The organism is Streptomyces griseorubiginosus, assembly GCF_001514195.1.
GTDB classification, from domain to species: Bacteria; Actinomycetota; Actinomycetes; order Streptomycetales; family Streptomycetaceae; genus Streptomyces; species Streptomyces griseorubiginosus.
Genome location: NZ_KQ948734.1, coordinates 607,147 through 720,251, shown reverse-complemented (window position 1 = coordinate 720,251; position 113,105 = coordinate 607,147). Strand labels below are relative to the sequence as shown.

Here is a 113,105-nt window from a genome sequence, read left to right as displayed (position 1 = left end):
GGAGGACGACACCGTCCACCATCGACAGACCGCGCTCGACCTCGCCGCCGAAGTCGGCGTGACCGGGGGTGTCGATGATGTTGATGGTGATGACGTCCCCCCCGTCCTTGGGGTGGTACTTCACCGCCGTGTTCTTGGCGAGGATCGTGATGCCCTTCTCACGCTCCAGGTCGTTCGAGTCCATCATGCGGTCGTCGACGCCTTCGAGCTGGTGGGCGGCGAAGGCACCGGCCTGCTTCAGCATTCCGTCGACGATGGTCGTCTTGCCGTGGTCGACGTGGGCGACGATGGCTACGTTGCGGATGTCGTGGCGCGTGGCCATGAAGGCGTACTCCTGGAGTGTGAGGAAGGCCGACGCGTACGTCTGTGTTACGCGGACCCTGCCGGGCTGAACACGCCACGGCCTCACCCCATCGTACGGTGCCCGCCGGGTCGGGGCTCGCCGGGCTCAGTTCCCGGACGGTCCGGACGCGGGCTTCGCGCCCTTCCTCAGGAAGCCCATGTCCTCGTAGACCGGCGTCTGGAACCCGAACGCACCCGCGTTCACCAGGTTCTTCCTCGCGGCGGTCAGCTGCGGCCGCTGATAGAGCGGGATGGACCCCGCGGCCGCCCAGATCCGGGAGTCGGCCTTGCGGATCAGGCTCCGGCTCTCCGAGGCGTCCAGGGTGGTGACGGCCTCGTCGAAGAGCTGGTCCACCTGGTCGGTGCCGACCCGGGTGTAGTTCTGCTCCACGTTCAGCGACCCGTCGGCGGCGGGCACCGGCTTGGCGAAGATGGGCCGGGCGTCGGTCGCGGGGAACGCGGAGGCGGGCCACGAGTACAGCGCCAGGTCGTACTGTCCGGACGCGATGTGGTCCTTGAAGTAGCTCTCGTCGGACACCTTGGAGATCTCGGTGCGGATGCCGACCTTCGCGAGCATCGAGGAGATCCGGCCGGCCACGGTCCGCAGGGTCTCGGACCCCGGGCCCGACGGCAGCACGAACCGCAGCGCCAGCGCCTTGCCGTTCTTGGCCAGCACCTTCGTCGCCGCGGCGGCCGGGGCGGGGGTGCCCTTGGGGGCGTAGGCCCCGGCCGGTGCGCCGCCCTGCGCGAGCTTGTTCGCGTACTGCTTGTCGTCGCCCTTGTCGCCCTTGTCGTCCTCGGAATCCGCCGAGTCGTCGTCGGCCGGGTCCTCGTTGTCGGACTTCTCGCGGGACTCCTTCTTCGACTTCTCCGACTTCTCCGACTCCTTGTCGGACTTCTTGCGGGACTTCTCCGACTTCTTCTCGGACTCCTTCTCCGACGTGCCGCCGGACTTCTCGCCCTCGGCCCCGGCGGCCTTCTCCCCCTTGTCCGCCTTCTCCCCCTCCTCCGCCTTCTCCCCGTTCTCCTTCTTCACCGGTCCGCCGTGCACCCAGCCGGCGTCGGCCAGCAGCGCCTCCGCCCCCTCGGTGTCCTGACCGCCGAGCGCGCCGCTGTTGTCGGCGTAGGCGTCCTGGCCGGAGAGCGCGAGGTGGCTGCCGACGGGTTCGGCGGGCAGTCCGAGCGGGGTGAGGACGGCCTTGGCGAGCGCCTTGCGGTCGAGGGCGCGGGCCACGGCCCGGCGGACCCGCTCGTCGGCGAGCGGACCCGAGGCGCCGTTGAGGGCGAGCTGGGTGTAGGCGGGTTCCAGGGACCTGCGGACCTCGAAGCCCTTGAGGGCGGTCTGCTGCCGCTCGTAGGCGAGAGCAGCCTCGCGCTTCTTCTTGCCGGCGCCGGCCTCGTCGTCGGCGGCCTCCTCGCCGTCCTCGTGGGCCACGGCCCAGGAGCGCAGGGCGGCCGCGGCCCCGAGGTTGCTGCCGGAGCCGTGGGCGGACAGACCGCCCGGACCGGCCAGGGGGGTGCTGCCGGTCTTCGCGCCCGCGCGGGCGGCGAGGGTGATGCGGCCGAGGGACTCGGGGTCGATCTCGGCGAGGTCCACGTCGCCGGCGGCCAGTGCCCCGGTCCGCTCGTCGCGCGGGACGGCCGTCAGCACGATCTCGTCCAGCTTGGCGGGGTGCCCCCACCAGCGCTCGCTGCGGGCGAGGGTGACCTCGCCGTCCTTGCGGTCGACCTTCTTGAGCCGGAACGGACCGGCGGTGACCTTGAGCTTCTTGCGGGCGGAGTCGTTGAAGGAGTCCGGGGTGCCCATGACGTCCTTCGGGTACAGCGGCGAGAACAGTGAGCGCCAGTCGGCGTACGGCCGTGCGAAGGTGACCCGGACCTCCAGGTCGTTGGCGCCGCGCTCGATCTTCTCGATGCGCTCGTAGCCGGCGTTGCGGGCGGTCCAGTACGCGGAGTCCTTGCCGGACAGGGCGCGCCACTGGGCGGCGAAGTCGGCGGCGCCGATCTCGCGGCCGTCGCTCCACACCGCCTGCTGGTTCAGCTTGTACAGCACGACCTGCTTGGGCTCGGTCTCCACGACCTTCGCCGACTCCAGGTAGTCGGGGTTGACCTGCGGCCGCCCGTTCGCGTCGAGCCGGTACATCGACGGCAGGACCGCCTGGGCGACGGTGGTGGTGGTCGCGTTCGCGTCCGCCTGGAAGGTGTTCAGGGTCTCCGGCAGGGCGTCCACGGCCCAGTGCAGGGTGCCGCCGTCGGCGACCTGGTCGCGGGCCGCGGGCGCGATGTCCTGTTCCGCGAGCGGCTTGCTCGCCGTGTCCTCGGAACTGCACCCGGCGAGGGCGGGCACCGCGAGGGCTCCCGCGGTGAGGAAGGCGACCGAGCGCATGACCGCGCGCAGTCCGACGCCGTCGTTGGACATCTCTGCTTACCTCCGGGAGCCGCGGGCGTTATGATCACTTTTGGCGGTATATGGAGCTGATCACATCTATGCGGCCACTGAAGAGGAAAGGGTTCGGCAACGGACGGCGACACGGCGACAGGAACCGGGAAGCCCACCCGTGCGGCGCAATCGACGGCGCGCGAGGGGCGCGCACTCAGGCGCACGATCCGCCAATCGGTGCACGTCCCTTCACACCGGCAGGTGTGACGCGCAACACTCGCAGGCGCATGACCGTTCCCGTGCAGGGCAACCCCGCCCACGGAAGTGAGGTCACGTCATGTCCGTGAACGACGAACTGGCATCGGCCCAGCGCGCTCTCGACGAAGTGCTCCGGTATGTCAAGCGGCTGGAGCAGCAGCTGGGCAGCGGCGGTCTGGAGATGCGCCGCGTCCGGATCGACGCCGACCGTCTGCGCGAGAGCCTCGCGCTGCTGAGGGAGACCGACCCGGCGCTCGCCAAGGCGCGCCGCCCGGATCTCGTCTCCATCTCCGACACCCCCTACGACAACGCCCTGTGGACGGACTCGGACGACGAGGGCCTCGGTGCCCGCGACCGCAGGGCCCCCTGAACCCGACCGGAGTCAAGCGTTGGCCACTGGTACGGAACCCCCCGACACCGAACCCCATCCCGTGCGCGGCGGCGTGCGCACCGGCACACGCGCCGCGATCGACGCCCCGCACCTGCGCACCGACCGCTGGTGGCTGGCGCCGGCGGCCACCGCGGCCGGGCTGCTCGCCTTCATCGTCTACTCGACCTGGCGGGCCTTCGCGGACACGGACTACTACGCGGCCCCGTACGTCTCGCCGTTCTACTCCCCCTGTCTCGCCGAGCGCTGCGAGCCCATGCGGCACGGCCCCAACTGGGAGCTGTTCGGCAGCTGGTGGGGCATCTCCCCCGCGATCATCATCCTGATCTTCCCGCTCGGCTTCCGCCTGACCTGCTACTACTACCGCAAGGCCTACTACCGGGGCTTCTGGGCGTCCCCGCCGGCCTGCGCGGTGGCCGAGCCGCACAAGAAGTACACCGGCGAGACCCGCTTCCCGCTGATCCTCCAGAACATCCACCGGTACTTCTTCTACGCCGCGATCGTGGTCGCCGGGATCCTGACCTACGACACCGTGCTCTCGTTCCGCGACGAGAACTACGAGTGGGGGCACATGGGCCTCGGGACCGTGGTCTTCCTGGTCAACATCGTGCTGATCTGGGCGTACACCGTCTCCTGCCACTCCTGCCGGCACATCGTGGGCGGCAAGCTCAGGCACTTCTCCAAGCATCCCGTGCGCTACAGGGCCTGGCAGTTCGTCGGCCGGCTGAACGCCCGCCACATGCAGCTGGCCTGGGCGTCGCTGGTCAGCGTGGCGCTCGCCGACTTCTACGTCTATCTGCTCGCGTCCGGTGCCTTCGACGATCCGCGGTTCTTCTAGAGAGGGAGGTGCCTTCTGATGTCCGTGGTCGACCGGCAGGAATGGGACGTCGTAGTGGTCGGCGCCGGAGGAGCCGGACTGCGGGCCGCCATCGAGGCCCGCGAGCGCGGTGCCCGTACGGCCGTGATCTGCAAGTCGCTGTTCGGCAAGGCGCACACGGTGATGGCCGAGGGCGGCATCGCGGCCAGCATGGGCAACGCCAACTCGCACGACAACTGGCAGGTCCACTTCCGCGACACCATGCGCGGCGGCAAGTTCCTCAACCAGTGGCGGATGGCCGAACTGCACGCCCAGGAGGCTCCGGACCGGGTCTGGGAGCTGGAGACCTGGGGCGCCCTGTTCGACCGCACCAAGGACGGCCGGATCTCCCAGCGCAACTTCGGCGGCCACGAGTACCCGCGCCTCGCCCACGTCGGCGACCGCACCGGCCTCGAACTGATCCGCACGCTCCAGCAGAAGATCGTGTCCCTCCAGCAGGAGGACAAGAAGGAGACCGGCGACTACGAGTCGCGTCTGAAGGTCTATCAGGAGTGCACGGTCACACGGGTGTTGAAGGACGGGTCGCGGGTGAGCGGGGTCTTCGCCTACGACCGTGAGACGGGCCGTTTCTTCGTCCTGGAAGCCCCGTCCGTGGTGATCGCCACCGGTGGCATCGGCAAGTCCTTCAAGGTGACGTCGAACTCGTGGGAGTACACGGGCGACGGCCACGCGCTGGCGCTGCTGGCCGGAGCACCCCTGCTGAACATGGAGTTCGTGCAGTTCCATCCGACCGGCATGGTCTGGCCGCCGTCGGTGAAGGGCATCCTCGTCACGGAGTCCGTCCGCGGCGACGGCGGGGTGCTGCGCAACTCCGAGGGCGAGCGGTTCATGTTCGACTACGTCCCGGACGTCTTCAAGGAGAAGTACGCCGAGTCGGAGGAGGAGGGCGACCGCTGGTACGAGGACCCGGACAACAACCGCCGTCCGCCTGAGCTGTTGCCGCGCGACGAGGTGGCGCGGGCCATCAACGCCGAGGTGAAGGCAGGCCGGGGCTCGCCGCACGGCGGGGTCTTCCTGGACGTGTCCACGCGGATGCCCGCGGAGGTCATCCGCCGCCGGCTCCCCTCGATGTACCACCAGTTCAAGGAGCTCGCGGACGTCGACATCACCGCCGAGGCAATGGAGGTCGGACCGACCTGTCACTACGTGATGGGCGGGATCGCGGTCGACTCGGACACGGCGGCGGCGCGCGGGGTGCAGGGGCTGTTCGCGGCCGGTGAGGTCGCGGGCGGGATGCACGGCTCCAACCGGCTGGGCGGCAACTCCCTGTCGGACCTGCTGGTGTTCGGGCGCCGGGCGGGCTGGCACGCGGCGGAGTACGCGACCGGCCTCGCGGCGGACCGGCCGCCGGTGGACGAGGTGCAGGTGGACGCGGCGGCCGCGGAGGCGCTGCGGCCGTTCTCGGCGGAGGGCGTCGAACCCGACACCGGCCCTCCGGAGAACCCGTACACCCTGCACCAAGAGCTCCAGCAGGCCATGAACGACCTGGTCGGCATCATCCGCCGGGAGGGCGAGATGGAGCAGGCCCTGGAGAAGCTCGCGGAGCTTCGGGTGCGGGCCCGGCGGGCCGGGGTCGAGGGGCACCGGCAGTTCAACCCGGGCTGGCACCTCGCGCTGGACCTGCGCAACATGCTGCTGGTCAGCGAGTGCGTGGCGCGGGCGGCGCTGGAGCGGACGGAGTCGCGGGGCGGGCACACCCGCGAGGACCATCCGACGATGGAGCGCGAGTGGCGCCGGGTGAATCTGATCTGCCGACTGACCGACCCGACGGGCGGGTTGGCGGCCACGGACCCGGTCCGCGGCCAGATCGACCTGACCCGTGAGACCACCGACCCCATCCGCGCCGACCTGCTCGCCCTCTTCGAGAAGGAGGAGCTGGTCAAGTACCTCGCCGAAGAGGAGCTGTACGAATGAGCGGCTACACGGCCCACTTCAAGGTGTGGCGGGGTGACGTCAAGGGCGGTGACCTGGAGGACTTCAAGGTCGACGTCAACGACGGCGAGGTGGTCCTCGACATCATCCACCGCCTCCAGGCCACCCAGGCGCCCGATCTCGCGGTCCGCTGGAACTGCAAGGCGGGCAAGTGCGGTTCGTGCTCGGCGGAGATCAACGGGCGGCCGCGGTTGATGTGCATGACGCGCATGTCGGTCTTCACCCCGGAGGAGACGATCACCGTCACTCCCCTGCGCGCCTTCCCGGTCGTGCGGGACCTGGTCACCGACGTCGGCTTCAACTACCAGAAGGCGCGCGAGGTCCCGGCGTTCGTCCCACCGCCGGAGCTCGGTCCCGGTGAGTACCGGATGATGCAGGAGGACGTGGACCGCTCGCAGGAGTTCCGCAAGTGCATCGAGTGCTTCCTGTGCCAGGACACCTGCCATGTCGTCCGTGACCACGAGGAGAACAAGCCGGCGTTCGCGGGACCCCGGTTCCTCATGCGGGTGGCGGAGCTGGACATGCACCCGCTGGACGCGGCCGAGGAGTCGGGCCTGGACCGCAAGAAGACGGCCCAGGACGAACACGGCCTCGGCTACTGCAACATCACCAAGTGCTGCACGGAAGTCTGCCCCGAGGGCATCAAGATCACGGACAACGCCCTGATCCCCTTGAAGGAACGCGCGGTCGATCGCAAGTACGACCCGCTGGTGTGGCTGGGGTCGAAGATCAGGAGGAGGTCTTCGTAGCGCGGGAGCCCCGCCACGAGGCCCAGGGAGACCGACAGCGCAGCCCCGACATCCCGCGCCCCGAAGGGGCGCGGGGAACTGCGCGACCAGCCACGGCGATGCCGCGGACGCACGGCGGCAGAGTGCGGCACCACCGGCGGCGACCTGCCGGACCCGATCCTCCTCGTACGCCCTCGAGTCCGGGCCCCGGGCGATCAGCCATCCCCGTCAGGCCCACCCCCCCCTCAGGCCCACCCCGCTCGCGCCCCCGCTTTCCCGCCCATACGCTCCGAAATGTGACGCCCTCCCTGATGCGCGGCCGTCCCCGGCGCAGCCGCTCGCACATATCCGTGCGGGTGGCGCACGCCTTGCTGGGTGTGGTGGCCGGAGTCGCGTGGCTGGTGTTGCCGTGGGTGACGGTTGACGACGAGCCTCCGGTTGCCGGCGCGCGGACGAGCGCCGCGGCGGCCGAGGAGGGTTCCTCCGCCGGCGACCTCGTCCTGCCGGTCGCCGCCCTCGTCGTGGTGGTGGCCTTCGCCGCCTACGCCTCGCTCCGCCGGATCCGCCGCACCCGTAGTCGTACGACACCGGCGGCCCCCGGTACGACCCACGTCGGCGCGTACCCCTCCCCCGCGGTCCCGCCCGCGCCGGCCGGCCTGGACGACCGCTCCCGCGCCGCGCTCGTCGAAGCCGACAACCACCTGTACGCCTTCCGCGAGGAACTCTCCTTCGCCGAAGCGGCGTTCGGGCACGAGGCGGTGGTCCAGTTCGTCCGGGTGGCCGAGGCCGCGGAGGCCGAACTCGGGGCCGCGTGCGCGATCCGGCGACGCTACGACGAGGGCGTACCCGAGGAGGCGGCCGCGCTCGCGGGAGTCGTGGGCCGGTGCGAGGAGGCCGAGCGGCGGTTGACGGAGGGCACGGAGAGCCTGCGCACGCTACGGGCGCTGGACCGGGACCCGCACACCGCCCTGTCGCTTGCCGAGACCCGCTTCCGCGAACTGACCGCCCGCGCGGCGGAGGCGGACACCGCGCCCGTGGACGGCTCCGTCACCGGATACGTCGAACTGGCCAAGGACAGCCTGGTCACCGCCACCGTCCACCTGGGCGAGACCCACCAGGCCATCGCCGCCGACCGGCTCGACGAGGCGGTCCACCCGCTCCGCGCGGCGGAGACCGCGATCTGCCGGGCGGACGTGCTGGTGTCGGCCGTGGCCCGGCTGCGCTCGACCCGCACCGAGGCCACCCGGCTGATCCCGCCCGCCCTCACGGCCGCGGAGGCGGAACTGGCCCCCGTCCGCGACCGTGCCCGGCGCCAGGGCGCGACGGACGCCCGGCTCGTGCACGCCGACGCGGTCCTGGCCGCCGTACGACAGGAGACGACGTCCGGACGGCCGTACGACCCGCTGGGCGTGCTGCGTCGGATCGTGCACGCGACCGCGCCCCTCACGGACGGCCGGTCCGGGGTGCTGGCGGTGGCCGCGCTGCTGGTCGCGCGGGAGTCCGTGGCCTCGGCTCAGGACCATGTGGCCGTGCACCGGGAGGCGGTCGGTGCCGCGCCTCGCGTCCTGCTGGCGGAGGCACGACGGACCGAGGACCTGCCGCGCGTCGACGACCTCGCCCGCGAGGCCCGTGACCTCGCGGAACAGGACGTACGACTGCGCGGACACGAGCCGGACGGCGACACCGCCTAGAACAGGCTCAGCAGGGCTTCCGCCGGATCCACCATGCCGTTCTCCCCGTCCGGCAGCGGGAGTTCGAACCACACCGTCTTGCCGCGCGGGGTCCGGCGGGAGCCCCAGGCCGCGCTGAGCAGGCCGACGAGTTGCAGACCGCGGCCGCCCTCGTCGGTGTCGCGGGCGCGCCGGCGGCGGGGCTGGACGAGCCCGGAGTCCCAGACCTCGCAGACCAGGGTCCGGTCGAGGAGGAGACGCAGCCGGATTTCTCCCTCGCCGTACCGCAGGGCGTTGGTGACGAGTTCGCTGACCAGGAGTTCCGTGGTGTCGACCAGGGGCTCCAGATCCCAGCTGAGCAGCCGGGCGCGGGCGTACTCCCGGGCCCGGCCCACGCTGCGCGGCTCGCGCGGCAGCGTCCAGTCGCCGACGGAGTCGGTGGGCAGGCCCTGGACACGTGCCATCAGGAGCGCGATGTCGTCCTCGCCGTGGTGGCTGTCGAGGGTGGCGAGGACGTGGTCGCAGACGTCCTCCAGGGGCGCGGAGGGGTCGGTCAGCGCACCGACGAACGCCTGGAGGCCCTCGTCGAGGGGGTGATCGCGGCTTTCGACCAGTCCATCCGTGTAGAGCGCGAGCAGGGCACCTTCGGGTAGTTCGACCTCGACCTCCTCGAAGGGCTCGCCGCCGACGCCGAGCGGCATCCCGGGCGGCACGTCGAGCATCAGCGCGTCCTCGCCGGGTTCGACCAGCACAGGGGGCAGATGGCCCGCGTTGGCGAAGGTGCAGCGCCTGGTCACCGAGTCGTAGACGGCGTAGACGCAGGTCGCGAGGTACACCTCGGACAGGTCCGCCTCACGGGGGCGGCGGGCCGCGCGGGTGGCCTGCTGGACACCGCCGGGCGCGCCGAGGCCGCGGGCGATCTCGTCCAACGCGGAGAGGACTTCGGCCGGTTCGAGGTCCAGCAGGGCCAGCGTCCGCACGGCGGACCGCAGTTCGCCCATCGCCACCGCCGCGCGCAGGCCGCGGCCCATCACGTCGCCGACCACCAACGCGGTGCGGTGACCCGGCAGTTCTATGACGTCGAACCAGTCGCCGCCGACCTCGCTGGGCCGGTCCGCGGAGGAGTTGCCGGGCAGGTAGCGGCAGGCGATGTCGAGGCCGGAGGCGACCGGGTCGCCGGGCGGCAGCAGGGACCGTTGCAGTATCAGCGCCCGTTCGTGCTCCCGCCGGTACAGGCGCGCGTTGTCGATACAGACCGCGGCCCGCGCCGCCAGCTCCACCGCCAGGTCCCGGTCCCGGTCCCCGAACGGCTCGCTGCCCTTCGTCCGCGCGAACTGCGCGAGGCCTACGACGGTGTCGTGGGCGACCATCGGCACGGCGAGCGTGGACTGCACCAGGCCGCCCTCCTCGGCCGGGACGTACAGCGGGCGGGCGGTGCGCAGGGCGTCGGCGCACGGCGAGTTGAACGGGTAGTGGTGGACCGCGCCGACCGGGACGGGGGCACCGGAGCCGAGGAAGGGGCCGTCGGAGACCGCGCTGGCGAAGGCGACGCGGCGCAGTTCGGCGCTGCCGTCGGCGAGGCCGGGCGGGGTCTCGTCGCCGGCCAGGAGACCCTGGTAGAGATCGACGGTGGCCAGGTCGCAGAAGCCGGGGACGACGACGTCGAGGAGTTCGCGGGCCGTGGTCTCCAGGTCGAGGGAGTTGCCTATGCGGGCGCCCGCCTCGTTCAGAAGGGCGAGATTGCGCCGCGCGGCGGCGGCCTCACGGGCGGCGGCGCGACGGGCCGTGATGTCGGTTCCCAGCCAGGCGATGCCGATGGGCCGGCCGGATCCGCTGCGCACCCGGTACAGGTTGATGGACCAGTGCCGACGCTCGTCGGAACCCGGCAGGAAGCCGGTGACGTGCATGTCCGTGATGGAGTCGCCGGTCTCCAGGACCCGGCGCAGGGTCGCCGAGACCCGCTCGGCCTCGGGGCGGGGCAGGTAGTCGTGGACGCCCTTGCCGCGGTGGTCGTCCGGCGTGCCGCCGAACAGGGAGGCGAACCGGTAGTTGACCCGGCGAACCCGCAGGTCGGGGTCGATCAGCACGAAGCCGAAGGGAGATTGACCGAAAATCGCCTGCGAGGCGGCCAGGTCGGTCTCGATGCTCCGGAGCGTGCGCACGTCGACGACGATGCAGACGGCGGCCCGCTCGCCCTCCTCGGTCCGCGTCGGCATCACGTAGACCTCGGCGAGGCCCTCGCGGGCGTGCTCGGTGTCGGCCGTGGGAGGCGTGCGGAAGGGGACCACCCCGGTCCACTCGCGTCCGTCCAGGATCTCGGCCATCTTGCGCTGGCCCTGCTCGTGCAGGTCAGGGTCGATGAACGCCTCGATGGGGTCCATGCCGACCGCACGCCCGGCGGGGATGCCGAAGAGCTGCTCGGCACGCAGGCTCCACTGGTCGACCAGCCCGTCGGGGCCTATGGAGAAGGACGCCACCTTGATGTAGTCGTAGATCGAACCGGGCGGGCTGCTCTGCCACATGGCGTCACCGGACGGCACCTCGCCGGGACGGACCTGTACGGCATCCTCCGCGGCCTCCGTCCTCGCGCCGTCCGACGGGTCCTTCGACTCCGTGGCCTTCGCTGGTATCTCGCTCACGCGAACCGTCCCCTCCAGCTCACCGCGTCCGGTACCGGTCACCGGGGGCGGCTGCCCGCAGTATCCAGCACTACGGCGCCGCACAACACGGTGTTCACGATCACAGCACGATCCCGACGGTTTTCGGTCCGGGCTGCGACAACACTTCCAGTCTTCTAACCAGCGGACACGGCATCGAATCACGTCCGCCGACAACTGCCACCGGCCTGAACCGATCGCTGGACAGGGGACGGGATGTCGTACATGTGTTCCTCATGGCGGCGCGTTCCTCATGGATGCGTGTTTCTCATGGCAGCGAGAGCTCGAACCAGACGGTCTTGCCGCTCGCGCCGGGGCGGGTACCCCAGCGGTGGGCGGCATGGGCGACCAGCTGGAGGCCACGGCCGCTCTCGTCGTCCAGTTCGGCGACGCGTTCGCGGGGCGGGTCGGGGAGGGGGTCGGAGACCTCCACCAGGAGGACGCCGTCGACCGCGTCGGGGCGGACCAGGCGGACGCCGATGGGGCCGGTGGCGTGCCGAAGGGAGTTCGTCACCAGCTCGCTGACGAGCAGGGCGGCGACGTCGGCCAGGACGTCGAGGCCCCAGTGCCGCAGCCTCTCGCGGACCGCGGCACGGGCGGCACGTACGGCGCCGGGGTCTGCTGGGAAGATCCACTCGGCGCAGTCGCCTTCGGTGTCGATCACGCCGATCACATCCCGGGCCAGCCCATGTCCGCTTTCGTGGGGTTAAGGGGCACATACCCGATTCTGTGGGGGCGGTACCGTGCGAATGGCTGAAGACCGGGCGCCTAAGAACTCGGGGGGTTCTGTTGCGGGGCGGGTGCGGGTGCGTTGGGGCTGGTCGCGCCCCGCGGCGGAGCCGCATATCGACACAGCCCCGCGCCCCTGAGGAGCTTCAGTGCACCGACCGCTTCTACGTCCTGGTCGAGCCAGTCGACGTCCCAGAGCTCGTCCGGTGTCAGCCAGCGGAGCTCGTCGTGGTCCTGGAGGGGCTTGGGGGCGGGGGAAGTCGGGCGCAGGCGGGCTCGCCACGCCTGGAGGACGTACGGGGGCTTCAGGGGCCACTCGCCGGGGACGCGGTCCTGCACCTCCGCCTCCACACCGAGCTCCTCCCGGAGTTCGCGGACGAGCGCCTGCTCCGGCGCCTCACCGCTCTCCACCTTGCCGCCCGGCAGCTCCCATCGGCCGGCCAGGGCCGGGGGCGCGCTGCGGCGGGCCGCGAGGAGGCGGTCGCCGTCGTAGAGGGCGGCCGCCACCACCACGATCCGTTCCGTCATGCGCCGGAGCCTACGGGAGGGAGGTCAGTCGGCCGAACTGACGCCGTTCTGACCGATGCGCTCGACCCAGTAGAGCTGCTTGTGGCCGCGGGCGTCGAGACTGTCGGCGATCTTCTGGGCCTCCGCCCTGGTCGCATACCTGCCCACGCGGTAGCGATTGCCGTTGTCGTCCTGTCGTATGACGAGCCAGGGAAGAGTGATCGTGCCGTCGTTCATTGCGCCCCACCGCTCCTTCCCGACCTGCGTCGAGCCCCACCCGATAAGGAAACCGCACTCCGCATATGCCCGAGCCTACGCCCAACCTTTACGCAGCGAACACGCGTTTTCACAAAGAGGTACGCAACCAGCCAGGACGGACTCCTCGGACCCGGGGCGCGCGACATCGAACGCGCCCCCGGTGGGCGGCGGTGCCTCCGGTCAGGGGTGCCGTCAGGACGGCGGTGTCGACCTGCGAGAACGGCCGAATTCGAACGGCGTTCGCCTACGGGCCCGTTGAGCGTCCGTCCGGGACAACCTGCCCGGGGCGCGCGCTACTTCACCGGAAAGGCGCCGCTTCACCGGCCCCGCGCCGCCCCACCTGAAAGGCGCTACTTCACCGGAAGGTGGTATGCGACCTGGTAGCGGTCGGCCGGGATGACCACGTCCGCCGTCTCCACAGGGCGCCCCGAGGCGTAGTAGGTGCGGTGGACCACGAGGACGACATGGCCGGGGACACCGCCCAGGGCGAGCAGTTCCTCGGCGAGGCCGGGGCGGGCGCCGACCTCCTCGGTGACGTTGTCCACGACGACGTCGATGGCGGCCATCCGTTCGACGACGCCCATGCCGCCGAGGGGGCCCTCCTCGGGCAGCATCACGGGGGTGCGCCCGGTGACCGCGAGGGGCTCCCAGGAGGTGGAGAGCATGATGGGCTCGCCGGCCTCCCGGAAGACGTACTTGGTGCACATCACGCGGTCGCCGGGCCGGATGGCGAGCCGCTCGGCGATGGCGGCGGAGGCCTCGGTCTGGCGGCTGCTGGACTCCCAGGTGCCACGCCCCTCCCCGTCCGCCTGCTCCTGCCGGAAGGGGGTGGCCCCCGAGGCCGGACGGTAGCCGGAGCGGGCGATACGGCGGGGCACGGGCTGCTCACGGACGTAGGTCCCGGACCCTGAGCGGCCCTCGACCAGCCCCTCGGCCATCAGCACCTTGCGCGCCTCGAGGGCGACGGTGTCCGAGACGCCGTACTCCTCGCGGATCCTCGCCTGGGACGGCAGGCGGGTGTGGGGTGGCAGCGAACCGTCGACGATCTTCTTGCGGAGATCACCCGCGACGCGCAGGTACGCCGGCTGCTCACCGAATGTCACTGGCCGCTCCCATCAGGTTGTACAGACAGCAACAGCCTGGCAACCGTGGGTTGGCCCATGCAAGCAAAGGCCAGAGAATCACTCGATGTGATGACATGTTCCGGTGGTGGGCTTTACGCAGGCACTTTCTCCCCGCTATGGCAGGGTTCACACATTGAGCTCGGAGCTTCCTGAGTCGCCGCTCTCGCCGCTGGAATCGTCGTCGTACGGCGGGTCGGAGGCGAGCCCCAGAGCCTTGCGGGCGGTGACGGTCGTGGAGCCGTCGACGAAGGCGTAGCCCGCGTCGTAGTGCGTGTAGAAGGTGTCCACGTCATCGGAGGCGGCGGCCTTCGCCCACTCGCTCCGGGACTTCTCCATGTCCTTGATCAGGGCTTCCACCGGCTTGGCCGGGGCGCCCGACCAGGTGTGCGCCCGCAGGTGGCGGACTTCGTCGTCGAGCGTGTCGTGGACGTCCCGCGCCCAGTCCCGGTAGCCCGGCAGGTCGTCCTCCGGCTGCTCCTCGGGCTCCTCCCAGAACGTCTTGTCGACGGCGTTGACCGCCATCAGGAAGGTCAGCTGGTCGTCGTCGAGGGTGGTCGCGTCGACGCGCAGCGAGCCGGTCAGGGTGCCCTTCTCGTCGGTGTTGCCGAAGATGCAGCTGATCTCGCGGTCGCCGAGGCGCCAGCTCTGCCGGGTCGGGCCGAAGTAGTACACGTCCACGTCGTCGGGGAGCGACCAGGTGTCCATGACGTAGGCGTCCTGGAGGGGGTAGCAGCGCTCGTCGGCCGCGTCGGAGACGGCGGCGTCGCCGGGGAAGACCGACCCGCTCATCTCGAACTCGCCGAACACCTCGCCGTCGTGCTCGCCCTCGCAGGGCACCTCGTCGACGTCGTAGGTGAGACCGTCGAGGGTCTCCCCCGGCGCATCGAAGCACTGTCCCTTCACCACCGAGAAGGCCGCGCCCTCCGTCGCGCCCTTCTTGAACCCCTCCCACGCCCCGGAGAGCCCGCCGGTGGCGAGCGCCGCGACCCACAGGGCGAGTCCGAGCCCCGACAGGATCGAACCGGCGATCGCCATCCCCTTGCCGGACTGCCCCTTCTTCTTGATCTGCACCAGCGCGATCACACCCAGCACGAGCCCGCCGGCCGGGACACAGCACAGCACCCCGAGCACCAGCGAGGCGATGGCGAGCCCGTTCACGGGGGAAGGACGGGCGTAGGGGCTGTAGCCCTGGCCCCAGGTCTGGTAGGGGGCGGGGGCGGAGACGGGGGTGCCGGGGGGTGGGCCGTAGGGCTGGTACGGCTGGGGCGGAGGGCCGTACGGGGGTTGGCCGTAGGGCTGCTGCCCCTGGGGCGGCGGGCCGTACGGCTGCTGTCCCTCCGGCGGCGGCCTGTACGGATCGGGGGTCGGGGACGGTCCCTGGGGTCCCTGGGGTCCCTGGGCGGGGTCGGGCTGGAGCGGCCCAGGGGGCGGGGGTATGGACACGGGTACCGTGCTCCTGTTTCAGACAGCGGCGGGGAACTGACGTACGACTGGGCGCATCGTATGCGTGGGGCGGGCGGGGGCGGAATGGCGATCACGGGGACGACGACCAGGGCGGTGAACGGTCTCGCGGTGCGGTGGGCCGAGACACGGGAGAATCGGACCGCTGGTGGGGCGGCGACGGGGTACGGGGAGCGGCGCGTGCCCAGTTGGCGGAGGCCATGGGTCCCCGGAGGGGAATGCGCCGCCGCGGCAGGGGAGTTGCCGCGCCCGGATCACCACCGAGGTGAAGCGAGACAGGCCGATCGGGCCTGAGGGAGCGGAGACACACACATGACCGACAGCGCGCTGGAACAGCTCCTGGGACGTGCCCGCGGTCCGATGGGCCCGGTGATCGACGTGGACTTCGGCTCCGAGGCGGGGCCGCTGGCCGAACTCGCCCGGATGATCTCCCGTATGAACGGGTTCTTCCTGTTCAACGCCGGAGTGCAGGTCTTCCGGGTGGGCGAGGAGGGGCTCGGCCACGACATGATCCACTGGAATTCCGAGGACGCCTGGAAGGACACCTACGGCGGTCTGGCCGACGACCCGTTCTGCTTCGGCCAGGACATCTTCGGCGTCCAGTTCGCGGTGGCCGGCGGCGAGCGGGTGGTCTGCTTCGACCCCGAGACCGCCGAGGTCACCGAACTCGGCGACAGCCTGGAGTCCTGGGCGACCTGGCTCCTCGCCGGCCCCGACGTCCATGGCGCCGCCTCCTTCGCCCACGCCTTCCAACGGGAGAAAGGCGCGTTGGCGCCGAGCGAACGACTGGTGCCGCTGCGGTTCTTCGTCGGCGGCGGGGGCTACGACTTCGACAACCTCGTGGTCAAGGACGCGGTCACCGCGATGCGGATCCGCGGGCCCGTCGCCCAGCGGATCCACGGCGTCCCGGACGGCACGACCATCCGCCTCCACGTGACCTGAGACTCAGTCGTCGAAGCCCGTGGCCCGTGTGCTCTTCTCCCAGGCGGTGATGTCGGCTCGTATGCCGTCGAGGTGGTCGAGTACGGCGGTCACCGCGTCGTCCCCGAGGGGCAGCCGCAGTGGGGTGTCCTCGGCGTCGAGCGCGGCGCGGATCAGGGCCGCCGCCTTCGCGGGGTCGCCGGCCTGGGTGCCGTCGCCGCCGGAGACCGCCTCGCGGGTCCGGCTGACCTTGGCGTAGACGCCGCTGTCGGCGCTGACTCCCGCCCGGCTCGCCTCGAACAGCGAGGTGCGGAAGGCCCCCGGCTCCACGACGAGCACCTTGACGCCGTACTCCCGGACCTCGTCCGCGAGCGCCTCGGACATGCCCTCGAGGGCGAACTTGGTCCCGCTGTACGCCGAGAAGCCCGCGAAGGACAACTGCCCGCCCATGCTGCTCATCTGCACGATCGCCCCCGACCGCCGTGCGCGCATGGACGGCAGCACAGCACGGGTGAGTGCCGCCGGGCCGAAGACGTGCAGGTCGAACAGCTCGCGCAGCTCGTGCTCGGTGGTCTCCTCGAACGCGCCGACATGCGTGCGGCCCGCGTTGTTGACCAGGACGTCGATCCGCCCGTGCCGGGCCACCACGCCCCGTACGGCGGCCTCCGCCGCGGCCGTGTCGGTCACGTCCAGACCCAGCGCCTCCATCTGGTCGGGATGGGCGACCACCAGGTCGTCCAGCGCCCCGGGCCTGCGGGCGGCGCCCACCACGACATCGCCGTCGGCCAGCGCCGCCTCGGCGAGCGCCCGCCCGAAGCCGCTGCTCGCGCCCGTGATCAGCCACACCTTGTTCATGTCGACTCCCTCGTGATCCGGCTCTTGCCGTGAACCACCCTGCCGCGAAGGCCGGTTGCCCGTCCAAGACCTTTGGTGATAACCGATGTTCATGACGACGGACGTACATCTGCGGGACCTGCGCTACTTCCTGGCGGTGGCCGAGGACCTGCACTTCACCCGCGCCGCGGACCGCCTGTACGTGTCGCAGCCCGCGCTGAGCAAGCAGATCCGTTCGCTGGAGCGGCAGTTGGGCGTGGAGCTGTTCCGACGGGACCGGCACGGCGTGCGCCTCACCGAGGCCGGCGAGACACTGCTGCCGCACGCCCGGCAGGTGCTTCAGGCGTGGGCCGCCGCGGACACCGCGATGGCGTCGGCGCGGGCGGCGGGCCGGGGCACGCTGGTGGTGGGCATGAGCACCAGCCCCGGCCGCGGCGGGCTGCTCCCGGCGATCCGCTCCCGCTTCACGGCCGCGCATCCGGAGGCGGTCGTACGGCTGCGGCAGATGGGGTGGCAGGACCCGACCGCCGGTCTGGCGGACGGTGAGACGGAGGTCGCCTTCGTGTGGCTGCCCCTGCCGGACCCGGAGCGTTATGCGTGGACGCCGGTCGCCGAGGAGTCCCGTCTGGTCGCCCTGCCCGCCGGCCACCCGCTGGCCTCCCGCGAGTCGATCGACTTCGCCGACCTGGCCGACGAACCGTTCCTAGCTCTGCCGGCGAGCGCGGGCCCGCTGCGCGACTTCTGGCTGGCCGTCGACGAGCGGTCCAGCCGGCCGCCCCGCGTCGGCGCCGAAATCGCGGGCACGGAGGAGACGTACGAGGCCCTCGTCGCGGGCCTGGGCGTCTGCCTCGTGGCCGCCGGGAACGCGCCCCTGATCACCCTGGGCGGGGTGGTCACCCGCCCGGTGCGCGGACTTGGCCCGAGCAGATACGTGTTGGCCTGGCGGAAGGAGGACGGGGGGCGGGAGTTGGTGCGGGGGTATGCGGAGGCCTGTCGGTCGGTGGTGGGCGGGCCGGCGTGACGGCAGTCCGGGAACCACCGCCCAGCCGCTTCTCTAGATGTCACCGCCCCGGCCGCTTCACTCGGCGGCCCTGGTGCCACCGCCCCGCCCGCCTCACTCGGCCCCCCTGGTGTCACCGCCCCGCCCGCCTCACTCGGCGGCCGTGAGCCTCTCGTCCGCAAGGCCCAGACGGGCCTGTTCCTCCTCGACGATCCGCCGGGCCAGTTCGGTGTCCGACACGTCGATCGCGTCCGGGGACGCCTCGGCCACGGCGCTGCGGCGGGCGTAGGCGTCGAAGAGGCGGGTCTTGGTCTCCAGCAGTCTCACCAGGCGTTCGTCGACGCCCCCGATGGCTAGGAGACGGTAGACGCGGACCGGTCTGACCTGCCCCATCCGGTGGGCCCGGGCGACCGCCTGGTGCTCGATGGTCGGCTTGATCTGGGGTTCGCAGATGACGACGACCGAGGCGGCCTGGAGGTTGAGGCCGATGCCCGCCGCCTGGATCTGCGCCAGGAGCACCGCGGGGCCCGGGACAGCGGCGAACTCGTCGACGATCCGCTGCCGTCGCCCGGACGGGACACTGCCGGTGAACGGGCCGAACAGCGGGACGCCGGCGGACTCCCCCGGCGCGAGGGCTTCCCGCACCACGCCCAGGACGTCCTTGAAGTAGGAGAAGACCACCGTCTTCTGCCCGTTCTCCCCGGCCTCCTGGACGATCTCCCGGAGCCGGTCCAGCTTGGCCGACTTCTCGGGGGCCATGTACGCGGCCCTGCGCATCGCCATGAAGTTGCCGGCGGCCACGGCCTCCCGATAGGCCTCCGCGTCCGACGCGCTCAACTCCTCCCACTGGTCGGTGTGCTGGAGACTCGGGAGTTCCGTCAGCACGTCCTCCTGGTTGCGTCGCAGGTAGACCGGGGCGACGGCCTTGCGGAAGCCGACCGACCCGGCCCGGGCGTCCCCTTCCCCGAGGGAGTCCGCGAGGTCGCCGTCGAGCATCCGGACCAGGTGGTGGAACTCCACGACCCTGTTCTCCATCGGGGTCCCGGTCATCAGGAGGGCGCGCTCGCACCGCTCCGCCCACCCGGCGACCGCCTGGGACCGCTTGGCCTTCGGGTTCTTCACGGAGTGCGCCTCGTCCACCACGAGCAGGGCGACCTCCCCGCGGTCCGGGGCGGGGAAGCCGCGCAGCGCGTCGAAGGTGGTCACCCCGACCCCGCCCCGCGCCTTCCAGTCGGCGAACGCGAGGTGCCGGTCGGGTCCGTGGAGCACGGTGACCCGCAGGGCGCTGCGGGCCTCGATCTCCCGCGTCCAGTTCACGAGGACGCTCGCCGGGCAGACGACCATGAAGTGGCTCTGTCCCCCCGCGGCCAGGTGCGCCAGCACGGCGATCGCCTGGATGGTCTTGCCGAGGCCCATCTCGTCGCCGAGTATCACCTTGCGCTGCGCGAGCGCGAACCGTGCGCCGAACGCCTGGTAGCCGCGCAGGGAGACCCGCCGGTGGGTGTCGTCGAGGTGCTGGGTCCGCACCCGCTCGGCGATCTCGTCCGGCAGGAATCCCTCGGCGGCGGCCACGTCCGGCTGCCGCCCGGAGATCTCGGCGAGCAGGCTGTAGTACTCGGCGGAGCGGAGTTCGAAGTCGACCCAGGCCGCGATGTCGGTCGCGGGCCCCCGGAGCAGGTCCACCGAGGCCTGGGCGAAGAGCCCGGGCAGCCCCGCGCGCTCCGCCTCGTCCGCCAGCGACCGGATCCCGGCGACGGCCGCCCATGCGCACGCCTTCTTCTCCTGGCCCGCCAGGAGCATCCGGATCCGCCCGAGGGCGAGCCTGGCGTCGGCGAGCAGCGGATCGAGCCGCTTCGACAGGACGACGGCCTTGTCGACCGCGCGCCGGGCGTCCGGGCCGGCTTCCACCAGTACGTGCAGAGCCATGACCAGTGCGGTGGTACGCGGTTCCGGCCGCTCGACGTCGATGTGGACGGCCACGGTCTCGTGCGCCGCCTCGGAGAGCCGCCGGGCGGCCGCGAGCATCTGGTCGACGGTGCGCTGTCCGACTCCGGGGATCTGCCGGAGCCGGTAGGGGCCCGCTTCGAGGACCTCGCCGACCGTGCGCAGGCCGCTCTTCTCGACGCTCCCGAGCCGCAGCCGCCCCTCGGTGACGTCCTGGAGCCGGGCCACGGGGATCGCGTCGAGCTCCCGCTTCACCTCCGCGTCGTGCAGCGGCTTCAGCGCAACCCGTACGGCCTCCGCCGCCCTGCCGTGGTCGACGACGACGGCCTGGGCCGCCTCGAACAGCCGCGCTCCCCTCGCGACCGTCTCCCGCTCGTCCCGCCCCACGGTCCCCCCTCCATGGACAGAAAACCTGTCCTCCATGGACAGAAAACCTGTGCCCGCCCGCCGGGCGGCGGGGAACACAGGTTTCTGATCGTGGTCAGACGTTGAAGCGGAACTCCACCACGTCCCCGTCCTGCATGACGTACTCCTTGCCCTCCATCCGCGCCTTCCCCTTCGCGCGGGCCTCGGCGACCGAGCCGGTCTCCACCAGGTCGTCGAAGGAGATGACCTCCGCCTTGATGAAGCCCTTCTGGAAGTCCGTGTGGATGACGCCGGCCGCCTCGGGGGCCGTGGCGCCCTTCTTGATGGTCCAGGCGCGGGATTCCTTGGGGCCGGCCGTGAGGTAGGTCTGGAGGCCGAGGGTGTTGAAGCCGACGCGGGCGAGGGTGGCCAGGCCGGGCTCCTCGGCGCCGACCGACTCCAGGAGCTCCAGGGCGTCCTCCTCGTCGAGCTCGGCGAGGTCCGCCTCCAGCTTGGCGTTCAGGAAGATCGCCTCGGCCGGGGCGACCAGGGCGCGCTGCTCGTTCTTGAAGTCGTCGTCGACCAGTTCGTCCTCGTCGACGTTGAAGACATAGAGGAACGGCTTGGTGGTGAGCAGGTGCAGGTCGTGCAGGAGTTCCTCGTTGCCGGAGCCCTGGACGATGCCCGCCGAGAACAGCGTGTCGCCCTTCTCCAGGATCTCCTTCGCCGCCTCGACGGCCGCGACCTTCGGCGCGATGTCCTTCTTGATCCGCGACTCCTTCTGGAGGCGGGGCAGGACCTTCTCGATGGTCTGGAGGTCGGCCAGGATCAGCTCGGTGTTGATCGTCTCGATGTCGTCCTTCGGCGAGACCTTGCCGTCGACGTGCACGACGTTCTCGTCCTTGAAGGCGCGGATGACCTGGCAGATCGCGTCCGACTCACGGATGTTCGCGAGGAACTTGTTGCCCAGGCCCTCACCCTCCGAGGCACCCCGCACGATGCCCGCGATGTCGACGAAGTCCACGGTCGCCGGGAGGATCTTCTGGGAGGAGAAGATCTCGGCCAGTTTCGCCAGTCGCGGGTCCGGGACGCCGACCACGCCGACATTGGGCTCGATCGTGGCGAACGGGTAGTTGGCCGCCAGCACGTCGTTCTTGGTCAGGGCGTTGAACAGGGTCGACTTGCCGACATTCGGCAGGCCGACGATTCCGATCGTGAGCGACACGTTGCGACTTCCCGTACGTGAGAGGAGACGTGAGGAGACTGGGCGGCCAGGGGGCCGATCCACCAGTCTACGGCGTGCCGCACCCCGCCCCGGCGGGCCTCTCGAACGCATGGCCAAGGTCTTTCCCTCGGCGTGTCTGAAGGGCGATCGGGCACATAAGCAGACCTAGGTTGGTCCAGTGGAGCACTACAGGACCCGCCCCCCGCACAACGGAACGCGACGCGCGGCTCCGGGAGCGCCGCTGCCCGCGCAGGCCCGCGGCGAGCGCCGCCCGCCGGTGGCCCGCCGCCCGCCGCCACCGGTGGTCCGGACGCTGCGCCGGCTGCCGAACCCCCGGCTCACCGGGCTGGGCGGCGGCCTGTTCTGCATGGCGGTGATGTTCCTGCTCGGCTGTCTCGACGCGCTGCTGTTCGGTTCGTCGCTGACGGCGTACGGCGTGCTGTTCCTGCCGGTGTGCGTGCTGACGGCGGTCTGGCTGCGCCGGGGCGATCTGCTGACCGCCCCGATCATCGTGCCGATCGCCTTCGCCACCGGGCTCGTGGCCGTCGCCGACGGCGGCGGCGGTGTCTCGGGCCGGCTGATGGGCCTGTTCACCGCGCTGGCGACGCAGGCCGGCTGGCTCTACGCCGGCACCCTGGCCGCTGGCCTGGTCGCCCTGATCCGCAGGATCCTGCTGGTACGACGCCGTTCACCCTGACGCCCGGGAGGCGAGGGCAGAAGCAGCGGCTTCTCAGGCCCCGGGCCTACTCGTGGGCCGCGTGCATCGCCGCTCCCACGATCCCCGCGTTGTTCTGCAACTGCGCCGGGACGATCTCCGCCTTGATGCCCTCGATGTGGGGCAGGAACTTCTCGGACTTGCGGCTCACGCCACCGCCGATGATGAACAGCTCGGGCGAGAAGAGCATCTCGACATGGGCGAGGTACTTCTGCACGCGGCGGGCCCAGTGCTCCCAGCTGAGCTCCTCGTCCTCCCGGGCCTTGCTGGACGCCTTCTTCTCCGCGTCGTGGCCGTGCAGCTCCAGGTGGCCCAGCTCGGTGTTGGGGACGAGGACGCCGTCGACGAAGACCGCGCTCCCGATGCCGGTGCCGAAGGTGAGCAGGATGACGGTGCCCTTGCGGTCCTTGCCCGCGCCGAAGTTCATCTCGGCGACGCCGGCCGCGTCCGCGTCGTTGACCACGGTCACCGGGAGCCCGCCGAGCCGCTCGCCGAACAACGCGCGCGCGTCGGTGTCGATCCAGCTCTTGTCGACATTGGCCGCCGTACGGATGTGGGAGCCGCCCGTGACCACGCCCGGGAAGGTCAGCCCGACCGGGCCGGTCCAGCCGAAGTGGTCCACGACCTGCTTCACCCCGTCGGCGACGCCGTCGGGCGTCGCCGGGTGCGGGGTGAGCACTTTGTGGCGCTCCTGGGCGAGGTCGCCCTTGTCGAGGTCCACCGGGGCGCCCTTGATCCCGGATCCACCGATGTCCAAGCCGAAGATCTGCATGGCCCTACGTTACGACGGACGACGGACAGTCACGCCCCGGAGGTCCCCGTAGCGCCGGTGCCGCCCGTGGTCCCGGCAGCGCCCTTGCGCTCGGCGACCAGCGCGGCCGCCTCCTCTCGCAGGTCGCGGCGGAGCTCCTTGGGCAGCGAGAAGGTGATGGACTCCTCGGCCGCCTTCACCAGCTCCACGTCGCCGTAGCCGCGCTCGGCCAGCCACTCCAGGACCTCCTCGACGAGGACCTCGGGGACGGAGGCGCCGGAGGTGACGCCCACCGTCGTCACGCCCTCCAGCCAGGCCTCGTCGATCTCGCTCGCGAAGTCCACGAGGTAGGCCTCGCGGGAGCCGGCCAGCTTGGCGACCTCGACGAGCCGCTTGGAGTTGGAGGAGTTGCGGGAGCCGACCACGATGACCAGTTCGGCCTCGGCACCCATCTGCTTCACCGCGAGCTGGCGGTTCTGCGTGGCGTAGCAGATGTCGTCGCTGGGCGGGGAGATGAGCTGCGGGAACTTCTCCTTGAGGGCGTCGACGGTCTCCATGGTCTCGTCGACGCTGAGGGTGGTCTGGGAGAGCCAGACGATCTTCGACGGGTCCCGGACCTCGACCTTGGCGACATCGGCCGGGCCGTCGACGAGCTGGATGTGGTCGGGGGCCTCGCCGGAGGTGCCGATGACCTCCTCGTGGCCCTCGTGCCCGATCAGGAGGATGTCGTAGTCCTCGTTGGCGAACCGGACGGCTTCCTTGTGGACCTTGGTGACCAGCGGGCAGGTCGCGTCGATGGTGGCGAGCCTGCCGCGGGCGGCCTCTTCGTGGACGACGGGGGCGACGCCGTGCGCCGAGAACATCACGATGTTGCCCGGCGGGACCTCTTCCGTCCGCTCGACGAAGATGGCGCCCTTCTTCTCGAGGGTCTGTACGACGTACTTGTTGTGGACGATCTCGTGCCGGACGTACACCGGAGCGCCGTACTGCTCCAGGGCTTTCTCGACGGCGATCACGGCGCGGTCCACCCCCGCGCAGTAGCCACGGGGGGCGGCGAGCAGGACACGGCGGCCAGGCGAAGCGGTCATGCGTCCCATCGTAAGGCCGCGTTCGGTCGGTCGAAGATCGCGTGCCCTTGACCTTCCTGGGAAAACTGACCGGGAGAGTGAGGGGCGGGGGGACGAGCACCAGGCGGAGGCACGATGTCCGGTACCGGTACGGCGGACCGCACGGCCGAGGAGGAACACGGCGACCTGCGGCGCAGCCTGGGCTTCCGGGACCTCGTGGTCTACGGGCTGCTGTTCATCGCGCCGATGGCGCCCGTCGGCGTCTACGGCACCCTGGACGCGAAGTCGCACGGGGCGGTCGCCCTCGTCTATGTGGTCGCCACGGTGGCGATGGCGTTCACCGCGTTCAGTTACGCGCAGATGGTGCGGGTCGTCCCTCAGGCGGGGTCGGTGTTCGCCTACGCGCGCGCGGGGCTCGGCAAGGAGGCCGGGTTCGTCGCGGGCTGGATGGCGATGCTGGACTATCTCCTGATCCCGGCGGTGGCGTACCTGTTCTCCGGTATCGCGATGAACGCCCTGGTCCCGGAGGTCTCCCGCTGGGTGTGGACGGCGCTCGCGGTGGTCGTGACGACCCTGCTGAACCTGTGGGGCGTGCGGACGGCGGCCCGGGTGGGCTTCCTTGTCCTGGCGATGGAGATCGTGGTCCTGCTGGTCTTCGCGGTCTCGGCGGTCGTCGTCCTCGCGCGGGACGGCGCCGAACGGGGCTGGCTGTCGCCGCTGTCCGGGGACGGCACCCAGGGGGCGTTCGCGCTGTCGGCGGTGATCGGCGCGGTCTCGGTCGCGGTCCTGTCGTACCTGGGCTTCGACGCGATCGCCTCCTTCGCGGAGGAGGTCACCGGCGGCTCGGCGAAGGTCGCGCGCGCGGTGCTGTTCTGCCTGGCCCTGGCGGGCGTGCTGTTCGTGGCGCAGACGTACCTGGTGGCGCTCCTGGACCCGACGACCTCGGCGCAGTATGCGGCGGATCCGGGCCGGCAGGGTTCGGCCTTCTACGACGCGGTCGACTCCGCGGCCGGTACCTGGCTGCACGATCTGGTGGCCGTGAGCAAGGCGATCGGCGCGGCCTTCGCGGCGCTGGCCGGGCAGGCGGCGGCGGGGCGGCTGCTGTTCGCGATGGGCCGCGACCGGCGGCTGCCGCGGGCGCTGGCCCGCACGGACTCGGGCGTCCCGCGCGTGGCCCTGCTGTGCGCGGCCGGCATCACCCTGGTCGCCGCGGTGTGGGCGGCCCGCCGGGACGACGGCATGGACCACCTGGTCTCCGTGGTCGACATCGGCGCCCTGACCGCGTTCACGCTGCTGCACGCGAGCGTGGTCGGCTGGTTCGCGGTGAGGCGGCGCGGCGGCCCGGTGAGCTGGTGGCGGCACGTGCTGGTACCGGTGGCCGGGGCGGCGATCACGGTGGCGGTGATCGTGGAGGCGTCGGAGGCGGCACAGGTGGTCGGCGCGCTCTGGCTCGTGGCGGGCCTCGCGGTGCTGACGGCCCAACGCGCCCGGCGTTCCCCCGCCGACGGGGCGACCCGCCGGTGACCTGACCGGGAGGGTGGACGGCGGTCACCTGCGTGGGGAGCCCGGCCGACAGGACCCCCTCGCTGACGGCTCGTTGTCGGAGTCGGCCGTTACGCTCGCGGCATGGCTGTGAACTCGACTCCCGAAACGCCCTTGCCCGTCGGTGAGGTGTCGCGGCTCATCGGCGGGTGGATCGACCGTCTCGGCGCCGTGTGGGTCGAGGGGCAGATCACCCAGCTGAACCGGCGCCCGGGCGCGGGCGTGGTGTTCCTCACGCTGCGCGATCCGTCGTACGACATCTCGGTGAGCGTGACCTGCTTCCGCCAGGTCTACGACGACGTCGCCGATGTCGTCAGCGAGGGCGCCCGGGTCGTCGTCCTGGCGAAGCCGGAGTGGTACGCGCCGCGGGGGCAGCTGTCGCTGCGGGCCACCGAGATAAGGCCGGTCGGGGTCGGTGAGCTGCTCGCGCGGCTGGAGCAGTTGAAGAAGTCCCTGGCCGCCGAGGGGCTGTTCGCGGCGGAGCGCAAGAAGCCGCTGCCGTTCCTGCCGCAGCTGATCGGGCTGGTGTGCGGGCGCGCGTCGGCGGCCGAGCGGGACGTCCTGGAGAATGCCCGGCACCGCTGGCCCGCCGTCCGCTTCGAGGTGCGCAACGTCCCGGTGCAGGGCGTGCACGCGGTCCCGCAGGTGGTGCAGGCGGTCAAGGAACTGGACGCGCTCGACGACGTGGACGTGATCGTCGTGGCGCGCGGCGGCGGCAGCGTGGAGGATCTGCTGCCGTTCTCCGACGAGCAGTTGGTGCGGGCGGTGGCGGCCTGCCGGACCCCCGTCGTCTCCGCGATCGGGCACGAGCCGGACACCCCGCTGCTGGACTACGTCGCCGACCTGCGGGCCTCGACGCCGACGGACGCGGCGAAGAAGGTCGTCCCGGACGTGGGCGAGGAGTACGAGCGGGTGCGGGCGCTCAGGGACCGCGCGCGGCGGTGTGTCGAGTCGTTCCTCCAGCGGGAGGAGCGGGGGCTAGCGCACGCGTTGGCGCGGCCGTCGATAGAGGACCCGCACCGGATGATCGACGAGCGCGCCGACCATGTGTCCTCCCTGGCCGACCGCGCCCGTCGCACGCTCGGTCACCTCCTCGACCGCGCCGACTCCGAGCTGACGCACACGCACGCGCGCGTGGTGGCCCTCTCCCCCGCCGCGACCCTCCAGCGGGGGTACGCCGTGCTCCAGAAGGCGGACGGGCACGTGGTGCGGTCGCCGGACGAGGTGACGGCCGAGGAGACCCTGCGGGCGCGCGTCGCCGAGGGTGAGTTCGTTGTCCGAGTCGATGCATAGGGTGGGCGGATGACCAGCAAGGTGGCGGAAGAGGCGCTCGGGTACGAGCAGGCGCGGGACGAACTGATCGAGGTCGTACGGCGCCTGGAGGCGGGCGGCACGACTCTGGAGGAGTCCCTCGCGCTCTGGGAGCGGGGCGAGGAGCTGGCCAAGGTGTGCCGGCGCTGGCTGGACGGGGCGCGGGCGCGGCTGGACGCGGCGCTGGCCGACGAGGAGGAGACCGGGGCCGGGGACGGCTCGGAGTAGCGGGGTAAGGCGGGGCGACAGGCCCGGTGATCTGTGAAGCGGATCACCACGCCCCGCTTTTCGTTGAACATTGAACTTCAATCGCGTACGGTCGAGAACGTCAAACGGTCCCCGGTCCGTTTCCGGGTGCCCCGCACATCCACGCACCGCTCGAGAAGGTTCCCCTCATGTCTCTCGTTCTTGACCCCGCCGCCCAGGACCTGCTGTTCCGCGAGGCCCGCACCGCGAACACCTTCACCGACGAGCCGGTGACCGACGAGCAGGTCCAGGCGATCTACGACCTGGTCAAGTACGGCCCGACCGCCTTCAACCAGAGCCCGCTGCGCATCACCCTGGTCCGCTCCGCCGAGGCCCGCGAGCGCCTGGTCCAGCACATGGCCGAGGGCAACCAGCCGAAGACCGCCACCGCCCCGCTGGTCGCGATCCTCTCCGCGGACAACGAGTTCCACGAGGAGCTGCCGCAGCTCTTCCCGCACTTCCCCCAGGCCAAGGACCTCTTCTTCGCCGAGCGCCCCGCCCGTGAGGGTGCCGCCGGTCTGAACGCCGCCCTCCAGGCCGCGTACTTCATCATCGGCGTGCGTGCCGCGGGTCTGGCCGCCGGCCCGATGACCGGCCTGGACTTCGAGGGTGTCCGCAAGGAGTTCCTGGACGACGACCACACCCCGCTGATGGTCGTCAACATCGGCAAGCCGGGCGACGACGCCTGGTTCCCGCGCTCCCCGCGGCTGTCCTACGACGAGGTCGTCACCACCGTCTGAGCATCGGCCGTCGCCTGACGCATCAGCCATCATGAGGAAGGGCCCCCGCGCTGCCGCAGGGGCCCTTCCTCATGTCCTCGTGCCGTCGGGTTCTCGCTCGTCACGCCATCTTCAGCGACTTCGCCATCTCGGTCAGCTGGGCCGGCGAACCCGTGCCCGCGACCACCGTGGTCGCCCCGTCACCCTGGTGGACGAGGGCGTCGTAGCGGCCGCCGGTGTACCGGGTCCAGGTGCGGCCCGCGATCTCCTCGGTCTGCTTGGTCGCCTCGCCGCCCTGGGTCGCCTCGTCGATGAACTCCGACGGCTTCTGAGCGGACTGCTCGATCTGCACGTACTCACCACCGGGGGCCTGGAAGCCCAGGTGCCAGGCGTCGGACTCGTCGGCCTGGAAGCGCACCGAGGTCGCCTTCCAGCCCGTCGGCAGCCCCTCGGGAGCGGCCACCGGGTAGGAGGCCGCGCGGCGGGCCGTCAGCAGCTCGACGCGGTAGTCGACCGTCTTGATGTCCGGAGCGGAGTCGTCGTGCGGGATGAACACGTAGATGACCGCCGCCGCGATCCCGATCAGGCCCAGGGAGAGAATCATGTCCCGGACCGTCTTCTGCTTGCCGTTCGAACCTGCCACGCCCCCTATCGTCGCAGGTGCCCGGTCCGCTCATCCGTGGGGTCCCCTGCTCATTTTGTCGGACTGACGATAGAGTCGACGGTCGAACCCTCATCCGGCCGTCGTCGTATCAGAAAGGTGCGCTCCGATGACCGAGCATCATCATCTGCCGTCCGAACTCGAAGTCCCCTCCGAGGCCCCCGACCGCAACCTCGCCCTGGAACTCGTCCGGGTGACCGAAGCCGCCGCGATGGCCGCGGGCCGCTGGGTCGGCCGGGGCGAGAAGAACGGCGCCGACGGTGCCGCGGTACGCGCCATGCGGTCCCTGGTCTCCACCGTGTCGATGAACGGCGTGGTCGTCATCGGCGAGGGTGAGAAGGACGAGGCCCCGATGCTCTTCAACGGGGAGCGCGTGGGCGACGGGACCGGCCCCGAGTGCGACATCGCCGTCGACCCGATCGACGGGACCACGCTGACGGCCAAGGGCATGCCGAACGCGATCGCGGTGCTGGCCGCCGCGGACCGCGGGTCCATGTTCGACCCGTCCGCCGTGTTCTACATGGACAAGCTGGTCACCGGCCCCGAGGCCGCGGACTTCGTCGACATCGACGCGCCGGTCTCCGTGAACATCCGGCGGGTCGCCAAGGCGAAGCGCTCCACGCCGGAGGACGTGACCGTGGTCATCCTGGACCGGCCCCGGCACGAAGGGATCATCAAGGAGATCCGGGAGGCGGGGGCGCGGATCAAGCTGATCTCCGACGGTGACGTGGCGGGCTCGATCTACGCGCTGCGCGAGGGCACCGGCGTCGACATGCTGCTGGGCATCGGCGGTACGCCGGAGGGGATCATCTCCGCCTGCGCCGTGAAGTGCCTCGGGGGCACGATCCAGGGCAAGCTGTGGCCGAAGGACGACGAGGAGCGGGCGCGGGCGGTCGACGCCGGGCACGATCTGGACCGGGTGCTCACCACCGACGACCTGGTGTCCGGGGAGAACGTGTTCTTCGTGGCGACCGGCATCACCGACGGTGAGCTGCTGCGGGGTGTGCGGTACCGGTCGGAGACCGCGACGACCGACTCGATCGTGATGCGGTCGAAGTCGGGGACGGTGCGGCGGATCGACTCGGAGCACCGGTTGAGCAAGCTGCGGGCCTACAGTGCGATCGATTTCGACCGGGCCAAGTAGCGCGTGACAGCTCGGGGGCTTCGGAGCGTTGGCGGGTGCGGGTGCGCTGTGGCTTGTCGCGCCCACGCGGCGGAGCCGCAGATCAATACAGCCCCGCGCCCCTAGGCAGATTCCCGCTCAGCCCAGTTCGAAAGGCGCCCCCGGTGCGGTGGGGGCGCCTTTTCGTGTTCTGTGGCGGTCAGCCCGCCTGGGCTATGCGGGCCGCCCTCGCCGCCTTGGTGAGTTCCAGGTCGCGGCGCCTGCGGCGGGCCAGGACCACTCGGCGTTCCGCCGCGGTCAGGCCGCCCCAGACGCCGTAGGGCTCGGGTTGCAGCAGGGCGTGCTCGCGGCACTCGACCATGACCGGACAGCGGGCACAGACGCGCTTCGCGGCCTCCTCGCGGGAGAGCCTCGCGGCGGTGGGTTCCTTGGACGGGGCGAAGAACAGGCCGGCCTCGTCGCGCCGGCACACCGCCTCGGTGTGCCATGGAGCGTCTTGGTCCCTGTCCCGCACTGGCCCCCGCTGGGCCGGCACGGGAGCTACCTGCAGGGACGAATGCGGCGGTTGCAGCACGGTCTACTCCTGACGACGGCTTCGCGAGCGAGAGACGATGCAGCAAGCCCTACCCGCTGTGCGCGCGCCTATGCACTGAGTTCCCGACCGCCGGATTCCGCGTGCTCGTACGCCCTTCGGGGCGTGATCGAAGGGGGACCGATTCGCTCCGAAAGCGGGCGCGTTCACAGCCGTTAATGGCCCAGATGCTTGCGCAAACTCCTGTCGACCTTGTGCTGGACCCGGTCGAGGATGTCCGCCACGAGCTTGCCGCGCTTGGGCCGCCCCTCGATGTTGCCGAGGATCGCCCAGCCGTCGATGTAGACCACCGGGGCGTCGGCGTCGGGCGAGTCCAGGGTGTCCACCTCGAAGTTGCCGAGGACACCACCGCCGGTGCCGCGCAGCGAGACGTTCTCCGGGACGCGCACCTCGACGTTCCCGAAGACCGAGAACGCCTTGATGACGACCTGGCGGTACTCGAAGACCGCCTCGCTCAGGTCTATCTCGACACTGCCGAAGATCGCGTAGGCGTGGATGCGGCGGCCCGCGCGCCAGCGGCCCTTGCGGACGGCGGAGCTGAAGACCGCCACCACGTTGTCGTCCGGGTCGTGCGGGATCGCGTCGGTCGGGCGGTTGGCGGCCGGGGTCCAGGCCGGGGCGGCCCGGCGCTGATGGGCGGCGGGCAGGTCCCGGATGAAGACCTCCAGCTCACCGACCGTCTTGGCGCTCAGCACCCCCTCGACCCGCTCGGCGTGCTCGTCGGAGGTCAGCCGGCCCTCGGCGAGGGCCTCGCGGAGGATGTCGGCGATGCGGTCACGGTCGGCGTCCGAGGCGCGCAGGTCGGCCACCGCCGGTGCGGGGCCCGCGTGCTTCTGAAGGTCGGGCTTCTGAAGGTCCACGGCAGCAGCGTACCCAAACGCGATAGATCGCGACTAGGCCTGTGGACAAGTCTTGGGGAAGCGACTGAGCCCTACCTCACAACTTCTCGTCCTTGGACAGGTTCTAGGCTGGTGAGGCCCGCCAACGGCGGTGGGCCGCCGTCTTTCGAGTGAGGAATGGGCTGAGATGCCTGAGTTCGCATACACCGATCTGCTCCCCATGGGAGAGGACACCACCCCCTACCGGCTGGTGACCTCCGAGGGTGTCTCCACCTTCGAGGCCGACGGGCGGACCTTCCTCAAGGTGGAGCCGGAGGCGCTGCGCAAGCTCGCCGAGGAGGCCATCCACGACATCCAGCACTACCTGCGCCCGGCCCACCTCGCCCAGCTGCGGCGGATCATCGACGACCCCGAGGCGTCCAGCAACGACAAGTTCGTGGCGCTGGACCTGCTGAAGAACGCGAACATCGCGGCCGCCGGCGTGCTCCCGATGTGCCAGGACACCGGTACGGCGATCGTCATGGGCAAGCGCGGACAGAACGTGCTGACCGAGGGCGGTGACGAGGCCGCGCTGTCCAAGGGCATCTACGACGCGTACCTGAACCTCAACCTGCGCTACTCCCAGATGGCCCCGCTGACCATGTGGGACGAGAAGAACACCGGCTCCAACCTGCCCGCGCAGATCGAGCTGTACGCCACCGACGGCGGCGCGTACAAGTTCCTGTTCATGGCGAAGGGCGGCGGCTCGGCCAACAAGTCGTTCCTCTACCAGGAGACGAAGGCCGTCCTGAACGAGGCCTCCATGATGAAGTTCCTGGAGGAGAAGATCCGTTCGCTCGGTACGGCCGCCTGTCCGCCGTACCACCTGGCGATCGTCGTGGGCGGTACCAGTGCCGAGTACGCGCTGAAGACCGCCAAGTACGCCTCCGCGCACTACCTGGACGAGATCCCGGCCGAGGGCTCGGAGCTCGGGCACGGCTTCCGGGACAAGGAGCTGGAGGAGAAGGTCTTCGAGCTGACGCAGAAGATCGGGATCGGGGCGCAGTTCGGCGGCAAGTACTTCTGCCACGACGTTCGGGTCGTACGGCTGCCCCGGCACGGTGCGTCCTGCCCGGTGGCCATCGCGGTGTCCTGCTCGGCCGACCGCCAGGCGGTCGCGAAGATCACCGCGGAGGGCGTCTTCCTGGAGCAGCTGGAGACGGACCCGGCGCGGTTCCTGCCGGAGACGACGGACGAGCACCTGGACGAGTCCGACGTCGTGCGGATCGACCTGAACCAGCCGATGGAGTCGATCCTCGCCGAGCTCACCAAGTACCCGGTGAAGACGCGGCTTTCGCTCACCGGCCCGCTGGTCGTGGCCCGGGACATCGCGCACGCCAAGATCAAGGAACGGCTCGACGCGGGCGAGGAGATGCCGCAGTACCTCAAGGACCACCCGGTGTACTACGCGGGCCCGGCGAAGACCCCCGAGGGCTACGCGTCCGGGTCCTTCGGTCCGACCACGGCCGGCCGCATGGACTCCTACGTCGAGCAGTTCCAGGCGGCGGGCGGCTCCAAGGTGATGCTGGCGAAGGGCAACCGGTCCGCCCAGGTCACCAAGGCCTGCGATGCGCACGGCGGCTTCTACCTCGGCTCCATCGGCGGCCCGGCCGCCCGGCTCGCCCAGGACTGCATCAAGAAGGTCGAGGTCGTCGAGTACGAGGAGCTCGGCATGGAGGCCGTCTGGAAGATCGAGGTCGAGGACTTCCCCGCCTTCATCGTCGTCGACGACAAGGGCAACGACTTCTTCCAGGACCCGGCACCGGCACCGACGTTCACGACGATCCCCGTGCGGGGACCCGGGCTGGCGTAGTGCCTTGGGTGCGGCGGGAGACGGATCTCGCCCCCGCCGCCCCTACCCGTCCCGTTCCCAGGGGGCTCCGCCCCCTGGACCCCCGATCGGCCCCGAAAGGGCCTCGTCCTCGAACGCCGGACGGGCTGATGGGTGTCACTGCTGGCCGCCTCGGTTGAGACCCGGCTCGCATCACCCACGGACACCCGAGCGGCCCAGGATCCGGAACAACCCGCCCGTCCCGTTCGCTGTACCCGGTATGAGCGAATACCGCATCGAGCACGACTCCATGGGCGAGGTCCAGGTTCCCGTGGACGCCAAGTGGCGGGCCCAGACGCAGCGGGCCGTGGAGAACTTCCCGATCTCCGGGCAGCGGATCGAGCGGGCGCACATCGAGGCGCTCGCCCGGATCAAGGGCGCCGCCGCGAAGGTGAACGCACGGCTGGGGGTGCTCGACAAGGACATCGCGGAGGCCGTCCAGGAGGCCGCCGAGGAGGTCGCCGAGGGCAGGTGGGACGAGCACTTCCCGATCGACGTCTTCCAGACCGGCTCCGGCACCTCGTCGAACATGAACACCAACGAGGTCATCGCGACCCTGGCGACCGAGCGGCTCGGCGAGGGCCGGAGCGTGCATCCCAACGACCACGTGAACGCCTCCCAGTCGTCCAACGACGTCTTCCCGTCCTCCATCCACATCGCCGCCACCGCCGCCGTCACCCAGGACCTGATCCCGGCGCTGGAGCACCTCGCCGCGGCCCTGACCCGCAAGTCCGAGGAGTTCGCCGACGTCGTGAAGTCGGGGCGGACGCATCTGATGGACGCCACCCCGGTGACGCTCGGCCAGGAGTTCGGGGGCTACGCCGCCCAGATCAGGTACGGCGTCGAGCGCCTCACCGCCTCCCTCCCCCGGCTCGCCGAACTCCCCCTGGGCGGCACCGCCGTCGGTACCGGCATCAACACCCCGCCCGGTTTCTCCGCCGCCGTCATCGAGGAGGTCGCCCGCACCACCGGGCTGCCCCTCACCGAGGCGCGGGACCACTTCGAGGCGCAGGGCGCCCGGGACGGGATCGTGGAGACCAGCGGGCAGCTCAGGACCATCGCGGTCGGTCTGACGAAGATCGCCAACGACCTGCGCTGGATGTCCTCCGGGCCGAGGACCGGCCTCGCGGAGATCTCGCTCCCGGACCTCCAGCCCGGCTCCTCGATCATGCCCGGCAAGGTCAACCCGGTGATCCCGGAGGCCGTGCTGATGGTCGCCGCCCAGGTGATCGGCAACGACGCGACCGTCGCGACCGCGGGCGCGGCCGGCAACTTCGAGCTCAACGTGATGCTTCCGGTCATCGCGAAGAACGTCCTGGAGTCCATCCGGCTGCTCGCCAACGTCTCCCGGCTGCTCGCCGACCGCACCGTCGACGGCATCGTCGCCCACCGCGAACGCGCCCGGGAGTACGCCGAGTCCTCGCCCTCCGTGGTCACCCCGCTCAACAAGTACATCGGGTACGAGGAGGCCGCGAAGGTCGCCAAGAAGGCCCTGGCGGAACGGAAGACGATCCGGCAGGTCGTGCTGGAGAGCGGGTACGTGGAGCGCGGCGACCTGACGGAGCAGCAGCTCGACGAGGCCCTGGATGTCCTGCGGATGACACGTCCGTAACCTTTCCCCACCCCGGCGTGAACCGTGACGCGTACCGCAGCGTCGTATGCCTATGGCACCTAATATCTGTTCATGGCAGACGGTGGAGCGGTGAGAGCGGTGGAAGCGGGTACGTCGGCGCACTTCTGGGAGCCCGGGAGTCAGATCCTGTGGCGTTACCGGCAGAACGCGGGCGCGCACTTCCACATCGCCCGTCCCGTCACCGTCGTACGCGACGACGCGGAGCTGCTCGCCGTGTGGCTGGCACCGGGCACCGAGTGTGTGAAGCCGGTGCTGGCCGACGGCACCTCGGTGCACGCCGAGCCGCTGGAGTCCCGTTACACCAAGCCGCGGACCGTGCAGCGGGACCGCTGGTTCGGCACCGGGGTGCTGAAACTGGCCCGGCCGGGTCTGCCGTGGTCGGTGTGGCTGTTCTGGGAGCCGGGCTGGCGGTTCAAGAACTGGTACGTGAACCTCGAGGAGCCGCTGGTCCGTTGGGCCGGGGGTGTGGACTCCGAGGACCACTTCCTGGACATCACCGTGGATCCGGACGGCAGTTGGCAGTGGCGGGACGAGGACGAGTTCGCGCAGGCCCAGCAGGACGGTCTGATGGACCCTGAACTGGCCGAACGGGTGTGGGAGGCGGGGCGTTCCGCGGTGGAGGTGATCCGCGCCTGGGGCCCGCCGTTCTCCGGTGGCTGGCCCGACTGGCGGCCCGATCCGTCCTGGAGTGTCCCGCTCCTTCCGGAAGACTGGGACCGTACGCCCGCGCACTTGTCCTCATGAGACCCTTGATGCGCCCCCGGGCCGCAAACGTAGGATCGTCCTCCGCAAGAAAGCACGGCGGCAACTACCGGGGCGGGCACTGGGCTTGACCGATCGTCACCGAGGGGCGGCAGGACGTGAGCGTGGGGTACGAGGGCAACACCGGTACGGGCCGACGGTTCGCCGCCACGGCGGGAACAGCCCCTGACCACGCGGAAATTCCGTTCCTGGGACATGCATTCCGGGTATCGGGACTTCGGCGGGACCCACTGCGTGTACGGCGCGCAGCCCCGGACGGACGGATTCGACACGCGTGACGGACCACCCGACCTCCTTCGAACGCCCCCAGCCGGGCGTCGACCCCACGGACCCCGGTGGGGCGCTGCTGCGTTCCCCGGTGTCCTCTCCCGCCCCGGGCGTCGGGGCCCCGCCCGCTTTACCCGTCCAGGCCCGCTCCGGTGACCCCGCCCCGGAAGCGGCCCCCGTCCTCCAGGGCAGCAACAGCAGGACCGGCTCGACCGGCAAGACCGGCAAGACCGGCAAGACCGGCAACAACAAGGACAAGGGCATGAACCCGGCCGGTACCGGCCCCGAGCACTCCCAGCCGGCCACCGCCGAGCAGGACACGCACCGCCCGCGGCCCGTCTCCGAGTCCGTCCCGGTCCAGCCGGGCGGCGAGGACGACCGGCCGCAGAGCGGCGACGAACGCCGTACCGGACAGGGGCTGCCCCCGGGCCGGCCCACTCCGATGCGGCGGGACGGCGACCGGCTGCGCTTCGTGGGCGCGGCCACGCGCCGGATCGCCCGGGGCATCGACCTGGACGAGATCGTGATGGGGCTGTGCCGGGCGACCGTGCCGACCTTCTCGGACGCGATCCTCGTCTATCTGCGCGACCCGCTGCCGGTGGGCGACGAGCGGCCCACGGGTCCCCTCGTGCTCCGGCTGCGGCGCAGCGACCGGATCCCGCAGCAGGAGCGGGACCTGGAGGACGGCATCCTGCCGGTGCCGGTGCCGGAGAACCCGTCCGAACTGGACGCGCTCGGCACCGAGCTGTGCGAGGTCCAGCCGGGCAGCGCGCTCGCCGAGGTGCTGCGCGGGGTGCGTCCGGTCTTCACGGACACCCCGGCGGCCCATGCCGCGCTGCCGGAACTGCTCGGCGAGGGCTGCGAGTTCGCCGTCCCGTCGGGCCGTCGCGCGATCCTCGCCCCGCTGCGCGGCCGGCGCCGGGTCATCGGTGCCGCGATGTTCCTGCGCCGCCCGGACCGCATCCCCTTCGACCCGGACGACCTCCTGGTCGCCGCCCAGCTCGCCACGCACAGCGCGCTGGGCATCGACAAGGCGGTGCTGTACGGCCGTGAGGCGTACATCGCCGACGAGCTCCAGCGCACCATGCTCCCGGAGACGCTCCCGCGCCCGACGGGCGTGCGGCTGGCCTCGCGTTATCTGCCGGCCGCCGAGACGGCCCGGGTGGGCGGCGACTGGTACGACGCGATCCCGCTGCCGGGCAGCCGGGTCGCGCTGGTCGTGGGGGACGTCATGGGGCACTCCATGACGTCGGCGGCGATCATGGGCCAGCTGCGGACCACCGCGCAGACGCTGGCCGGACTCGACCTGCCCCCGCAGGAGGTGCTGCACCACCTCGACGAACAGGCCCAGCGGCTCGGTACGGACCGCATGGCGACCTGCCTCTACGCCGTCTACGACCCGGTCTCGCACCGGATCACCATCGCCAACGCCGGTCATCCGCCGCCGGTGCTGCTGCATCTGGGCGGCCGCGCGGAGGTGCTCCGGGTGCCGCCGGGCGCGCCGATCGGTGTCGGGGGCGTCGACTTCGAGGCCGTGGAGCTGGACGCGCCCGCCGGGGCCACGCTGCTGCTGTACACCGACGGACTCGTGGAGTCGCGCCTGCGGGACGTGTGGACCGGCATAGAGCAGCTGCGGGAGAAGCTGGCCGCGACCGCGCAGCTGACCGGGCCGGACCATCCGCCGCCGCTGGAGGCGCTGTGCGACGAGGTGCTGGACATGCTCGGTCCCGGCGACCGGGACGACGACATCGCGCTGCTCGCGGCCCGCTTCGACGGGATCGCGCCGAGCGATGTGGCGTACTGGTTCCTGGAGCCGGAGGACGCGGCTCCCGGGCGGGCGCGGCGGCTCGCGCGGCGGGCGCTGTCCCGGTGGGGGATGGAGGATCTCACCGACTCAGTGGAGCTGCTGGTGAGTGAGGTCGTCACCAATGCGGTGCGGTACGCGACCCGTCCGGTGACGCTGCGGCTGCTGCGGACCGACGTGCTGCGCTGCGAGGTCGGCGACGACGTGCCCCAGCTGCCCCGGCTGCGGCAGGCCCGGGCGACGGACGAGGGCGGCCGGGGTCTCTACCTGGTGAACCGGCTCGCCCGGCGCTGGGGCGCCACCCGGCTGAGCACCGGCAAGGTGGTCTGGTTCGAGCTGAACCGGGGCTAGGCCCGGAACGACGAAGAGGGGGCGCCCGGCACAGGCCGGGCGCCCCCTCTTCGTCGGTCGCTACTGGTCGCCGGTCGGGTCGAACGGGTTCGCCGGTGGTGTCGTGCTGTTCTGCGGTGTGGTCGGCGGTACCGAGATCGGCGGGCTCGTCGTCGGGGTGTTCTGCGGAGTCGTCGGCGGGGTCGTCGTCGGCGTCTGGGACGGGGTCTGAGACGGCTTCTGCGTGGTCGGGGTCGACGACGGGGTGCTGGACGGGGTGGCCGAGGGACTCGGCGTCCAGGTGGGCTGGACGGCGGCGCCCTGGTCGGTGTCCAGGTCGAACTTGGTGTTCTTGCCGGCGACGCCGAAGGTGTACTCGGCCCAGATCTCCGCCGGGAAGCCACCACCGTTGACCCGGGGTTCGCCGCCCACGCCGTACATCTTGGCCTGCGCCTTGGTCTTGTAGTCCTCGCCGAACAGTCCGACCGAGGTGACGAGGTCCGGGGTGTAGCCGGTGAACCAGGCCGACTTGTTGTCGTCGGAGGTTCCGGTCTTGCCGGCGACCTTGCGGCCGTCGCGGGTCGGGTTCTGCTGCACGGACTGCTGAGCCGTACCGTCGTTGACCACGCCGGTCAGCACCGAGGTGACCGTGTCGGCGGCCTCCCGGCTGATGACCTGCTCGCCGATCGGGTCGGGCATCTGGAACTCGGTGCCGCCCTGCTCGGCCGACTTGATGATGGTCGGCGTGACCTGCTTGCCGTGGTTGTCGAGGGTGGCGTAGACGCCGGCCATCTGGATCGGGCTCGCGCCCATGGTGCCCAGGGTGTAGGCGGGCAGCGGCTTGAGCTTGCCGGTGTCCATGCCGAGCTTGGTGGCCGTCTCCAGCACCTTGTCCATGCCGACGTCGACGCCCATCTGCGCGAAGACGGAGTTGATGGACTGGTTCATCGCCGTCTGGACGGTGACCTGCTTGCCGTAGTCGTGGTCGTCCTCGTTCTCGGGGGCGAACCCGACCTTGTCGCCGTTGCTGTCCACGACCTGGCGCTTGCTGGTGCCGTCGTAGACGGTGTTGGCGCCGATGGTCTTGCCGCCCTGCGTCTGGGAGTTGTTCTCCAGGGCGGCGGCGAGGATCACCGGCTTGAAGGTCGAGGCGGGCTGGTAGTCGGTGCGGTTGGCGTTGCTGTAGAAGTGCTTGGTGTAGTCGGTGCCGCCGTACAGGGCGACGATCTTCCCCGTCTTGGGGTCGACGGAGGCCGCACCGGCCTGGACGTTTCGGTCGACCTTGCGCTTCTTCGGGTCCAGCTGCTTGGTCAGCTGGTCCTTGACCGCCTTCTCCAGCTGGGCCTGCTTCTTCTTGTCGATGTTCAGGGTGAAGGTCCACCCGGAGTTCTCGACGCGGGCCTCCGCCTCGTCCTGGGTGATGTTCTCCTTGGCCATCAGCTGCTTCTCGAGCTGCTGCTTGGCCAGCTTGATGAAGTAGCCCTTCTGGCCTTCGAGGCCCGGGTCGGCCTTGGGCTCCTTGGGCACCGGGAACGTCATCTTGGCGCGCTCGCTCTGGTTCAGCCAGCCCTGCTTGACCATGTTGTTCAGGACGTAGTTCCAGCGCGCCTGCACGAGCTTCTTGCCGGTGGGAGTGGCGACCGCCCAGTCGTACTGGCTCGGTGCCTGGAGCAGTGCGGCGAGGTAGGCGCCCTGCGCGACGCTGAGCTTGCTGGCGTCGACGCGGTAGTAGTCCTGGGCGGCGGCCTGGATGCCGTAGGCGCCTCGACCGTAGTAGCTGGTGTTGATGTATCCGGCGAGGATGTAGTCCTTGGACTTCTCCCGGTCCACCTTCAGCGAGATGACCAGTTCCTTGAGCTTGCGCGTGACGGTCTGGTCCTGGTCGAGGTAGTAGTTCTTGACGTACTGCTGGGTGATCGTGGAGCCACCCTGCTTGCCCTTGCCGGACAGCGTGTTGAGCAGACCTCGGGCGGTGCCCTTGAGGTCGATGCCGGCGTCCGTGTAGAAGGTCTTGTTCTCCGCGGCCACGAAGGTGCGCTGGACCGGCTTGGGCACTTCGGAGAGGTCGACGATCTCGCGGTTGGTGTCGCCCTCGCGGGCCATGACCGAGCCGTCGCTGTACTTGTAGATGTTGCTCTGTTCCTGCGCGGCCGCGTTGCCCTTGGGAATGTCGATCATGAGGTACATCACGACGAAGGCGCCGATGCCGAGCAGGCAGAGGGCGAAGAACGTGCCGAGCATCTTCTTCCAGGTGAAGAGCCGGCGTATGCCGCTCTTACCGTTCTTCGCGCCCTTCTTACCGCGGGCGGCCGCCTTGCGGGCCGCGGCCCTGCCGCCGGTCGCGATGCCCTCGCTCGGCGTCCCGGACGAGCGCGTGGGCGGCGCCGCGCGGCGGCCACCGCGCTGACGTGCTCTTCTCTCTTCCGCTCGTCCCATGGGTCGACTCGCTCCGCTTCCTCATCGGCGGCCACACAGGTTCGTGGCTCAGGTCAGCTCAGAAAGCTAACACCGGTCTATATGACACAGCGCATTCGATCCGGTCTCGCAGGGGCGTGAGAATCAGCACCCGCCTCCTCGGAACCAGACCTCCGAAAGGGCTTCAAGGTTGCCGAGACGGGGTAATGTGATATCACTTAGTTATCAGCGAGATAGTTCACGAAACGGGGGACCCTCCATGTCCGCACACGATTCCGCGCCCGCCGCGGACGCACCCGACATGCCCGCCCCGCGGGTGCGGGAGGTCGCCGCGCACAGCATCGGCGGCGCGCTCGCGCTGCTGCTGGGGCTGCTCGGACTGCTGGTCGCCGTCTTCCTGTTCGCCGCGAGCGGGGAGAGCCCCGGCTTCGCGGTCGGCGGGGCGCTGGTCCTGGTCGCCGCGCTGATCTCGCTGCGCGGGCTGAACACGGTCGCGCCGGGCGAGGCCCGGGTCGTCCAGCTCTTCGGCCGCTACAAGGGCACGATCCGGCAGGACGGCCTGCGCTGGGTGAACCCCTTCACCTCCCGCACCAAGGTCTCCACCCGGGTCCGCAACCACGAGACCGCCGTCCTCAAGGTCAACGACGCCTACGGCAACCCGATCGAGCTGGCCGCGGTCGTGGTGTGGAAGGTCGAGGACACCGCGCAGGCCACCTTCGAGGTGGACAACTTCGTGAAGTTCGTCGCCACCCAGACCGAGACGGCCGTACGGCACATCGCGATCGAGTACCCCTACGACGCCCACGACGAGGAAGGGCTCTCGCTGCGCGGCAACGCCGACGAGATCACCCAGAAGCTCGCCACCGAGCTGCACGCGCGCGTGGAGACGGCGGGCGTCCAGATCATCGAGTCCCGCTTCACGCACCTCGCCTACGCGCCCGAGATCGCCTCGGCGATGCTCCAGCGGCAGCAGGCCGGGGCGGTCGTCGCGGCCCGGCGCCAGATCGTGGAGGGCGCGGTCGGCATGGTCGAGGAGGCGCTCGCCCGGATCACCGAGCGGGACATCGTCGAGCTGGACGAGGAGCGCAAGGCGGCGATGGTGTCCAACCTGATGGTGGTGCTGTGCGGAGACCGGGCCCCGCAGCCGGTCCTGAACACCGGGACGCTCTACCAGTGACGGCACCTTCCGAGGGGGGCTCCCCCGAGCGGCGGCCTCAGCAGCGCAAGCAGGTGCTGCTGAGGCTGGACCCGTCGGTGTACGAGGCGCTGGCGCGGTGGGCCGGGGACGAGCTGCGGTCGGCGAACGCGCAGATCGAGTTCCTGTTGCGCAGGGCCCTGAAGGAGGCCGGCCGGCTGCCGGGTGACACCGGACCGCTGCCGCGCCGGGGACGGCCGCCCAAGGGCTCCGAGGACACGTAGGGCCTGCGGTAGCAGAACCGTGACAATCGGCCCCCACCTGCGGCTGCTCACCCCCTGAAACCCCTCTACACACTCCGCGTATACATGCTGGGTATACACCGCATGTACAGTCCTCCCCATGTCCATCGGTCACACCCTTCTAGGGCTCCTGGAGTCGGGCCCCCGCCACGGTTACGACCTCAAGCGGGCCTTCGACGAGAAGTTCGGTCACGACCGGCCGCTGCACTACGGCCAGGTCTACTCGACGATGTCCCGCCTGCTGAAGAACGGGCTCGTCGAAGTCGACGGCATCGAGCCCGGCGGCGGCCCCGAGCGCAAGCGGTACGCCATCACGGACGCCGGGATCACCGACGTGCAGACGTGGCTGGCGACGCCCGAGAAGCCGGAGCCGTACCTCCAGTCCACGCTCTACACCAAGATCGTTCTCGCGCTGCTCACCCACCGCGACGCGGCCGAGATCCTCGACACCCAGCGCGCCGAGCACCTGCGGATGATGCGCATCCTCACGGACCGCAAGCGCCGGGGCGACCTCGCGGACCAGCTGATCTGCGACCACGCCCTGTTCCACCTGGAAGCCGACCTGCGCTGGCTGGAGCTGACCGCCGCGCGTCTCGAGAAGCTCGCGGAGGTGGTGGTCAAGTGACCCCGGCCGGTTCCCTGCTCGTCGCCGACGCGCTGCACAAGGCGTACGGCCCGACCGTCGCGCTCGACGGCGCCGAGTTCTCCATCCACCCCGGCGAGGTCGTCGCCGTCATGGGCCCCTCCGGGTCCGGCAAGTCGACCCTGCTGCACTGTCTCGCCGGGATCGTCACCCCCGACTCGGGCTCGATCCTCTACAACGGCCGCGAGATGGCCACCATGAACGACGCCGAGCGCAGTGCGCTCCGGCGCTCCGAGTTCGGGTTCGTCTTCCAGTTCGGGCAACTGGTGCCCGAACTGACCTGTGTGGAGAACGTGGCGCTGCCGCTGCGGCTGAACGGCATCTCCCGCAAGGAGGCCGAGAAGGCCGCGCTCGGCTGGATGGAGCGCCTGGAGGTCGACGACCTCCGCAAGAAGCGACCCGGTGAGGTGTCCGGCGGTCAGGGGCAGCGGGTGGCCGTGGCCCGGTCCCTGGTGACCAACCCGCGGGTACTGTTCGCGGACGAGCCGACCGGCGCCCTCGACTCCCTCAACGGGGAGCGGGTCATGGAACTGCTCACCGAGGCCGCCCGGTCCACCAACGCGGCCGTCGTCCTCGTCACGCACGAGGCACGGGTCGCCGCCTACTCGGACCGCGAGATCGTCGTACGGGACGGCAAGTCCCGGGACATGGAGCGGGTCGTATGAATCTCCAGCAGTGGTGGCGAGACCTCGCCATGGGGGTTCGGTTCGCCTTCGCGGGCGGACGCGAGGGATGGGTCCGGGCGCTGCTGACCGCGGTCGGCGTCGGACTGGGGGTGGCGCTGCTGCTGCTGACCACCGCGCTGCCGAACGCCCTGACGGTCCGGCACGAGCGGGGCGACGCCCGCGCGGACACCAATTACGGGCAGAAAGAGCTGAAGAAGGCCGACAACACCCTGCTGTCGGCGAACGCGTCGACCACCTTCCGGGACACCGAGGTCCGCGGCCGGGACCTGGAGCCCGAGGGGCCGAAGGCGCCCCTGCCGCCGGGGGTCGACAAGTTCCCCGCGGTCGGCGAGATGGTCGTCTCCCCCGCGTTGAAGAAGCTGCTGGAGTCCCCCGACGGCAAGCTCCTGCGGGAGCGGCTGCCGAACCCGATCGCCGGGACGATCGCCGAGAGCGGCCTGATCGGCTCCCACGAACTCGCCTTCTACCGCGGGGCCGAGGGACTCGGAGCCCATGGCCTCCAGAACGTCGGCATCACCCGGATCGACCGGTACGGCACCCCGTACCCGAGCGACTCGGGCTCCGACCCGGTGCTGGTGCTGCTGGTCCTGGTCGTCTTCGTGGTGCTGCTGATGCCGGTCGCCGTGTTCATCACCGCGGCCGTCCGCTTCGGCGGCGAACGGCGCGACCGGCGGCTGGCGGCCCTGCGGCTGGTGGGCGCCGACGGCCGCTCGACCCGGCGGATCGCCGCCGGCGAGGCGCTGGCGGGCGCGGTGCTCGGCCTGGTCCTCGGCACGGTGTTCTTCCTGATCGGCCGTGAAGTGGCGGGCTCCATCGAGGTGTTCGGGCAGAGCGTGTTCCCGAGCTACCTCAACCCCTCGCCGCTGCTGGCCCTGCTGGTCGCGTTCGCGGTGCCCGCGGCGGCCGTGCTGGTGACGCTGCTCGCCCTGCGGGGTGTGGTGATCGAGCCGCTCGGTGTGGTGCGTACGGCGAAGCCCGCGCGGCGCCGGCTGTGGTGGCGGCTGCTGCTGCCGCTGGCCGGGCTGGGGATGCTCTACCCGATGGTCGGACAGGGCCGTGACGGCGGCGACTTCAACCAGTACCTCGTCACCGGCGGGGTGATCTCGCTCCTGGTCGGCGTGACCGCGCTGCTGCCGTGGATCGTCGAGGCGGTCGTGGCCCGGCTGGGCGCCGGCGCGGTGTCCTGGCAACTGGCCGTACGCAGGCTCCAGTTGAGCAGCGGCACGGCGGCCCGGATGGTCAACGGCATCGCGGTGGCGGTGGCCGGTGCGATCGCGCTCCAGATGCTCTTCGCGGGCACGTCGAGCGACTACACCAAGGAGACCACGTACGACCTCTCGCGGGCGCAGATGCAGGTGAGCGTCCCCAAGGGGAAGTCGCTCGCGGCGACCGCGAAGGAACTGGCCGAGACCAAGGGAGTCCGGCACGCGTACGCGTTCAACGAGGGCTACGCCAACGACGGACCGGGCGAGAACGCGAACTGGGCCCGGGTGACCGTGGCCGACTGCGCGTCCCTGCGTCAGGTGGCCAAGCTGCCCTCCTGCCGCGACGGCGACGTCTTCGCCTCCCATGTGGCGCCGAGGCGGGGCGACAGCGCCTCCGCGAGCGAGAACGCCGACGACGAGTCGACGGTGGCGGCCCGGCCCGGCCGGACGCTGTACTTCGACACCTCCGTGGACGCGGAGAAGCCCACCTCGGTCACCTGGAAGGTTCCGCAGGGCGTCAAGCAGGCGGAGTCCATCGACGACCCGACCGGCTACCGGCGCGGCGGCATCCTGGTCACCCCGTCCGCCTTCCCGGCGACGGCCGCGGCGGGTGTGCGCGGAGAGATCTACCTGCGGCTGGACGACTCGGTGCCGGACGCACGCGAGTACGTCCGCAACACGGCCGCCCGGATCGACCCGCACGAGGAGCCCATGACCTGGGTGTCCGAAAAGCGCAACGACGAGTACTCCTCCATCCGCACCGGCCTGTTCGTGGGCGCCGTCTGTGTCCTCGCACTGATCGGGGCGAGCCTGCTGGTCTCCCAGCTGGAGCAGCTGCGCGAGCGCAAGAAGCTGCTGTCGGCGCTGATCGCCTTCGGCACCAAGCGGCGCACCCTGAGCCTGTCGGTGCTGTGGCAGACGGCGATCCCGGTCGGGCTCGGTCTGCTGCTGGCCTCGGCGGTGGGACTGACGCTGGGCGTGGTCCTGCTGAAGATGACGAGCACCGCGGTGCGGGTGGACTGGTTGAGCGTGCTGTCGATGACCGGCGCGGGGGCCGCGGTGGTCGTCGTGGTGACTCTGCTGAGCCTGCCGCCGCTGCTCAGGCTGATGCGGCCGGACGGGCTGCGGACGGAGTGACCGCCCGCAGCCGGGTGTCCCGGTCAGCGGCCGGGTCAGAGGCTGTACTCCTTCACCACCCGCCGGACCTGGGCGAACAGCATGCCGACGTTGACCGACTTGCGGCACACCACGACGGCCACGACGTCCTGCTGTTCGACCAGCCGCACGAACAGGTGCGTGAGGTTCTCGCTGTTGACCAGGATCTCCTGGAAGAAGTGGTTGTCGTTGCTGATCCCGCGACGCTCCTTGAAGACGTCCTCGATCATCACGACCGTACGGCCCTGGAACAGGTCGAGAGTCGCCCCCGCCAGGAGGTCGAGGACCTCCGGCGGGTGGTTCTCGACGGTCTCGTACGACAGCAGCATGCCGGTGGACATGTCGACCACGCCGGACGCGACGCAGTCGGGGGCGTCCGTGCGCAGGGACTTGACCAGGCCCATCACCTGGTCGGAGAAACCTGAGGTCATACGCTTCGTCCCCATCCCTTCAGACTCCTTCTGATGCTTTGTCGCTCGCCGTGTCGGTGAGGATCGAGCCGATCCGGTGGAGGGCCGGCTGGGTCGCCCGGTGCAGCTGCTCCAGGTCCATCCCCTCGTCGCCGAGCACGACCATCAGGGCGGTGTCGCCGACGGCGTAGAAGGCGGCGCAGCCGTGGCTGCCGTAGGTCACCGTCCGGCGCAGCGCGCCGCGGTCGGTCGCCCCGGCGGTGCGGCGGGCGAGGCCGAGCCCGGCCGCGGCGAGTGCGGCGAGGCCCTCCGGGTCGATCGAGTCGGCGGTGTCGGCGGCGATGAGCAGCCCGTCCGCGGCGGCGACCGCGGTGTCGGTGATTCCGGTGACCTGTTCGCGCAGACCGCGCATTTCGAGCGCCAGGGCTTGGTGATCCATTGACTCAACTCCCCTGATTCTGTTCACATCTGATCGGCAGTGTCATTTCGCTGTTCCATTCGCTGTTCCATTCCGGAGCCGGAAAAAGCTTCCTGGTTTACGGCGGGGCAGATCGCCGTACGCCGGGGGCGGGGGCGGCTCTGCCTGCGAGGGCTTGCGCGGCTGAAGCGCATGGCCGTCGGGCAGCGTGCGGACCGGAAGGGGCACCGGTGCCGCGGTGCACACCAGGAGCCCTTCGTCGAGCATCCGGGCGACCTCGACCGCGACGGTGTAGACCCCGCGCCCCACCCGGAAGGCGAGATCGCGGGCCGTGCAGCGGCCGTCGGCGTGGGTGAGCAGCTCGCGCTGGAGCGCCGTTGATCCGGGCCCGGTGCCTGCGGGCACGGGCCGTTCCCGGTCGGGGTGCACGGGGTGCGGCAGACCGGCCAGGGCGCTGAGCCTGCGGGTCGCGTCCTGAAGCAGGCGCAGGGGTGGCTCACCCAGCGGGACCTGCGCGAACAGCTCGGCGGAGGCGACGCGTTCGCAGCCGTCCACCCGGCCGGCGGCCATCGCGAAGGCGGCGTCGTGCAGCGCCAGCGCGCACACCACCCTGAGCTGTGCGGCGCCCGCGTAGCCGTGCGCGATGAGCGCGGTCGCCGGCCAGCGTGAGCCCCCCGACTCCCGCACCAGCTCGGCCCACTGCTCGCCGCTGACCCGGCCGGAGCGCAGCAGCAGTGCCTCGGGGCCCGGGGCGCCGGGGGTCTCCACGGCGACCACCCGGCCGTCCCCGAAGTGGAAGGTGCCGCCGGGTGTGCCGTGGACCCGCAGCTCCCCGGTGTAGCCGTCGCGGCCGCACTCGGCCAGGGCCTGAGCCAGGTGTTCGTGGCCCGACATCACACCCCCCGCCGCCTCGCACATACGCCTGACGCGTAGCGCTGAGGAGGGAATGTGTATCAGTCCGGGCGCATATTCCGGACGGGAGTTTTCCGAGCTGCCTTTAGTTGACGGAAGTTGAGTTCGGCGGAGTGTTCAAAGCAGTGCGTTCGGCGCTCATTTGACCGAATCCGAAGGAGGTTTTTCGGGACCCGGAGGCGGGTCCGCCGGCCCCTCCCCGTCTGCTACGGCAGCGGGCTCGCCGTCGTCATGCCGGCCGCCCTCGTCCTCGTGCCCGCTCGGCCGACCGTCCTCGTCCTCGGCGTCCGGGGCGTCCGGAGCGTCCGGCGGCGACTGGTCCTCGGCGTACGCCTTGAGGTAGCTCACCACCGTGTTCGTCACCGCCACCAGCGGTACGGCCACCACCGCGCCGCCGATGCCGGCCACCATGCCGCCGGTGGCGACCGTGAGGACGACCGCGAGGGGGTGCACGCGGACCGCGCGGCCGAGGATGAACGGCTGGAGGATGTGGCCCTCGATCTGCTGGACGGCGAGGACCACCGCGAGCGTCATCACCGCGGTGAACACGCCCTGGGTGACCAGCGCGACCAGTACCGCCAGCGCGCCGGAGGCGACCGCGCCGACCAGCGGGATGAAGGAGAACAGGAAGATGAAGACGGCCAGCGGCACCGCCATGGGCACCTTGAGGAAGTAGATGCCGATGCCGATGAAGACGGCGTCGATGAGCGCCACCAGGACCGTGCCGCGGACGTAGGCGGTCAGCGTGCGCCAGGCGCGCGGGCCGGCGCCGGCCACGGCGGGACGGGCGGCCGCGGGGACCAGCTTCAGCGTCCACTCCCAGATGCGGCGGCCGTCGTAGAGCAGGAAGAGGGTGGAGAAGAAGGTCAGCAGGATGCCGGTGAGCGCCTCGACGACGACCTGGACGCCTTCCAGGCCCGCGGAGGTGATCTGGTCGGTGTTGGCGCCGACCGCCTCCCGCAGGTTCTTGGCGATCTGGTTGATCTGCTTGTCGGTGACGTGGAAGGGGCTCTTCAGCAGCCAGTTGCGCAGGTCGTCGATGCCGCTCTGGATCTGGTCGGAGAGGTTGTCGATGTTCTCCATGACCTGCCAGGTCACGAACCAGCCCATCAGGCCGATGACGACGAACCCGAGGATCGCGGTGAGCGCGGTGGCCGGGCCGCGCGGCACGCCGTGGCGCCTGAGCCGGGCCACGGTCGGCTGGAGCAGCGCGGTGATGAGCAGGGCCACCACGAAGGCGAACACGACGAGCTGGACGGAGCTGATGATCCGCATCAGCACCCACACGGTGCCCGCGAGGATCAGGAGCCGCCAGCCGGCCTCCGCGGCGACCCGGACACCCCACGGCACGGCCTGCGCGGGGTCGGGGCGCGGCACCAGCACGACCGGCTCGCGGGACGCGGCACCCACGGGCCTCTTCGGCTTGCGCACGGACGGCACGGCCGAGCGGTCCTCGGCCTCCTCCCGGGCGACCTCGGCGCGGCGCTCGTCCAACCGCTCACCCACATCGGTCAGCCGGGCACCGACCCGGCCGATCCACCCTGGCACTCGCGACATGATCCGTCCTCTTCCCCCGTCTCTCCCCACCACTCCCCCGAGGAGTCTTCCGGTCCGACCGTACAGGGCAGCAGCCCCTCCCCCTAGGACGGGGAGGGGCTGCACGGGGTTGAGCGGCGGGCGTGGCCCGCGATCAGTAGTTGCCGTGGGCCTGCCAGTACGACCAGGCGCCACAGGGGCTGCCGTACCGGCCGTTCATGTAGTTCAGGCCCCACTTGATCTGGGTGGCCGGGTTAATCCGCCAGTCGGCGCCGGCGGAGGCCATCTTGTTGCCGGGCAGGGCCTGGACGAGGCCGTAGGCGCCCGAGGCGGCGTTGACGGCCAGGTAGTTCCAGGTGGACTCGTGGTTCACGATGTTGCTGAAGCACTGGAACTGCCCGCTGGGCACGATCTGGCGGGCCATGGCCTGGACCTCGGCGACGGTGTACGAGGACTGGAGGGGGAAGATGCCCTTGGCTTCCCGCTCCTTCTTCGCCTTCTCCTCGGCGGCCGCGCGCTTGGCCCGCGCGTCCTTCGCCGCCTGCTCGCGGGCGGATTCCTCCGCCGACTTCCTGGCGACGGCGTCCGCGGCGACGGCCTGGGTCTCGGCCTGCCGGGCCAGCGGGGCCGCCTGGACCGGGGCCTGTTCGCCTACGGGTATGTCCGCGAGCAGCGTCGCGTCACCGGCGGACGACTGCGCGTCGTCGGTGGAGTGTGCGGTGCCGGCCTGGGCGACGCCCATGACGGCACCGACAGTGGTGACCGCCGTGGCCGAGACCACGGCGAATCCACGCGCGGAGTTCCGGCTCACGGCTGGGGCCTAGTACCAGTGGTTGGCCTGCCAGAACGACCAGGCCTCGCAGGGGCTGCCGTACCGGCTGTCCATGTAGTTGAGGCCCCACTTGATCTGGGTGGCCGGGTTGGTCTGCCAGTCGGCACCGACCGACGACATCTTGGAGCCCGGCAGGGCCTGGAAGAGACCGTAGGCGCCGGAGGAGGCGTTGACGGCCCGGTAGTTCCAGCTGGACTCGTGGTCCACGATGTTGCTGAAGCACTGGAACTGCCCGCTCGGCACCATCGAGGCAGCCATCGACTGGATCTGCGCGACGGTGTACGAGCTCTGCACCGGGAAGCTGGAGGCGCTGCGGCTGGCCTTCTCCTTGGCCTCGGCGCGCTCCTTGGCTTCCTTGGCCGCCTGCTCGGCGGCTTCCTTCTTCTCGATCGCGGACTTGGCGGCGGCCTTGCGGGCCGACTCCTCAGCGATCTTCTTGGCGCCGGCGTCCGCGGCGATGGCCTGGTAGTCGGCCTGCTGCGTGAGGGACGCGGTCTGCACCTGAGCCTGCTCACCCGCGGGGATGTCCGCCAGGAGCGTCGTCGTGTCGGCTGCCGTCGCCTCGGCGTCGTTCAGCTGCGCGACACTGCCGGAGGCGCCGGAGGCGACTCCCACCACGCTACCTACAGCGGTGACCGCGGTGGCCGAGGCCACTGCGAATCCCCGGACCGAAATCGGGCTCACACGGTTTCCTTCCAGCATCGCCCGCTTCGGTGACCCTGGCGGACGCAATCGTGCCCCTGGACACTGGCCTCCCAACTAACGGGGTCACGGGAGGCACGGGCCCGGTGGGCAACTCCCTTGCGGGGAGCGCCGCGTGGTGCGCGGGCGGCATACGGCGGACGATATGGAGTTGATCGTGGTGCTGTTGTGGTGCCGTACCGCTGGGGGTACAGGTGTGCCGTATGCGGGGCCTGACAGAACCGAGACTCTGCCGTAACCGGACGCCGGGTGGCAATTCTGAGTTGCGTGTGAAAGCTCACATCCCGTTTGACCCCAGGGATTTCATGAAACGCCGACACACGAAGACGCCGCCCGGCTAGGCTCTTGGCCTTTCCGGACGGCGCCAACGGGCGAGTATTACCTCAGATTTGGCCGTCCTCCAGCATTTCGGTCACAAGCGCCGCGATCTGGGACCTCTCGGACCTCGTCAGCGTCACATGCGCGAAGAGCGGGTGTCCCTTCAGCTTCTCCACCACGGCGACGACACCGTCGTAGCGACCGACGCGAAGATTGTCCCTCTGTGCCACGTCATGGGTGAGAACCACCCGTGAATTGGCGCCGATTCGGGACAGAACGGTCAGCAGGACGTTCCGCTCCAGGGACTGCGCCTCGTCCACGATCACGAACGCGTCGTGCAGCGAGCGACCGCGGATGTGGGTGAGGGGCAGGACCTCGAGCATCCCGCGCGCGGTGACCTCCTCGATGACCTCGCGGCCGGCGACCGCGGACAGCGTGTCGAAGACCGCCTGCGCCCAGGGGCTCATCTTCTCCGACTCGGAGCCCGGCAGATAGCCCAGCTCCTGGCCGCCGACCGCGTACAGCGGACGGAAGACCATGACCTTCTGGTGCTGGCGGCGCTCCAGTACCGCCTCCAGACCCGCGCACAGCGCGAGCGCCGACTTTCCGGTGCCGGCCCGGCCGCCCATCGACACGATCCCGATGTCCGGGTCGAGGAGCATGTCCAGCGCGATCCGCTGCTCCGCGCTGCGCCCCTTGATGCCGAACGCCTCCCGGTCGCCGCGCACCAGACGGACGTTGCCGTCCGGCGTGACCCGGCCCAGCGCCTTGCCGCGCTCCGAGTGGATGGTCAGACCGGTGTGCACCGGCAGCTCCGAGGCCTCGGGCACATACACGTGCCCCTCCTCGAAGAGGATGTCCACCTGCTCGCCGGGCAGCGTCAGTTCGGACATCCCGGTCCAGCCGGAGGAGCCCGTGATGGCGAGCTCGGCGCGGTACTCCTCGGCCAGGAGTCCGACCGAGGACGCCTTGATCCTGAGCGGGAGGTCCTTCGACACCACGGTGACGTCGAACCCCTCGGCCTGCAGATTGCGGGCGACCGCGAGGATGCGGGAGTCGTTGTCCCCCAGGCGGTAGCCGCTGGGCAGCACACTGGGGTCCGAGTGATTGAGCTCGACACGGACGGTCCCGCCCAGCTCCCCGATCGGGATGGGGGCGTCGAGACGGCCGTACCGCACCCGGAACTCGTCGAGCAGGCGCAGGGCCTGCCGGGCGAAGTAGCCGAGTTCGGGATGGTGCCGCTTGGCCTCCAGCTCCGTGACCACGACGATCGGGAGCACGACCTCGTGCTCGTCGAAGCGGCTCAGGGCGTTCGGGTCGGCCAGCAGGACGCTGGTGTCGAGAACATAGGTGCGCCGGTCAGGAAGACGGCGCTTTGTGCTGGTCACCACGGAAGGACGTACCCCCTCGGATGAGGTCGGGGAGCGACGGAGTGGAGCTGGACCGGTCGACGGCCCGTTTGCACGGGCCGGGAACCGGCCCTCCACTGCTTCTTCCGTGCCGCAACCGCACGGTAAGGCTGGTGCAAAGGGCCTCCCGGGCGGACGGCCCCGTGCCGTCCGCTGAGATCCGACACCCGTGGTTCGGGCATCGACCTGCTTGGCTTATGCCCTCGAACATGCGCCGCCATGCCAGTGCGCATGACGGCGCGCTGGTGAACTCCTCGTTACTTCCGCCTCAGACGGGGTATACGGGCGCTGCCTGTGAGCGCCCGGTCATCCGCCGTAACGCCGGTGACGGGCGGCGTAGTCGCGCAGGGCGCGCAGGAAGTCGACCTTGCGGAAGGCCGGCCAGAAGACCTCACAGAAGTAGTACTCCGAGTGGGCCGTCTGCCACAGCATGAATCCGGACAGCCGCTGTTCGCCGCTGGTCCGGATCACCAGGTCGGGGTCGGGCTGGTCGCCGGTGTAGAGGTGGCGGCCGATCATGTCGATGTCGACGGCCTCCGCGAGCTCCTCCATCGAGGTGCCCTTGTCCTGCGCGTCCAGCAGCATCGCCCGTACGGCGTCGGCGATCTCCTGGCGGCCGCCGTAGCCGATGGCGACATTGACGAGTATTCCGTCTACGTGGGCGGTGGACTCCTCCGCCTCCTTGAGCGCCGTCTGCATCGGGGAGGGCAGCAGGTCGGGGGTGCCGACGTGGTGGACGCGCCAGCGGCCGTCGGAGGCCAGGGTGCGGACGACGTCCTCGATGATGCCGAGGAGGGGGCCGAGCTCCTCCGGGGGGCGGTTGAAGTTGTCCGTCGACAGCAGCCAGAGGGTGACGACCTCGACGTCCGTCTCGGAGCACCAGCCGAGGAACTCCTCGATCTTCTCGGCACCGGCGCGGTGGCCGTCGACCGGGCTGGAACCGGCGGCCTTCGCCCAGCGCCGGCTGCCGTCCACGATGACACCGATGTGCTTGGGCACCTGGGCGTGGTCCAGGTGGCCCTCCACCCGGCGTGCGTAGAGCCTGACGAGCAGGCCGCGCAGCTTGTCGCGCAGGTTCACGTGATTGTCGCCCCTCCGTGCGGATGCGGTCCCCGCGGTCCGAGGGTACCGGGGGTTGAGGGGCGCCTAATAAGGGGGTGGCTGCGCCTGGTTGGCGAGTGCGGGTCGCCGTCGGCCGGTCGCGTCGCCCCCCGCGCCCCATGTGGATGCGGTGCCCCCGTTCCCGGCAGGCACCCCTCCTTCGTCATGAAAAAACGGGCCGGTCCGTGGGGGGGAGACGGACCGGCCCGAGGGGGGGTTTCCACCATAACCCTTCGTAAGTGATGCTGCGTGCATCGGCGTGCCACAACTACTCTCCGCAGTCGCTCGGCGACGGCGTGGTGGGTGGTCGAAGCCCAGTTCATGGGGGTTTCGTGGCCGAAACACGGCGGAATCATGGGGGCGTACGGCATCGCCCGCGTGGGTGAATCCGGGTCGGAACGTTTTTTTGACGCCGGGAAGTGGGCGCGGCACCGCGCAGCCCCCTCCTCTGCGCGGTGCCACCGCGCAGCTTTGCTGACGCGAATTGCCTCGTGTTGAATTTACGTCAGAAGTGGCCGAGATGCGAGCCGCCTGGGATAACGATGTGGAAACCCCGTGAAGACCATGGAAATCTGGGGTAGATGGGTGGGGTGCGCTACGTTACGCAGCCGTATGCACCCTTTGTTAACTTTTGCGATTAGCTGAGCTTGGCCGGCCTGCGCGCCTCGACGAGGTGCCGGGTGCTGTGCGCGACGAAGGGGCCCTCGGACTCCATTCGCTCATGCAGGGACCGGAGTTGGGGCTCGTACTGCTCCACGGTGAAGCCGGGGACCATCCACACCACCTTGCGCAGGAAGTGGACGACGGCGGCGATGTCGTGGAACTCGATCCGCAGCCGCTCGGCACGCAGGTCCACGATCTCCAGTCCGGCCGCCTCGGCGGCCGCGCGCTCGCGGTCGGGGTGCCGGTCGGAACTCTGCTCCGGCGGCTGCGGTCCGAGGAAGTGCTCGACGAGCTCGAACACGCTGCGCGGGCCGACGTGCTGGCCGAAGTAGGTGCCGCCGGGCTGGAGCACCCGGGCGATCTCCGCCCACTGCGGCTCGACCGGGTGCCGACTGCTGACCAGATCGAAGGTGGCGTCGGCGAAGGGCAGCGGGGCGTCCTCGGGGGTGGCGACGACCACGATGCCGTGGGGGCGGAGCAGGGCGGTGGCTCTGGCGACGTTGGGGGGCCAGCCTTCGGTGGCCGCGGCGAGGAGGGGGGTTCGAGGTGGCCCTGCGTGGGCCGCGGTGGAACCCTGACCGAGGGCGAAGGCCAGGACCTCGCCGCCGCCGGTCTGGAGGTCGAGCGAGGCGGTGGCCTGGGTGAGCCGTACGGCCAGGGAGCGGGCGTATCCCCACGGCGGCCGGGCCTCGGTGGCCCGCCCCTCGAACCACGAGAAGTCCCACCCGTCGGTGGGGACGGCGGCTCCCTCGGCTACGAGGTCTTCGAAGGTGTGAGTGCCGTGGGTGGTCATGGTGTCGATCGTGGCAGGGGGGCGGGGGTGGGCGCTGCCTAATTTTTGGGGCGGGGTGGAAGTGAGGTGGAGGTGGAGCAAAGGGCCGGGGTCAGGCGTACCGGCGGTCAGGGAAGCAGGGGGCGGACTTCCTGGGCGGTGAAGTGGATGAAGGCCTCTGGGTCGGGCTCGTCTGCTGTCGGCTGGAGGACGACCGTGTCGGCGCCCGCCTCGACGAGCCGCTCGACGGCCTTCGCGACGGCACCCGCGTCCCCGGCGACACCGAGGTCGGGGACGTCGGCGTGGCCCTCGTGGGCGAGTTCGGCGTGGAGCCGGGCGGCCGCGTCCGGCCCGGTGGCGGTGAGGAGGTAGACGACGACCTGGTGCGGCTGTCCGGTGCGGCCCGCCTCCCGGCGCCCCTCGTCGATGAGCCGGCGGGCCCGGCGGACACCCTCGGGCGGGGTGCCGGCGGTGAGGACGGTGCCGTCAGCGGACTGGCCGGCGAGTCGCAGGGTGCGCGGTCCGGTGGCCCCGGTGAGGACGTCGACGGGCCCGTCCGGCGGCCAGTCGAGGGCGACGCCGTCCAGGGAGACGTACCGGCCCCGCGTGGTGACGCGCTCCCCGCCCAACAGGGCCCGCAGCGCGCCGAGATGCTCGCGCAGCAGGGTGAGCGGCGACTCGGCCCGGGCGCCGACCTGGCCCATCCAGTCCTGCACGCCGTGTCCGACGGCGAGGATCGGCCGTCCCGGGAACATCCGGTGCAGGGAGGCCGCCTCCATCGCGGTGACGGCGACGTTGCGCAGCGGGACGGGAAGCAGTCCGACACCGACACGCAGCCGCTCGGTCCAGGCGAGCGCGGCCGCGGCGGTGGAGATCCCGCCCTCCAGGAAACAGTCCTCCCAGAGCCAGAGTTCCTCGAGCCCGGCCTCGTCCGCGAGGCGAGCGAGGGCCCGCAGCCGCTCAGGAGGAAGCTGGGGACGGAAGACGGCGCCGAGTCGGGTCATGGGGCCCTTCCTACCCACGCCGGAGGTGGGGAACAACTTCTTTACGGGCTCCTACGGATGCGTACCGCCGCCCGCCGCCACCTCGTACCGGAGCAGTACGACGCCGTTGCGGAAGGTGTGGGTCTCCACCAGGTCGAGCGAGGTGAGGGTGTCGGCGGACGGGAAGAGGCGCCGGCCCCGCCCGACGAGGACGGGATGGACGTAGATACGGAGCTCGTCGACGAGCCCGTGGCGCAGGAACTCGGTCGCGAGCACGGCACCGCCGACGACCAGATCGCCGCCCGGCTGCTCCTTCAGCTTCCTGATCTCCTCGGGCACGACCTCCCGGACGATCGTGGCGTTCGGGTCGTCGACGTGTTCGAGGGTGCGCGAGAACACGTACTTCGGCAGATCCCGCCAGAGCTGGGCGAACTCCGCCTCCACGGGGGTGACGTCCGGGGCGGTGTCGGCCGTGGGCCAGTAGCCGTCCATGAGCTCGAAGGTGACCCGCCCGCACAGGTCACCGCCCATCCGTCTGGTGAGGTCGTTCATGTGCTGGTGGAGTTCGTCGTCGACCAGGTGCCAGCTGATGTCGTGGTCGGGGCCCTCGAAATACCCGTCGAGGGAAACGGACATCATCAGGACGATCTTCCGCATCGGTCACCTGCCCCGGGGCTGGGATGGAGGATGGCCCCACACGGTACCGAGAGGGGTGGCTGCGGCATGGGACGCTGGCGGGACGGACACGGAGAACTGGTCGTCGGCGAGGTGCGGGTCCCCCTGGAGATCGCCACGTCCTACCGGGCCCGCACGAAGGGGCTGCTCGGCCGGGACGCCGTGGAGGGAGCGCTGCTCCTCTCCCCCGCGAGCAGCGTCCACACCTTCCGCATGCGCTTCCCCATCGACGTCGCCTACCTCGACCGCCGTCTCCGGGTCATCGCCGTCCACACGATGAAGCCGGGCCGGTTGGGTCTGCCGCGGTTGCGGGCGCGGCATGTGGTGGAGGCGGGGGCCGGGGTGATGGAGGGGTGGGGGATGCGGGTGGGGGTGGAGGTGGGGGTCGTGGTGCGCTGACGGGCTGTCAGGCGAAAGTGCTGGGCGAGTGCGGAGGACGTTTTGCTCGATCAGCAGCCGTTGGCCTTCGCCACGACCGGAACGAGGTCTTGCACCAACTGCGTGAGTGACTTGGCCGACTTGGAGAGGTCCTTGGGGTAGAAGGCCAATATCTCCACTGAGAAGCTCTTTCTGGGCAGATCGCCCCCGTGGGGCGAGTACCCGGGACACGCTGCCACCGCCACCGCACCACGGGAGTAGAGGGCGATGTCGCCGGAGGTCCCAAGCGAGATCTTCTTGTCTCCGCTGCCGTAGTCGGCGGCCCGCTTCTCGGCGATCTGACGGGCGGTTGGTTTGTCCTCGTGGAAGAAGCTGCTGACGAGAAGTGTCTTGTGGTTGTCGACCGCGTAGTCGCATCCCGAGGCGTACCTGCCGTCGTCGAGGGCGCCGCCGGTTTTCGTCAGCTTGCTCCCCGGCGGGAAGAGGGGCTCGATGGTCTTCTTCCCGACGGGTGCTCCGCACAAAGTGTCAGGCAAGGTGTAAGCGACTTCGGGCTTCTTCTCGCTGGAACAGGCCGTGAGCAGAAGCGCGCCGACAGAAAGCGCGATGCAGGCCGAACGGCGGCTGGAGCGGCGGTCAGCCATGGTACTGGTCCCCCCACTCTGCACCGGCGGCGTGACTTTGATCGACCTCTCGGCCCACGGCGTCCTGCAAGTCCACGCTCCCTCCGGAACGGGCGATGTCAGCACGGACCGCCTCGCGGAGCGCCACCTCACCGTTGGTGTAGCTTCTGCCCGCTTCGCTCTGTGCCTCATTGGTGGTGTCCTGGTACAGCCTCTTGGCGACGTCCTCCTGAATTTCCTCGATCGCCCAGCCCGCTACGTCACCGACGACGGGGACCTTGATGGCACCCGTCGCCAGACCCAGACCGCGACCGACCCACTTGTTGGCGGTGTCGACACGTTCGTTGTAGTCGGCGTCCCCATGGGCGTGAGTGTCGTGAACGGCGTGAGCGCGAGCCGCACTCATGATGCCCGCGACCTCGGCCCCTGGGTGCGCAGCGGAGGCAACGCGCTGTGCAAGGGAGACATCGCTGCCGCCCGGGTCCTTGATCTCCGCGTCGATGACCGCCGAGGTGTAGGCCTGTTGAGATCCGGTGAGCGCCGCGTAGGCGTCAGGGTCCTGACTGACCTGGTAGAGGAACTCCTTGGTCGCCTCGGGGTCCAGGTCAGCACTCGTGCCCTGGACGGGCAGACCGTTCTGGCTGCTGATCGCGCGTTGGATGTCGCTCATGTAGTCGGCTCCGATGTGGCCCAGGCTGTCGGCGGCGGCCGCGTAGGGGGCGGTTCCATCGTCGCTGTTGAGGAGGCCACCGCCGTCAGGACCACTGAACTTGCTGATCACCTGGGAAGCGAGTGCGGCCTGCTCCGGGGTGTGCGCCAGCGGCCCCGTCGAAGGGTCGGCGCCGGCGGGACGGCCGGTCGTGGCGGCTTCCAAGGCATGACCCAGGGAGTCCGGGAAGTCGTTCACGGACTTCGTCACGTCGTCCGGGGCGTGGCCGGTGATGTCTGGGAAGGACCGGTAGTCCTTGTCGGTCAGGTAGTCCAGGTAGTTGGTGGAGCCGTCGACGTCAAGCGTGGCCTGCGGGCCGCCCTTCGGCGATCCGTCCTCCGCGTACTCCTGCATGGGGGGCGTGAAGTAGTCAGTCGCCGCCTGCGGACTGTGCCCCAGAGCCTCCAGCACGCTGTTCATCGGGTCGTACCCAGCGCCGTTCCGGCCCGACGGGTTGAAGCCGTACTGCGGGTCGCCGAAGTCACCCTTCGTACTGGCGAAGAGGTACGGGTCCTTGGCGTGGAGCTGGGTGACGTGCTCCGCGATCGGGGTGAGGAAGGAGGAGTCGTAGTCGCCGTAGCGGAGGATGCCGCCGAGGAGCTGGTAGCCGTAGGGGCCCTCGTTCATGCTGTCCGGGTAAAGCTTGACGTGCTGGGTGCCGAGCTTGCGGAACTCGTCGGTCCACTGCTTGTCCAGGTGCGGATCCTTGCCCGGATTCGTGGCGGTGGCCAGGGTGTTTCCCATGTTGCGCTGCATCTCCTGGAGCAGCTTTCTGCGTTCGTCGCTCGCATCGGTCGTCTGGAGCGCGAGCTGGCCGTAGAGCTTGAGGCTGCCTTCCTGGCCCAGCTGCTTGTAGAAGTCCGTGGCGAAGACCGGGTCTTTCGCGTTGGCCTTCATCAGGTGGTTGAGCTCGGTCAGTTCCGTGTCGGTGAGCTTGTCGCCCTTCTTCATCAGCTCGGCCGCGTGAGTGGCGTCGGCGGCGTCGAGGGACGTGACAACCTTGGCGTTGAAGTTGTCCGTGTAACCGCCGAGGTCGCGACGCAGGGCCCAGCAGGCGGTTTCGTCGGCGTCGGCGGCTCGTTGGAGAACGGCTTCGATACGTCGGGCGAAGGCGTCGCAGGCCTGTTGCTGCTCGCGGATGAGCGCCTGGCCGTCGGGGTCGTGGTGAGCCCACGTCTGCTGGTTGACGTCGTTCCGCGCGGTGACCTCACCGGTGGCACCGACATGGAGGTCCTGCTTCTTGGCCTCTACCTCCGCGAGGTGGTGGAGGTCGTCCTTGGCCTTCTTCAACTCCGCGTGCAGACTCGCGAGCACACCCGAGATGCCTTCCGCTTCCTTCTGCGCATCCGCGAATTCCTGTTGGGCGGCCCGTACATCGCTGTCCGCCTTGGCCGCCGTCAGAACCGGCTGCCTCCAGCCGGCCTGCTTGAAGGGCTGGGCGACCTCGTCGCCGAAAGCGGAGTGCAGCCTCTTGAACTTGCTGACCGTTTCCTCCCAACGGTCAGCGGCCGCACTGAGGTTGCTGAGGTTGAGGTGGTACAGCTGCTCGTACGTCGGCATGACTGAGGTGAGTCCCCCGGTGGTCTGGTGTGGCCCGTCGGCTGTGACACGGTCGGCGGCTGGACCGGCTCACCCGAAAGGTGAGGATCCGGCCGAAAGCGAGCGCATTGTCTGTGTATTGGTCGCCTCGGTGTTCTGGTACAGCAGGCCCGAGTCGCCGCACTGTCCAGCGAGGCTGTCGCACTTGGCCGCGAGCGCCGAGACCTGGCTCGACCAGGTCTGTGCCAAACCGTCGAGCGCTCCGCCCAGGCCGCCGCTCCAGTTGCCGCCACTGAGGTCGCGTGCCGCCGACCGTGTCTCGTCCACCGGATGTGCCCCGGCAGTACGCGTCTGCCCCGCCGTCTCACGCGCGCCGGTGCCCGCGCGATGGAGGGCTGCCGGATCGTCGATGTCCGTGGCGCCTGACATGTCCTGTCCCCCGTGTCCACTCCACCACGCGAGTGGCGGAAGTCGCTGGTGTGCAACGCGAGTTCATCTGCGATGCGTAAGCAAAGTATCACCGCGTTCCGACCGATTCACGGCGGCCCGTCGGACGGGTCCGGGGCCGGGCGCTCCGTGGCAGTGGCCAGGGAGTTGGTATGTTGCTGCATCTCCCGCCACAAGTGCGACGCGCTCGGCGTCGGCTTCGGCGCCTTCGACGGTGGTTTCGCGGATGGTGGAGGGGCCCTCCGACCGTCGGTCGCTCCCGTGCGGTCAGTTCTGCCCCCGCGGGAACGACACCTCCACCCGGCGGTTCTTCTTGCGGCCGGACTCCGTGGTGTTGGAGGCGATCGGGTAGTCCTCCGAGTAGCCGCGGACCTCGTAGGTGACGGACGAGTCGTTCAGTTCCTGGTCGAGGACGTCCTGGACGGCGTTGGCCCGTTGGCGGGAGAGGGTCAGGCCGTGGGCGTAGCTGCCGAGGTTGTCGGTGAAGCCGAAGACTCTGATCCGGGTGGCGTGCTGGTTCTTGATCTCCGCGGCGATGGCGGAGATCCGGGCTCTCGCCTCGCCGTTGAGCTTCGCGCTGTCCTTGCCGAACAGGACCTCGGCCTGGAGGGCGAACTTCACGTCCGCGTTGGTGTCCTCGCGGCGTTCGTCTCCGCTCTGGTCCTCGACGACCTGCTTGATGTCCAGGACCTTCGGTTCGGCGAGCGTGGCGCCTTCCGGGAGCTTGAGATCGGGGTCGTTCGGGTCGACCTCCACGGGGGCCGTGGCGGAGGGTTCGGTGCCCGGGGGGACGCTGGGGCCGCCGTCGTCGGCGTGCGCGGCGGGGAGGAACATGACCGTGAGGAGCGCGGCGGCGGTCACGGTGAGGGGGAGTCGGGGGGTGGTGGTCATGGGGGCCTCAGCCTGAGATCTGGATGGTGGCCGAGGCGAATGTGGGGAGTTGGAAGTCTACGTCGGTGGTGCTGGTCGGGGGGGCCGGGAATTGAATGAAGACGGCCAGGGATTCACCGGCTTGGAGTGATGAGAAGCCTGTCGTTGTCAGCGGCCGGCCATCCGTGTCGCGCAGCACGTAGTAACGCTTCTTCGACTTGGCGTCCACCAGGGTCGCCCCTCCGAGGGACATGCCGTGCCGGAGGATCTCCGTCTCGTCTCCGCGCACGGCTGGGGGGACTGTGATGCGCTTGGACCCGTCGTTCTTCAGGTAACCGTTGACGGTGACGAAGCCCCCGGTGTCACGACCCGCAGAGGTGATCTGGAGCAACAGCCCGCTTGAGCCCTTGAGTTCTGCCAGCGGTTCCTCCGACTGTCCCTCCTGCGCACTGGGGTCGGACCCGCCCGTGCGAGAGGCGGACGCGGATGTCTCGGGCTTCTTGCCGTCGTCACCTGCACCACTGCAACCGGCCACCCCGACGGTCAGTCCAACCGCGATCGTCACCGCGGCCATCCCCCTGCGGGCCTTCGCCGTGAACCGAATGCTCATTGCTCCGCTTCCTTCGTCACTCGTCGTTCGCTCGCGCGAGGTGGACGTCGAAGAGATCTTCCGGTCCCGGCAGGTCCGTCAGGTCGTCCGGGTCCAGGGTCCATTCGACACCGCCGTCACACTCGAGTTTCGGCAAGGCATCCGCGTCTTCGCCTGGCAGCTTGAACTCACAGAGAGGTTCGATGACTGCCGTGGCGGATTCGATCGACTGCTTGCCCTCGACGCCGGGGACTATGGAATCACCGACAGTCTTGTTCGTCTTGACGACAACCGCGTAACCCGGGTACGGCTGCGATACAGAACCACAACTGAGGCGGGTTGCGTCGTTCTGGGCAGCCAATTGGTCCGCCCGCGCGCAACCATTGAAGTCGACGCCCACACCCGCGAAGATGCCCTGCCACTTGGTGGGGTCGAGGATGTTTTCCACCCATTTGTCGGTGATCTCGTCACGTGTGTCGAGGGCCGCTGCCAGTGCCGCCGCGTCCGCCGCTGTCTGGGCGCCGTTCCGGTTGGCCGCGGCCTGGCCGACCGCGAGGTAGGCGAACGCGAGAAAGAGCAGGCCCGCCACCACGGTGATGTAGATGGGGAAAGCCTGCCCTGCGTCGTCGCGGCTACGAGATCCGGTCAGCCACCGATGACTTCGTTGACCTTGTCGACGATCGCCGTGTAGATCGTGTTGCCGATGTCCGTCCCCGTGATCGCCAGCACGATCGCCACCACCACCGCGATGATGCCGAGGTACTCCACCGCGGTCTGACCCTCGTCGCGCTTGAACCGGTTGTTCATCGTGTGACCCTTCGGTGTCGCCGCCATCGACAACCGGAACGTAGACCCGCTGATCCTCGTCGGCGCAGGGCCCCTGGGCCCAAATCCGGGCCCAACCTCGGTTCGGCACGGGTCATCCCACCCCTCGGCCCGAACTCGGGGCCGTGCCGAGCCACTTCGCCGCCGCCTCCGCGCGACTGGTGCTGTGGAGCTTGGCGAAGATGCGGTTGATGTGGTTCTTGACGGTCTTCTCGCTGATGAAACAGGCGGCGGCGATCTGCTGGTTGGTCATGCCGGATGCGATGAGGTTCATGATCTCCGCCTCCCTCGCGCTGAGTTGGAAACGCGACCGGTCCGAGGACGACCGTCCCACAGACTGTCCCACAGATGGTTGCAGTTGCGAAAGCACTTTGGAGGAAGTGAGTGAGAAAGGGGGAGGCGGGGGCTGTTGTGCGTGTGCATTCGCATCGCGTAGTTCTTGCAGCACGGCGCTCGCCGCCGTCGGAGTGAGGTGGGTGACGCCCTGCGCGGTGTCCCGTACGGCCGCGGCGAGCTGGTCCGTCGTGAACTCGCCGTGGACCAGGTAGCCGTCGGCTCCCCCGCGCAGCGCCTCGCGGACGGTCTCCGGCTCTCCGCTGTACGTCAGCATCAGCACCGGTGCGATCGGCACTAGGTACGGCAGCACCGAAAGCCCGTCCACGCCCGGCATCCTGACGTCCAGGAGGATCACGTCGGGGCGGTGCCGGCTCGCGGCCTCGTACGCCTCCCTGCCGTCCGCCGCCTCGGCCACGACGGTGATGCCCTCATGGCCCGAGAGGAGGGCGGTGAGGCCCGCCCGCACCACGGGGTTGTCGTCGGCGACGACGATCCGGACGACGGGGGTCGGCGGGGCCGTCGGGAGCAGTGCGAAGGGGGCGATGGAGTGTTCGGGGTCGTTCTGCATGGCGCCTCCTCTCGTGCTGGGGTGGGGGGTCATCGGTCCGCCTCCGGGGTGGGCAGGGGGAGTTCCAGGAGTACGTCGGTGCCCCGGTCGTCCGGGCCTTCGCCCAGGTGGAGGCGGGCGCCCGCGGACGCGGCGCGTTCCACCATGCCGACCAGGCCGAAGTGACCCCTCCTGCGCAGCTCGTCGAGGCTCGTGCCGGCGGGCAGGCCGCGGCCGTCGTCCCGGACGCTGATCCGGAGCAGCCCGTCCTCGACCTCCGCGCTCACCTCCACGCGGGTGGCCTCGGCGTGGCGGTGGGCGTTCTCCATCGCCTCCTCGGTGATGGAGAGGAGCTGACGGGCCGCCGCGGGCGGGACCGGGAGGTCGGGGTGCGGGCCGACCGGGGGGCGGTAGGTCAGGGGGAGCCCGGTGCGGGTGCTGAAGTCCGCCGCCCGGGACGCCAGTTCCTCGAGAACGTCGATGCCGTGGTCCTGGTCCCGATGGCCGTGGTCCTGGTTCCGGCGCAGGTCGGTGAGGAGTTCGCGGGACTCCGTCGCCGCTCTGCGGGCCGCCCTGGCCACGAGTTCCGCCTGCTGTCTGAGCAGGGCCGGGTCGGGGGCGGGGGCGGCCGCCGAGGCCGCGAGGCCCTCCGCGGCCAGGGCCACGCCGTGCAGGGTCTTCGCGACCGAGTCGTGCATCTCCCTTGCCAGCCGGGCCCGTTCCTCGCTGATCGCCTCCGTCACCGCCAAGCGGGCCCGCATCGCGGTGAGGGCCTGGGTCGCCGTGCCGAAGCGGAGCAGGAGGCCGCGGAGGGTGGAGCCGACCGCTCCGGTGATCACGCAGAAGCCGGGGAGGAGGAGGGCGTCCGCGGGGGTGCGGTGCGTGTGCGGGAGCGCCGTCTGGACCAGGAGCAGGATCAGGGACTGGAGGGAGGCGAAGACCGCGGCGCCGCGCCAGCTGTAGGCGATGCCGGCGAGGAGGGGGGTGCAGACGCTGACGTACGCGAGGGTGGTGTCCGGGCCGGCGGAGATCAGCAGGAGGCTGCCGAAGAGGGTGTCGGCGGCGAGCAGGGTGGGGTGGCGCAGGAGGAGGGGGCCGAAGCGTTCCCAGTCCCTGAAGAGGGCGTACGAGACCATGAAGGTGACGACGACCGCGGCGCCGACGAGGCGGACGCCCAGGCCGGGATTGGCGTTCAGGAGGGCGGCGGGGGCGGCCAGGGCGATCATCGCCAGGCGGAAGCCGAAGACCTGGCGGCACATGGCCTGGAGGGCGTTGACCTGGAGGGCGAGTGCGGGTGCGTGGGGGTGAGCCTCCTGAGATCTCCCAGGGGCACCACCCGTGCTGCTTTCGTCGTCGGGTGCGGGTGGCCCCTGTGGGTGCTCAGCACCGTCGGCGGCCGCGCGTCCGCGCCACAGGGCCCGGTGCGGCCTGCGTGCCTCCGTCATCGTCACCTCCCCACCCCCGGCTCTCCCGCTCTCCCTCTCCCTCTCCCCTGCTCCCTCACTCCCCCTAACCCCCCGTGATCGACCCGAAGTCCGTGCCGGAACCCAGGAGCAGGCCCGCGGCCAGCAGCAGCATCGTGGCCGGGACCATGAACGTGGTGATCATCATCGTGGCCTTGGGGACCGCGCGAGCGGCCTTGCGGCGGGCGTTCTGGGCGTCGGTGCGGCGCATGTCCTTGGCCAGGGCGACCAGGGTGTCCACGATGGGCGCGCCCAGCTCCTCGCCCTGCTGGAGTGCCGTCACGAACATGGCGACCTGTTCGGAGTCGTTGCGCCTGCGGAGTTCCGCGAAGGCCTGGCGGCGGCTCACGCCCAGGTCCATCTGGCGGAGCGTGATGCGCAGTTCGTCGGCCCAGGGGCCCTCGTACTTGGAGGCCACCCGGTCCAGTGCCTGGCGGAAGCCGAGGCCCGCGCTCACCACGACCGCCAGGACGTCCAGGAAGTCGGGCAGGGTGCGCTCGATGACGTCCTTGCGGACCCGGATCGCCGACCAGATGCCGACCTCCGTCCAGAACGCCCCGAAGGCCAGGAGCAGCAGGGCGACCAGGATCTGGCCGCGGAGCAGGAAGACCAGGAAGCCCAGGCCGCCGAGGAAGCCGTAGACCGCCCTGCGGGCCGCGTAGCGGTTGATGGTCAGGCCGCCGGGGTTGCCCGCGAGGTCGATCTTGCGGCGGTACTTGGCGACCTGCTTGGGGCCCATCAGGCGCAGGACGGCGGGGGCGTACCGCATGCCCATGCGGTCGACCAGGGAGTCCACTGCGCCGGTGCGGGTCGAGCCCACCTCCAGTGCGAGCACCAGGTCGGCGGGCAGCTTCGCCTCCGCGCGGTACATGCGGATGCCGGCGAAGACGCCCCACACGCTCAGGGCCATCAGCAGGGCCAGTCCGAATGCGATCACGGCCGCCCCCTCAGACGTCGACGCGGGAGAGGCGGCGGATGAGGATGAAGCCCACCGCGTACAGGCCGAACGCGATGAGCACCGCGGCCTGGCCCAGCGGTGAGCCCGTCATGCGGTCCAGCGCTCCGTCCCTGACGCCGTTCATGAGGAACAGCGAGCCGATGCCGAGGACGGGGACGGCGTACGACGTCATGTTCACCTGGGAGAGCTGGGTGCGGACCTCGCGCCGGGTCTCCTTGCGCTCCTCCAGCGTCTCGGTGAGGTTGCGCAGGGCGCTGACCACCTGGCCGCCGGCCCGGTTCGACAGGACCAGGGTCGTCACCAGGACCACCAGTTCCCGGGACGGGAGCCGCTTGGCCATCTCGTCCAGCGCGTCCTCCATCGACACGCCGAGGGCCAACTCGTTGGCGACCTTGCCCAGTTCCTCTCCGGCCGGGGCCTCCAGCTCCTCCGCCGCCATGCCGATGGCGGTGCGCAGGGCGAGGCCGGCGTGGGTGGCGTTGGCCAGGATGCGGGCCAGTTCGGGGAGTTGGTTGATGAACTTCTCGATGCGTTTCTGGCGCTGCCAGTTGAGGAACTGCACCGCCGCCCCGATGCCGAGGAGGCCGAGGATGGGGCCGAAGAAGGGGGCGAGTGTCTCCTGGCCGATCAGCCACAGGCCCGCCACCACGGCGAGCATCGCGGCGAAGAACTCGCCCGGCGTGACGTCCAACCCCGTGGCCGCTAGCCGGAGTTCCAGCTGTCTGCCGAGCCGGGTGCGGCGCAGTCGGCGGTCCAGGTCGCGGAAGTGCCGGCGGCGGCCGGTGTACGGCACCTGCCCGGCCGCGGTCAGCCGGTCGACCAGGGCGGCCCGCTGGGCCCGGCCCTTGGCGTGGACGTGGACACCGACGACGGCGAGCACGCAGCTCAGCAGGGCTATGCCGGTGGTGAGATCGACTAGGGTCGCGAGGTCCATGGGGTGGTTCCTACCTGTCCTACCGGGCTTCTCGGATGGCCAACTGGCTTGCGGACTCGGCCACGCCGAAGGCCTGGGGCGTGGGCTGACTCGCCATGTAGAGGCGGTCGACGGTACGGCGGGGCAGCGGGAAGTACTCGAAACGGCCGTAGATCCGGCCGTCCGCCGCCATCGGCTGGGCGTTGAAGCGGGCCACGGTCACCAGGCGGTACGGCTCGCTGCCGTGGCTGTCGAGCAGGGCGATCTCGGTGATACGGCGGGCGCCGTCGGCGAACCGGGTGAGCTGGATGATCACGTCGACGGCGCTGTTGATCTGGTCGTGCAGCGCCTCGAAGGGGATCTCCACCTCCGACATGGACGCCAGGGTCTTGAGCCGCATCAGCGCGTCCTCGGCGCTGTTGGCGTGCACGGTGGCCAGCGAGCCGTCGTGGCCGGTGGACATCGCCTGGAGCATGTCGAGTGACTCGCCGCCGCGGACCTCACCTACGACGATCCGGTCGGGCCTCATACGGAGGGAGTTGCGGACCAGGTCGCGGATGGTGACCCGGCCCTGGCCCTCCACGTTGGGCGGGCGGGACTCCAGGCGGACCACGTGCCGTTGCTGGAGCTGGAGTTCGGCCGAGTCCTCGATGGTGATGATCCGGTCGCCCTCGGGGATCAGCCCGGAGAGCGCGTTCAGCAGGGTGGTCTTCCCGGTGCCCGTCGCGCCCGACACGATGACGTTGAAGCGGGCCTGCACCAGACCGGCCAGCAGGTACAGCATGTGCTCGTCGAGGGAGCCGAAGCCGGCCAGTTCCTGGAGGGTGTAGGAGCGGGGGAAGCGGCGGATGGTGAGGATCGCGCCGGTCAGGGAGAGCGGCGGGATGATGACGTTGACCCGCTCTCCGGAGGGAAGGCGGGCGTCGACCATGGGGTTCGTCTCGTCCACGCGCCGGTTGACTGTCGAGACGATGCGCTCGATGGTCTGCATCAGCTGGTCGTGGGAGGGGAAGCGCAGCGGCAACTGCTCGACCCGGCCGCCGCGTTCGACGAAGATCGAGTCGGGTCCGTTGACCATGATCTCGGTGATGGAGGCGTCTTCGAGCAGCGGCTCCAGGATGCCCAGGCCGAGGGCCTCGTCGACCACCCGCCGGATCAGCTGGGAGCGTTCGACGGTCGACAGGACCGGGCCTTCGCGGCTGATGATGTGCCCGAGCACCCGCTCCAGACGGGCCCGGCGTTCGGCGGCCGCCAGCGAGCTCATCTCCGCGAGGTCGATCTCCTCGAGCAGCTTGGCGCGGTAGGAGGCGACCAGGTGGCCCTCCTCGCCCCGACTGCCGTTCTCCTCGGGGGTGTTGATGCGGGACCGCAGGCTCATGGGGGTACCTCGTTCAGTGGTCGAGCGGCATGGTGGCGGTCTTGACTGCGGGGTCGAAGCTCCATCCGGGGACGATCGACGGGATCTGGACAGTGGCGGTGACGGTGACCGAGCCGTCGCCGCCGCCCTCGGCGCAGTCGACGGACAGCCAGTCGCTGATCGCGTTGGCACAGCCGTCCTGCGCGCTCAGGTCCAGCGAGGCGGCCCGCGCCCCGGCCCTGGCGGCGGTGCCGGCCTGCTGGGCGGTGTACGCGATGAGCCCCAGCTGGACGACGGCCATGGCGACGAGGATCAGGATCGGGATGAAGCCGAGGTATTCGATGGCCACCTGGCCGCGGTCGCGGCGCTCCAAGCTCCGTCGGGAGTACGACATCTCAGTCCCTGTCCTCCTCCACCGCGCCCGCGTGGCCGTCGACCTGGAAGGGGAAGGCGAGGGCACCCGGGAACAGGACGGGGACCCTCAGGTGGACATCGGCGGTGACATAGCCGCCGCCGGTGCTGCAGCTCACCTCTCCGCTCCAGGCGCCGGGCAGGTCGTCCCGTCCCGCCTGTTCGCACGCGGCCTCCCGCTCCCCCGGCGCCGCCGCCGTCGCGGCCCGTACCGCCTTGTCCGCGGCATTCCCCGCGAGCGTGAACGTGTACCCCAGCAGCACGAACTGCCACAGCAGCACCAGCGTGACGAGGATCAGCGGGGTCATCCCGAGGAACTCGATGGTCACCTGCCCCTCGTCACGACGGAACCGCTGGAACGCCGAAGCCCTCCGGCGGCACCGTTGCAACGCCGGGGCCCTGCGGCGGCACCGCTGGAGCGGCAGCGTCCTCCGTCGGCACCGCTGGAGCGCCGGGGCCCTCATCTCCCCAACTCCTTGCGCCGCCGGAAGGCCAAGGACCCCCGCTCCCGGCCGCCGTTGCGGTGGGAGTTCGACTCCGTGCCCTTGACCAGGCCCAGTTCGCCGGCGAGCGTCCACAGGGCCTGCTTGACCGTGCCCTTGGCGTCGAGTTCGTGGACCCGGCCCGCGTCCACCGCGCCCTGGAGTTCCTTGAAGTTCGCGGGGATCACGGTCGCCGCCACGCCCGTCCCGGTGATCTTCTGGATGAGCGCGGGCTGGATCTCCGTACCGCGGCTGTGCCGGTTGACGACGACGGTGGTCTCCTCGGCCTTGCGGACCTGGAGCCGGTCCCACATCCGTACGGCACGCTTGGCGCCGCGTACGGCGACCACGTCCGGGGTGGTGACCAGCAGGGCCGTGTCGGCCATCTCGACGACCGCCGCGCCGGCCCCGCTGAGCTGGGCCCCGCAGTCGACGACGACGACCTCGTAGCGGGAGCGCAGGGCGGAGACGATCTGGCGGGCGGCGCGCTCGGTGACCTCCTCGCCGCGTTCGCCCTCGCCGGGGGCGAGCAGCAGGGCGAGGCCGGTGTCGTGCGGGAAGACGGCGTCGGCGAGGACGCGCGGGGAGATGTCGGTGATGGCGGCGAGGTCGACGACCGAGCGGCGGAACTGCACGTCCAGGTAGGAGGCGATGTCGCCGGTCTGGAGGTCCAGGTCGAGCAGGGCGGCGCTGCGCCCGGAGGCCTGTGCGGCGAGGGCGAGCTGGATCGCGGTGGTGGTGGCGCCGACGCCGCCCTTGGCACCGCTGACGGTGACGACGGTGCCGCCGACGCCGGTGAACACGTCGGTGGCGGCGCCCAGGTGCCGTCGTACGCCCACCGACCACTGGGCGACCGCGTGCACCCGGGTGGCGAGCTCCTCGTAGCCGAGCGGGAGGGCGATGAGGCCGCGGGCGCCGTAGTCCATGGCGGCCTGGAAGAGGCCGGGGCTGACGTCGGAGGTGACGAGGATGACGCCGACGGCCGGGAAGCGCAGGGCGACCTCGCGGATCAGCTCCAGGGCCGGGACGGGGCCGATGCGCTCATGGACGACGACCACTTCGGGCAGTTCGTCGATCGACTCGGACGCCAGGCGCGCGAGGGTGTCGATGAGCTGGGTGGAGTCGGTGACGGGGGTGACCGGTTCGGCGTCCGGGAGCTGGCTGAGCAGTGTGGTGAGGGAGCGGACCGCGTCCGTGTCGCCGACTGCCGGGAGGATCCTCGTGGGCATGGCGGCCTCTCACTTGTCCTTGGTGAGTTCGTACGTGCGGTCCTGCTCCGGGATGGTGCCGGTCTCCCCGGGGGCGACCAGCGCGAGCCGGACGCGCTTGGCGAAGGACTCGGCGTACGTGAGGCGCTGGGCGTCGAGCGCGCTGAGCGCGAAGGTGATGGGGACGGCCTTCGTCGCCTCGCGGGTGCGCTCGTCGGCGTCCGGCTGGAGCGCGGTGATCTGGCCGACGTCGAGCACCTGGGCGTTCGTCACGATGATCTTGGACTGGTCGGGGTCGCCCTCCTTCTGGCCCTCGAAGGTGGCGTAGACGTTGACCCGGGAGTCGGCCGTGATCTTGCCGGCGACACCGGTCGCCGCGTCGATCATGATGGCGACCTCCTGCTGCCCCGGCTGGAGGGCGGGCTGGTCGACGATCATGTCGCTCTGGAGGAGCGAGCCCTGCTTGAGGGTCGTCACGGCGATCTTGTCCCTGATGTCCGCCAGGTCGGTGATCGCGTTGGGCGACAGCCAGCGCTTGGGCATCTGCGTCTTCTCGAACTGCGCCGCGGTGAGCCGGGTGTAGGGCTTGATGTCGTCCTTGACCTCGTACGCCGTGACCTCGGGGCCGACCTTGGACTTCACGTCGTTGATGACGGACAGCACGCCGGCGAAGGCCGCGAGGGCGCCCAGGACCGACAGGAGCAGGAGTATGACGCCTCGGCGCTGACGGGAGTTCATGAACCGTACAACCTCGTTGGGGGGCTCGGTCGAGCGGACTCGGGGACGGGGGCGATCCGGTACGGCTCACCCGGCGGGCAGTTGGTGCTGGTGTTCGCGCTGCTGTTGCAGTTCGGGTACGGGCGCCACCGGGGCGGTGGCCGAGCAGAAGACGCAGCGGTCTCCGATGACGTCGATACCGCACCAGTGACAGATGTTCTGCCGTACCGAGGTGACCAGTTGGTAAAGGACGGACAGGTCGGGCAGGAAGGTGCAGAACTCGATCAGCTTGGAGGTGCCCCACCACTCGGCGGACTCGGCGGGCAGCGGGGCCTCCCGCAGCCCCTGGATCCGCCAGGACGTGGCGAGGGCACCGGAGACCCAGTCGGACTGGAGCTGCCCGCGGGCGACCAGCATCGAGGTGGCGAACTCCGGTCCGGCGAGCGTGGCGTCCGGGGCGATCCGCACGAGCTGCGGCTGCGGGTGGGCGAGGACGGCGAACTGGCTGCCCGGGACCCATGACTTGGCGTGCGACTTGAGCCCCACGGGGACCCGGTCGAGCCGCGCCACCGAGCCGAGCAGGGCACCCGCGTGGAGGTAGTGGGTGAGCAGCCGGCCCGCCGAGGCGAGGACGCCGGGGCTGAGGTCACAGGAGGCGAGCTGTCTCAACTGGCGGGCCAGGACGGCGATGCCGAGGGGCGGCAGATCGGGCTGGAACAGGGCGATCCGGTCGCTCTCCAGCAGCGAGCGCACGGTGCGCAGCCGTTGGTCGACCGCCGGGGGCACGGCACGGGAGTACACGACGATCACATGGCCGTGCTGGTCGATCAGTGTCTGGAGCGCGGCGAGCGAGTGGTCCAGCGGCTGCCGGTCGAGGCCGTCGAGCACGACGGCGGGCAGGGTCCGCTCGTCCTGCGCCGGCAACGCCATGTCGGCTCCGGTCACTGCGATGGCAGTTGGCACGCGCAGCTCCCCGTATCCCATGCCCGAGGGTCCGACGGATCACTCCGGCACACCCGGTCGACTTCACTGCGTGACTACCTGAGCACTGTAACCACGGCTCTGTGACCGGAGAACAGCGATTCTGTGACTTCCTGGCCAGTCCTCGGGTTCAAAAGCGGGCGATTCCTGCCTAGATAGGGCGCACTTGCCACGCGAGTGAGCCGGAGGAGGGCGAGATGCGCCCACCTCCCTTGACAGAAGATTGGTCTGGACCAACTCTCTTGTCATGCCCATACTCAGCAGATCAAGGCGTACGGCATTCGGGGCGACGACCGTCGCCACGACGCTCGCCCTGGGGGCCCTCGCCCTGGGGTTCGCGCACCCCGCCTCCGCCGCCGACGTCAACAACGCGAAGAACGCCGGCTTCGAGTCCGGCCTGTCGGGATGGACCTGTTCCGCGAGCAGCGGTACGACCGTCTCCTCCCCCGTGCACAGCGGCTCGGCCGCGCTGAAGGCGACACCGGCCGGACAGGACAACGCGCGCTGCACCCAGACGGTCGCGGTGAAGCCCAACTCCACGTACACGCTGAGCGCGTGGGTGCAGGGCGGCTACGCCTACCTCGGCGCGACCGGCACCGGCACCACGGACGTGTCGACCTGGACCCCGGACTCCGCCTCCTGGAAGCAGCTGACGACCACCTTCACGACCGGCTCCGCCACCACCTCGGTGACGGTGTACACCCACGGCTGGTACGGCCAGGCCGCGTACCTCGCGGACGACGTGTCGGTCTACGGCCCCGACGGCGGCGGTGGCGGCGACCCGGCCCCGACGGTCCCCGCCACGCCGGGCGGCCTGACGGTGTCCGGTACGTCGTCCTCGTCGGTCTCGCTGGCCTGGAACGCGGTGTCGGGGGCGACCGGGTACAACGTCTACCGCGACGGCACCAAGGTCACGGCGGTGACGGGGACCTCGGCGACCGTGACCGGGCTCGCGGCGTCGACGTCGTACGGCTTCCAGGTCACGGCGACCAACGCGGCGGGCGAGTCGGCGAAGTCGGCGACCGTGACGGGCCGGACCTCGGCCACGGGCGGTGGCGGCGGCACGGTGCCCAAGCACGCGGTCACCGGGTACTGGCAGAACTTCAACAACGGGGCGACGGTCCAGAAGCTGTCGGCCGTGCAGGCGCAGTACGACATCATCGCGGTCGCGTTCGCGGACGCGACAACCACGCCGGGGGCCGTGACCTTCAACCTGGACTCGGCCGGGCTCGGCGGGTACACCGTCGACCAGTTCAAGGCGGACATCAAGGCGAAGCAGGCGGCGGGCAAGAAGGTCATCGTCTCGGTCGGCGGCCAGAACGGCACGGTGTCGGTGAGCGACCCGACGTCGGCGGCGAACTTCGCGAACTCGGTGTACGCGCTGATGCAGACGTACGGCTTCGACGGCGTCGACATCGATCTGGAGAACGGGCTCAACGCGACCTACATGTCACAGGCGTTGCGGTCGCTGTCGGCGAAGGCGGGGCCGTCGCTGGTGCTGACGATGGCGCCGCAGACGATCGACATGCAGTCGACGTCGAACGCGTACTTCCAGACCGCGCTGAACGTGAAGGACATCCTCACGGTGGTCAACATGCAGTACTACAACAGCGGTTCGATGCTCGGCTGCGACGGCAAGGTGTACTCCCAGGGCTCGGTGGACTTCCTGACCGCGCTGGCCTGCATCCAGCTGGAGGGCGGTCTGTCCCCGTCCCAGGTGGGCCTCGGCCTGCCGGCCTCCACCAGCGGGGCGGGCAGCGGCTATGTCTCCCCGACCGTGGTGAACAACGCGCTGGACTGCCTGACGAAGGGCACCGGGTGCGGCTCCTTCAAGCCCGCGAAGACCTACCCCGACCTCCGCGGCGCCATGACCTGGTCGACGAACTGGGACGCGGCGGCGGGGAACGCGTGGTCCAACGCGGTGGGACCGCATGTGCACGGGTTGCCGTAGGGGGTGATCAGGGTGGCGGCGGGTTGTCGCCCTGAACGACCGGCATGACCGGCCGCCGTCCCGTCTCCGCGATCGTCGGGCTCAGCTCGCGCACGCCGGTGCCCTGGAGCGTCACCGGGCCGGAGTGCGCGGGGTCGATCGCGGGGTCCGGGCGGCTGTAGCGCACGACCGCCGTCGCCTCCGTGGCGTCCGCTCTCCACAGCTCATGGATCTGGAGTTCGGCGTCCACGGTCACCCGAGCGGGCGGTAGTGCCCGAGGACCGGGGCCAGTTGGGCGAACCACCGGCCCAGCAGGTCCCGGCCCTTCGCGTCCACGACGCACTCGTAGAAGCGTCCGTCGAGGTGGATGACGGCCATCATCAGCGTCTTGCCGTTGGGGCCGGCCTTGTAGTGGACGCTGCGGATCTCGTGCCAGGGGAACTCTGCCGACCGCCCGTGATCCTCGAAGGCGACACCGGCGGAGTCCACGACGATGGAGTTGTGCCGGTCGACCGCCATGAACTCCGGTCCCTCGGAGGGCGGTTGGGGTTGTTGGGGGTACGGCGGAGGCGCGGGCTGGGAGTACGGCGGCGGGGCGACGGGGTGGCCGTACGGGGGCGGGGCGGGGTGGCCGTACGGGGGCGGAGCGGGGTGGCCGTACAGGGGCGGGGCGGGGTGGCCGTACGGAGGGGGCACGGGCTGACCGTACTGCGGGGACGCCGGCGGCGCCGGTGGGCCGAAGCCGGGTGCCGTGGGAGCCGGCGAACCGAAGCCGGGGTGCGCCGCGGGAGGGGGCGGCGGTGGGGTGGGAGCCGGGGACGGCGGTGGGGTGGAGGCCGGGGGCGGTTCGACCGGGGAGTGCGAGCCCAGGGGCGGTTCGGTCGGGGCCTGCGAGTCCAGGGGCGGCTCGATCGGCGCGTGCGGGCGCAGGGGCGGCTCGATCGGCGCGTGCGGGGAGGCGGTCGGCGGAGCTGGGGGCGGCTCGACCGGCGTCTGCGGGGAGGCGGTCGGCGGCTCGACGTGGGTCGGCGAAGTGCTGTCCGCTGAGGTGGCCGCCTGCGCCGAGGGGGCGGGCGGGGCGATGACCCAGTCCGCGTCCGAAGGGGGCGCCTCGCGCTGCGCGGTGGCCGCTGACGACACCGGAGCCGCGGCCTGCGGACCGGTGGACGGCCATACCTGAGCCGAGAGCTGCGCATCCGGGGCCGGCGCCTCCGGAACAGAAGCCTGCGGACCGGTGGACGGCCATACCTGAGCGGAGACCTGCGGATCCGGGGCCGGCCGTACCGGAGCGGCGGCACCCGAGGCGGCGGTCGGCGTGTCCGGGGCGGAGGCCTGTGGGTCCGGGTTCGGGGTGGGGGCCGCTGGGGTCGGTCCCGAGGGAGGTGGTGGGGTCGGTCCGGAGGGAGGCGGTGGGGTGGTCATCTGCGTCGGCCCTCGTCGGTGGTGTGGTTCCCGTCGGCCGAGGATATCCGCCCTCCCCGACAGCCGACGCGGGACGGGCCCCTCCCGCACCTGCCCAGCCGCCCGCCGTCAGCCACCCTCGTACGCCCCGCTACGGAAGCGGCGCCGCCCCAGGCCTCCCTGCCCACCCCACCTGAGCGTCACCCACACCGGACACCGACAGTCCTGCCTCCCCGGAAAGACCCGCCACCGCAACCCCGCGTCAGAAGAAGTCCCCCCACGGCTGGTCCCAGATCTGCTTCACGCACAGCGTCAGGAACAGCAGGCCCGCGATCGCCAGCATCCCGTTGCTCAGCGGGCCGTTGCGCCATTCCCTCGGGGTGCGGGCCGAGTTGAGGAGCCAGATGAGGGTGCCGGCCAGGAAGGGGAGGAAGGCCGCGCCCAGGACGCCGTAGAGGATGATCAGGCGGAAGGGCTGGCCCTGGAAGAGCAGGACGATGGGCGGGAAGGTCAGCCACAGCAGGTACGCGCGGAAGGGCCACGAGCGTTCGCGGGCGCCGGAGGCGACCTCCTCGCCCTTCTGCGCGCCCTGGCCCCGGAAGCGGGCCACGAAGTCCGCGAACATCAGGCTCACCCCGTGCCAGACGCCGATCAGCGAGGTGAAGGAGGTGGCGAAGAAGCCGATGAGGAAGAACTTGGCCGTGGCCGAGCCGTACTCGTCCTCCAGGATGTCGCTCAGCTGGATGAGCCCCTTGTCGCCGCTCGCGATCGCCACGTTGGCGGAGTGCAGCAGCTCCGCGCCGACGAAGAGCATGGCGACGACGAAGATGCCGGTGGTGAGGTAGGCGACCCGGTTGTCCAGGCGCATCACCTTCATCCAGCCCGTGTCGGTCCAGCCCTTGGCGTTGACCCAGTAGCCGTACGCGGCCAGCGTGATGGTGCCGCCGACCCCGCCGATCAGGCCGAGGGTGTTGAGGATCGAGTCGTTCTCGTCGGGCAGGACGGGCAGCAGGCCCGCGAAGGCGTCCGCGAGGTTCGGGGTGACCCTGACGGCCAGGTACACCGTCACCACGAACATGACGCCCACCAGGACCGTCATGACCTTCTCGAAGACCGCGTACTTGTTGAACCAGACGAAGACCAGCCCGACCAACCCGCAGGCGACGGCCCACCACTTGAGGTCCATCACGTCCGGGAACAGCGCCTGGAGCGGCAGCGCGCTCGACGACATCGCGGCCGCGCCGTACACGAAGCCCCAGACGACCACGTAGACGGCGAAGAACCAGGTGGTCCAACGGCCCAGGCTCGCCCAGCCGTCGAACAGGGTGCGGCCGGTGGACAGGTGCCAGCGGCCGGCCGCCTCCGCGAGGGAGATCTTCACCAGGCAGCCGATGACCGCCGCCCACAGCAGCGTGTAGCCGAAGTTGCTGCCCGCGATGAGCGTGGCGACCAGGTCACCGGCTCCGACGCCGGTCGCGGCGACGACGATCCCCGGTCCGATGTACCGCCAACTGGCCTTGCGGGGTACGGAACTCGCCTCACCGGTCACTGTGTTGTCCGTGGTGTCCGCCATGAAGGTCAAGAAACCCTAAAGATCTCGGACCGGCAAGAGGGCATGCGGTGAAGAAGCGCGAGCCCCCACCACTCCGGCTGCCCGCGGACCCCGGCCCTATTGACCTGACCATGTCATGCACGGACGATAAGCGGCACACCCGCACCTGTACGTCGCTGAACCACCCCCCGCTCCACTCCCCGCTTCCGGAGATCCCGGAATCCCTGGAGAACACAGGAGACTTCATGCGACTTCGCATACGCGGTTCCGGCACCCGCGGCGGCACCCGCTACGCCACCTTCGCCGCCGTCGCCTCCCTGATGACCTTCGCCCTCGCGGCCCCGCTCTCCGCGAACGCCGACAGCGCCCCGAAGGCGGCCCCGAGCGCCGAGGACGTCCGGCAGTACGAGATCCACCAGCAGACGACTCCCGTGACCCGTACGGCGATCCAGCAGACCGGGGTGACGGTCGACGAGGCGGACGAGGAGACGGTGGTCGTCTCCGGCCGGGCCTCGCAGATCAAGAGGCTTCGCCAACTCGGTTACGAGGTCGAGCCGTTGGGTACCGCGCCGGACCGGGTCGCACCCGGTGAGGCCCGGCTCTTCGACTTCCCCTCGGCCGACTCGCGCTACCACAACTACGCCGAGATGACCGCCGAGATCGACCAGCGGATCGCCGCCTACCCGAACATCATGAGCAAGCGGGTCATCGGCACGTCGTACCAGGGCCGGGACATCGTGGCCATCAAGATCAGCGACAACGTGGCGACGGACGAGGCCGAACCTGAGGTGCTGTTCACCCACCACCAGCACGCCCGTGAGCACCTCACCGTCGAGATGGCGCTGTACCTGCTGCGCGAGCTCGGCGCGGGCTACGGCAGCGATTCCCGGGTGACCAACATGGTGAACAACCGTGAGATCTGGATCATCCCCGACCTCAACCCGGACGGCGGCGAGTACGACATCGCCACCGGCTCGTACCGTTCGTGGCGCAAGAACCGCCAGCCCAACTCCGGTTCCTCCGCGGTAGGTACGGACCTCAACCGCAACTGGGCCTACCGCTGGGGCTGCTGCGGCGGTTCCTCCGGGTCGACGTCCTCCGAGACCTACCGGGGTCCGTCCGCCGAGTCGGCGCCCGAGGTCAAGGTGGTCGCGAACTTCGTGCGCAGCCGGGTCGTCGGCGGGGTGCAGCAGATCAAGACCAACATCGACTTCCACACGTACAGCGAACTGGTGCTGTGGCCCTACGGGTACACCTACTCCGACACGGCGACCGGCATGACCGCCGACGACAACGCCGTGTTCAAGGCGGTCGGGCAGAAACTGGCCGCGAGCAACGGGTACACGGCGGAGCAGGCGAGCGACCTGTACATCACCGACGGGTCGATCGACGACTACCTCTGGGGCACGCCCAAGATCTTCTCGTACACCTTCGAGATGTACCCGTCGTCCAGCTCCGGGGGCGGGTTCTACCCGCCCGACGAGGTGATCGAGCGGGAGACGTCACGCAACCGGGACGCGGTGCTGCAACTGCTGGAGAACTCGGACTGCATGTACCGGTCGATCGGCAAGCAGGCGCAGTACTGCTAGGGAGTCTCCTCGGACTCCTCCTCCGCCGGCTCCGGAGTCCCGTCCTCGAAGTACTCGTCCATCACCGCGTCCAACTGCCGGTCCCACTCGGCGAATTCGGACCGTGACGCCGCCTCGATCTCGATCGGGTACCAGCGGCGGTCCGGAGTGTGCACGGTGAGGGTGTAGCGCTTGCCGAAGCGAGGGGTCTCCGTCTCGATCGCGCCGATCTCGTCCCAGCGGAACTCACAGGCCTGGTCGTCGAGGGAGAGCCGTACGCCCTCGTGGTCGGCGACGACCCTCGCACGGCGGTCGGATGCCTCGAAGACGGGCCCGTCGGGAGCCACCTCCTCGGCGGGCCCGTCGGCAGCCTCCTCGGCGGGCTCACCGGTGGGCTCTTCGGTGGACTCCTCGGCAGGCTTCTCGACGGCCTCCTCCGCGGTCACCTCCGCCTTCTCCGGGGCGGACTCCGCCTCGCCGGACACGGGTGAGGTGAGCCCGGGGATGTAGGCCGGGTCGAATCCGGCGCCTTCCAGGGGCTGGCTGCTCGAACCTATGCGCTGCTCCACAGCGGGCAGTATGGTCGACGATCCTGTGCCCGGCACAGTCGGCCCCTACATCGTTACCGGACGCCTACATGGGGCCGGTCGTGCACATGGGGCGGGCGCGCATGTGGGCCGGCGGTGGACATGGGGCGAGCGTGCATATGGGCCTGCCGTGGAGATGGGGCCGGTGTCTTCGCTAGCCCAGGACCGCGAGCGCGTCGATCTCGACGAGCAGGCCCGCGGGCAGACCGACGTAGACCGTGGTGCGCGCGGCGGGCGGCTGGGTGAGGCCCTGCTCCTCGAAGTAGGCGTTGTAGATCGCGTTCATCTCGGCGAAGTGCTCCACGTCCGTCAGATAGACGCGGATCATCATCACGTCGTCCCATGAGGCACCGCCCTCCTCCAGGATCGCCTTGACGTTGGCGAGGGTCTGGAGGGTCTGCTCACGCAGGGTCGGCCCGGCGGGCGTGGGCGGCCTGCCCTCCTCGGCGGGGAGGAAGCCGACCTGCCCGGCGACCTGCAGGATGTTGCCCTTGCGCACCCCGTGGGAGAACTTCGCGGGCGGGGTGGTGTGGGTGCTCGGGGTGAGCGCGATCTTGTCCGTCATGCGGGTTCCTTCGCTGTCGTTCTGCCGGAGTACTCGCCGCTGACGGCGTCGGCCGTACGGCGGAGCTGCGGGAGCAGGGTGAGGAGTTCCTCTGCGGTGACGACGACGTTCGGCGCGGAGACCGACATCGCGGCGACGACCCTGCCGTCGGCACCGCGGACCGGGGCCGCGATGCAGTTGATGGACTCCTCGTGGCCACCGAGGTCGACGGCCCAGCCCTGCTCGCGCACCCGCGCCAACTCCTCCAGGAAGGCAGGGGCGTCGGGTGTCGAACGGGCCGTGTAGAGGGGGTATTCGAGCGTGCCGGCGAGGGCCCGCCGCTCGGCCTCGGGAAGGTCGGCGAGCAGCAGTTTCGCGACCGCGGCGACGGTGAGGGCGACGGGCTTGCCGATCCGCGAGTACATCCGCACGGGGTAGCGGCTCTCGACCTTGTCGATGTAGAGCACCTCGTCGTCCTCGTACACGGCGAGGTGGACGGTGTGCCCGCAGCTCTCGTTCAGCCGTACGAGATGGGGGTGGGCGATCTCGCGGATGTCGAGGTTCTCCATCGCCTCCTGGGCGAGCGCGATGAGGCGGGCGCCGAGGCGGTAGCGCTGGTCGGACTGGCGGTAGACCATGCCGTGTTCGTGCAGCGTGCGCAGGAGCCGCAGCGCGGTGGACTTGTGCACCCCGAGCCGCTCGGCGACCTGACCGAGATCGGCGGGCCCCTCGGCGAGCAACGGCAGGATGCTGAGCGCGCGGTCGACGGTCTGGCTCACGGCGTGCGTACCTCCTCCGAGGCCGTCTCGGCTTGTGTCCAGCCGGGCCCGAGTCGAAGTCTCCCCCACCCGCCGTCCCCGAGGGCGACGAGCCGGTCGGCGTGTGCGCGGGAGGGGGGCGGGGCGAGGTCACCGGGGGCGGTGAGGACGGCGGCGGCCCAGAGGTGACCGTGCCGGAGGCGGTCACGAAGGGGCAGGTTCCGGAGGGTCGCGGCGAGGAACCCGGCGGCGAAGGCGTCACCGGCACCGGTTGTGGCGACCACGTCGACGGAGAGGGCGGGGACGAAAATGCTGGACGCTGGCTGCAACCCACCCAGGGGCGCGGGGAACTGCGCGACCAGCCCCCACTCGGCCGCGCCCGACACGAACGCGGTAGCCCCCTCCCCCCCTTGCTTCACCACCAGCACCGAAGGTTCAGGCAGCACCGCCCGAATCTCCGAAGGTCCCCCCGTCACCCCCCACGCCTCCTCCGCCTCGTCCTCCCCCACGAACACAATGTCGGCCCCCCGGGCCAGCTCCAGCAGCACCCGCGGCCCGTCTGCGCCGGCATCCCGCCACAACCCGGCCCGGTGATTGACGTCGAAGGAGACAAGGGGACGATCCGCCCCGGGAGCCATCAGCTCACGCACCAACTCCAGGCACCCGGAGGACAACGCAGCCGTGATCCCCGACAGATGCAGCACCCGCCCCGCCCGCACCACCGACAGATCCACGTTCTCGACCGACATAGCCGAAGCCGCCGACCCGGCCCGGTAGTACGCGACCTCGTGCCCGTCCGACCCCCGCTCCCCCGCCGTACGGAAGTACACCCCCGTCGGTCGCGAAGGATCACGGCCCACGGCCGAGACATCGACCCCGTACCCCCCGACCGTCTCCACCAGGTGATCCCCGAACCCATCGACCCCGACCCGGCTGACCCACCGCACCGCGAAGCCGGCGGCAGCCAACCCGCACGCCACGTTGGACTCCGCGCCCCCGATCCCCCGCTCGAAGGACGGCACGTCGGCGAGCCGCCCCGGCCTGCCGGGCAGGAAGGTGACCATGGACTCGCCGAGCGCGACGACGTCCACGGCGTCGGGGGCGTTCACGATGGTCGCGGCTCCTTCATTGACCCGGCGTTCGCCAGGATGTTAGACAGCACTGAGCGGTACACGCAATGGACGTTGCACACACTGCAACAGACTCGTCGGGAGGCCCTGTGTCCGGTACCGAAGCGCTCGCCCGCCTCTCGGAGGACCGCGTCGACCACCGCTTCAAGGGCCTTCCCCCGGACGCGGACGGCCTGACCGTCGCGGAACTGGCCGCCCAGCGCCGCAACCTCTTCACCGGCGGCTTCACCACCCCCGTACTGGCCCTGTCCGCCGAGCGCCTGGAGCACAACCTCGCGCTCATGGAGACGTACGCCACCCGCCACGGTCTCGCCTTCGCCCCGCACGGCAAGACCACCATGGCCCCCCAGCTCTTCCAGCGGCAGATCGAGCACGGCGCCTGGGGCATCACCCTGGCCGTGCCCCACCAGGTCCGGGTCGCGCGGGCGTACGGCGTCCAGCGGGTCTTCCTCGCCAACGAACTCGTGGACCCGGCGGCGCTGCGCTGGATCGCCGGGGAACTCGCGCAGGACGAGGACTTCCGGTTCGTCTGCTACGTCGACTCCGTGCGCGGGGTCGAGCTGATGGACGAGGCGCTGCGCGGGGCGTTGCGCCCGGTGGACGTCGTCGTCGAGCTGGCCGCCGGGGCGGACGCCCGTACCGGCGTCCGCACGGAGGCGGAGTGCGGGGCGGTCGCCGACGCCGTCGCGGCCGCCGGGACGCTGCGGCTCGTCGGGGTCGCCGGCTACGAGGGCGAGGTCCCGCGGCCGGACCCGGAGCGGGTGCACGCCTGGCTGCGCCGGCTCGTGGCCCTGGCCGCGGACCTGGACAAGGCGGGGCGGTTCGCGGCGGCGGGACTCGACGAGATCGTGATCAGCGCCGGCGGCAGCGCCTGGTTCGACGCGGTCGCCGACGTCTTCGCCGAGATCCCCGAACTCTCCCTGCCGGTGCTGAAGTTGCTGCGTTCCGGCGCCTATGTCTCGCACGACGACGGCCACTACCGCAGGCTGACCCCGTTCAACCGGGTCCCGGAGGAAGGCGCGCTGGAGCCCGCGTTCCGGCTCTGGTCGCAGGTCGTCTCCCGCCCCACCCCCGGGCAGGCCTTCACCAACGCGGGCAAGCGGGACGCGGCCCACGACCTCGACCTCCCCCTCCCCCAGGTGGTCCGCCGGGACGGCACCGAGCGGCCCGCGACCGGCATCGAGGTCACCGCCCTCTCCGACCAGCACGCGTGGCTGCGCACCGCCCCCGGGGTGGACCTGGAGGTGGGCGACTGGGTCGGCCTCGGTCTCTCCCACCCGTGCACGTCCTTCGACAAGTGGCAGCTGATCCCGGTGGCCGAGGCGGACGGCACGGTCGTCGACTACGTGCGCACGTTCTTCTAGTACGCCCGCACCGTCCCTTCCGAAGCTTCGGGCAGAAGCTTCACCAGCTTCCAGACGCGGGAGGTCCGGCATGGAGGAGCTCGTCATCCGGGACGCGGACGTCGTCGACGGCAGCGGCGACCCCTGGTACCGCGCCGACGTGGTGGTCGACCGCGGCCGGATCGTGTCGATCGTCAAGGAGGCGGCCGACGCGGGCTGCCAACGCCCCAAGGCCCGCCGGGAACTGGACGCGGAGGGGCTCGTCCTCTCCCCCGGTTTCATCGACATGCACGCGCACAGCGACCTCGCCCTCCTGCGCGACCCCGACCACAGCGCCAAGGCCGCGCAGGGCGTCACCCTCGAAGTCCTGGGCCAGGACGGGCTGTCGTACGCCCCGGTCGACGACCGCACGCTGGAGGAGGTCCGGCGGGCCGTCACCGGCTGGAACGGCCATGGCGACGACATCGACTTCGACTGGCGGACGGTGGGTGAGTACCTGGACCGCCTGGACCGGGGCATCGCCGTCAACGCGGCCTATCTGATTCCGCAGGGCACGGTCCGCGCGCTCGCCGTGGGCTGGGAGGACCGGGCGGCGACACCCGAAGAGCTGGACCGTATGCGGCGGTTGGTCGCGGAGGGGATGGAACAGGGCGCGGTGGGGATGTCGTCCGGGCTGACCTACACCCCCGGCATGTACGCCGAGGACGCCGAACTCACCGAGCTGTGCCGGGTGGTGGCGCGGTACGGCGGCTACTACTGCCCCCACCACCGCTCGTACGGAGCGGGGGCCCTGGAGGCCTACGCGGAGATGGTCGCGCTGGCCCGGGAGGCCGGCTGCTCCCTCCATCTCGCCCACGCCACCATGAACTTCGGCGTGAACGAGGGCCGTGCGCCGGAGCTGCTGACCCTCCTGGACGAGGCGCTGGCGGCGGGCGCCGACATCACCCTCGACACCTACCCCTACACCCCCGGCTCGACCACCCTCGCGGCGCTGCTGCCGAGTTGGGCGAGCGAGGGCGGCCCGGAGGAGACCCTGCGGAGGCTCGCGGACGACGGGACGGCCGAGCGCATCCGCCACGACCTGGAGGTGGTCGGCGCGGACGGCTGCCACGGGGTACCGGTGGACTGGGACACGATCGAGATCTCGGGGGTCGGGGACCCGGCGTTGACGCGGTACGTGGGCCGCCGCCTGGACGGCTGGACGACCGCCCGCCACCTGCTCCTCACCGACCGGCTGGCCCCGTCGATCCTCCAGCACGTCGGCCACGAGGAGAACGTCCGCACGATCATGCGGCACCCGGCCCACACCGGCGGCTCGGACGGCATCCTCCAGGGCGCGAAGCCGCACCCGAGGGCCTACGGCACGTTCCCGCGGTATCTCGGCACATATGTGAGGGAGTTGGGCGTGCTGTCCCTGGAGGAGTGCGTCGCCCACCTCACCTCCCGCCCGGCCTCCCGACTGCGCCTGCCGGACCGGGGCCTGGTCAAGGAGGGCTACCGGGCCGACCTGGTCCTCTTCGACCCGAGGACGGTGACCCCGGGCTCGACCTTCGAGAACCCACGCCAACTCCCGACAGGCATCCCCCACGTCCTGATCGACGGCAAGCCCGTGATCGAGGACGGCGAACGCACGGACGTCTTGGCGGGCAGGGCGGTCCGTAACAGTCCCATGTAACGGAACACCCAGGTCACCCACCTAGGGGCGCGGGGAACTGCGCGACCAGCCACGACGGCGCAGCAGCCGCCCGCGGACCGGTCCCGCCCCTTCCGACTGCGAAGCTACGGCTTCGGCAAGGTGCACGCACTCGCGTTGAGGTTCAGCTGATTCCCCGTAGTGAAGCACGCAGGAATGTTGTAGATCTCCTGCGCGTAGTTGATCCCCTCACGAACGGTCACGTTGCCGCTCGCGTCCACCTCGCACGGGTTGTTCTCCGTGCACCGCTGCCCGTCCTCGTTGCCGGTGTTGTTGACGGCGACGACCTTGCCGGTGGTCTGGTCGATGACGGGCGAGCCCGAGGTGCCGCCGATGGTCTGGCAGGCGGAGGTGTAACGGACCGAGTCCTTCCAGGTCCAGTCGCCCTCCTTCAGCCGGTACACGAACCCGTCGATGTTGCAGCTGTAGAGCCGCTTCCAGTACCCGGAGGCCACGGTGATCGCGGTCCCGGCGGTCGGGTGGGTGTCCTGCACGGTGAGGGCGGAGATGCCGTACGCGCTCTTGATCGACGCGTACGTGGAGGTGAGCTGGTAGATCGACACGTCCGTGTCGGTCATGGTGCCGTAGGCGAGCTTGCTGGCGCGCAGGGTGGCGACGCGGGTGCCGGAGGAGTTGAGCAGCCCGAAGGTCCGGCTGGACGCCTGGTTGGTGAGCACCTCGCCCGGCTCGGGGAAGCCGGTGGTGAGGCAGTGGCCGTTGCTGAGGACCAGCGCGGGGTCGGTGTCGAGGGAGTTCGGGAACCGGATGACCGAGCCGGAGCAGTTGCTGAGCGAGACGGTTCCGGCGAGGGTGACGGCCTTGAGCGACGGCGACGGTGACGTCAGCTGGGACAGGCCTGCCGTGGCGGAGGTGAGCGTGTCGTGGACCACGGAGGTGACCGTGTCCGTGTCGACGCTCTTGCCGACGGCCGCCGCGGTGGGTTCGGCGGCGACCGCGGGTGCCGTGCCGATCCCGGCCAGGGCCAGGGCGCTGAGCACGGCGACGAGAGGCTTTCTCATGTGGGGGTCCCCTCTTGCGACTTGGGCGGCCGGAAATCTTCCGGCCGCCCGTGAGTTTGTCATGCACATTGTGAAGAAGGGTGGTCACTTGGGCAAGAAGCTGTGCCGAGCGTGCGCCCACCGACGGGCGAACCTGCACATCCGGGGCGGCACGCACCCGGTTTTTCTCCGCGGCGGGATCAACTTACCCATGCACAGGGCTACTTGGGCTTCTTCGAACCGCCCTGTCCGCGCCCTTTGCCGCCGGAGTTCCCCGGACCGTCCGCGGTGGCCGTGACCGTGGCCGAAGGGGTGCCCGAGGTGTCGGAGGAGGCCCGCGCCGACGGGCTCCCGGAAGCCCGGCCCCCGGACGCGTCCGCGGAGGCGGAGGCACCCGCGTCCGGGGTGCCGGGGTCCAGGGATGCGGTGGCCTCTGTTTCCGGGCCCCCCGAGGCAGTCGCACCCGGGCCCTCCGGACGGGCGGAGGAGGCCGGGCCGGTGCCCTCACCCGTCGCCGAGGAGGCCGAGGGGGCACCCGCTCCCGGCCCCCGCTCGGGCCCGGAATCCGTCAGGGACAGCCCGGCGATCAGCGCCGCCGCCCCCACGGCCCCCACGGCCGCGACGACCGTGACGACCCGGCGCGAGCGGCGGCCTCCCGTGGAGCGGGCGGCCCGCCGCCGGGCGGCCCGGCCACCGGACGCCGGATCGCCGTCCCCGGGGGTGCCCGCCCCCAGGTCACCGGACTCGATCAGGGGGAGCTCGGCCGTGGCGTCGTACGCGTTCTGCCAGCCGTGCGCGGCCGCGGGGTCCGGGTACTCGTCGTACGCCGGGACCGCTCCGGGCTGTGGCTGATAAACGTTCGGCGCCCCGGACTCGTATTCGACTGGCCTCGACATGGCGACGGATTGTAGGGACGGAAGAGGCTGGTGGGACAGCTACCGGCGATAACGGACCAAACCACCACGTCTCAAGTGGCGGAAAACACGGACCATGGAGCGTTACCGGGCCGTAAGCTCCCAGACATGCAGGTGATCCAGTCGACCAAGCTCGCCAATGTCTGTTACGAGATCCGGGGCCCGGTTCTCGAGGAGGCGATGCGCCTGGAGGCGGCCGGGCACCGCATCCTCAAGCTGAACACGGGCAACCCCGCCGCGTTCGGGTTCGAGGCGCCCCCGGAGATCCTCGAGGACGTCCTGCGGAACGTGTCGACGGCCCACGGGTACGGCGACGCGAAGGGGCTGCTGGCCGCGCGCCGCGCCGTCGTCATGCACAACCAGACCATCGGCATCGAGACCGACGTGGAGCACGTCTTCATCGGCAACGGCGTCTCCGAGCTGATCGTGATGGCCATGCAGGGCCTGCTCGACGACGGCGACGAGGTCCTCGTACCGGCCCCCGACTACCCGCTGTGGACGGCCGCCGTGTCGCTGTCCGGCGGTACGGCCGTGCACTACCGCTGCGACGAGCAGTCCGACTGGATGCCCGACCTCGCGGACGTGGAGCGGAAGGTCACCGACCGCACCAAGGCGATCGTCATCATCAACCCCAACAACCCGACGGGCGCGGTCTACGACGAGACCATGCTCAAGGGGCTGACCGACATCGCCCGCCGCCACAACCTGCTGGTCTGCTCGGACGAGATCTACGACAAGATCCTCTACGACGGCGCCACGCACACCCCGACCGCGTCGATCGCCCCGGACCTGCTCACCCTCACCTTCAACGGCATGTCGAAGGCGTACCGGGTGGCCGGCTACCGGGTGGGCTGGATGTCGATCTCCGGCCCCCGCGCGCATGCCGACTCCTACATCGAGGGCCTGACCATCCTGGCGAACATGCGCCTGTGCGCGAACATGCCGGGACAGCACGGAGTGGTCGCCGCGCTCAGCGGCCGCCAGTCGATCAACGACCTCGTACTGCCGGGCGGCCGGCTCGTCGAGCAGCGGGACGTGGCGTACGAGCTGCTGACCCAGATCCCCGGCGTGAGCTGCGTGAAGCCGAAGGGCGCGCTGTATCTCTTCCCGCGCCTGGACCCCAAGGTCTTCAAGATCAAGGACGACCGGCGGATGGTCCTCGACCTGCTGCGGCAGGAGAAGATCATGGTCGTCCAGGGCTCCGGCTTCAACTGGCCCGAACCCGACCACTTCCGGGTCGTGACCCTGCCGACCGTCGGTGACCTGCGGGACGCGGTGGGGCGGATCGGGAACTTCCTGGACGGGTACGGCCAGCCGTAGATCATTCGGTCCGGTTTTTCAGCTCGCTCAACTTTAGACGCAATCTAAGCTAGGATGGTTTCCTGACAGCACAGGAGGCCATCCCATGTACGAGCCGATCCGCACCAAGTCGGTCCACTCCACGATGGCCGACGCCCCCACCGACTTCCCCCACCGTTCGCGTGAGGAAGAGCTGGACATCCAGCTGGCGGGCCACCTCGCCGCGCTGCTCGCCGTCACCGACGAACTGCGCGCGCTGGAGCCGTCCGCCGACCTGGACACCGCGGCCGAGCGGCTCGCCGCACAGGTGGCCCGGCTGCGGGGCGGAGGCGCACCGGTGCGCGTGCCCCTGACCGCGATCCCCTCCACCCCCGACATCACCGACCTGCACCGCCGCGCCCACGCGGTGGCGGGACGGGCACTGCTCGTGGCGGCGTCCCGCGCGGACACGGCGGCGGCGATCCTGGCGGCGGAGCGGATGGACTCCCACGCGGCGGCTCTGGAGCCTCGCGAGCTCGCCGCCCACTGAGCCGTACGGCTCCCTGAGCCCTACGGCTCCCTCTGACGGCCCCGGTCCGCGCGCACCCGCAGCGACGTGCGGACCGGGAGCCATGCACTGCGTTTGCTTGGGCCGGGGCGCCTCGTCGCCGTAGGGGTTCGCGTCTTCGGGCGGGTGCGGGGCGTATGTGGCTGGTCGCGCAGTTCCCCGCGCCCCTGACTGGGTGATCCTGACCCGTATCGATCCGGGACCGGTACTACACCTCCCGTTCACCCTGTTCGCCGGGGAATGTTGGGTTCCGCGAGCAGTCTTCACGGCGTGAGACGAATCGTGGGAATCGTCCTCGCGGTACTGCTGATCGGTGGCGTGGTGGCCGCCGTCGTGGCGGGCCGCAGCAGTGAGGACAGTGGCACGGCAACGAAGACCGTGCGTGGAGTGATCGGGTCGGAGAAGGCGGAGTTCTTCGAGGACCCGGACGTGGTGAAGGCCCTCGCCGCCAAGGGCTGGACCGTCAGGGCCGAGACCTCCGGGTCCTGGGCCATGGAAGGGCTGGACCTGCGCGGGTACGACTTCGCGTTCCCGTCCAGCCAGGCCCCGGCCGCCGAACTCGCCGCGAAGTACAAGGTGCGGGGGACCCTCCCGCGTCCCTTCTACTCGCCCCTCGTCGTCGTGGCGCACAAGAGCGCCGCCGAGGTCCTCGCGGGCAACGGCCTGGCCACCCTGGACGAAGGCCACCGCGGCGTCCTCAAGATGGCCGCCTATCTCGACGCGGCCCGCGCCGACCGCACCTGGCAGCAGCTCAAGGGGGCCGGGAAGTACGGGGAGTTGACCGGCACCCTCTATCTGTCCAGCACCGACCCGGAGACGTCCAGCTCGGGAGCCCTCTACCTCGCCGCCGCCTCCTACGTGGCGAACGGCGGCAAGGTCGTCGCGAGTGCGGCCGAGGTCGGCAGGACGACTCCCCTGCTGCACAAGCTGGTCAGCGTGCAGGGCGCCCAGCAGTCCAGTACGGACGCGGCCTTCCGGGACTTCGTCAGCGGCGCCGGCAATCCACTGGTCCTCGTCTACGAGTCCCAGGTCGCCTCGCTCCTCGCGGACGGGCAGCACCCGGACGACCTGGTCGTGCTCTACCCGGACACCACGGTCAACAGCGACCACACCGTCGTACCCCTGACCGAGAACGGTCAGGCGCTCGCCGAACTCCTGTCCACCGACCCCCGGTTGCGCAAGCTGGAGGTCCGGCACGGGTTCCGGCCGCAGGGCGAGGCGACCGGGTTCGCCTCGGACACCAGCTATCTCCAGCAGGAACTGACCGGCGTCCGCCAGGCGCCCGTGCCCACCTCCGCGGTGCTGCACGAGCTGGCGCGACGGGCGCGCGGATAACGGGGGGGCATCACCTATGACATCCATGAACGACGACACCTTCGTGCTCACACCACCCGAGGCGGTCGCACCCGTACCGCGGGAGAAGGCGGGCGGCCTCGTCCCCGTCGACGACTCGGTGCGGACCGGCATGGCCGAGAAGGCCTCCGCGTACGTCGAGGGGCTCGCGGCGCTCGACGCCCGGTCGCCCGAGTTCGCCGGCAAGGTCGGTGAGATCACCGGGCTCGGGGCCGGCGAGATGCGGGCCGCGGCCGCGCAGTCCAACAGGATGCTGGAGCGGACCGTGCGCAGCCTGCCGGACAATGGCGGGGACGCCCAGTCGCAGGTGGCCGGATCGCTCGTCGAACTGCGGCGCGTGGTCGAGGACCTGGACCCGCGGGATGTGCCCGCCTCCAAGGGCCGCAAGTTCCTCTCCCGGCTCCCCGGCGGCAACAAGCTGCGCGACCACGTCGCCAAGTATGCCTCCGCGCAGGGCACGTTGAACCGGATCGTGGGCTCGCTGCGCGGCGGGCAGGACGAACTCCGGCGTGACAACGCCGCGTTGCAGACCGAGCGGGTCCGGCTGTGGGAGACCATGGGCAAGCTCCAGGAGTACGTCGTGCTCACGGAGGCCCTGGACGCGGCCGTCGAGCAGCACATCACCGCCGTGGCGGATCCCGAGGCGGCCGACTCGCTCCGTGCCGACGTGCTCTTCCCGGTCCGGCAGAAGCACCAGGACCTGCTCACCCAACTCGCCGTCTGCGCGCAGGGGTACCTGGCGATGGACGTCGTACGGCGCAACAACGAGGAGCTGATCAAGGGCGTGGACCGGGCGGCCACGACCACCGTCTCGGCGCTCAGGATCTCCGTGATGCTGGCGTCCGCGCTCGACCACCAGAAGAAGGTCGTCGAGCAGGTCAACGCGCTGCGCGGGACGACCGAGGACCTGATCCGGGGCAACGCCGAGATGCTGGCGACCCAGAGCGGGGAGATCCAGCGCATCGCCGCCGACCCCGCGGTGGGCGCCGAGACCCTGCGGGGCGCCTTCCAGCAGATCTACCGCACGCTCGACGCGATCGACACCTACAAGGTCCGGGCCACCGAGGCGATGGCGGCGACCGTGGAGTCGTTGACCGCCGAACTCCAGGAGGCCAGTGGGTACTTGGAGCGCAGCCGGTCGCAGGGCGCCCTGGAAGGGGGCCTCGGATGAGACGACACGCACTGGCCGTCTGCCTGGCGGCGCTCGGTCTGCTCACCGCCTGCACGGCACAGGGCGACGGGACCGGCGGTGTCCCGACGCCCGGTGTCCCCGGGCCCGCCGAACCGGGCACCCTGCGGGTCCTCGCCTCCAGCGAGCTCAGCGACATGGGCCCGGTCCTCGCCCAGGTCGAGAAGGACACCGGCGTCACCGTCCGGCCGACGTACGTCGGCACCCTGGACGCCGTGAACATGCTGGCGAAGGGGGCCGTCGACGGCCGTTACGACGCACTGTGGCTGTCCTCGAACGACTACCTGCGACTGCGGCCCGAGGCCGCGGCGAAGGTCGTCTCCGAGACACCCGTCATGTCGAGCCCGGTCGCGATCGGCGTCCGGAACGCCACCGTCACCCGGCTCGGCTGGAAGCCCGCCGACGTCACCTGGTCCCAGGTCGAACAGGCCGTCCAGGACGGCCGGTTGACGTACGGCATGACGGACCCGGCCCGCTCCAACTCCGGTTTCGCCACGCTGGTATCGGTGGCCTCCGCCCTCTCCGGCGCCCAGTCGGCACTCACCGACGCGGACGTCGCGAAGGCCACGCCCCGGCTGAAGGAGTTCTTCAAGGGCCAGAAGCTGACCTCGGGCTCCTCGGGCTGGCTGGCCGCGGCCTACGGCCGGCGCGGTGACGTGGACGCCCTGCTCAACTACGAGTCCGTCCTCAAGGGCGTCCCGGGCCTGACCGTGATCCGCCCGCGCGACGGCGTGATCACCGCCGACTATCCGCTCACCTCGCTGAAGTCCACGAACGCACGGACCCGCGAGGACGTCCGGCGGGTGACCGAGGACCTGCGCACCGAGAAGGTCCAGCGGGAGATCACCGCACGCACCCACCGCCGTCCGGTCGTCGCCTCCGTGCCACCGGCCGCCGGACTCGACACGGCCCGCCGCCGCGAACTGCCCTTCCCGGGCACCCGTTCCGTCGCCGACGGCCTGCTCGACTCGTACGAGAACGAACTGCGCCGCCCGTCGCGGACCGTGTACGTCCTGGACACCTCGGGCTCGATGGAGGGCGAGCGCCTGGACCGCCTCAAGTCGGCCCTGACCGATCTCACCGGCGACTTCCGCGAGCGTGAGGAGGTCACGTTGATGCCGTTCGGGTCGCGGGTGAAGGACGTCCGCACGCATGTGGTCGAGCCGTCGAACCCGGGTTCCGGCCTGGACGCGATCCGCGCGGACACGGCGGCGCTCTCCGCGGACGGGGACACCGCGCTCTACACCTCGCTGGAGAAGGCGTACGACCATCTCGGCACCGGTGGCGACACGTTCACGTCGATCGTGCTGATGACGGACGGCGAGAACACGGCGGGCGCCGAGGCGGAGGACTTCGACGCCTTCTACGCCGGGCTCCGCGGGGACCGGCGGGACATCCCCGTCTTCCCGATCCTCTTCGGCGACTCCGACCGCTCCGAGCTGGCGCACATCGCCGACCTGACCGGCGGCCGTCTCTTCGACGCCCAGAAGGGCTCGCTGGACGGCGCGTTCGAGGAGATCCGTGGCTATCAATAGATACCTGGAGTCCCGCAAGAACATCGCGGGCAGCGCGTGCGGCCTGGTCGGCCTGGTGCTGACCTTCACGGGGTTGGCGGGGCCGTACTGGCCCGTGGTGGTGGCCGGGCTCTACGGCGCGGGTGCCCTGATCGCCCCGCCGGAACGGCCGGCACCGCCGGACTTCCCGGACCCTTCGGCCCCACTGGACGAAGTGCGGGGCGACTTCGAGAAGCTGTGCGCCTATCTGACCGACATCGACCTGTCGGTGACGGCGGCCGCCCGGCTGCGCGAACTCACCGAACTGCTGGCCGCGTTGCTGGACCGCACCTGGTCCGCGGAACTGCTGGCCCACGACCCGGAGGGTGTGCACGCGCTGTCCAGGATCGTGCGCCGGGACCTGCCGGAGGCGGTCGACAGCTTCGCCCGGACCCGGTGGTGGACGCGGATGACCCCGGGCGCGGACTCCCCCGAACTCCAGCTGGAGCAGCAGCTCGGGCTGATGAAGCGGGACGCGCAGCAACTGGCGGCTGGACTCCGGGACACGGAGGCCCGCCGCCAGGAGACCCACACCCGGTACCTGGAGGACCGGGGAGGGCCGCACGGGGTCAGGGGCAGCTGACGCGGACGCAGCCCGAGCCGGTCGTGCAGGTGTCGGAGTCGGGCCCGGCGGTGAGGCCGGGGCAGGCGTGCGGGTGCAAAGGCAGCACGCCCCGCACGCCGTTGTGCGGGGCTGTTCGTGACTCAGGGCCTGACGGCCCTCGTGCCGCCTCCCGCGGTCGGCCCGTGACGATCACGGGTCAGGGCTCCCATCGGGGCCGGCCGCGGGGGTGTGAGAGGGGACGTCAGCCCAGGCGCTTCACCAGCGCGTGGTACTCGTCCCACAGTTCCTTCGGCGTGTGGTCGCCGAAGGTGTTGAGGTGCTCGGGGACGAGGGAGGCCTCCTCCCGCCACACCTCCTTGTCGACCGTGAGCAGGAACTCCAGGTCGGAGTCGGCCAGTTCGAGGCCCTTGGTGTCGATGGCGTCCTTGGTCGGGAGGATGCCGATCGGGGTCTCGACGCCTTCTGCCTTGCCCTCCAGCCGCTCCACGATCCACTTCAGGACCCGGCTGTTCTCACCGAACCCGGGCCACACGAACTTGCCGTCGTCGTTCTTGCGGAACCAGTTGACGTAGTAGATCTTCGGCAGCTTGGACTGGTCCTTGTCCTTGGCCACGTCCACCCAGTGCCCCATGTAGTCGCCCATGTTGTAGCCGCAGAACGGCAGCATGGCGAAGGGGTCGCGGCGCAGCTCACCGACCTTGCCCTCGGCGGCGGCGGTCTTCTCGGAGGCCACGTTGGCGCCGAGGAAGACACCGTGGTTCCAGTCGAAGGACTCGGTCACCAGCGGTACGGCGGAGGCGCGGCGCCCGCCGAAGAGGATCGCGGAGATCGGCACCCCGCGCGGGTCCTCCCACTCGGGCGCGATGATCGGGCACTGCGAGGCGGGCACGGTGAAGCGGGCGTTGGGGTGCGCGGCCGGGCTCTCCGAGGACGGCGTCCAGTCGTTGCCCTTCCAGTCGGTGAGGTGCGCCGGGGTCTCCTCGGTCATCCCCTCCCACCAGATGTCGTTGTCGTCGGTGAGGGCCACGTTGGTGAAGACGGAGTTGCCCCACAGCGTCTTCATCGCGTTGGCGTTGGTGTGCTCACCGGTGCCGGGCGCGACGCCGAAGAAGCCGGCCTCGGGGTTGATCGCGTAGAGGCGGCCGTCCTCGCCGAACCGCATCCAGGCGATGTCATCGCCGATGGTCTCGACGGTCCAGCCGGAGATCGTGGGCTCCAGCATGGCGAGGTTGGTCTTGCCGCAGGCCGAGGGGAAGGCGGCGGCCACGTACTTGGACTCACCGGTCGGCGGGGTGAGCTTGAGGATCAGCATGTGCTCGGCGAGCCAGCCCTCGTCCCGGGCCATCACCGACGCGATCCGCAGCGCGTAGCACTTCTTGCCCAGCAGGGCGTTGCCGCCGTAGCCGGAACCGTAGGACCAGATCTCGCGGGTCTCGGGGAAGTGCGAGATGTACTTGGTGGAGTTGCACGGCCACGGGACGTCCTGCTGACCCTCCTCCAAAGGCGCGCCCAGCGTGTGCACGGCCTTCACGAAGAAGCCGTCGGAGCCGAGCTCGTCGAGGACCGGCTGTCCCATGCGGGTCATCGTGCGCATGGAGACCGCGACATAGGCGGAGTCGGTGATCTCGACGCCGATCGCGGAGAGGTCCGAGCCGAGGGGGCCCATGCAGAAGGGGACGACGTACATCGTCCGGCCCTTCATCGAGCCGCGGAAGACGCCGTTCTCGCCCTGGAAGATGTCCCGCATCTCGGCGGGGGCCTTCCAGTGGTTCGTGGGGCCCGCGTCCTCCTCCTTCTCCGAGCAGATGAAGGTCCGGTCCTCGACGCGCGCGACGTCGGTCGGGTCGGAGGCGGCGTAGTAGGAGTTGGGGCGCTTGATCGGGTCGAGCCTCTTGAACGTGCCCTTCGCCACGAGCTCCCCGCACAGGCGCTCGTACTCCGCTTCGGATCCGTCACACCAGACCACGCTGTCCGGCTGGGTCAGTTCGGCGATCTCGTTCACCCACGAGATCAGTTCCTTGTGCTGGGTCGGGACGACAGAGGGAGCCGCGATGTCGCGCGCCACGATTGCTCCTAGATGAGGGATTTTTTGTTTGGAGGCCCCGTGGGGGCTGCGGCCCGGATGCTTCTCGCGCCTTTCGGTGGTGACCTGGGCGCTCATCCGGTGCCGACCGCACTCATTTGATCATCCGACTGATGCGCCCATCTGTCCAGAGGGCATCACAGGTGAGCGGAGTGAGGATCGCCACGCTTTCCTTGTGCACAGCGCGTTTATTTGCGTGCACGTAGAGTTCTCCTGACCGTTTCTTTACGGGCCAACTCCCGCGAGACGATGGCCACTCCTGGCTGTCGGCCCGCCCGCACTCACCCGGCGCCTACGGCCGTCTCGGTACCATGCGGGTCATGACGCTGCCCGCCCCCGACGCGCCCTCCCTGTCCCACCAGATCAAGCAGACCGCTCACGACCTGGCCGAGCCGATCAAGCCGAAGCTCCGCGGCTGGCTGCATCTGGGCATGTTTCCGGCCGTGCTGATAGCAGGCCTGGTCCTGACCGCCCTGGCGGACTCCACCAGAGGCCGGATCGCGTGCAGCATCTACGTCCTGACGGCCTGCCTGCTGTTCGGCGTCAGCGCGCTGTACCACCGGGGCAACTGGAGCCCGCGCATGGACGGCGTCCTGCGCAGGCTGGATCACGCCAACATCTTCCTGATCATCGCCGGCACCTACACCCCGCTGACGATGCTGCTCCTGCCGGGCAGCAAGGGGCAGTGGCTGCTGTGGGGCATCTGGGGTGCGGCCGTGGCCGGCATCCTGTTCCGGGTCTTCTGGGTCGGCGCCCCGCGCTGGCTCTACACGCCCTGCTACATCGCGATGGGCTGGGCGGCCGTGTTCTTCCTGCCCGACTTCATGCGCGCGGGCGGCATCGCGGTGCTGGTCCTGGTGATCGTCGGCGGTCTGCTGTACAGCGCGGGCGGGGTGATCTACGGCATCAAGCGGCCGAACCCGTCACCGCGCTGGTTCGGCTTCCACGAGGTGTTCCACTCCCTCACGCTGGCCGCGTTCGTCGTCCACTACGTCGGCATCTCACTGGTGGCCTACCAGCACGGATAGCTCCTCCCGCACCTTCCAGGGCCACGGCTCCCCGCCGTGGCCCTTTTTGCATGCCGAAATCGATTGACACTCACCATCTTTTGAGAGTTACTCTCATTTCATGGACACTCTCACTCCAGACCCCCGCCGCTGGTGGGCCCTGGCCGCCCTCGTCGCGAGCATGCTCACGCTCGGCTTCGACCTGACGATCCTCAACGTGGCGCTGCCGACCATGGCCGCCGACCTCGACGCCGGCACCGGCGCCCAGCAGTGGATGGCGGACGCCTACGTCGTCGTCTTCGCGGCCCTGATGCTCCCCGCCGGCCTGCTCGGCGACCGCTTCGGCCGACGCCGCATGCTGATCACCGGACTCGGGATCTTCCTGGCCGGCTCCCTGGTCGGCGCCCTGGCCGGGGACGTGAACGCGGTGATCGCCGCCCGCGCGGTCATGGGCGTCGGCGGCGCCCTCGTCACCCCGCTCGCCCTGTCCGTCCTGCCCACGCTCTTCGCACCCGACGAGCGCACAAAGGCCGTCGGCATCGTCTCCGCCGCCTCCGCGCTCGGCCTGCCCCTCGGCCCGATCATCGGCGGCTGGCTGCTGAACCACTTCTGGTGGGGCTCGGTCTTCCTGGTCAACGTCCCGATGGCCGCCCTCGGCATCGCCGCCTGCGTCTTCCTGCTGCCCGAGACCCGCGACCCCTCCTCCCCCGAGGTCGACGCCCTCTCCGCCGCGCTCACCGTCACCGGCCTCGGCGCCCTGGTCTACGCGATCATCGAGGCACCCACCCGCGGCTGGGGCGACCCGCTGGTCCTCGGCATGCTCGCGGCGTCCGTCCTGCTGATCGCCGCCCTGGTCATGCGGGAACGCCGGGTCCGGCGCCCCATGCTCGACATGAGCCTGCTCACCCACCGCGGCTTCCTGCTCAACACCGTCGCCGCGACCCTGGTGAACTTCATCCTCTCCGGCCTGCTGTTCGTGCTCCCGCCCTTCCTCCAGACCGTCCTCGGCCACGACGCCCTCGGCACCGGCGTCCGCCTGCTGCCGATGATGGGCGGACTCCTGATCGCCTCCCGCCTCGCCCCGAAAGCGGTCGCCCGCTTCGGTGCCCGCGCCACGGTGAGCGCCGGTCTGGTGGTCCTCGCCTTCGCCGGGATCCTCGGCAGCCGTACGACCATCGAGTCCGGCTACGGCTTCGTGGCGCTCTGGCTCTCCCTCACCGGATTCGGCTTCGGCCTCTCCCTCATCCCCGCCATGAACGGCGGCCTGAGCGCCCTGCCCCGCGACCGCGCCGGCAGCGGCTCCGGACTCCTGATGACCATGCGCCAGGTCGGCGGCGCGATCGGCATCGCCCTGCTCGGCAGCCTGCTCGCGTCGACCTTCCGGGACCGCCTCGACGTCACCGGACTGCCCGCGCGGGCCGCCGACACCGCCGGAGAGTCGGTCGTCGCCGCGCACCTCGTCGCCCGCCGCACCGGCTCGGCCGACCTGCTGGCCTCCGCCAACAGCGCGTACGTCCACGGCATGGGCGTCGTCCTGCTGGTCTGCGGGATCGCCGCCCTCGTCGCCGCCCTGCTCGCCGCGGCCTTCCTGCCCTCCGCACCCCGCCCCACCGAGACCTCCACCGCCCCGGACATGGCTGCCGAGGAGGCCGATGCCCGACAATGACTCCCATGACACCCGCACGCTCCTTCCCCCTCTCCGACAGCCCCCAACTGGGACTTCGCGAGCGGAAGAAGATCAAGACACGCACGGCGATCCGCGACGCGACCTACGCCCTGATCCGGGAACAGGGCTACGAGGCCACGACGGTCGAGCAGATCGCCGAGCGGGCCGAGGTGTCACCGTCCACGGTCTTCCGCTACTTCCCCACCAAGGAGGACATCGTCCTCACCGACGAGTACGACCCGATCCTGGTCCGGGAACTCAACGAACGGCCCGCCGACGAACCGTGGACGGAGTCGCTGCGGCACGTGATGCGCAAGGCCATCGCGGTCGGCCTCGCCGAGGACCCGGAGGCCACCCGGATCCGCTCCCAGCTCATGCTCCAGGTCCCCGCGGTGCGCGCCCGGATGCTGGAGAGCATGTCCGTCACCGGCCGCATGCTCGGCGAGGCCGTCGCCGAACGCAGCGGCCGGTCCGGGGACAGCCTGGAGGTCCGGGTCTACACGATGTCCCTCATCGGCGGCCTCACCGAGGTCTCCCTGTACTGGGCGGAGAACGACTTCCAGGACGACTTCGCCGAACTCTTCGAGCGCGCCCTGACGGTCATCGAACGCGGCCTGCCCACGAAAAACCCCTGAGGCCGGCCCCGCCCCGCATGACATCCTGACCGGGTGAGCGCACCGGAGATCCACATCCAATTCGCCCCCGAACTGGCCCTCTTCGTCCCGCACGGCCGCCGTGCCGGAGCCACCCCGCTCGCCACCGACGGGGTCTCCTCCCTCGGCCACGTCGTCGAGTCGACCGGCGTCCCGCTCACCGAGGTCGGCACGCTGCGGGTGGACGACCGCGAGGTCCCGAGGTCCTACGTCCCCGCAGCGGGCGACTCCGTGCGGGTCGACCCCGTCGCCCGACCCCAGCGGGTCCCCGGCGCCCCCCTGCGCTTCCTCCTCGACGTCCACCTCGGCACACTCGCCCGCCGGCTGCGCCTGCTCGGCGTGGACACGGCCTACGAGTCGACGGACATCGGCGACCCTGCCCTCGCCACCCGCTCGGCCACCGAGAAACGCGTCCTGCTGAGCCGCGACCGAGGCCTGCTGCACCGCAGGGAGCTCTGGGCCGGCGCCTTCGTCTACAGCACCCGCCCCGACGACCAGCTCCACGACGTCCTGGACCGCTTCCGCCCCGAGTTGAAGCCGTGGTCCCGCTGCACGGCCTGCAACGGCCTGCTGCGCGCGGCGACCAGGGAGGAGGTGGCGGACCGGCTGGAGAGCGGCACCCGACGCTCGTACGACGTCTTCGCGCAGTGCGAGGAGTGCGGCAGGCCGTACTGGAAGGGCGCCCACCACGAACAGCTGGAGGCGATCGTGGAGCGCGCCCTGGCCGAGTTCACGTCTCCGACGTAGGGGTACGGGTCTGCGTCGATGTGCAGCTCCGCCGTGGGGCACGGGCCTGCGTCGATGTACGGCTCCGCCGTGGGGCGCGACCAGCCCCGCCGGCCGCACCCGCTCAACCCCCCAATGCCACCCGCAACGCCTCCGCGTCCGTCGTCGGCGCGTCACAGGTGAAGTGCCGGCAGACGTACGCGGTGGCCGCACCCTCGACGAGGATCCGGTCGGCGAGCAGCGGGAGTTCACCGCTGTCAGGGGTCCCGACGGCCACGACCGCCCCCGGCGCGGTGCCCAGAAGTGCCGTACGGTGCAGGGCCCTGGTCGCGTCGTCGGTCAGTGCGGGCCCCACGACCGCGACCTCCCTCGGCCCGTCGAGGAACGCCTCGGCCACCGCGAGCCCCCACCCGATGAACCGCGGCACCCGGGGCCCGAGCGCCTTGACCACCCCGAGGGCCTTCTCCGCGGCGGCCCGATGGGGCTCGGCACCGGTCTGCGCCGCGTAGGACAGCAACGCCCCGGCAGCGGCGGTCCACCCGGACGGCACCGCGTTGTCCGTCGGATCCTGCGGCCTGCGGATCAGCCGCTCGGCGTCGGAGGCGGTGTCGAAGAGCGCCCCGTCCTCCCCCGTGAACCGGCTCAGCACATGGTCGAGCAGGAACCCGGCGAAGTCGAGCCAGACGCCCTCGCCGGTGACCGACGCGAGCGCGAGGAAACCCTCGGCCACATCGGCGTAGTCCTCCAACACCCCCGCGTTGGCACCGACTTGGCCATCCTTGCTGGTACGGGAGAGACGCGCATGCTCGTCCAGATGGACCCGTACGAGAAGGTCCGCGGCGCCGAGCGCGGCGTCGATCAGGTCGGGACGGTCGAAGTAGGCGCCGGTCTCGGCGAGCGCGGCGACGGCGAGACCGTTCCACGCGGCGACGACCTTGTCGTCCCGGCCGGGAGCAGGCCGCTGCGCCCGCGCGTCGAGCAGCCGCCGCCGGATCGACTCGACCTTCTCGGCGTCGAACACGGTGTCCTGCTGCGGCAGTTGCAGCACGGACTGCCCGTGCTCGAAGGTGCCCTCCTCGGTGACCCCGAAGTACTGCGCGGCAAGCTCGGCGTCCTCCTCCCCGAGCACCTCCCGCAACTGCTCCGGCGTCCACACGTAGTACGCGCCCTCGACGTGCTTCCCGCTCCCGTCGTCACTGTCGGCGTCCAGCGCGGAGGCGAACCCGCCCTCGGCGGTGCGCAGTTCACGCACCATGAAGTCGGCGGTGTCGAGAGCGACCCGACGAGCGAGCTCGGAACCGGTGGCACGCCAGAGGTGGGCGTAGACGCGGCACAGCAGCGCGTTGTCATAGAGCATCTTCTCGAAGTGCGGCACCACCCAGTCCCGGTCGACCGAGTACCGCGCGAAACCGCCACCAAGTTGGTCGTGGATTCCGCCGCGCGCCATCCGCTCACAGGTGTCCTGCGCCATCTGCAACGCGCCCTCGGCGCCGGTGCGGGCGTGATGCCGCAGCAGGAACTCCACGACCATGGACGGCGGGAACTTCGGCGCCCCGCCGAATCCGCCGCGCTGCGCGTCGTACTCCCGCGTCAGCCCCAGCAGAGCCGCGGCGAGCTGCTCCTCACCGGGCGCCTTCGAGTCGCCGTATGAGATCTCCCGCCCGGCGAGATCCCGCACGATCTTCCGCGCCACCTCACCGACCTCGTCCCGCCGGTCGGCCCAGGCGGCCCGCACCCCCTCCAGCACCTGCCGGAAGGAGGGCATGCCCTGCCGGGGAGTGGGCGGGAAGTAGGTACCGAAGTAGAACGGCTCGGCGTCCGCGGTGAGAAACACGGTCATGGGCCACCCACCCTGCCCGGTGGCGGCCTGCACGGCCTCCATGTAGACGGCGTCGACGTCGGGACGTTCCTCGCGGTCGACCTTCACGCTCACGAAGTGCTCGTTGAGGTAGTCCGCGGTGGCCTGGTCCTCGAAGGACTCGTGAGCCATGACATGGCACCAGTGGCAGCTCGCGTACCCGACGCTCAGCAGGACGGGCTTGTTCGCCCTGCGCGCCTCCTCGAAGGCCTCGGCCGACCACGGCCACCAGTCGACGGGGTTGTCGGCGTGCTGGAGGAGGTAGGGGGACGTCTCGTGGGCCAGTCGGTTCGGCATGGGGTCCATCCTGCCGCAGTACCCCGGCGGTGTGCCGTCAGGCAGGCCCCGGAGGGTGACGTCGGGCCTTCACCTGCCGACGGAACCGCCCGGCACGCTAGCCCGCGCAGCGGCTTCCCCGACCCGCTCACCGTGACCCGGCACCCCCGCCCTCTCGCCCCGATGCGCCGTCCGCAGCACACTTGACCAAGAAAGCCGTTGCCGCCGGAGGGGGAAGTGACATGCGGGACGCCCATCGGGCGGAAGCCGAACGGCTGTTGGTGCGGGCCGTCGAGGAGGAGGTGCGGCGTTCGGGCGGCCGGGTCGACGGGGTCGTCCTGCTGTCGCGGGCCCGCGGATCGCTGGACGCGATGGCGCAGTCGGCCGCTGAGGAGTACGAGGCGTACACCCGGGCGCTGGACGAGGCGCAGGCGGGGCAGCTCACCTTCGGGCAGCGGTACGCGAAGGAGGCGTCCGGAACTCCCTTGCTGGTGGCGGTGGTTGCCGCGGTCGCGGCGGCCGTCGCCGACCTCGCGCTCGGCACCGGCGCGGGCACCGCGCTGAGCGCGGGCGTCGTCGTGGGGGTCGTGGGCGCGGCGGCGACCGTGGTGAAGGTGGCGGGCTCGCATCTGCCGGCCGCGCACCACCGGGCGGGTGCGTTCGGCCAGCCCGGCGGCCCCGAGCAGTTGCGGCTCCAGTGGCTGACCGCCCTGGAGGTGCGGGGCATCCGGCCCTTCCTCGACCAGCAGCGGGTGCTGAGCGCGTCCACCGGCCCGAAGAAGGCGGGCGGTCCGCGACTGCGCGGTGCGGACAAGAGCGCGGCGGCCCGTGGCCGGAGTGTGCTGGAGCAGTCGTTCGGGCAACTCCCGGAGCTGATGGCCGGGTTCGCGGGCCGTCGTACCGAGATGGGGCGGATCCGGCAGTGGGTGCAGGCCTCGCGTGCGGCCACCGAGACCCGGCCGACGGTGGTCGTGCTGCACGGGCCGCCCGGCAGCGGCCGTACCGCACTCGCGGTCCGCGCGGCGCACGACCTGAAGGACTACTTCCGTGGCGCGTGTGTCGTGGACCTGCGCGGCGACAGCTCCGAGGAGTCCCCGCTGTCGACCCGGGACGCGCTGCTGCACCTGCTGAACCGGCTCGGCGCGCCGCGCGAGCAGCTGCTGTTCCGTGAGCGTTCCTCGCCGGACCAGCAGGTCAAGCGGTTGAGCGAGCTGTACCAGCAGCATCTGACCGGGGTGGCGGTGACGATCGTGCTGGACGACGCCTCGGACCCCGAGCAGGTCCGTGTCCTGGTCCCGGAGCGTTCCGACAGCCTGGTCCTGGTCACCGCGCGCGGGCCGCTCGACCTGCCGGAGTCCCTCGCCGCGCAGGTGCACCAGCTGCCGGTGACCGCCCTGGACGCGGCGGGTGCCGAGGAGCTCCTGGACGCGGCGGCACAGTCCGCGACCGGCCCGTACGACGCCCAGTCGGCGGAGCTGATAAGGGAGTTGTGCGGCGGCCTGCCGTTGGCGCTGCGCATCGCGGGTTCGTCCCTCGGTCCGCGCTCGCCCCGTCAACTGGCCACGGATCTCGGTGCGTACGGCCCGGTCGAACCGATCGAGCGGGTCCTGTGGCTGCGGTACACCGACCAGTCGGAGCCGGCCCGCCGGCTGCTGCGCCGGCTCGCGCTCGCCGGACGGGCCTCGCTCGGCGCCGCCGCGGCCGCCGCGCTGCTGGCCACCGACGAGACGGAGGCGACCCGGCATCTGGTCGCGCTGGCCCGCGCGGGCCTGATCGACAACGTGCGCGGCAGCAGGTACCGCGTCCACGACGTGGTGCGCGCGTTCGCCCAGGCCAGGCTCCTGGACGAGGAGGAGGCGGCCGAGCGCACGGCCGCACAGGAACGCCTCATCGTGAACTACGCCGATCTCGCCGACTCCGTGCTGCGCCTGGTGGACGGCAACATGTCGACCCGCTCGGACCGTTTCAGCCCGCACGGCTTCACCTCCCTCGACGAGGCGCTGCGCTGGCTGGACGACGAGTCGAGCTTCATCACGGCGGCGCTGCGGCACGCGGAGGGCGTGAACCAGGGTGCGGTCCTGAACCTCCTGGGCGCGCTGTGCGACTACTGCCTGCTGCGCGGCGACCTCTACCGGCTGGGTGAGATCAGCGAGTTGGCGCAGGCGGTGGACCAGGGGCTGCTGGTCCGCTCGGTGCAGTGGCGCACCGGTATCGCCGCCCGTCAGCTGGGCGAGCTGGACAAAGCGCGCACCACGTTGACCTCGGTGGTCGATCTGTACATGGAGGCGCATCACGACGCGGGGGCCGCGCGGGCCCTGTGCTCGCTGGGCATCACGCTCCATCACCAGGGCCAGTTGACGGAGGCGGCGGCGAAGCTGGAGGAGGCCCTGCGGCTCCAGTCCGTCCCGGAGCTGGCCACGGACCGGGCCTGGACGATGCACGCCCTGGCGGCGGTGGAACGGGATCGCGGCCGGGTCGCCGAGTCCCTGGACCTGCTCACCCGTTCCCTGGTCCTGCACCGCGCCGGCGAGTCCGTGCACGGCGAGGCGTGGGCGCACTTCCAGCTCGGCCAGCTGAGCCTTCGGATGGGCGACGTTCCGCGCGCGGAGTCGGAACTGCGGACCGCCCTCGACCTGTACGGCCGTACCCGCGACGGCCGTGGCGAGGCGTGGGCGCTGACCCAGCTGGCCCGGGCCCGGCTGGTGGCCGGTGACCCCTCGGCGGCGGTGGACGGTCTGCGTCAGGCGGCCTCCCGGCACCGCGACAACGAGGACGCGCGGGGCGAGGCGTGGACGGTGTACTACCTGGGGCAGGCGCTGGAGGAGACGGGCAACCTGGATCTCGCGGTCCGGGAACTGGAGCGTTCCCGCACGATGTTCTCGCGCATGCGGGACGTCTACGGCCTGGCCTGCGCCCGGCACCACTCGGCCCGCGCCACCCGCGACCAGCGCGCCGCCCAGACCGGCTCGCTGCGCAACTCGGGCTTCGCCCGTCAGCTCCTGGTCGACGCCCGCGCCGACTTCCAGCGCATCGGTGTCGCCCACGGCGAGGCGTGGACCTGCCTGGAACTCGCGGTGGTCGACGCGGGCAACGGCCGCACGCCCCAGGCCCTGTCGCTCTGCGAAGAGGCGACGGCCCTCTTCACCTCCTACGGCGACCGGCGCGGCGAGGACTGGGCCCGCTTCCTGCGCTGCACGCTGCTGCCCTATGCGGCGCCGGGCGGCGTGGAGGTGGGCTCGGCGGTGGCGGCGGAGGAACTCGCGACCCTCGCCCGCCACAGCCACCCCACCCGCGACGGCAAGCTGGACGAGTACGTCGAGGCGTACGCGCTGCTGCTAGAGCGGGGCGTGAACCTGGAGGCAGGCTGGCAGGCCTGGCGCCTGGGAATGGTCCCGAACCGCCACGCCCGAGAGGTGATGGGAGTGGAGACGACACCTGCACCGCAGTGAGGGCAGCTCCGCGAAGGGGCGGGGGCGGGCGTCAGGTGGGGGGCGTCAGATGGGGTGGGGTGAGCCGCCCCCGGCCTCGCCGCGGGGCGGTCTCCGCTGTGGTCATCGGCCGCGCTCGGCTACCTGCGGGAGGGGTGTCGTGCGGCCCCTCCCGCTTCCTCCCGCCTGCTGCCGCGCAGAAATCAGCCCTTGCTCGGCGAGGCCTTCCCGGACGGGCCTTCCGTGGCGCCTCGGGCGGCGGAGCCCTGCGCTGCGGTCTCCTTGCCGGCGGTGCCATCGCCGGAGGCCCCGTCCTCCGGGGTCTCCTTGAAGTCGACCTTGTTCATGTGCTTGCTCATGGACTTCATCAGGGCCCACACCGCCAGGGCCATCGCCGCGAAGACGATGAAGCCGAGGACGCCGGGGGTGACCTTGTCCTCGTCGACCTCCTTGGCGAAGGTCACGACGTGCGTCATTGCCAGGCTTGCGCTTGCGCTCATGTCAGGCATTGTCGCGGATGCCCGCAAAGAGGTCGTCCTCGGGGAGGGAGGTATCGACGAGGGACTTCGCCAGCTCGTACTCCTCCGTCGGCCAGACCTCCTTCTGGATCTCCAGCGGCACCTTGAACCAGCCGCCGTCGGGGTCGATCTGGGTGGCGTGCGCGATCAACGCCTTGTCGCGGATCTCGAAGAACTCCGCGCACGGGATGTGCGTGGTCAGCGTCCGGTCCCGCATCGGCGAGTCCTCCCAGCGCTTGAGCCAGTCGCCGTAGGGCGAATCCAGCCCGCGCTCCAGCAGGGCGTTGTGCAGGGCCTCGGTGCGGGGGCGGTTGAAGCCCTGGTTGTAGTACAGCTTCTGCGGCTGGTACGCCGGGCCGAACTCGGCCTCCGGGTACTTCTCGGTGTCCGCCGCACCCTCGAACGCCACCATCGAGATCTTGTGGGTCATGATGTGGTCGGGGTGCGGGTAGCCGCCGTTCTCGTCGTAGGTGGTGATCACCTGGGGACGGAAGGTGCGGATCTGCTTCACCAGCTCGCCGGCCGCCCGGTCGACGTCCTCCAGGGCGAAGCAGCCCTCGGGCAGCGGCGGCAGCGGGTCGCCCTCGGGCAGTCCGGAGTCGACGAAGCCGAGCCACTCCTGCTGGACGCCGAGGATCTCGCGGGCCTCGTCCATCTCCTTCTTGCGTACCTCGTGGATGTGCTCCTCGATGTACTTGTCGCCCTGGAGCTTCGGGTTGAGGATGGAGCCGCGCTCCCCGCCCGTGCAGGTCACGACCAGCACGTCCACCCCCTCGGACACGTACTTCGCCATGGTGGCCGCGCCCTTGCTCGACTCGTCGTCGGGGTGGGCGTGCACGGCCATCAGTCGCAGCTGGTCAGTCAAGACTCAATCCTCGTAGGTCGGCGCCCCCGGTGTCTTCGGGTGCGAACGGCGGCTTCTATAGTGACCGAATCGGGGGGCGTTTCATTCCACGGTCTCGGTTTACCAGGAGACGATCATGAGCACGGCGAGCACTCAGCTGCCCGAGGGCCGCTACGGCCGTTCCTCGGACGAGCGCGCCGACCACAAGCTCAAGATCGTCGGCGCCGTGCTCGGCACCCTCGTTCTCGTGCTGATCGGTTACTTCGCGTACCACTACGTGGGCCAGAACAAGATCAGCGGCGAGGTGATCGCCTTCGACGCGAAGAAGACCGCGGTCGAGGTGCATCTGGAGGTCCGCAAGGACTCCGGCGCCTCCGGGTACTGCACGGTCCGCTCCCAGGCGGCCGACGGCTCCGAGGTGGGCCGGGCCGACTTCCGCTTCAGCGGTGACGCCACCCGCATCGACCGGCTCGTCACACTCCGTACGACGGCCCCGGGCACCACGGCCGAGCTGCTGGGCTGTCACGCCGACTGACGTCACCCCCGATACTCGCCTCTGAGCTGCGTCGACGTATTTCTGTGGGCTTATGTCCTCCCCCTTCGGCCCCTGAATTGTTAGGCTCGTGGTTTCGCCCATCCGTGAAGGAACATTCTTCTGGGTAGGGCGATGCTTTGTATTCCCAGTACCTACGAGGAGCACCTGTGACCCAGACCAGCGAAGACGTCACCTGGCTTACGCAGGAGGCGTACACCAAGCTCAAGGAAGAGCTGGCGTACCTGTCTGGTCCCGCGCGCGAGGAAGTGACCGCGAAGATCGCGGCCGCGCGCGAGGAGGGCGACCTGCGCGAGAACGGCGGGTACCACGCGGCCAAGGAAGAGCAGGGCAAGCAGGAGCTCCGCATCCGCCAGCTGACCCAGCTCCTGGAGAAGGCCAAGGTCGGCGAGGCTCCGGCGTCCGCGGACGGCACCGTGGCTCCCGGCATGGTCGTGACCATCGCCTTCGACGGCGACGAGGACGACACCATGACCTTCCTGCTCGCCTCCCGCGAGTACGCGAGTGCGGACGTCGAGACCTACTCGCCGCAGTCCCCGCTCGGCTCCGGTGTGATCGGCCACCGGGTCGGTGAGGACGCGGAGTACGAGCTGCCGAACGGCAAGAAGGCCTCCGTCACGATCCTGAAGGCCGAGCCCTACAGCGGCTGACCCGGCCGCCCCACCGCCCTCGACCGGCCCCCGGCGCCCTTGTGGCGCCGGGGGCCGTGTCATGGGCTCAGCCGTGCGCCCGGCGGTACTTGCGGACCGCCAGCGTGCGGAAGACCAGGATGATCACGACCGACCAGATCAGCGAGGCCCACACGGGGTGCTGCATGGGCCAGGCGTCGGAGGCCTGGAAGCCCGGCGGGAGGTTGCCGAACAGCTCGCGGCAGGCCTGCACGGTGGCGCTGAACGGGTTCCATTCCGCGATGTGTCTCAGGAAGGTCGGCATCTGGTTGGCGTCCACGAAGGCGTTCGAGATGAACGTCAGGGGGAACAGCCAGATCAGACCGCCTGAGGTCGCGGCCTCGGGGGTGCGCACGGACAGGCCGATGAGCGCGCCGATCCAGGAGAAGGCGTATCCGAGCAGCAGGAGCAGACCGAATCCGGCGAGGACCTTGCCGAAGTTCTCGTGGGTGCGCCAGCCGACGATCAGGGCGACGAGCGCGAGCACGACGAGGGTGAGCGCCGTCTGGGCGAGGTCGGCGATGGTCCGGCCGGTGAGTACCGCGCCCCGGGTCATGGGCAGGGAGCGGAACCGGTCGATGAGGCCCTTGTGCATGTCGTCGGCGATGCCCGCACCGGCGCCCGCCGTGGCGAAGGTGACGGTCTGGGCGAAGATGCCGGCCATCAGGAACTCGCGGTAGGCCTGGGTGGAGGTGGACGAGCCGACCTGGATCGAGCCGCCGAAGACGTAGGTGAACAGCACCACGAACATGATCGGCTGGATCAGGCCGAAGATGATCATCTCGGGGATCCGGCTCATGCGGATCAGATTTCTGCGGGTGATCACCAGGGAATCGCTCACGGCGCTCACTTGGCGCTCTCCTTCTTGTCGCTCTCCTCGCCCTTGGCCTCGGCCACGTGTCCCGTCAGGGACAGGAAGACGTCGTCGAGGGTGGGCCGGCGCAGTCCGATGTCGTCGATCTCGATGCCGCGGGTGTCGAGCTCACGGATGACCTCGGCGAGCAGTTTGGCGCCGCCGGTCACCGGGACGGTGAGCTTGCGCATGTGGTCCTCGACGGTGGTCTCCCCCTTGCCGAAGCCGCGCAGGACCTCCGCGGCGGACTGGATGTGCTCGCGTTCGTGCACGACGACCTCGACGCGTTCTCCGCCGGTGCGGGCCTTGAGCTCGTCGGAGGTGCCCTGGGCGATGACCCGGCCGTGGTCCACGACCGCGACATCGTGGGCGAGGTGGTCTGCCTCTTCCAGGTACTGGGTCGTCAGCAGGAGGGTCGTACCGCCGGAGACCAGCTGCTTGATGACCTCCCACAGCATTTGGCGGTTGCGCGGGTCGAGGCCGGTTGTGGGCTCGTCCATGAACATCACGGGTGGTGAGACGACCAGGGCGGCGGCCAGGTCGAGACGGCGGCGCATGCCGCCGGAGTAGGTCTTGGTGGGGCGGTCGGCAGCGTCTGCGAGGTCGAACTGCTCCAGCAGCTCGGTCGCGCGGGCCTTCGCCGCCTTGCCCTTCATCTGGTAGAGCTGGCCGACCATCTGGAGGTTCTCGCGGCCGGTCAGGTATTCGTCGACCGCCGCGAACTGGCCGGAGAGGCCGATGGAGCGGCGGACGGCGTCGGGCTGCTGCTGCACGTCGAGGCCCGCGACGACCGCGCGGCCGCTGTCGGGTTTGAGCAGGGTGGTCAGACAGCGGACGGTCGTCGTCTTGCCGGCGCCGTTCGGTCCGAGGAGGCCCAGGACGGTGCCCTCCGGGACATCGAGGTCGACGCCGTCCAGAGCCTTTACGTCACCGAAGGTCTTGACCAGGCCTTCGGCGTAGATGGCGCCAGGCATATGAGTCTCCACGTCGTCGGGAATTTGGGGAAAGCCTAGGGAGGCGCGACTGCGTCCGCCTTCCCTTTTCGCACACACCATAACGCGATGTATCGCGTCTCTCAACGGACTTTCCCGAACGAGTGAACCCCCGCCCGCGGACCTGGCCGCGGACCCTGACCGGTGACCTGACCGGTGACCTCAGTCGATGACGAGGTAGCCCGCCTCCCGCAGGGCGCGGCCGACCTCGACGCAGTGCTCCGGTCCCTTGGTCTCCAGGTGCAGCTCGACCTCCGCCTCCGCGAGCCCGAGCCGCGGATCGGTCCGGACGTGGCTCACGTCGAGGACGTTGGCGTCCACCGCCGACAGCACCCCGAGCAGCGTCGCGAGGGCACCCGGCCGGTCGGTGAGGCGGAGCCGTACGGCCAGGTAGCGGCCCTGCGCGGCCATGCCGTGGCGCAGGACGCGCTGGAGCAGGACGGGGTCGACGTTGCCGCCGGACAGCAGCGCGACGACCGGCCCCTCGAAGGCACCGGGGTCGCTCAGCAGGGCCGCGACCGGGCTCGCCCCGGCCGGCTCGACGACCAGCTTGGCCCGCTCCAGGCACAGCAGCAGGGCGGCGGACAGCTCGTCCTCCGACACCGTGCGGACCTCGTCCACCAGTGCGTCCACGATCCCGAACGGCACGTCGCCGGGCCGTCCGACCTTCATGCCGTCCGCCATCGTCGCCGGGTTCTCGATCGCCACCGGGCGCCCGGCCGCCAGCGAGGGCGGATACGCGGCCGCGCCCGCCGCCTGCACGCCCACGATCCGCACGTCGGGCCTCAGGGCCTTCACGGCGATCGCCACACCGGCCGCGAGTCCGCCGCCGCCGATGCCGAGGACGATCGTGCGCACCTCGGGGCACTGCTCCAGGATCTCCAGGCCGACCGTGCCCTGGCCCGCGATGACGTCGGGGTGGTCGAAGGGGTGGATGAACACCGCGCCCGTCTCGGCCGCGTACTCCTGGGCGGCGGTCAGCGTCTCGTCGACCACCTGGCCGTGCAGCCGCACCTCGGCGCCGTAGTCCCTGGTCGCGCTGACCTTCGGCAGCGGGGCGCCCTTCGGCATGAACACCGTGGAGCGCACGCCGAGCAGCGTGGAGGCCAGCGCGACGCCCTGCGCGTGGTTCCCGGCGCTCGCGGCCACGACACCCGCGGCCCGCTCCTCGGGCAGCAGCCCGGCGATCCGCACGTAGGCGCCGCGGAGCTTGAAGGATCCCGTGCGCTGGAGGTTCTCGCACTTGAAGTGCACCGGCGCGCCCACCAGCTGACTCAGATGGCGGCTGCCCTCCATGGCGGTCGTCCGCGCCACGCCCGACAGCATCTTCTGCGCGCCCCGCACATCGTCGAGTGTCACCGGCGGCACGGAGGGGGCCTTGCGGTAGTTCATGACTCAAGTCTCGCAGTTCACACGTGCGGACTCGCGCTGTGACCAACGTCCGAGACGGGTTTGCGCAGCGCTGGTACGGCTTGCCTCCAAGCCGCGTACTCTGTCCCCCAATTCAGCTCCCCCTTTCATGAAGTGAGCCTCCGGCCATGCCCACAACACCTGAAATGTCGATGGACATGACGACCGTCGGTGACACCGGTCTCCTCGACACCCTCCAGCACGAGGTGGCGCTCTTCGCCCGTCGTGCCGAACAGACCCGGCTCGGCGGGGTGGGGCAGGTGCGCAACTCCATGGACCGGGCCGCGTACCTGCTGCTCAACCGGCTCGACAAGGAAGGCCCGATGGGCGTCAAGGCCCTCGCGGCGAGCATGGGCATCGACTCGTCGACCGTCACCCGGCAGGTGGCACCGCTCGTCGACACCGGGCTGGTCAAGCGCACCTCGCACCCCGAGGACGGGCGCGCGGTGGTGCTCCAGCTGTCCCCGCGCGGGCAGTCCCGGCTGGAGGAAGTGCGCTCCTCCCGGCGTCAGTTGATGGCCGAGCTGACACACGACTGGGCGCCGGAGGAGCGCGAGGCGTTCTGCACGCTCCTCACGCGCTTCAACACGGCTCTCTCCTCGCGAATGGCCGCCCAGGACGTCCCGGCACCGGAGGCCCAGTCGTCCTAGCCCCCGGCACACGCGTGTGCGGCCCCACCTCTTGACCGGACGGCCGTACCGGGCCTCATATGAGACCGGGGGGCCTTCGAGACCGGGTTCTCGTGGTCGTGCGAAGCCGTCGTACGACCGTCCGCGGCGGCGGGAGGTGCGGTGCGGCAACGGCAGGTGGTCCAGGGCACGCGTCGGACCAGGGAGTTCGAGGCGTTCGTCGCGGGCGCGTCCGGGCGGCTGCTGCACACGGCCACCCTCCTGACGGCGGAGGCCCCGGACGACAACCCGCGCGCGCGGCGGCTGCTGACCCTGGCGCTCGCCCACACGTACGCGTGCTGGGACCGGCTGCGCGGCGAGGATCCCTACGACCGGACCCGCCAGGACCTCGCGCTGCGCTACGCACACGGCACCTGGCGCCGCCACGGACTGCTGCTGCGCGGCCGTACGCACTCCGCCGGCCCGCTGGCCGGGCTGGCCCCCCAGGAGCGTCTGATCGTGGTGCTGCGGCTCTACGAGGGCGTGGCCGAGGAGCAGGCGGCGGCGCTGCTGGGTCTGCCCACGGAGCGGGTCGGCACGATCTGCGACCGGGCCACGGCGACCCTTCTGCATCCTCCGCGCGAGGCCGCACCGACGGTGGTGGGCGCGAAGGCGAAGGTGGCGGCGTCATGAGAGACACGCCCCCGAGACACACGCTCCCCGGACACACGCTCCCCAGACACGCGCTCCTGGGACACCCGCTTCTCAGACGTACAGGACGCCCCGGGAGGCGCGCGTGAACCGTAACCAGCGGGAGGCCGCCGTGCGGCAGCTCATGGAGCGGGCGACGCCGCAGGTGCCGGCGGACCTCTACGGGGACGCCGTACGGCGTGGGACGCGCATGCTGCGGCGCAGGGTCGTGGCGCGCCGGCTCATGTGGCTGGCGCTGTTCGCGGCGGGTGTGGCGTTCACGGTGTGGGCGCTGACCGCGCGCCCGTGGGTGGAGCCGCCGTCCACGACGACTCCACCGATGACGGGCTGGTGAGCCCGGGCCGCTCGTGAGCCCGGCCGCCGGCGAGTGCGGCCCCGGACTACGCGGCCCCGGACTACGCGGCCCGGACTACTTGGTCAGCGCCTGCTGGAGATCCTCCAGCAGGTCGTCGACGTTCTCGATGCCCACGGACAGGCGCACCAGGTCGGCGGGCACCTCGAGGGCAGAGCCCGCCACGGACGCGTGCGTCATCCGGCCCGGGTGCTCGATCAGCGACTCGACGCCGCCCAGGGACTCGCCCAGGGTGAAGATCTTCGCGCGGTTGCAGACCTCGACGGCCGCCTCCTCGCCGCCCTCCACCCGGAAGGACACCATGCCGCCGAAGGAACGCATCTGCTTCGCGGCGACCTCGTGGCCGGGGTGGTCCTCCAGGCCCGGGTAGAGGACCTGCGTCACGCGCGCGTGCCGGGTGAGCATGTCGGCGACCTTGGTGGCGTTCTCGCTGTGCCGGTCCATGCGCACCGACAGCGTCTTGGCGCCGCGCAGCACCAGCCAGGAGTCGAAGGGCCCGGCGACCGCGCCCATCGCGTTCTGGTGGTACGCCAGCTCCTCGCCGAGCGTCTCGTCGGCGGTGACCAGCGCGCCCCCGACGACGTCGGAGTGGCCGCCCATGTACTTGGTCAGGGAGTGCACGACGACGTCGGCGCCCAGCGACAGCGGCTGCTGGAGGTAGGGCGTGGCGAAGGTGTTGTCGACGACGAGCTTCGCGCCCGCGTCCCGGGAGACCTGGGCGACGGCGGCGATGTCGGTGATGCCGAGCAGCGGGTTGGAGGGGGTCTCCACCCACACGGCCTTGGTCTTCGGGGTGATCGCGGCCCGTACAGCGGCCGGGTCGCTGGTGTCGGCGACCGACCACTCGACACCCCACCGGGCGACGACCTTGGCGAACAGCCGGAAGGTGCCGCCGTACGCGTCGTTGGGGATGACCACGTGGTCGCCGGGGCTGAGCAGCGTACGCAGCAGGCAGTCCTCGGCAGCCAGTCCGGACGCGAACGCGAGGCCCCGGCGGCCGCCCTCGAGTGCGGCGAGGTTCTCCTCCAGGGCGGTGCGGGTCGGGTTGGCGCTACGGCTGTACTCGTAGCCGCCGCGCAGACCGCCGACGCCGTCCTGCTTGTAGGTCGAGACCTGGTAGATCGGGGGGACCACCGCGCCGGTGAGGGGGTCCGCGGTGTTGCCCGCGTGAATGGCGAGGGTCTCGAAGTGCTGACTGATGTGCGTGTCGCTCATGGGCCCCGAGGGTAGTCCGCTCGCGAGGCGGATGACGGACACCGAGGTCGGGGCGGTCGTACGGCAGGGATTTCCCCCGGCGTCGGGGCGGGGGGATTCCCGAGCGGGCGTGCGGTGTTGCAGGGCGGCCTGTCCGCCGCGGGCCCGTGCTGCGCAGCGAGGCTTGCGGGTCGCGGGCCGGTGCTGCACGGCGGGGCGTTCGGGCTGCTCGGGGCGGTTTTCCACAGTGGGTGCGGGTCGGTGCGGGGAGTTTTCCACAGGCCGCCGACCGGGTTGGGCAATTGTCGGTGGCGTCTGGAACTCTTGAGGCATGGAGATTCTCT

At 70.6% G+C, this 113,105-nt stretch carries 107 protein-coding genes (2 of these 107 only partly in view); 45 read left to right on the top strand and 62 right to left on the bottom strand.

The features are described from left to right. On the bottom strand, positions 1–322 hold the 5' portion of the coding sequence (gene typA, locus AQJ54_RS03280) for a translational GTPase TypA (protein ID WP_062233729.1). 1,586 nt of this gene lie to the left of the window's left edge; 322 of the gene's 1,908 nt are visible here — the first part of the coding sequence; it begins with the start codon at positions 320–322; the stop codon falls past the left edge of the window. 126 nt (positions 323–448) lie between these two features. Further along, positions 449–2,761 (bottom strand): ABC transporter family substrate-binding protein, encoded by a 2,313-nt coding sequence (locus AQJ54_RS03275; protein ID WP_062233726.1) that lies wholly within the window; start codon positions 2,759–2,761, stop codon positions 449–451. Between the two features lie 298 nt (positions 2,762–3,059). Here AQJ54_RS03275 and AQJ54_RS03270 point away from each other — a divergent pair, with 298 nt between their 5' ends. The 5 genes from AQJ54_RS03270 to AQJ54_RS03250 all read left to right on the top strand — a co-directional run bounded on the left by AQJ54_RS03270 (position 3,060) and on the right by AQJ54_RS03250 (position 8,596). After that, complete coding sequence (locus AQJ54_RS03270; protein ID WP_020136803.1) at positions 3,060–3,350, top strand: hypothetical protein; 291 nt, start codon at positions 3,060–3,062, stop codon at positions 3,348–3,350. A gap of 19 nt (positions 3,351–3,369) precedes the next feature. After that, the gene (locus AQJ54_RS03265) at positions 3,370–4,206 is read left to right on the top strand and encodes a hypothetical protein (RefSeq protein WP_062233723.1); all 837 of its coding nucleotides are present in this window, start codon (positions 3,370–3,372) and stop codon (positions 4,204–4,206) included. Positions 4,207–4,224: 18 nt separating this feature from the next. Then, positions 4,225–6,159, top strand: coding sequence for a fumarate reductase/succinate dehydrogenase flavoprotein subunit (locus AQJ54_RS03260; protein ID WP_062233720.1), 1,935 nt, complete (start codon positions 4,225–4,227; stop codon positions 6,157–6,159). Then, positions 6,156–6,926, top strand: a complete 771-nt coding sequence (locus AQJ54_RS03255; protein WP_062233717.1) for a succinate dehydrogenase/fumarate reductase iron-sulfur subunit — start codon at positions 6,156–6,158, stop codon at positions 6,924–6,926. The genes AQJ54_RS03260 and AQJ54_RS03255 overlap by 4 nt, the downstream gene beginning before the upstream one ends. A 275-nt stretch (positions 6,927–7,201) precedes the next feature. Beyond that, entirely contained in the window at positions 7,202–8,596 is a 1,395-nt protein-coding gene (locus AQJ54_RS03250) for a hypothetical protein (RefSeq protein WP_248845290.1), read from the top strand. On the opposite strand, the gene AQJ54_RS03245 is transcribed toward AQJ54_RS03250, so the two are convergent. The 6 genes from AQJ54_RS03245 to AQJ54_RS03220 form a co-directional block, all read right to left on the bottom strand. Further along, complete coding sequence (locus AQJ54_RS03245) at positions 8,593–11,214, bottom strand: SpoIIE family protein phosphatase (protein ID WP_062233714.1); 2,622 nt, start codon at positions 11,212–11,214, stop codon at positions 8,593–8,595. The two genes, AQJ54_RS03250 and AQJ54_RS03245, sit on opposite strands and share 4 nt — an antisense overlap. A 286-nt stretch (positions 11,215–11,500) precedes the next feature. Continuing rightward, positions 11,501–11,905: an ATP-binding protein gene (locus AQJ54_RS03240; RefSeq protein WP_062233712.1), complete on the bottom strand. Its 405-nt coding sequence runs from the start codon at positions 11,903–11,905 to the stop codon at positions 11,501–11,503. A gap of 95 nt (positions 11,906–12,000) precedes the next feature. Then, the gene (locus AQJ54_RS03235) at positions 12,001–12,489 is read right to left on the bottom strand and encodes a (deoxy)nucleoside triphosphate pyrophosphohydrolase (RefSeq protein ID WP_062233709.1); all 489 of its coding nucleotides are present in this window, start codon (positions 12,487–12,489) and stop codon (positions 12,001–12,003) included. Positions 12,490–12,513: 24 nt separating this feature from the next. Then, a complete protein-coding gene (locus AQJ54_RS03230) occupies positions 12,514–12,705 on the bottom strand; it encodes an SPOR domain-containing protein (protein ID WP_020136812.1) in 192 nt (63 codons plus the stop codon). A gap of 371 nt (positions 12,706–13,076) precedes the next feature. Further along, positions 13,077–13,829: a GntR family transcriptional regulator gene (locus AQJ54_RS03225; protein WP_062023956.1), complete on the bottom strand. Its 753-nt coding sequence runs from the start codon at positions 13,827–13,829 to the stop codon at positions 13,077–13,079. Positions 13,830–13,976: 147 nt separating this feature from the next. Beyond that, entirely contained in the window at positions 13,977–15,293 is a 1,317-nt protein-coding gene (locus AQJ54_RS03220) for a DUF4190 domain-containing protein (protein ID WP_062233706.1), read from the bottom strand. 330 nt (positions 15,294–15,623) lie between these two features. On the opposite strand from AQJ54_RS03220, the gene AQJ54_RS03215 reads away from it, so the two are divergent. Next, positions 15,624–16,253: a hypothetical protein gene (locus AQJ54_RS03215; RefSeq protein WP_062233704.1), complete on the top strand. Its 630-nt coding sequence runs from the start codon at positions 15,624–15,626 to the stop codon at positions 16,251–16,253. A 3-nt stretch (positions 16,254–16,256) separates the two neighbouring features. Here the strand turns inward: AQJ54_RS03215 and AQJ54_RS03210 are convergent, their stop codons facing one another. Next, entirely contained in the window at positions 16,257–17,087 is an 831-nt protein-coding gene (locus tag AQJ54_RS03210; RefSeq protein WP_062233701.1) for an oxidoreductase, read from the bottom strand. 85 nt (positions 17,088–17,172) lie between these two features. On the opposite strand from AQJ54_RS03210, the gene AQJ54_RS03205 reads away from it, so the two are divergent. Further along, complete coding sequence (locus AQJ54_RS03205) at positions 17,173–18,087, top strand: LysR family transcriptional regulator (RefSeq protein WP_062233698.1); 915 nt, start codon at positions 17,173–17,175, stop codon at positions 18,085–18,087. 129 nt (positions 18,088–18,216) lie between these two features. Here the strand turns inward: AQJ54_RS03205 and AQJ54_RS03200 are convergent, their stop codons facing one another. Then, positions 18,217–20,433 carry a DEAD/DEAH box helicase gene (locus tag AQJ54_RS03200; protein ID WP_211278484.1) on the bottom strand — a complete coding sequence of 739 codons (2,217 nt, stop codon included), beginning with the start codon at positions 20,431–20,433 and terminating at the stop codon, positions 18,217–18,219. A 58-nt stretch (positions 20,434–20,491) separates the two neighbouring features. Next, a complete protein-coding gene (gene ychF / locus AQJ54_RS03195) occupies positions 20,492–21,580 on the bottom strand; it encodes a redox-regulated ATPase YchF (protein WP_062023950.1) in 1,089 nt (362 codons plus the stop codon). Between the two features lie 178 nt (positions 21,581–21,758). On the opposite strand from ychF, the gene AQJ54_RS03190 reads away from it, so the two are divergent. Then, positions 21,759–22,277 carry a DUF6542 domain-containing protein gene (locus tag AQJ54_RS03190; protein WP_207917348.1) on the top strand — a complete coding sequence of 173 codons (519 nt, stop codon included), beginning with the start codon at positions 21,759–21,761 and terminating at the stop codon, positions 22,275–22,277. 46 nt (positions 22,278–22,323) lie between these two features. On the opposite strand, the gene ppgK is transcribed toward AQJ54_RS03190, so the two are convergent. Both ppgK and AQJ54_RS03180 read right to left on the bottom strand, forming a co-directional pair. Next, entirely contained in the window at positions 22,324–23,067 is a 744-nt protein-coding gene (gene ppgK / locus AQJ54_RS03185; protein ID WP_062023948.1) for a polyphosphate--glucose phosphotransferase, read from the bottom strand. 29 nt (positions 23,068–23,096) lie between these two features. After that, entirely contained in the window at positions 23,097–24,143 is a 1,047-nt protein-coding gene (locus AQJ54_RS03180; RefSeq protein ID WP_107120995.1) for a 4-hydroxy-3-methylbut-2-enyl diphosphate reductase, read from the bottom strand. Positions 24,144–24,248: 105 nt separating this feature from the next. Between AQJ54_RS03180 and AQJ54_RS03175 the strand changes: the two genes are divergently transcribed. The 4 genes from AQJ54_RS03175 to AQJ54_RS03160 all read left to right on the top strand — a co-directional run bounded on the left by AQJ54_RS03175 (position 24,249) and on the right by AQJ54_RS03160 (position 27,952). After that, positions 24,249–25,637, top strand: a complete 1,389-nt coding sequence (locus AQJ54_RS03175; RefSeq protein ID WP_062233695.1) for an APC family permease — start codon at positions 24,249–24,251, stop codon at positions 25,635–25,637. Between the two features lie 102 nt (positions 25,638–25,739). After that, entirely contained in the window at positions 25,740–26,948 is a 1,209-nt protein-coding gene (gene xseA, locus AQJ54_RS03170; RefSeq protein ID WP_062233692.1) for an exodeoxyribonuclease VII large subunit, read from the top strand. Between the two features lie 9 nt (positions 26,949–26,957). After that, complete coding sequence (locus AQJ54_RS03165) at positions 26,958–27,194, top strand: exodeoxyribonuclease VII small subunit (protein ID WP_062023943.1); 237 nt, start codon at positions 26,958–26,960, stop codon at positions 27,192–27,194. 167 nt (positions 27,195–27,361) lie between these two features. Continuing rightward, positions 27,362–27,952: a malonic semialdehyde reductase gene (locus AQJ54_RS03160; protein ID WP_062023942.1), complete on the top strand. Its 591-nt coding sequence runs from the start codon at positions 27,362–27,364 to the stop codon at positions 27,950–27,952. Between the two features lie 100 nt (positions 27,953–28,052). On the opposite strand, the gene AQJ54_RS03155 is transcribed toward AQJ54_RS03160, so the two are convergent. Continuing rightward, a complete protein-coding gene (locus AQJ54_RS03155; RefSeq protein ID WP_062233689.1) occupies positions 28,053–28,574 on the bottom strand; it encodes a DUF4245 domain-containing protein in 522 nt (173 codons plus the stop codon). Between the two features lie 127 nt (positions 28,575–28,701). Between AQJ54_RS03155 and glpX the strand changes: the two genes are divergently transcribed. After that, positions 28,702–29,736: a class II fructose-bisphosphatase gene (gene glpX, locus AQJ54_RS03150; protein WP_062023939.1), complete on the top strand. Its 1,035-nt coding sequence runs from the start codon at positions 28,702–28,704 to the stop codon at positions 29,734–29,736. A 178-nt stretch (positions 29,737–29,914) separates the two neighbouring features. Here glpX and AQJ54_RS03145 read toward each other — a convergent pair whose 3' ends face one another. Together AQJ54_RS03145 and AQJ54_RS03140 are read right to left on the bottom strand one after the other, a co-directional pair. Further along, the gene (locus AQJ54_RS03145) at positions 29,915–30,289 is read right to left on the bottom strand and encodes a WhiB family transcriptional regulator (RefSeq protein ID WP_078616681.1); all 375 of its coding nucleotides are present in this window, start codon (positions 30,287–30,289) and stop codon (positions 29,915–29,917) included. A gap of 173 nt (positions 30,290–30,462) precedes the next feature. Next, entirely contained in the window at positions 30,463–31,167 is a 705-nt protein-coding gene (locus tag AQJ54_RS03140; protein ID WP_062023938.1) for a DUF1707 SHOCT-like domain-containing protein, read from the bottom strand. A 166-nt stretch (positions 31,168–31,333) separates the two neighbouring features. Here AQJ54_RS03140 and AQJ54_RS03135 point away from each other — a divergent pair, with 166 nt between their 5' ends. The 4 genes from AQJ54_RS03135 (at position 31,334) to AQJ54_RS03120 (ending at position 37,833) form a co-directional block, all read left to right on the top strand. Next, the gene (locus AQJ54_RS03135) at positions 31,334–32,998 is read left to right on the top strand and encodes a fumarate hydratase (RefSeq protein ID WP_062233686.1); all 1,665 of its coding nucleotides are present in this window, start codon (positions 31,334–31,336) and stop codon (positions 32,996–32,998) included. A gap of 238 nt (positions 32,999–33,236) precedes the next feature. Next, entirely contained in the window at positions 33,237–34,628 is a 1,392-nt protein-coding gene (locus tag AQJ54_RS03130; RefSeq protein ID WP_062023935.1) for a class II fumarate hydratase, read from the top strand. A gap of 72 nt (positions 34,629–34,700) precedes the next feature. Beyond that, positions 34,701–35,393, top strand: coding sequence for a cytidylyl-2-hydroxypropylphosphonate hydrolase (gene fomD / locus AQJ54_RS03125; protein ID WP_207917347.1), 693 nt, complete (start codon positions 34,701–34,703; stop codon positions 35,391–35,393). Between the two features lie 292 nt (positions 35,394–35,685). Next, positions 35,686–37,833, top strand: coding sequence for a SpoIIE family protein phosphatase (locus tag AQJ54_RS03120; RefSeq protein WP_062233682.1), 2,148 nt, complete (start codon positions 35,686–35,688; stop codon positions 37,831–37,833). A 60-nt stretch (positions 37,834–37,893) separates the two neighbouring features. Here the strand turns inward: AQJ54_RS03120 and AQJ54_RS03115 are convergent, their stop codons facing one another. Further along, entirely contained in the window at positions 37,894–40,248 is a 2,355-nt protein-coding gene (locus AQJ54_RS03115; protein ID WP_062233680.1) for a transglycosylase domain-containing protein, read from the bottom strand. Between the two features lie 238 nt (positions 40,249–40,486). Here AQJ54_RS03115 and AQJ54_RS03110 point away from each other — a divergent pair, with 238 nt between their 5' ends. The 5 genes from AQJ54_RS03110 to AQJ54_RS03090 all read left to right on the top strand — a co-directional run bounded on the left by AQJ54_RS03110 (position 40,487) and on the right by AQJ54_RS03090 (position 45,335). Then, complete coding sequence (locus AQJ54_RS03110) at positions 40,487–41,404, top strand: SPFH domain-containing protein (protein ID WP_062023928.1); 918 nt, start codon at positions 40,487–40,489, stop codon at positions 41,402–41,404. Beyond that, complete coding sequence (locus AQJ54_RS03105) at positions 41,350–41,646, top strand: type II toxin-antitoxin system antitoxin (protein WP_107120994.1); 297 nt, start codon at positions 41,350–41,352, stop codon at positions 41,644–41,646. The genes AQJ54_RS03110 and AQJ54_RS03105 overlap by 55 nt, the downstream gene beginning before the upstream one ends. 118 nt (positions 41,647–41,764) lie before the next feature. Continuing rightward, entirely contained in the window at positions 41,765–42,289 is a 525-nt protein-coding gene (locus AQJ54_RS03100; RefSeq protein WP_062023924.1) for a PadR family transcriptional regulator, read from the top strand. Then, complete coding sequence (locus AQJ54_RS03095; protein WP_062233677.1) at positions 42,286–42,972, top strand: ABC transporter ATP-binding protein; 687 nt, start codon at positions 42,286–42,288, stop codon at positions 42,970–42,972. Before AQJ54_RS03100 ends, AQJ54_RS03095 begins: the two co-directional genes overlap by 4 nt. Beyond that, complete coding sequence (locus AQJ54_RS03090; RefSeq protein WP_062233673.1) at positions 42,969–45,335, top strand: ABC transporter permease; 2,367 nt, start codon at positions 42,969–42,971, stop codon at positions 45,333–45,335. Before AQJ54_RS03095 ends, AQJ54_RS03090 begins: the two co-directional genes overlap by 4 nt. Positions 45,336–45,370: 35 nt before the next feature. Here AQJ54_RS03090 and AQJ54_RS03085 read toward each other — a convergent pair whose 3' ends face one another. From AQJ54_RS03085 to AQJ54_RS03035, 11 genes are all read right to left on the bottom strand, one after another. Next, the gene (locus tag AQJ54_RS03085; RefSeq protein WP_062023918.1) at positions 45,371–45,799 is read right to left on the bottom strand and encodes a hypothetical protein; all 429 of its coding nucleotides are present in this window, start codon (positions 45,797–45,799) and stop codon (positions 45,371–45,373) included. A 4-nt stretch (positions 45,800–45,803) separates the two neighbouring features. Further along, positions 45,804–46,202, bottom strand: coding sequence for a roadblock/LC7 domain-containing protein (locus tag AQJ54_RS03080; RefSeq protein WP_062023916.1), 399 nt, complete (start codon positions 46,200–46,202; stop codon positions 45,804–45,806). Between the two features lie 42 nt (positions 46,203–46,244). Further along, on the bottom strand, positions 46,245–47,075 hold the full coding sequence (locus tag AQJ54_RS03075; protein ID WP_063806398.1) for a hypothetical protein: 831 nt from the start codon (positions 47,073–47,075) through the stop codon (positions 46,245–46,247). Between the two features lie 156 nt (positions 47,076–47,231). After that, positions 47,232–48,650: an AI-2E family transporter gene (locus AQJ54_RS03070; protein WP_062233667.1), complete on the bottom strand. Its 1,419-nt coding sequence runs from the start codon at positions 48,648–48,650 to the stop codon at positions 47,232–47,234. A 133-nt stretch (positions 48,651–48,783) separates the two neighbouring features. Further along, complete coding sequence (locus AQJ54_RS03065; protein WP_062233664.1) at positions 48,784–49,440, bottom strand: aggregation-promoting factor C-terminal-like domain-containing protein; 657 nt, start codon at positions 49,438–49,440, stop codon at positions 48,784–48,786. 9 nt (positions 49,441–49,449) lie between these two features. Beyond that, positions 49,450–50,145, bottom strand: a complete 696-nt coding sequence (locus tag AQJ54_RS03060; protein ID WP_243659475.1) for an aggregation-promoting factor C-terminal-like domain-containing protein — start codon at positions 50,143–50,145, stop codon at positions 49,450–49,452. Positions 50,146–50,546: 401 nt separating this feature from the next. Then, positions 50,547–51,872: an RNA 5'-3' helicase PhoH2 gene (gene phoH2 / locus AQJ54_RS03055; protein ID WP_062233658.1), complete on the bottom strand. Its 1,326-nt coding sequence runs from the start codon at positions 51,870–51,872 to the stop codon at positions 50,547–50,549. Between the two features lie 324 nt (positions 51,873–52,196). Continuing rightward, the gene (locus tag AQJ54_RS03050; RefSeq protein ID WP_020136847.1) at positions 52,197–52,970 is read right to left on the bottom strand and encodes an isoprenyl transferase; all 774 of its coding nucleotides are present in this window, start codon (positions 52,968–52,970) and stop codon (positions 52,197–52,199) included. 658 nt (positions 52,971–53,628) lie between these two features. Beyond that, positions 53,629–54,447 (bottom strand): class I SAM-dependent methyltransferase, encoded by an 819-nt coding sequence (locus AQJ54_RS44815; RefSeq protein ID WP_062233655.1) that lies wholly within the window; start codon positions 54,445–54,447, stop codon positions 53,629–53,631. A gap of 107 nt (positions 54,448–54,554) precedes the next feature. Beyond that, positions 54,555–55,430, bottom strand: a complete 876-nt coding sequence (locus AQJ54_RS03040) for an LLM class flavin-dependent oxidoreductase (protein WP_062233653.1) — start codon at positions 55,428–55,430, stop codon at positions 54,555–54,557. A 51-nt stretch (positions 55,431–55,481) separates the two neighbouring features. Further along, positions 55,482–56,066, bottom strand: a complete 585-nt coding sequence (locus AQJ54_RS03035) for a dihydrofolate reductase family protein (RefSeq protein ID WP_062023904.1) — start codon at positions 56,064–56,066, stop codon at positions 55,482–55,484. Between the two features lie 66 nt (positions 56,067–56,132). On the opposite strand from AQJ54_RS03035, the gene AQJ54_RS03030 reads away from it, so the two are divergent. Beyond that, entirely contained in the window at positions 56,133–56,483 is a 351-nt protein-coding gene (locus tag AQJ54_RS03030; RefSeq protein ID WP_062233650.1) for a DUF192 domain-containing protein, read from the top strand. A 50-nt stretch (positions 56,484–56,533) separates the two neighbouring features. Here the strand turns inward: AQJ54_RS03030 and AQJ54_RS03025 are convergent, their stop codons facing one another. From AQJ54_RS03025 to AQJ54_RS02950, 17 genes are all read right to left on the bottom strand, one after another. Beyond that, positions 56,534–57,106 (bottom strand): hypothetical protein, encoded by a 573-nt coding sequence (locus AQJ54_RS03025; RefSeq protein ID WP_062233647.1) that lies wholly within the window; start codon positions 57,104–57,106, stop codon positions 56,534–56,536. Beyond that, positions 57,099–59,354, bottom strand: a complete 2,256-nt coding sequence (locus AQJ54_RS03020) for a DUF6571 family protein (RefSeq protein ID WP_062233644.1) — start codon at positions 59,352–59,354, stop codon at positions 57,099–57,101. Before AQJ54_RS03020 ends, AQJ54_RS03025 begins: the two co-directional genes overlap by 8 nt. 69 nt (positions 59,355–59,423) lie before the next feature. Beyond that, positions 59,424–59,762 (bottom strand): hypothetical protein, encoded by a 339-nt coding sequence (locus AQJ54_RS43185; protein ID WP_062023896.1) that lies wholly within the window; start codon positions 59,760–59,762, stop codon positions 59,424–59,426. 285 nt (positions 59,763–60,047) lie between these two features. After that, complete coding sequence (locus tag AQJ54_RS03015; RefSeq protein ID WP_062233640.1) at positions 60,048–60,671, bottom strand: OmpA family protein; 624 nt, start codon at positions 60,669–60,671, stop codon at positions 60,048–60,050. A gap of 7 nt (positions 60,672–60,678) precedes the next feature. Then, positions 60,679–61,260, bottom strand: a complete 582-nt coding sequence (locus AQJ54_RS03010) for a hypothetical protein (protein WP_062233637.1) — start codon at positions 61,258–61,260, stop codon at positions 60,679–60,681. Positions 61,261–61,276: 16 nt separating this feature from the next. Continuing rightward, positions 61,277–61,888, bottom strand: a complete 612-nt coding sequence (locus tag AQJ54_RS03005; RefSeq protein WP_062234873.1) for a pilus assembly protein TadG-related protein — start codon at positions 61,886–61,888, stop codon at positions 61,277–61,279. Then, complete coding sequence (locus AQJ54_RS03000; RefSeq protein WP_028809503.1) at positions 61,885–62,073, bottom strand: Flp family type IVb pilin; 189 nt, start codon at positions 62,071–62,073, stop codon at positions 61,885–61,887. Before AQJ54_RS03000 ends, AQJ54_RS03005 begins: the two co-directional genes overlap by 4 nt. Before the next feature lie 85 nt (positions 62,074–62,158). Then, on the bottom strand, positions 62,159–62,968 hold the full coding sequence (locus AQJ54_RS02995; protein ID WP_062233633.1) for a response regulator: 810 nt from the start codon (positions 62,966–62,968) through the stop codon (positions 62,159–62,161). A gap of 29 nt (positions 62,969–62,997) precedes the next feature. Then, a complete protein-coding gene (locus AQJ54_RS02990; protein ID WP_248845287.1) occupies positions 62,998–64,392 on the bottom strand; it encodes a sensor histidine kinase in 1,395 nt (464 codons plus the stop codon). Between the two features lie 64 nt (positions 64,393–64,456). Beyond that, entirely contained in the window at positions 64,457–65,344 is an 888-nt protein-coding gene (locus AQJ54_RS02985) for a DUF5936 domain-containing protein (RefSeq protein WP_107121010.1), read from the bottom strand. A gap of 13 nt (positions 65,345–65,357) precedes the next feature. Further along, entirely contained in the window at positions 65,358–66,302 is a 945-nt protein-coding gene (locus AQJ54_RS02980) for a type II secretion system F family protein (RefSeq protein WP_030326604.1), read from the bottom strand. 19 nt (positions 66,303–66,321) lie between these two features. After that, on the bottom strand, positions 66,322–67,659 hold the full coding sequence (locus tag AQJ54_RS02975) for a TadA family conjugal transfer-associated ATPase (protein WP_062023885.1): 1,338 nt from the start codon (positions 67,657–67,659) through the stop codon (positions 66,322–66,324). Between the two features lie 13 nt (positions 67,660–67,672). Continuing rightward, positions 67,673–68,032, bottom strand: a complete 360-nt coding sequence (locus AQJ54_RS02970) for a TadE family protein (RefSeq protein WP_062233629.1) — start codon at positions 68,030–68,032, stop codon at positions 67,673–67,675. Position 68,033: 1 nt separating this feature from the next. Continuing rightward, entirely contained in the window at positions 68,034–68,357 is a 324-nt protein-coding gene (locus AQJ54_RS02965) for a pilus assembly protein (RefSeq protein ID WP_248845315.1), read from the bottom strand. Between the two features lie 152 nt (positions 68,358–68,509). After that, positions 68,510–69,760, bottom strand: a complete 1,251-nt coding sequence (locus AQJ54_RS02960; RefSeq protein WP_062233590.1) for a CpaE/TadZ family protein — start codon at positions 69,758–69,760, stop codon at positions 68,510–68,512. 9 nt (positions 69,761–69,769) lie between these two features. Continuing rightward, the gene (gene cpaB, locus AQJ54_RS02955; RefSeq protein WP_062233588.1) at positions 69,770–70,477 is read right to left on the bottom strand and encodes a Flp pilus assembly protein CpaB; all 708 of its coding nucleotides are present in this window, start codon (positions 70,475–70,477) and stop codon (positions 69,770–69,772) included. A gap of 66 nt (positions 70,478–70,543) precedes the next feature. Next, positions 70,544–71,440: a hypothetical protein gene (locus AQJ54_RS02950; protein ID WP_079069715.1), complete on the bottom strand. Its 897-nt coding sequence runs from the start codon at positions 71,438–71,440 to the stop codon at positions 70,544–70,546. Positions 71,441–71,684: 244 nt separating this feature from the next. On the opposite strand from AQJ54_RS02950, the gene AQJ54_RS02945 reads away from it, so the two are divergent. Further along, positions 71,685–73,388: a chitinase gene (locus AQJ54_RS02945; RefSeq protein WP_246091065.1), complete on the top strand. Its 1,704-nt coding sequence runs from the start codon at positions 71,685–71,687 to the stop codon at positions 73,386–73,388. Between the two features lie 7 nt (positions 73,389–73,395). Here AQJ54_RS02945 and AQJ54_RS02940 read toward each other — a convergent pair whose 3' ends face one another. Next, positions 73,396–73,623 carry a hypothetical protein gene (locus AQJ54_RS02940; RefSeq protein ID WP_159055500.1) on the bottom strand — a complete coding sequence of 76 codons (228 nt, stop codon included), beginning with the start codon at positions 73,621–73,623 and terminating at the stop codon, positions 73,396–73,398. Beyond that, a complete protein-coding gene (locus AQJ54_RS46580) occupies positions 73,620–74,063 on the bottom strand; it encodes a hypothetical protein (protein ID WP_062233582.1) in 444 nt (147 codons plus the stop codon). The genes AQJ54_RS02940 and AQJ54_RS46580 overlap by 4 nt, the downstream gene beginning before the upstream one ends. Before the next feature lie 109 nt (positions 74,064–74,172). Between AQJ54_RS46580 and AQJ54_RS02930 the strand changes: the two genes are divergently transcribed. Further along, positions 74,173–74,547: a hypothetical protein gene (locus AQJ54_RS02930; protein WP_159055499.1), complete on the top strand. Its 375-nt coding sequence runs from the start codon at positions 74,173–74,175 to the stop codon at positions 74,545–74,547. A gap of 483 nt (positions 74,548–75,030) precedes the next feature. On the opposite strand, the gene AQJ54_RS02925 is transcribed toward AQJ54_RS02930, so the two are convergent. Then, positions 75,031–76,341, bottom strand: a complete 1,311-nt coding sequence (locus tag AQJ54_RS02925) for an Nramp family divalent metal transporter (protein WP_062023869.1) — start codon at positions 76,339–76,341, stop codon at positions 75,031–75,033. 224 nt (positions 76,342–76,565) lie between these two features. On the opposite strand from AQJ54_RS02925, the gene AQJ54_RS02920 reads away from it, so the two are divergent. Then, positions 76,566–77,909 (top strand): M14 family metallopeptidase, encoded by a 1,344-nt coding sequence (locus tag AQJ54_RS02920; protein ID WP_062233576.1) that lies wholly within the window; start codon positions 76,566–76,568, stop codon positions 77,907–77,909. On the opposite strand, the gene AQJ54_RS02915 is transcribed toward AQJ54_RS02920, so the two are convergent. The 4 genes from AQJ54_RS02915 to AQJ54_RS02900 form a co-directional block, all read right to left on the bottom strand. Further along, positions 77,906–78,457, bottom strand: a complete 552-nt coding sequence (locus AQJ54_RS02915) for a hypothetical protein (protein WP_062233574.1) — start codon at positions 78,455–78,457, stop codon at positions 77,906–77,908. The two genes, AQJ54_RS02920 and AQJ54_RS02915, sit on opposite strands and share 4 nt — an antisense overlap. Before the next feature lie 172 nt (positions 78,458–78,629). Then, a complete protein-coding gene (locus tag AQJ54_RS02910) occupies positions 78,630–79,040 on the bottom strand; it encodes a RidA family protein (protein WP_062233571.1) in 411 nt (136 codons plus the stop codon). Next, a complete protein-coding gene (locus AQJ54_RS02905) occupies positions 79,037–79,798 on the bottom strand; it encodes an IclR family transcriptional regulator (protein ID WP_062233568.1) in 762 nt (253 codons plus the stop codon). Before AQJ54_RS02905 ends, AQJ54_RS02910 begins: the two co-directional genes overlap by 4 nt. Then, complete coding sequence (locus AQJ54_RS02900; RefSeq protein WP_248845314.1) at positions 79,795–80,841, bottom strand: sugar kinase; 1,047 nt, start codon at positions 80,839–80,841, stop codon at positions 79,795–79,797. The genes AQJ54_RS02905 and AQJ54_RS02900 overlap by 4 nt, the downstream gene beginning before the upstream one ends. A gap of 155 nt (positions 80,842–80,996) precedes the next feature. Here AQJ54_RS02900 and AQJ54_RS02895 point away from each other — a divergent pair, with 155 nt between their 5' ends. Both AQJ54_RS02895 and AQJ54_RS02890 read left to right on the top strand, forming a co-directional pair. After that, positions 80,997–82,271, top strand: a complete 1,275-nt coding sequence (locus AQJ54_RS02895) for an amino acid deaminase (RefSeq protein ID WP_062233562.1) — start codon at positions 80,997–80,999, stop codon at positions 82,269–82,271. A 70-nt stretch (positions 82,272–82,341) separates the two neighbouring features. Next, positions 82,342–83,925 (top strand): N-acyl-D-amino-acid deacylase family protein, encoded by a 1,584-nt coding sequence (locus AQJ54_RS02890; RefSeq protein ID WP_062233559.1) that lies wholly within the window; start codon positions 82,342–82,344, stop codon positions 83,923–83,925. A gap of 104 nt (positions 83,926–84,029) precedes the next feature. On the opposite strand, the gene AQJ54_RS02885 is transcribed toward AQJ54_RS02890, so the two are convergent. Continuing rightward, entirely contained in the window at positions 84,030–84,962 is a 933-nt protein-coding gene (locus AQJ54_RS02885; protein WP_062233556.1) for a S1 family peptidase, read from the bottom strand. Positions 84,963–85,162: 200 nt separating this feature from the next. After that, a complete protein-coding gene (locus AQJ54_RS45555) occupies positions 85,163–85,837 on the bottom strand; it encodes a hypothetical protein (RefSeq protein WP_062233553.1) in 675 nt (224 codons plus the stop codon). Between the two features lie 126 nt (positions 85,838–85,963). On the opposite strand from AQJ54_RS45555, the gene AQJ54_RS02875 reads away from it, so the two are divergent. The 6 genes from AQJ54_RS02875 to AQJ54_RS02850 all read left to right on the top strand — a co-directional run bounded on the left by AQJ54_RS02875 (position 85,964) and on the right by AQJ54_RS02850 (position 92,379). Continuing rightward, positions 85,964–87,175 carry a pyridoxal phosphate-dependent aminotransferase gene (locus AQJ54_RS02875; protein ID WP_062233550.1) on the top strand — a complete coding sequence of 404 codons (1,212 nt, stop codon included), beginning with the start codon at positions 85,964–85,966 and terminating at the stop codon, positions 87,173–87,175. Positions 87,176–87,260: 85 nt separating this feature from the next. Then, on the top strand, positions 87,261–87,683 hold the full coding sequence (locus AQJ54_RS02870) for an SCO4983 family protein (RefSeq protein ID WP_062233547.1): 423 nt from the start codon (positions 87,261–87,263) through the stop codon (positions 87,681–87,683). A gap of 288 nt (positions 87,684–87,971) precedes the next feature. Continuing rightward, on the top strand, positions 87,972–89,036 hold the full coding sequence (locus AQJ54_RS02865) for a substrate-binding domain-containing protein (RefSeq protein WP_062233541.1): 1,065 nt from the start codon (positions 87,972–87,974) through the stop codon (positions 89,034–89,036). Positions 89,037–89,052: 16 nt separating this feature from the next. After that, entirely contained in the window at positions 89,053–90,225 is a 1,173-nt protein-coding gene (locus tag AQJ54_RS02860) for a toxic anion resistance protein (RefSeq protein WP_062233538.1), read from the top strand. Further along, positions 90,222–91,778 carry a substrate-binding and vWA domain-containing protein gene (locus AQJ54_RS02855; protein WP_062233535.1) on the top strand — a complete coding sequence of 519 codons (1,557 nt, stop codon included), beginning with the start codon at positions 90,222–90,224 and terminating at the stop codon, positions 91,776–91,778. Before AQJ54_RS02860 ends, AQJ54_RS02855 begins: the two co-directional genes overlap by 4 nt. Then, positions 91,765–92,379 carry a hypothetical protein gene (locus tag AQJ54_RS02850; protein ID WP_062233533.1) on the top strand — a complete coding sequence of 205 codons (615 nt, stop codon included), beginning with the start codon at positions 91,765–91,767 and terminating at the stop codon, positions 92,377–92,379. Before AQJ54_RS02855 ends, AQJ54_RS02850 begins: the two co-directional genes overlap by 14 nt. Positions 92,380–92,602: 223 nt before the next feature. On the opposite strand, the gene AQJ54_RS02845 is transcribed toward AQJ54_RS02850, so the two are convergent. After that, positions 92,603–94,426, bottom strand: a complete 1,824-nt coding sequence (locus tag AQJ54_RS02845; protein ID WP_062233530.1) for a phosphoenolpyruvate carboxykinase (GTP) — start codon at positions 94,424–94,426, stop codon at positions 92,603–92,605. Positions 94,427–94,764: 338 nt separating this feature from the next. Between AQJ54_RS02845 and trhA the strand changes: the two genes are divergently transcribed. From trhA to AQJ54_RS02825, 4 genes are all read left to right on the top strand, one after another. Next, positions 94,765–95,472, top strand: coding sequence for a PAQR family membrane homeostasis protein TrhA (trhA, locus tag AQJ54_RS02840; protein WP_062024212.1), 708 nt, complete (start codon positions 94,765–94,767; stop codon positions 95,470–95,472). Between the two features lie 100 nt (positions 95,473–95,572). Then, positions 95,573–97,117 (top strand): DHA2 family efflux MFS transporter permease subunit, encoded by a 1,545-nt coding sequence (locus tag AQJ54_RS02835; protein ID WP_062233527.1) that lies wholly within the window; start codon positions 95,573–95,575, stop codon positions 97,115–97,117. Between the two features lie 5 nt (positions 97,118–97,122). Beyond that, positions 97,123–97,752 carry a TetR/AcrR family transcriptional regulator gene (locus AQJ54_RS02830; protein ID WP_062023840.1) on the top strand — a complete coding sequence of 210 codons (630 nt, stop codon included), beginning with the start codon at positions 97,123–97,125 and terminating at the stop codon, positions 97,750–97,752. A 33-nt stretch (positions 97,753–97,785) separates the two neighbouring features. Continuing rightward, a complete protein-coding gene (locus AQJ54_RS02825; protein WP_062233524.1) occupies positions 97,786–98,517 on the top strand; it encodes a Mut7-C RNAse domain-containing protein in 732 nt (243 codons plus the stop codon). Positions 98,518–98,620: 103 nt separating this feature from the next. On the opposite strand, the gene AQJ54_RS02820 is transcribed toward AQJ54_RS02825, so the two are convergent. Beyond that, complete coding sequence (locus AQJ54_RS02820) at positions 98,621–100,651, bottom strand: thioredoxin domain-containing protein (protein WP_062233521.1); 2,031 nt, start codon at positions 100,649–100,651, stop codon at positions 98,621–98,623. Positions 100,652–100,872: 221 nt separating this feature from the next. Between AQJ54_RS02820 and AQJ54_RS02815 the strand changes: the two genes are divergently transcribed. Beyond that, the gene (locus tag AQJ54_RS02815) at positions 100,873–104,079 is read left to right on the top strand and encodes a tetratricopeptide repeat protein (protein ID WP_062233517.1); all 3,207 of its coding nucleotides are present in this window, start codon (positions 100,873–100,875) and stop codon (positions 104,077–104,079) included. Between the two features lie 182 nt (positions 104,080–104,261). On the opposite strand, the gene AQJ54_RS02810 is transcribed toward AQJ54_RS02815, so the two are convergent. Both AQJ54_RS02810 and mca read right to left on the bottom strand, forming a co-directional pair. After that, entirely contained in the window at positions 104,262–104,567 is a 306-nt protein-coding gene (locus AQJ54_RS02810) for a hypothetical protein (protein WP_062233514.1), read from the bottom strand. Then, positions 104,560–105,420: a mycothiol conjugate amidase Mca gene (gene mca, locus AQJ54_RS02805; protein ID WP_062023831.1), complete on the bottom strand. Its 861-nt coding sequence runs from the start codon at positions 105,418–105,420 to the stop codon at positions 104,560–104,562. The genes AQJ54_RS02810 and mca overlap by 8 nt, the downstream gene beginning before the upstream one ends. Positions 105,421–105,556: 136 nt before the next feature. On the opposite strand from mca, the gene AQJ54_RS02800 reads away from it, so the two are divergent. Beyond that, complete coding sequence (locus tag AQJ54_RS02800) at positions 105,557–105,955, top strand: DUF4307 domain-containing protein (protein WP_030326672.1); 399 nt, start codon at positions 105,557–105,559, stop codon at positions 105,953–105,955. Between the two features lie 167 nt (positions 105,956–106,122). Beyond that, positions 106,123–106,623: a transcription elongation factor GreA gene (greA, locus tag AQJ54_RS02795; RefSeq protein WP_020136900.1), complete on the top strand. Its 501-nt coding sequence runs from the start codon at positions 106,123–106,125 to the stop codon at positions 106,621–106,623. Positions 106,624–106,690: 67 nt separating this feature from the next. On the opposite strand, the gene AQJ54_RS02790 is transcribed toward greA, so the two are convergent. The 3 genes from AQJ54_RS02790 to ilvA form a co-directional block, all read right to left on the bottom strand. Then, positions 106,691–107,491 carry an ABC transporter permease gene (locus AQJ54_RS02790; protein ID WP_062023829.1) on the bottom strand — a complete coding sequence of 267 codons (801 nt, stop codon included), beginning with the start codon at positions 107,489–107,491 and terminating at the stop codon, positions 106,691–106,693. Beyond that, positions 107,488–108,468 (bottom strand): ATP-binding cassette domain-containing protein, encoded by a 981-nt coding sequence (locus AQJ54_RS02785; protein WP_062233511.1) that lies wholly within the window; start codon positions 108,466–108,468, stop codon positions 107,488–107,490. The genes AQJ54_RS02790 and AQJ54_RS02785 overlap by 4 nt, the downstream gene beginning before the upstream one ends. A 180-nt stretch (positions 108,469–108,648) precedes the next feature. Beyond that, complete coding sequence (gene ilvA, locus AQJ54_RS02780) at positions 108,649–109,878, bottom strand: threonine ammonia-lyase (RefSeq protein ID WP_062023825.1); 1,230 nt, start codon at positions 109,876–109,878, stop codon at positions 108,649–108,651. A gap of 164 nt (positions 109,879–110,042) precedes the next feature. Between ilvA and AQJ54_RS02775 the strand changes: the two genes are divergently transcribed. The 3 genes from AQJ54_RS02775 to AQJ54_RS02765 all read left to right on the top strand — a co-directional run bounded on the left by AQJ54_RS02775 (position 110,043) and on the right by AQJ54_RS02765 (position 111,549). Further along, complete coding sequence (locus AQJ54_RS02775; RefSeq protein WP_020136904.1) at positions 110,043–110,546, top strand: MarR family winged helix-turn-helix transcriptional regulator; 504 nt, start codon at positions 110,043–110,045, stop codon at positions 110,544–110,546. A gap of 141 nt (positions 110,547–110,687) precedes the next feature. Next, on the top strand, positions 110,688–111,197 hold the full coding sequence (locus AQJ54_RS02770) for a sigma factor-like helix-turn-helix DNA-binding protein (RefSeq protein ID WP_062023823.1): 510 nt from the start codon (positions 110,688–110,690) through the stop codon (positions 111,195–111,197). Between the two features lie 103 nt (positions 111,198–111,300). Next, positions 111,301–111,549, top strand: a complete 249-nt coding sequence (locus AQJ54_RS02765; protein ID WP_062023821.1) for a hypothetical protein — start codon at positions 111,301–111,303, stop codon at positions 111,547–111,549. A 75-nt stretch (positions 111,550–111,624) separates the two neighbouring features. Here AQJ54_RS02765 and AQJ54_RS02760 read toward each other — a convergent pair whose 3' ends face one another. Beyond that, positions 111,625–112,782, bottom strand: coding sequence for a cystathionine gamma-synthase (locus AQJ54_RS02760; protein ID WP_020136907.1), 1,158 nt, complete (start codon positions 112,780–112,782; stop codon positions 111,625–111,627). 310 nt (positions 112,783–113,092) lie between these two features. Between AQJ54_RS02760 and AQJ54_RS02755 the strand changes: the two genes are divergently transcribed. Beyond that, positions 113,093–113,105, top strand: the beginning of a protein-coding gene (locus tag AQJ54_RS02755) for a hypothetical protein (RefSeq protein WP_062233508.1). Its footprint extends 1,106 nt past the window's final position; the window shows 13 of its 1,119 coding nt (coding positions 1–13); its start codon is at positions 113,093–113,095; its stop codon lies off the right edge, out of view.

Coding starts and splice junctions, on each gene's coding strand:
- ppgK (WP_062023948.1), bottom strand. CDS start 23,067: ATGCAGATCTTCGGCTTGGACATCGGTGGATCCGGGATCAAGGGCGCC.
- AQJ54_RS03180 (WP_107120995.1), bottom strand. CDS start 24,143: ATGGGACGCATGACCGCTTCGCCTGGCCGCCGTGTCCTGCTCGCCGCC.
- AQJ54_RS03160 (WP_062023942.1), top strand. CDS start 27,362: ATGTCTCTCGTTCTTGACCCCGCCGCCCAGGACCTGCTGTTCCGCGAG.
- cpaB (WP_062233588.1), bottom strand. CDS start 70,477: ATGAACTCCCGTCAGCGCCGAGGCGTCATACTCCTGCTCCTGTCGGTC.
- AQJ54_RS03260 (WP_062233720.1), top strand. CDS start 4,225: ATGTCCGTGGTCGACCGGCAGGAATGGGACGTCGTAGTGGTCGGCGCC.
- AQJ54_RS02990 (WP_248845287.1), bottom strand. CDS start 64,392: ATGACGGAGGCACGCAGGCCGCACCGGGCCCTGTGGCGCGGACGCGCG.
- AQJ54_RS03100 (WP_062023924.1), top strand. CDS start 41,765: ATGTCCATCGGTCACACCCTTCTAGGGCTCCTGGAGTCGGGCCCCCGC.
- AQJ54_RS02925 (WP_062023869.1), bottom strand. CDS start 76,341: ATGGCGGACACCACGGACAACACAGTGACCGGTGAGGCGAGTTCCGTA.
- AQJ54_RS03110 (WP_062023928.1), top strand. CDS start 40,487: ATGTCCGCACACGATTCCGCGCCCGCCGCGGACGCACCCGACATGCCC.
- AQJ54_RS03130 (WP_062023935.1), top strand. CDS start 33,237: ATGAGCGAATACCGCATCGAGCACGACTCCATGGGCGAGGTCCAGGTT.
- AQJ54_RS02820 (WP_062233521.1), bottom strand. CDS start 100,651: ATGCCGAACCGACTGGCCCACGAGACGTCCCCCTACCTCCTCCAGCAC.
- AQJ54_RS03175 (WP_062233695.1), top strand. CDS start 24,249: ATGTCCGGTACCGGTACGGCGGACCGCACGGCCGAGGAGGAACACGGC.
- AQJ54_RS02875 (WP_062233550.1), top strand. CDS start 85,964: ATGCAGGTGATCCAGTCGACCAAGCTCGCCAATGTCTGTTACGAGATC.
- AQJ54_RS03165 (WP_062023943.1), top strand. CDS start 26,958: ATGACCAGCAAGGTGGCGGAAGAGGCGCTCGGGTACGAGCAGGCGCGG.
- AQJ54_RS03010 (WP_062233637.1), bottom strand. CDS start 61,260: ATGAGCATTCGGTTCACGGCGAAGGCCCGCAGGGGGATGGCCGCGGTG.
- AQJ54_RS03075 (WP_063806398.1), bottom strand. CDS start 47,075: ATGTCGGGCCACGAACACCTGGCTCAGGCCCTGGCCGAGTGCGGCCGC.
- AQJ54_RS02995 (WP_062233633.1), bottom strand. CDS start 62,968: ATGCAGAACGACCCCGAACACTCCATCGCCCCCTTCGCACTGCTCCCG.
- AQJ54_RS03215 (WP_062233704.1), top strand. CDS start 15,624: ATGACCGACAGCGCGCTGGAACAGCTCCTGGGACGTGCCCGCGGTCCG.
- AQJ54_RS03040 (WP_062233653.1), bottom strand. CDS start 55,430: ATGACCCGACTCGGCGCCGTCTTCCGTCCCCAGCTTCCTCCTGAGCGG.
- fomD (WP_207917347.1), top strand. CDS start 34,701: ATGGCAGACGGTGGAGCGGTGAGAGCGGTGGAAGCGGGTACGTCGGCG.
- AQJ54_RS03035 (WP_062023904.1), bottom strand. CDS start 56,066: ATGCGGAAGATCGTCCTGATGATGTCCGTTTCCCTCGACGGGTATTTC.
- AQJ54_RS02970 (WP_062233629.1), bottom strand. CDS start 68,032: ATGTCGTACTCCCGACGGAGCTTGGAGCGCCGCGACCGCGGCCAGGTG.
- AQJ54_RS02980 (WP_030326604.1), bottom strand. CDS start 66,302: ATGGACCTCGCGACCCTAGTCGATCTCACCACCGGCATAGCCCTGCTG.
- AQJ54_RS03090 (WP_062233673.1), top strand. CDS start 42,969: ATGAATCTCCAGCAGTGGTGGCGAGACCTCGCCATGGGGGTTCGGTTC.
- AQJ54_RS02830 (WP_062023840.1), top strand. CDS start 97,123: ATGACACCCGCACGCTCCTTCCCCCTCTCCGACAGCCCCCAACTGGGA.
- AQJ54_RS03210 (WP_062233701.1), bottom strand. CDS start 17,087: ATGAACAAGGTGTGGCTGATCACGGGCGCGAGCAGCGGCTTCGGGCGG.
- AQJ54_RS02975 (WP_062023885.1), bottom strand. CDS start 67,659: ATGAGCCTGCGGTCCCGCATCAACACCCCCGAGGAGAACGGCAGTCGG.
- AQJ54_RS03085 (WP_062023918.1), bottom strand. CDS start 45,799: ATGGGGACGAAGCGTATGACCTCAGGTTTCTCCGACCAGGTGATGGGC.
- AQJ54_RS02960 (WP_062233590.1), bottom strand. CDS start 69,760: ATGCCCACGAGGATCCTCCCGGCAGTCGGCGACACGGACGCGGTCCGC.
- AQJ54_RS03015 (WP_062233640.1), bottom strand. CDS start 60,671: ATGACCACCACCCCCCGACTCCCCCTCACCGTGACCGCCGCCGCGCTC.
- AQJ54_RS03070 (WP_062233667.1), bottom strand. CDS start 48,650: ATGTCGCGAGTGCCAGGGTGGATCGGCCGGGTCGGTGCCCGGCTGACC.
- AQJ54_RS02885 (WP_062233556.1), bottom strand. CDS start 84,962: ATGAGAAAGCCTCTCGTCGCCGTGCTCAGCGCCCTGGCCCTGGCCGGG.
- glpX (WP_062023939.1), top strand. CDS start 28,702: ATGACCGAGCATCATCATCTGCCGTCCGAACTCGAAGTCCCCTCCGAG.
- AQJ54_RS03000 (WP_028809503.1), bottom strand. CDS start 62,073: ATGGCGGCGACACCGAAGGGTCACACGATGAACAACCGGTTCAAGCGC.
- AQJ54_RS44815 (WP_062233655.1), bottom strand. CDS start 54,447: ATGACCACCCACGGCACTCACACCTTCGAAGACCTCGTAGCCGAGGGA.
- AQJ54_RS02775 (WP_020136904.1), top strand. CDS start 110,043: ATGTCGATGGACATGACGACCGTCGGTGACACCGGTCTCCTCGACACC.
- AQJ54_RS03275 (WP_062233726.1), bottom strand. CDS start 2,761: ATGTCCAACGACGGCGTCGGACTGCGCGCGGTCATGCGCTCGGTCGCC.
- AQJ54_RS02835 (WP_062233527.1), top strand. CDS start 95,573: ATGGACACTCTCACTCCAGACCCCCGCCGCTGGTGGGCCCTGGCCGCC.
- AQJ54_RS02785 (WP_062233511.1), bottom strand. CDS start 108,468: ATGCCTGGCGCCATCTACGCCGAAGGCCTGGTCAAGACCTTCGGTGAC.
- AQJ54_RS03270 (WP_020136803.1), top strand. CDS start 3,060: ATGTCCGTGAACGACGAACTGGCATCGGCCCAGCGCGCTCTCGACGAA.
- AQJ54_RS03205 (WP_062233698.1), top strand. CDS start 17,173: ATGTTCATGACGACGGACGTACATCTGCGGGACCTGCGCTACTTCCTG.
- AQJ54_RS02815 (WP_062233517.1), top strand. CDS start 100,873: ATGCGGGACGCCCATCGGGCGGAAGCCGAACGGCTGTTGGTGCGGGCC.
- AQJ54_RS02950 (WP_079069715.1), bottom strand. CDS start 71,440: ATGGGATACGGGGAGCTGCGCGTGCCAACTGCCATCGCAGTGACCGGA.
- AQJ54_RS03200 (WP_211278484.1), bottom strand. CDS start 20,433: ATGGAGGACAGGTTTTCTGTCCATGGAGGGGGGACCGTGGGGCGGGAC.
- AQJ54_RS45555 (WP_062233553.1), bottom strand. CDS start 85,837: ATGTCGAGGCCAGTCGAATACGAGTCCGGGGCGCCGAACGTTTATCAG.
- AQJ54_RS03020 (WP_062233644.1), bottom strand. CDS start 59,354: ATGCCGACGTACGAGCAGCTGTACCACCTCAACCTCAGCAACCTCAGT.
- AQJ54_RS03115 (WP_062233680.1), bottom strand. CDS start 40,248: ATGGGACGAGCGGAAGAGAGAAGAGCACGTCAGCGCGGTGGCCGCCGC.
- AQJ54_RS03030 (WP_062233650.1), top strand. CDS start 56,133: ATGGGACGCTGGCGGGACGGACACGGAGAACTGGTCGTCGGCGAGGTG.
- ilvA (WP_062023825.1), bottom strand. CDS start 109,878: ATGAACTACCGCAAGGCCCCCTCCGTGCCGCCGGTGACACTCGACGAT.
- AQJ54_RS03230 (WP_020136812.1), bottom strand. CDS start 12,705: ATGAACGACGGCACGATCACTCTTCCCTGGCTCGTCATACGACAGGAC.
- AQJ54_RS02870 (WP_062233547.1), top strand. CDS start 87,261: ATGTACGAGCCGATCCGCACCAAGTCGGTCCACTCCACGATGGCCGAC.
- AQJ54_RS02855 (WP_062233535.1), top strand. CDS start 90,222: ATGAGACGACACGCACTGGCCGTCTGCCTGGCGGCGCTCGGTCTGCTC.
- AQJ54_RS02760 (WP_020136907.1), bottom strand. CDS start 112,782: ATGAGCGACACGCACATCAGTCAGCACTTCGAGACCCTCGCCATTCAC.
- AQJ54_RS03235 (WP_062233709.1), bottom strand. CDS start 12,489: ATGACGGAACGGATCGTGGTGGTGGCGGCCGCCCTCTACGACGGCGAC.
- trhA (WP_062024212.1), top strand. CDS start 94,765: ATGACGCTGCCCGCCCCCGACGCGCCCTCCCTGTCCCACCAGATCAAG.
- AQJ54_RS02890 (WP_062233559.1), top strand. CDS start 82,342: ATGGAGGAGCTCGTCATCCGGGACGCGGACGTCGTCGACGGCAGCGGC.
- AQJ54_RS03255 (WP_062233717.1), top strand. CDS start 6,156: ATGAGCGGCTACACGGCCCACTTCAAGGTGTGGCGGGGTGACGTCAAG.
- AQJ54_RS03080 (WP_062023916.1), bottom strand. CDS start 46,202: ATGGATCACCAAGCCCTGGCGCTCGAAATGCGCGGTCTGCGCGAACAG.
- AQJ54_RS02900 (WP_248845314.1), bottom strand. CDS start 80,841: ATGGTCACCTTCCTGCCCGGCAGGCCGGGGCGGCTCGCCGACGTGCCG.
- AQJ54_RS02800 (WP_030326672.1), top strand. CDS start 105,557: ATGAGCACGGCGAGCACTCAGCTGCCCGAGGGCCGCTACGGCCGTTCC.
- AQJ54_RS02965 (WP_248845315.1), bottom strand. CDS start 68,357: ATGACCCCGCTGATCCTCGTCACGCTGGTGCTGCTGTGGCAGTTCGTG.
- AQJ54_RS43185 (WP_062023896.1), bottom strand. CDS start 59,762: ATGTCAGGCGCCACGGACATCGACGATCCGGCAGCCCTCCATCGCGCG.
- AQJ54_RS03025 (WP_062233647.1), bottom strand. CDS start 57,106: ATGGCTGACCGCCGCTCCAGCCGCCGTTCGGCCTGCATCGCGCTTTCT.
- AQJ54_RS02920 (WP_062233576.1), top strand. CDS start 76,566: ATGCGACTTCGCATACGCGGTTCCGGCACCCGCGGCGGCACCCGCTAC.
- AQJ54_RS03135 (WP_062233686.1), top strand. CDS start 31,334: ATGCCTGAGTTCGCATACACCGATCTGCTCCCCATGGGAGAGGACACC.
- AQJ54_RS02810 (WP_062233514.1), bottom strand. CDS start 104,567: ATGCCTGACATGAGCGCAAGCGCAAGCCTGGCAATGACGCACGTCGTG.
- mca (WP_062023831.1), bottom strand. CDS start 105,420: ATGGCCGTGCACGCCCACCCCGACGACGAGTCGAGCAAGGGCGCGGCC.
- xseA (WP_062233692.1), top strand. CDS start 25,740: ATGGCTGTGAACTCGACTCCCGAAACGCCCTTGCCCGTCGGTGAGGTG.
- AQJ54_RS02910 (WP_062233571.1), bottom strand. CDS start 79,040: ATGACGGACAAGATCGCGCTCACCCCGAGCACCCACACCACCCCGCCC.
- AQJ54_RS02945 (WP_246091065.1), top strand. CDS start 71,685: ATGCCCATACTCAGCAGATCAAGGCGTACGGCATTCGGGGCGACGACC.
- AQJ54_RS02860 (WP_062233538.1), top strand. CDS start 89,053: ATGACATCCATGAACGACGACACCTTCGTGCTCACACCACCCGAGGCG.